Below are 115,343 nucleotides of genomic sequence, written 5' to 3' on the forward strand. Positions count from 1 at the left end.
ATATAAAACCCTTTTTTAATCCCACAACCCTTTTTTTAATCTTTTTTTATCTTTTTTTTATTTTCCTTTTTTTAACCCTTGTTTTCAGTACTTTACACAGCAAACTTTTTTTGATGTTTTTTATTATTGAAACTATTAATTGCCTTTTATGTAATTATTATAGTGTGTCTCTATTATTATATGTAGATAGTTTGTCTCTATAAAACAACTGGTGCTGTTTTACCCGCGTTAGGGATTGAACGACCTACCTGAACTCTTTTTCTTTATTACTTATGACTTAAATATTGAAATTAGACCTTGCCTTTTGCAATTAACTATTTAATAGGTAAGACTTCCCTGCCTAAAAAAAAGCAACTAGTGAAAGCCCGACCCTTAGAGAAACGCTATAAAAAATATTACATCATATATATATGTTACATATATATATTGTTTGTGTACTATTATACTATTATATTTGCACCTTAATTTTAAAATTTCATGATAAAAATTACTTTACCTGATGGTAGTGTTAAGTCTTTTGATGAAGGGACTACTCCAATGGATGTTGCTAAAAGCATAAGCGAAGGATTGGCAAGGAATGTTATTTCAGCTAATTTTAATGGTACAACTGTAGAAACATCTACTGAATTAACCACCGATGGTTCTCTTGTGCTTTATACTTGGAATGATGATGAAGGAAAAAAAGCTTTCTGGCATAGTTCTGCTCACGTACTTGCTCAAGCTTTAGAAGAATTATATCCTGGTTGCAAATTAACGATTGGTCCTGCTATTGATAATGGTTTTTATTATGATGTTGATTTTGGCGAGCACGTAGTTAGCGATAAAGATTTTAAAACTATCGAAGATAAAATGCTTGAGATTGCTAGGGGAAAGCACAATTTTAATATGCGCTCTGTTTCTAAGGCCGATGCACTATCATTATATAAAGACAATATATATAAGACAGAACTTATTGAAAATTTAGAAGATGGAACAATAACATTTTGTGATCATTCTACTTTTACAGATTTATGTAGAGGTGGACATATCCCTAATACTGGAATAATAAAAGCTGTAAAAATACTATCTGTAGCTGGTGCATATTGGCGAGGTGATGAAAACAAACCACAGTTAACCCGTGTTTATGGTATTTCATTTCCTAAACAAAAGGACTTAAAAGAATATTTAGAACTTTTAGAAGAAGCTAAAAAACGTGATCATAGAAAACTTGGAAAAGAATTAGAACTATTTGCTTTTTCACAAAAAGTAGGACAAGGTTTACCTTTATGGTTACCTAAAGGAGCTGCTTTAAGAGAACGATTAGAAAATTTCTTAAAAACTGCGCAAAAGAAAGCAGGTTACGAAATGGTTGTTACACCTCATATAGGCCAAAAAGAACTTTATGTAACTTCTGGACATTATGCTAAATATGGTGAAGATAGTTTTCAACCTATCACTACACCAAAAGAGGATGAAGAATTCTTATTAAAACCGATGAACTGTCCTCATCATTGCGAAATATACAACAACACACAATGGTCATATAAAGATTTACCAAAACGCTATGCCGAATTTGGTACCGTATATAGATATGAGCAAAGTGGAGAATTACATGGTTTAACTCGTGTAAGAGGATTTACTCAAGATGATGCACATATTTTCTGTACACCAGACCAATTGGATCAAGAGTTTAAAAATGTAATAGACTTAGTATTATATGTATTTGGGTCTTTAGGATTTGAAAACTTTACAGCACAAGTATCTTTACGTGATCCTGAAAAACCTGAAAAATACATAGGAAGTGACGAAAATTGGGAAAAAGCAGAAAAAGCTATCCTAAATGCTGCAAAAGAGAAAAATTTAAACTATATTATAGAAACAGGTGAAGCTGCATTTTACGGACCTAAGTTAGACTTTATGGTAAAAGACGCTTTAGGTAGACAATGGCAATTAGGAACAATCCAAGTAGATTACAACTTGCCAGAGCGTTTCAACTTAAGTTACAAAGGTAGCGATAATGAGTCACACAGACCTGTAATGATACACCGTGCACCGTTTGGAAGCATGGAAAGATTTATAGCAATTTTGCTAGAACATACCGGAGGAAATTTCCCGCTTTGGTTAATGCCAACACAAGTTTCTGTGTTAACTCTAAGTGAAAAATATGAAAATTACGGTCAAAATGTTTTAAATTTGCTAGAAAATCACGAAATTCGCGCCCTTATCGATAATCGAAGCGAAACTATAGGTAAGAAGATTAGAGAGGCAGAAATGAATAAAACGCCTTACATGATTATCATAGGAGAGCAAGAAGAAAAAGAAAATAAAATTTCTGTAAGACAACATGGTGGTGCAGATTTAGGCATGATTAGTGTAGATGAATTTGCAGAAATTATTAAAAACGAAATTAATAAGACAAAAAAACAATTTTAAATTTAAGTTTAACTAAAAACGAAAAGCCATAGCAATACGTAGAAAAAGATCAAGAGGACCAGCAAGAATAGTCAAAGAAGACCAACACAGAATTAACTCTAAAATTAGAGCAGAAAAAGTACGTGTAGTTGGAGACAATGTAGAAGTAGGTATATACCCAATCAAACAAGCTTTAGCATTTGCCGAAGAACAAGAACTTGATTTGGTAGAAATCTCACCCAAAGCTGATCCACCTGTTTGTAAAGTAATGGATTATAAGAAATTTCTTTACGAACAAAAAAAGCGTGAAAAAGCTTTAAAAGCTAAAGCATCTAAAGTTGTTATTAAAGAAATAAGATTTGGTCCTCAAACAGATGATCATGATTATGAATTTAAGAAAAAACACGCAGAGAAGTTTTTAAAAGACGGTGCAAAATTAAAAGCATTTGTATTCTTTAAAGGACGTTCTATAGTGTTTAAAGAGCAAGGACAAATATTATTATTACGTTTAGCTCAAGATTTAGAAGAATTTGGAAAAGTAGAACAAATGCCTAAACTTGAAGGAAAACGAATGACAATGTTTATTGCTCCAAAAAAATAAAACAACTCTTATTTAAGAGTCAAAATAGTATAAGCGAAATAATTAAAACTAGGAAACAAAATGCCTAAAATGAAAACAAAATCTAGTGCTAAAAAGCGTTTTAAGCTTACTGGTACTGGTAAAATTAAAAGAAAGCACGCGTTTAAAAGTCACATCTTAACAAAGAAGTCTAAAAAACGTAAGTTAGCTTTAACTCACGATGCATTAGTACATGATGCAGATGAGAACAATGTTAAAATCATGTTACGTTTAAAGTAACAACATTTTAACCGGTTAAAATTATTTTATAAACCCTGGAGTTAGGCTCAATCAAAGTGTTAAATAATTAACCGCCTACTACAAAAAAACAATTAAATTATGCCTAGATCAGTAAATTCTGTAGCTAAAAGAGCCAGAAGAAAAAAGGTGCTTAAACAAGCAAAAGGTTACTTTGGACGTCGTAAAAACGTTTGGACAGTAGCAAAAAATGCGGTAGACAAAGCTATGCAATATGCATACAGAGACCGTAGAAACAAAAAGAGAACATTCCGTGCATTATGGATTACGCGTATTAACGCAGGTGCAAGATTACACGGTATGTCTTATTCACAATTTATGGGTAAATTAAAAGCTAATAATATCGAATTAAACCGTAAGGTTTTAGCAGATTTAGCTATGAATAACCCAGAAGCTTTTGAAGCAATTGTAAATAAAGTTAAATAAGGCTTTTTGCCAATTGTATAACAATACTTCGCTTATATAAATTAAATCCGATTCTATTTAGAATCGGATTTTTTTTGTTCACACAATTTTAATATTAATTCAGAAAAAAACAACTAGGTTTGTACAAAACAATACTATGAAATTATCCCAAGTCAAACTTGTAGTCTCTGATATGGATGGGACATTATTAAACAATCAAGGAAAAGTAAGTCAAGACTTCTTTAAGCTATTTGAAGCTTTAAAAAAAGAAAACATTCACTTTGTTGCTGCAAGTGGTAGACAATATTATAGTATTACAGATAAACTTAATGGTATAACAAACGATATTACCATAATTGCAGAAAACGGTGCAATAACAAAACAGCAAGACAAAGATTTGCTTTTAATCAATCTTTCTAAAGAAGAAATTAAAGATTTAGTATTACTACTAAGACCTTTTGAAGATATCGAAATTGTCCTTTGCGGAAAAAAATCTGCTTATATCGAAACTAAAAACGAAAGTTTTATAGATTTCTTTAAGGAGTTTTATGCCAAATACGAGCAAGTTGATGACTTGACATCTATTGATAATGACGATTTTTTAAAGATAGCCGTTCACTGCAAACATGGGTCTGAAGAGCAATTATATCCACAGATAAAACATCTAGAAGCTGATTATAAAGTAAAAGTTTCAGGTGAAGTTTGGCTAGATATTTCACATCAAAATGCCAATAAAGGATTTGCATTATCCAAACTTCAAAATAGCTTGGGCATTACTGCTGAAGAAACTATGGTTTTTGGTGATTATAACAATGATTTAGAAATGATGGAATGTGCCTACTTTAGCTACGCTATGGAAAACGCACATCCAAACGTAAAAAAAGCTGCTAGATTTAACACTAAAAGTAATGATGATGCTGGTGTTGAGTATATTTTATCTTCTCTTTTAGAAGAAAAAAGACTTACTAAATAAGGTTAATCGCATGTATTTTAACCAACTCTTCTTTTCCTTTTAAAGAAATTTCACCAATAGATCTTATATTATATTTCTGAAGGTTGTACATTGTTTTGTATAAACTTTCAGAAATTAATAATGATTCTTCATACTTATTACATTCACCTTGTATTCTTGCAGTAGTATTAATAACATCACCGTGATAAGCAATTTCCTTTTTTACGGTACCAACTTCGGTCACGATTAAATTTCCTCCATGTAAACCTGCTTTAAAAGTTGGTATCATTCCAAATTGCTTCAAATACCATTTTTCTTTTTTATTGATAATGTCTTGAAATTTATAAAACAGTTTAACGCAATTATTATGGTGTATACCTCTTTTATAAGTCCAACTTAAAACAGCTTCATCACCTACATATTGATAAATTTCAGCATCGTATCTTCCAATAATTCGGTTTAAATCATAAAAACAGCTTTGTATTAATTTACTGTATTTATAATGTCCCAATTGTTCAGCTAATGTGGTCGAATCTTTTAAATCTAAAAACATAAAAACACGTCGTTCTTCTCTTGGTTTTCTATATTTTCCTATTAAAAAATTAAAAAATACACCTTGTCCAAACTTTTCATTTGCTATTTTAATAAATGTAAATACTTGAGAACAGATAATAAAGTAACCAACCAACAACCAAAATACTTGGTTTTGTTGCCACCAACCTAAATCGTTTGACAAATTTAAATCTAGCTCTACTTCTGCTCTAGCATAGATAATTGATAAGAATAATATCATACCAACCAAATACACCAAAAATTTTAAGAATATTATAATTGAAAGTGAAAGGTTTTTAGCCACAAATTTGTCAAAAACAAACTCTACAATAGCATATAAAAAACCTATTAGTCCACCTAAATACAAACCAAATTTTAAGAGTTTAACAAAAGAAAAGTCTGTTATTGCAATACCTTCTTCTGCTCCTATTGCAAAATATCTTATAGTAATAAATAGGCAAAATGCTCCTGACCAAAACAAAGTGGTTAAACCTAATAGCTTAAAAAACTGAATAAAATAATATCTCAAATGTTATTTTGTAAGTAGTTTATTGAAATAAAAAAGTTTGCTTCTTTTAGTTTAAAGATACAAAATGGAAGTTAGCAAGATTGTAAAGAAACGTTAATTACCAAAAGCTGTAACGACTACAGTTCTGCTACCTCCATAATCACGATGCTCACATAAATAAATACCTTGCCAAATCCCCAAATTTAGTTTTCCGTTTGTAATTGGAATAGTTACAGAAGCTCCAAATAATGACGCTTTAATATGTGCTGGCATATCATCTGCGCCTTCATAAGTGTGTTTGTAATAAGGTTCATTTTCTGGAACAAACCTATTTATGTAGCTTTCAAAATCTACTCTAACCGTTGGATCTGCATTTTCATTTATAGTCAAACTTGCCGAAGTATGCTTAATAAACACCTGAAGTTGACCAATATTTATATTTTTAATTTCAGCAGAAATTTGATCTAAAATTTCAGAAGTAATTAAATGAAATCCTCTTCTTTGCGGTGTTAAACTTATTTCTTTTTGAAAAAATTTCATCTAAATTTTAAGTTTTCTGCTTTTTCTTTTTTGCTGCAGGAAATAACACATTATTTAAAATTAATCTGTATCCTGGTGACGTTGGATGCAAATCTAATTCGGTTTTTGGATCACCAACTTTATGTGTGTAATCTTCTGGATCATGACCGCCATAAAATGTAAAAAAACCTTTTCCTTTTATTCCGTGAATATATTTTGCCTCACCATTAGTCTTATTTTCTCCCATAATCAATACATTAGACTTAATTTCATCTCTATCAAAAGAAGTGGTTTGTCCCATAAATCCTTTAACTAATGCGGTATGATTTTGACATAACATCGTAGGAATTGGATCCCATTTTGCAGAAAAATCCATTAACGAAAAGTAGTCCGTTTCTTTAGGTATTTTTCGTTTTGTAGTCATATCTATACTAGAAAACTCATAAACCAAAGGACTTCGCTCTAAAGTGTAATCTTTAAAAGCAAATGTTTTGTTATAGTCTATTTTAGCTTGGTAGTTGGCATCACTTGCATCACCATCAAACATAGGCTCGCAAATATCTACATCTTCTGCAGATAAAGCAATATCAAAACTATCTGTTGCGCTACACATTGCAAACATAAATCCACCACCAACTACATAATCTCTAATTTTTAAAGCAACATCACGCTTTTCTTCAGACACTTTATCATAGCCAAGTTTTGTTGCTAAGGCTTCTGCAGATTTTTTTTCTTCAATATACCAAGCTGCTTGTCTATATCTAGCATAAAACTTACCATATTGTCCTGTAAAATCTTCATGATGAAGATGTAACCAATCGTAAAGCAAAAGTTCGTCTTTTAAAACTTCTTCATCGTAAACGGTTTCATAAGGTATTTCAGCGTAAGTCAACACCATAGTTACTGCGTCATCCCATGGTAATTTTCCTTTTGGAGTGTAGACTGCAATTTTAGGTGCTTTTTCTAAAACTACAGCTTCCATATTTTTACTTGGGCTACTTATGTCTTGTAAAATACTTTCTGCTTTATCATCTGAAATAACTTCAAAACTTACGCCTCTAATTTGACATTCGCGTTGAATTCTTTCAGAATCTGGCAATAAAAACGAACCGCCACGATAGTTTAGTAACCACTTAACTTTAAGTTGTTGCTCTAAAGTCCAATAGGTTATACCGTATGCTTTTAGGTGGTTTTTTTGCGAATCTGCATCCATAGGAATTAACACATAAGACGCAAAACTTTGAAACGCAAATAATAAAAAAAGGATTAAAAAAAGTGTCTTTTTCATAGATGAAAGATAAACAAAAAAAGTGCCTTTTTTAATTTTTTAGTATGATTTTAAGCAAGATTTAAGAGCCTGAAAGTAAATCTGAAATAATTTTGGTTCGGGGAAACTGTTCCAGTATAATTTTTATGAAAACCGTGATAGGAATTGCCATGATTAAACCTGGTACGCCCCAAATAAATCCCCAAAACATTAACATAACTAACACAGCAATTATATTTATTGAGAAGGATTTTCCCATAAAAATAGGTTCTAAAATAGCTCCGAAAAGAACTTGAACAGAAGTAATAGAAATAACAAAAAAGAGTAAAATACTTGACATTTCTAATTCTACAAATGCGAAAATAGACAATAAAATTACAGTAATAAATGATCCTACCATCTGTACAAAATTGATGATAAAGGCAAATAAGCCCCAAAATATAGGAAAGCTAACATCAAAAAAGTAACATGCTAACCCTGTACCAACACCTGTAAGAAAACTAACCAAAAACTTAACTTTTATAAATTTTATTAAGTCTTTTTCAATCTTTCTAAAGGTTTTTATTGAAGTGTGTTTTTGTTTTAAAATTGTTCTATTAATTAATCGTTCTACGTTTATAGATTCTGCTAACCATAAAACCACAAAAAAAGTAGTTGTTAGCAAAGCGGTTAAAAATTTAGTAATAAAACTAACTGTAGGTGATAAATTATTTAAAATTACATCTTTGTTTAAATATCTACTTATGGTTTGTACACCTTCTACTTGTTGAATCCCTAAGAAAGACTCTATGTTAGCAACCAAAGTATTGATTTTTAATTGCGCTTTATCAAAAAAATGAGAATCTGAAGTTAAGATTTCTCTACTTGACAATTTTACCAACTCTACTCCTATCCAAACGCCAGCAACAATAAGTAACAACACCAATAATATACTTAGGTATTTTGGTATGTTACGTCTTCTTAAATTCCTTAATATTGGCAGAAACAACAACGCTATAAACATTGAAAACACCAATGGAATAAAGATGAATGACAAAATTTTTAAAAGGTAAAACAGTATTGGAATTACAATTATTAATAATAAATAATTGGTAGTTTTTATTTTATCCATTGTAGGTTTAATGTATGAATCAGATAGTTGAAATAGCTATAATTATAATGAAATTAGGATTTAGTTGTTATTGGTAAAGATTTTAAATCTAAAATACTCAGAATTTGATCCCTTTTTTTAAAATCAACATAATTGTTATAAACATAACTGTAAACACGCGATTTTAACAAATGCATAGCAACATGATTATTTTTAAACTCTTCATTAATTTTCTTTAATTCAGGAATACTTAATTGACCGTAATAAGTTTTGATATTAAATGTAATTAATTTAGCTGCAGGTGAGCCAATCTTATCAGCTACTTTATCATAAATATCATTCATATTAGATGTCCCAACTGACAATGAAAGGTTTGAAAAAGAAGCCAAACATAATCTGTATCCTAAAAATTGTAAAAAATTAATAATCTTATTTTTAATCTTTTCTCTATCTGCTAATGAAAAATTTTCTTGCTGTTTTTTTGAAAATTTATTAAATATTAATTCTGTTATTTCTTCTTCTGAAGCCTTTATCACAGTTGTTAAGAAATCTATAGACCTGAAACAAGCGTTATAGGATGCCTCTAAAAGTGATATTAGCTTATCTTTTTCAAAGTTACCATGCTGATTTTTAATAATTTGACCTAAAATCTTAATAACCTTAAAGGTTTCAATAATATCAATAGATTCATTATTTTCATCAAAATTTAAATCGTCATTCTCTATATTATTATCATTTGTATTATTCTTTCTTTTAAACTCCTTTTGATCTCTTTTAACTAGTTCATTTTCTCTATTGGCTTTAGGGTTTGTATTTTCTGGTAGAATATTGTCCTTTATAGTTGAAACAAAATTAGATAAAAAGCTAAAAAAAGTATCATCTAAATCAAGAGTTATAGCTTTGTAATTTTCAAAAGGTAACATACTTCTAAAAAGTAATTCCTCAAGAAGATTATTATCTTTTGTATGATGAGTAAGGAAAACTAATATGTTTGCATTCATTTCAATATTTAAATTTTCCGACAAGTCTGAAAGTATATTTTTCCCTTTTTCTTCATTTAAAATAGTTGAAATCTTTTTTGCTGTTAGATAATAAGACAAGTATTTATAGCTGAAATAAAAATGATTATCCTCTTTGTTTAATATAACCGCATTACAAAGAATATTCTGTATTTCGTCTAGACCATAAGAAAAAATAAACTTATCAGTATATTCTTTGTAAAACAACTTAAATTGATCTTCACTTAAATTTTTAGATTTATATTCGTCATACAGCTTAAATGACAATTCTATTAAAAAATTGAACACACTACCAATTTTATCATTTTTAACGTGCTGCCTTAAAAGACTTACATGTATTAAACTGTGATAACAATAAGCATAGGAAGTTGGAGCAATATCATAAGATTTAAGCTGATTATCTAAGCTTTGTAATAAAGTTAATATGAAAAACGGATAAGATGGTATTAATTGTTCTCCTAATAAATTAGTAATTGTATCAAAAGTTATCTTAACCTTCCTTAAAACTTCTTCCTCTTTTAATGTTAATTCATTCTTACCAATTCTTATCCACTTTTCTATTAACTTATTCCTTTTATAGTAACCTAAAGGTAAAATTTTATAATGTTCAAAATCAGAAAATACTTTTTCTACTTCCGTTATTTGGTGAACTTTTACAGACTCTTTAGCTGTAATAATTATGGATCCAAAATAAGGTTGTAACTTGTTTATTAATTTTTCTTTAAACTCTGGATTTAAATTTGATTTATCAAAGTCATCAATTAAAATAATTTTTCTTTCTTTATCTAATTGATTATATTTAGTATAGTTAAGTCTACCTTCAAAATACTGAGATTTAACAGCTTTTTTAATCAGTCCAACAGTATCTATACTTTTTATTTTTTTTCCTTCTAATTTTATAGGATAATATCCAGAATCATAATATTCAGAATATAATTTATTAATTAATGAAGACTTACCTGACTGACTTTCTCCTTCAATTATAATATTTGTTGATTTTAAATCATCTAATATATTTTCCGAATTAATATATTTTAAATTTTCTTCGTTTTCGGAAATAGGCTCAAGATCAGGATAAACAAAAACATCAGAAAGATTAAGTAAATCAGGCTTTTCTGGATGTTTTATCGGTATTGATAATTTATTAATTTTCTCTAAAAACAAATCATTAACTATCAACCCTGTTTTTTTATCAAAAACTTTATAACTAAGGGTATTAACAGGATGATAAATATCTTTATTCCATTCATAATCATAATTGACTATGTTATTATCTTTAGTATCAATTACAAACAAATTAAATCCTGAATTATTGTCATGTAGATTTTGAAGTGCTTTTCCTTCAACATAAATAAACCCATCTTTACTGTTCAACGATTTTGTTTTTTTTGAGGCACCAGTATGTTCGTGACCAGAAAGAACTAAATTAGACTTTTTTAAAAGCAATGCTTCGAAAGCTTTTTTATTATTTAAATCAGTATTAGGTGATAACCAGTTAGTAGGGTGATGAAAAACACTAATATTAATTGATAGTTTATCTGGTGATTCAAATTCTAAAAATTTATTTGATGGAATAATTAAATCCCCTACTTTTTCTTTAATAGAAGAACACCAGCTTGTATTATAACAATAAAAAACTAAATCTTTTTCAACATTGAGTGGATATTGTTTTTTTAAAGAAATGAACTTTTCTTCTTTACCTGTCAATTTGTGATAAAAATCCCAAAAATTTTTCTGTACTGACATACATTTATCCAATATTTCACCATCTACTATATCCTTATTTAAAGTTTGAGCTAACAAAGCTTCTCTTATAACATCTTTATTGCTAAAGTCACAATCATGATTCCCAGGTACTAAAACATAATTATAACTATTTATAAACTTGCATTTAGCTCTTAATTGCTCTTCTATGTTTTTTAAAAATTCAAAAGCAATATCAAATTCTGATTTACTTCCTTTATTAACAATATCTCCAGACAGAACAACGAATACTTTAAGAGCCCCATCTATATTTGGTACAATCGATTTGATAATTTCATCTTTCCTTTTTAATATAAAATCAGTTTCGGTTTGAATATGTATGTCGGTAAATTGAATAATAGCTATTTTCATTCATTATTTTTTAAAATGGTACATCATTATCTTCATCTGGTCCGCCAAAAGCGTCATTAGCAGATGGGAAATTAGATTGCGGGAAAGCATCATCATTAGCCGCATTCATCTTACTATGAAACTCTTGTCCAAAAGGAGTATCAAAGTCGTCTAAATTATCAAACTTACCAAGGTGACCGATAAATTTAAGCCTAATATTTTCTAATCCACCATTACGGTGTTTAGCAACGATAAATTCGGCTTGTCCTTCTGTTGGCGAACGTTCTTCATCATCCCATTCGTCAATTTTATAATATTCTGGACGATAAATAAAGCTTACAATATCTGCATCTTGCTCGATTGCTCCAGACTCACGTAAATCTGATAAAAGTGGACGTTTACTTCCACCACGCGTTTCAACCGCACGAGATAACTGAGATAAGGCTATAACAGGCACACTTAATTCTTTAGCTAAAGCTTTTAAGTTACGAGAAATAGTAGAAATTTCTTGTTCACGGTTACCGCCAGTTCCAGACGCTGTCATTAACTGTAAATAATCAATAATGATCATTTTTATTCCATGTTGAGAGGCTAGACGTCTTGCTTTTGCTCGCAAGTCAAAAATTGAAAGCGATGGAGTATCATCAATATAAAGTGGTGCTTTTTCTAAAGATTTCACCTTTACATTAAGCTGTTCCCACTCGTGTTTTTCTAATTTTCCTGTTCTTAGTTTTTCTGAAGACAATCCAGTTTCACTAGAAATTAGACGCGTTATTAACTGTACAGATGCCATCTCTAAAGAGAAAAACGCAACAGGAATACCTGAGTTTACAGCAATATTACGCGCCATAGTAAGCGTTAACGCTGTTTTACCCATACCTGGTCTTGCTGCTACAATAATTAAATCACTTTCTTGCCAACCAGAAGTTAGTTTGTCTAATTTATCAAACCCAGAAGGAATACCACTCATTCCTTCTTTTTTAGAGATTTCTTCAATCTTCTTTTTTGCTTGTATTACAAGGTCTTGAGCAGTTTCACTAGATTTTTTAATGTTACCTTGTGTAACTTCATATAATTTAGATTCAGCACTATCTAAAAGGTCAAATACATCTTTAGTTTCGTCATAAGCATCTTCAATAATTTCACTAGAAATTTTAATCAAACTACGCTGAATGTATTTTTGTAAGATAATACGCGCATGAAACTCGATATGCGCAGAAGACGATACTTTTTGCGTTAGAGATATCAGGTAAAAATCACCTCCAACCATATCTAACTTTCCGTTAGTCTTTAACTGTGTTGAAACTGTTAATAAGTCAATTGGTTGGCTTTCTTGAAACAACATAAAGACAGCTTCAAAAATGTGTTGATGTGCTTCTTTATAGAAAGCTTCTGCACTTAAAATATCAATAACTTCATCTACACCTTTTTTATCAATCATCATGGCACCTAAAACCACTTCTTCTAAGTCAATAGCTTGTGGTGGCACCTTTCCTTTTTCTAGATTTATCAAGGTGCTTTTGTCTACTTGGTAACCTTTTAATTGATTTGGTTGTTTCATTTATTGGGATAAAATAATAGATTAAAATATAACGATTTTTTCTGAAATTTTATTGACTGTAAATCTCAAGAATTTCGATTTTTTTTCGAGTTAACGAAAGTAAATAAATTGTTAAGAAAACCTTAATTTGAAATAGGGCTAATCTCAACAGGTCATTAACAAAACGATTGTTAATAACTCGATTTTTTTGTTAATAAGCACAAAAAAAATCTGAAACTCAAGTTTCAGATTTTTATGAGCAAATGATTTTATAAGGGTTAGCCTTTAAACACACCCATTTCAGAATATTTTTCAATTCTTTTATTTACTAAATCTTTTGGTGATAAGTTTTTAAACTCTTCATAAGCATCAACAATTGCTTTGCTTACTGTTTTAAAAGTTGTTTCTCTATCTGTATGCGCACCACCTAAAGGTTCTTTAATAATATCATCAACAATCTTAACTTTTTTCATGTCTTTAGCTGTTAACTTTAAAGCTTCGGCAGCTTGCTCTTTATATTCCCAACTTCTCCATAAAATTGAAGAACAAGATTCTGGAGATATTACAGAATACCATGTGTTTTCTAACATCATAATCTTATCTCCTACACCAATGCCTAATGCTCCACCAGAAGCACCTTCACCTATAACTATGGTTATAATTGGCACTTTTAATCTAGTCATTTCTAAGATATTTCTTGCAATAGCTTCTCCTTGTCCGCGTTCTTCTGCTTCTAATCCTGGATATGCACCTGGTGTATCTAAAAGTGTTACTACTGGTATACCAAATTTTTCTGCAGATTTCATTAATCTTAAGGCTTTACGGTAACCTTCTGGATTAGCCATACCAAAATTACGGTATTGTCTTGTTTTTGTGTTGTAACCTTTTTGTTGACCAATAAACATAAAAGTTTGGTCTCCAATTTTACCTAATCCACCAATCATAGCCTTATCATCTTTAAAGCTTCTATCTCCGTGAAGCTCTAAAAAGCTTTCGCCACAAATGGCTTTTATGTAATCTAAGGTATATGGTCTATTTGGATGACGTGATAATTGTACACGTTGCCAAGGTGTTAGGTTTTTGTAAATTTCTTTTTTAGTATCTAGAAGCTTTTTCTCTATTTGTTTACAAGTCTGCGTTACATCTACATCACTCTCTTCTCCAATGATTTGACACTTGTCTAATTGCTCTTCTAGCTCTTTAATTGGTAATTCAAATTCTAAATATTCCATAGGGAATGTGTCTTTTAGTTTATTTGTTAGCGTACAAAATTACATTTTTTTAGTTGAAATAATGCCAATAATTTTAAAAATTGGCTTCATTTAAACGTTAAAATAAAGGGATATAATAGATTAGGATTTCTTTTTTCTTCTTAAATATTTGAGGTTTTTAATGATTCCGTTTGTTAGAACAACTCCAAGTATAATGAATGCTCCAATATAAAATGAAGACGACATAATTTCGGTTTCTGGAAACAGAATTAATGCTAAAATTATTCCGTAAATAGGCTCTAAATTATAAGTCAAAACGACTGTATAAGGACTAATAAACCGCATTACATGTACCGAAGCTATAAATGCATAAGCTGTGCAAACAGAAGCTAAGATTAATAAAAACATAATATCTGATGCACTTATATTAAAAAATGAAGAAGAAAAACCTTCACCAAAAAAAGCTATATATATTGTTATAAAAACGACGCCACTTATAAATTCATAAAACGAAATTTTTGTTGCTGAATGTTGTTCTAAAAACTTACCGTTAAGTACTGCAAAAAGTGAAGATAAAAACGCTGAGACAACACCTAAAATCATGCCTTCAATATGTTGAATTTCACTTTGAACAATTAAATAAATACCTATAATTACAACAATTCCAAATAAAATCTCATAAGGTATAACGCGTCTTTTATAAAAAATAGGTTCTAACAGCGAAGCAAAAAAAGCACCTGTAGAAAACATAGCTAAAGCAATAGAAATGTTAGCTACTTTTATCGCTCCGTAAAAAGTAATCCAATGCAAAGCAATGATGACTCCTGCTATACAAAGTTTAATTAATTCTTTTTTTGTGATTTGAAGTTTTACCTTAAATAGTTTAACGTACGCTATCATTAAAATAGACGCAAACACCATTCTAAACCAAACTAAACTTACCGCATTAACTGAAATTAGCTTTCCTAAAATAGCTGTAAAACCTGCTATAAAAACTAAGAAATGCAGGTGAAGGTAATTTTTTAACTTATCGTTTAGCATTTTGCAACAAGAAGAAGGCTAGAATACCAAAGATGATATTTGGAAGCCAAACCGCCAATAAAGGATTAAAATCTGACTGTGAAGCTAGCGTACCAAAAATTTTATCAAAAAAGACAAATACCATAGCAATACTAATACCTATTGCAAGATTTACTCCCATTCCTCCACGACGTTTTCTTGAAGATACGGCAACTGCTATAATTGTTAAAATGAAAACTGATACTGGTAAACTCCATTTTTGATATTTTGCTAATCGATAGCGTCCTAAAAATTTAGAGCCTCGTTTTTCTTCACGATCAATAAACTTTAAAAGTTTTGGATATGATAACGTTTCTGCAATAAAATCTTCAGGAGTTAAGTCTTCTAAATCAAAAGAGAAAATGGTGTCTTTTCTTCTTTCAAGAATAATCTCATCATCTCTTTCACCTATAATACGCTTTTCATAGTTACGAAGAGTATAAGTCGAATCTTCCTCTTCATATCTTATATTTGCTGCTGTTAATTTATAGGTCATTTTATTATCTTCAAAATGCTCTAAAGTGAAATTAACACCCATTTTTTTGGCTGCATCAAAACTACTCACGTATATAATATCGTTTTCATTGATTTGCTTTAAGACATTTCTTGTATTGTCGTTCTTTTTACCTGAAAGGTATTTATACTTAAAGTCATAAAAACCTTTACTTGCATTTGGCGCGAGATATAATCCCATTAAAATTGAAAACAATGCTACAATTACACCTCCAATAATATACGGTCTTAAAAAGCGAGTAAATGAAACACCTGAACTTAAAAAAGCTACAATCTCTGTATTATTAGCTAATTTTGATGTAAACCAAATTACAGAAAGAAATAAAAATAAAGGAAATAAAAGATTAGCAAAATAAATAGTAAAATCTAAAAGGTACATCATAACCTCTCCAAAAGGCGCTTCATTTTCTATGATTTTACCAATTTTTTCTGCAAGGTGAACTGTTATCCCAATAGGGACAAACAGAATTAACATCATCACAAATGTTAATAAATAGCGTTTTAATATGTACCAATCTAATATTTTCATGTATTACAAACGCTTATCCATTTGTTTTACCATTTTGTCTTTCCAAGTTCTAAAATCTCCTGCTAATATATGCTTTCTTGCTTGACGCACCAACCAAAGATAAAAACCTAAATTGTGTATCGTTGCTATTTGTTTCCCCAATAACTCATTTACGTTAAATAAGTGACGTAGATAAGCTTTGCTATACTCGGTATCAACAAAGGTTATCCCCATTTCATCTATAGGAGAAAAATCATCTCTCCACTTTAAGTTTTTAATGTTTATAGTACCGTGTGCTGTAAATAACATACCATTACGCGCATTACGTGTTGGCATTACGCAATCAAACATATCTACTCCTAAAGCAATGTTTTCTAAGATATTTATTGGCGTACCTACACCCATTAAATAACGTGGTTTATCTTCAGGAAGTATATCTGTAACCACTTCTGTCATTGCATACATTTCTTCAGCTGGTTCACCAACTGATAATCCACCAATTGCATTACCTTCTGCTCCAACACCTGCTATATATTCTGCAGATTGTTGACGTAAATCTTTATAAGTACTTCCTTGAACAATTGGAAAAAATGACTGTGAATAATCGTATTTAAATGGTGTCTTTTTTAAATGTGTTAAACAACGTTCTAACCAACGATGCGTCATATGCATAGATCGTTTTGCGTAGTTGTAATCACATGGATAAGGTGTACACTCATCAAACGCCATTATAATATCTGCGCCAATACTACGCTGAATTTCCATTACATTTTCTGGTGTAAACGTATGGTAACTTCCATCAATGTGACTTTTAAATTTTACACCTTCTTCTTTAATTTTTCGATTAGCAGAAAGTGAATACACCTGATAACCACCGGAATCTGTTAGTATATTTCTATCCCAATTCATAAACTTATGTAAACCACCAGCTTTTTCTAGGATTTCTGTTTGAGGTTTTAAGTATAAATGATATGTGTTACCAAGGATGATATCAGGATTGATTTCTTCTTTTAATTCTCTTTGATGCACACCTTTTACAGAAGCTACAGTACCAACAGGCATAAAAATAGGTGTTTCTATCACACCATGATCTGTAGTTATTACTCCTGCTCTTGCGTTACTTTGTGTGTCTTTTGCTTTTAAATCGAAAGTCATTGGTCTATAAAATCTTCAGCTAGCAAATATAAATAAGAAAACAACAATCAATCTTAAATAGAATATAAAATTTAATAAAGAAATCCTGCTTTTTAGACTAAAAATTAAAATGTTAGCAAAAAGCCTGTTTTGGTTAATAAATACAGTGTTTCAATTTTGATACAGACTTATAAAGACTTAATTTTGAGCTCTTATAAAAAGCAACTATAACTAATTAAAAATTAAAATGGCAAGCACACAACAATTAGAAGACTTAACCACTCAAGTTCGTAGAGATATTTTACGCATGGTTCATAAAGTAAATTCTGGTCATCCTGGTGGATCACTAGGTTGTACAGAGTTTTTAGTAACCCTGTACAATGATATTATGGACAGAAAAGAAGGTTTTGATATGGACGGATTAGGAGAAGATTTATTTTTCTTATCAAACGGTCATATTTCTCCTGTATTTTATAGCGTATTAGCAAGAGCTGGTTACTTTCCTGTAGAAGAATTAAACACGTTTAGATTAATAGACTCTAGATTACAAGGTCACCCGACAACGCACGAAGGTCTTCCTGGTGTACGTATTGCTTCTGGATCTTTAGGTCAAGGATTAAGTGTTGCTTTAGGTGCTGCCGAAGCTAAAAAATTAAACGGATGCAAACATTTAATTTATAGTTTACATGGTGATGGCGAATTACAAGAAGGTCAAAACTGGGAAGCTATCATGTACGCATCTGCTAAAAAAGTAGATAATTTAATTGCTACTGTAGATTTAAACGGTCAACAAATTGATGGTGCTACAGACGACGTTTTACCCATGGGAAGTTTAAGAGCAAAATTTGAAGCTTTTGGATGGACTGTAATAGATGTTGAAAATGGTAACAATATAGATGCCATTAAAAAAGGAATGGAAGACGCTAAAAAAGAAACTGGAAAAGGAAAACCTGTTTGTGTTTTACTTAAAACAGTTATGGGTAACGGTGTAGATTTTATGATGCATACACACGAATGGCATGGTAAGGCACCTAACGATGATCAATTAGCTGAAGGTTTATCTCAAAACCCAGAAACTTTAGGCGACTACTAATTCTTAATTAAAACTTCGATTACAATTATTATGAAAACATATACAAATACAGGAAATAAAGATACAAGATCAGGATTTGGAGCTGGATTAGCAGAATTAGGTAGAACTAACCCTAATGTAGTTGCGCTTTGTGCAGATTTAACACCTTCTTTAAAAATGGGAGATTTTATTAAAGAAAATCCAGATCGTTTTTTTCAAGTAGGAATTGCTGAAGCTAACATGATGGGTATTGCTGCAGGTCTAACTATTGGAGGAAAAATACCATTTACAGGAACATTTGCCAACTTCTCTACAGGTCGTGTTTATGATCAAATACGCCAAAGTATAGCTTACTCTGACAAAAATGTAAAAATATGTGCTTCTCACGCAGGTCTTACTTTGGGTGAAGATGGTGCAACTCACCAAATTTTAGAAGATATTGGATTAATGAAAATGCTACCAGGCATGACCGTAATTAATCCATGTGATTTTAACCAAACAAAAGCAGCAACAATTGCAATTGCAGATCACCATGGTCCAGTTTACTTACGTTTTGGTAGACCAAGTGTAGCTAACTTTACACCAGCAGATCAAAAATTTGAAATTGGTAAAGCTTTACACTTACTGTCAGGAACAGATGTAACTATTGTAGCTACTGGACACTTAGTTTGGGAAGCTTTAGAAGCTGCTAAAGTTTTAAATGAAAAAGGAATTTCTGCTGAAGTAATAAATATTCACACCATAAAGCCTTTAGATGATAAAGCAATTATAGATTCTGTTGCTAAAACTGGATGTATAGTAACTGCTGAAGAGCATAATTATTTAGGTGGTTTAGGCGAAAGTGTTTCTCGTGTTTTAGCGCAACACAAACCAACTCCGCAAGAGTTTATTGCAACTAATGATACTTTTGGTGAATCTGGTACACCAGCTCAATTAATGGACAAATATGGTTTAAATGCAGAAGCAATTGTTAAAGCTTCTGAAAAGGTTATCAAAAGAAAATAACAAACCATTATACATAAACTAAAAGGCTTAAAACATCTGTTTTAAGCCTTTTTTTATTTCTGATTTTCAACTAAATAAAAATAATTTAGCATAATTTTCGTTTAAAATGATATTCACATCAAAAAAGAACATTTATGAAAATTTCACAGAAAGTAAAAAGAGTAAAACTTGTAGCCTTTTCAATTGCGCTATTATTCACACTTATGTTAAATGCTCAAACAAATAGTGGATTTGGTTTTAAAGGCGGATTGAATTACAATGGAAATGGAGATTATTTTGAGTCTATTTCTAACAACTATCAAAATCCAGATAGGACTATTGGTTATCATGTTGGTGTTTTCGGAAAAATTGGAAAGAAACTCTATTTTAGACCAGAATTAGTATACACATCTACAAAGAGTGACTATAACGCTGGTGAATTTGATTTGAAAAAATTAGATATGCCTTTATTAGTTGGAGTTAAAGTTATTGGTCCTATTCAAGTCTTTGGTGGACCTAGTTTACAATATGTATTAGACTCAGATTTTGAAAATGCTACAATAAGTGATGTTGAAAATGAATTTTCTGTAGGTTTAAATTTTGGCATAGGTGTTAGTTTTAATAATATAGGATTAGATTTAAGATATGAGCGTGGTTTTAATGATAATGAAGCTACAATTATTAATAACAATATCAACATTAACAATCCAAACAGATTAGATACTAGACCAGAACAACTTATTTTGAGTTTATCTATTATGCTATAAAAAAAAGCCACTTAATTAAGAGGCTTTTTTTTATTATTATGTGTTTAACTACATAGAAGGATCTAAATAATCTGGAATACCATCATCATTACTATCTGTAAGTATTGTTGTATGTAATCGGTAATTTCCGGTCGTTAAATATTCAATTTTCACAAAAATCTCATTGTCTGCTGCATTAGCGTCATAATAAGCTTGCGCTTCAGCTTTTGTTGTAAAAGGATTCATGCTTTCATCTTCGTCATATTGCATTGGCTCTACTTCATCTTCGGTTAAAATCTCGTCACCATCGTCATCAGTGTCTATAAAATTAGCAACTCCATCTCCATCTGTGTCATCGTTGTAGCCATCACCATCTCCATCTAAATCTTCTAAATAAGAAGGAATATGATCATCATCAAAATCTGTAAAATTTCTTTCAATTACATTCAATTTAAATAATATTGGCGTATATGTTCCAATTCCTGTTACAAAATTTGAAAAATAACCTAAACCAGAAGGTATGAACACAACACCTATTCCTTGTCCAGAAATATTAATTGTTCCATCATTATTTTCTGAATAAGCTGTAGCGGTTTTAAACTCTATCACACCTTCTCTAAACCCTGTTACAACTCCACTTTCGACCGTACCATTAGCATTATAACCTGTTGTTAGATTAAGGTTGGTTGGATTGATATTAAAATCAAAAGTTTCTCCATCCAATGTTTCACCACGATAACTTACTACAACTCTATCCAAAGGGTTAATAGTATTACCTAAACCTTCTCTTAAAACTAAGATATATAATTTATAATCAATACCATTTTGCTGAATAGTTTTATATGTTAACTCAGGTCTATCAATTAGAGCATCTGCTGTAGGATTAGTATCATCTATTAAAGAAAATTCGATTTCAAAGTCATCATTTGCGGTACTGTAAGGATCTGAAAAATCAAAATCACTGTAATTATAAGTATGTGTTGATAAAAATTCTTCTATTTCTAAAATATCTTCATTGTAAACTTCTGTTTCATCTCTTTCTTCAATTACCACAGTTTCTTCATCATCTTTACATCCAATATTAATCATTGTTAATAGTAAAACAGCTAAAGTAATTTTTCTTAATTTCATTATTATTATTTTTGAGCTTGCAAGATACGTTTTATAAGTATTTTGTACAATAACGTTAACGTCAAATTTAGATTTTTTGTATGAGAGTTGATAAATATTTATGGTGTGTGAGATATTATAAAACAAGAAATCAAGCTTCTATTGCTTGCAAGAAAGGACATATTAGAGTAAATGGAGAAATTGCTAAACCTAGTAAAGAAGTTTATGCAACAGATAAAATAGAATTACGAAAAAATCAAGTAAACTATCAAGTTACGGTTCTGGATATTCCTAACAATCGTGTTGGTGCGAAAATTGTTGATATTTATAGACTAGATACAACACCCAAATCTGCTTTTGAAACCCAAGAATTGCTTAAATTAGCCAAAGATTATTATAGAAAAAAAGGTTCTGGTCGCCCAACAAAAAAAGACAGACGTGATCTGGATGATTTAGATATAAAAAACCAACAATAAATGACAACTTTAAATAACACTATACTAACAGCTTCTGAAATTGATCAAAAACTAACCCGTATTGCTTATCAAATCTATGAAGCTAATGTAAATGAAAGTGAAATTATCTTGGCTGGTATAGAAGCAAATGGGTATATTTTAGCTAAAAAACTAAAAACAAAACTTACTAAAATATCTTCTATTAAGCCTGTTTTGTGTAAAGTTATAATCGACAAAAAAAATCCTTTAAATACAATTAAAACATCTATTAAAGCTGAAGAATATACAAATAAGTCCATCGTATTAATAGACGATGTCTTAAACTCTGGTTCTACTTTAATTTATGGTGTTAAGCATTTTTTAGATGTCCCATTAAAGCAGTTCAAAACTGCTGTTTTAGTCAATAGAAACCATAAAAAATTTCCTGTAAAAGCAGATTACAAAGGTATTTCGCTTTCTACTTCTTTGAACGAACACGTACAAGTAGATTTAAGTAACAAAGACTGGAAAGCCTATTTAGAATAATTTAAAAAGTAAATGTTCTTTTATTTCTTCAACATCTTTTGAAGCATCTATTTTATAGTTTGCTTTATTATAGAAATAAGAACGTTCAAAAAGATGTTTTGCAATAAACTCTTTTACGTCTTCTTCTTTTTCAAGATGACCTATTAAAGGTCGGCTTTTGTCATTTAAAAGCCGCATTGTCAACGTATCTAAATCTACTTTTAGATAAATTGTTTTAGTATTTGGTTTAGCGCTTAACCAGTCCATAGCGTTGTAAAAACAAGGTGTACCACCTCCTAAAGAAAGAACATAATTATTTTCATTATCAACTATTTCTTTTAAAGAGGCATTTTCTAAATTTCTAAAATAAAGCTCTCCTTTTTTACTAAAAATTTCACTTACTGATAAGTTTTCTTTTTTTTCGATGTATTTATCCAAATCAATAAACTTATAATTCAGCACTTTAGCTATATTTTTACCTATTGTAGACTTACCAGAAGCCATATATCCTACTAAAATCAAATTCATTTCACTGCTTATTCACTGATTATAAATCGCTTAACATAATGAGCAACAAAAAAACGAAAAAAAAATTTAAAATAGGGTTGGATTATTAATAAAAGCTCTTATATTTGCACCCTCAAACAAAGGAAATGACCGGGTAGCTCAGTTGGTAGAGCATCTCCCTTTTAAGGAGAGGGTCCTGGGTTCGAGCCCCAGCCCGGTCACTTAAAAAGTTAAGCAAACGCTTAACTTTTTTTTTATCTTTATTTTAAAGTTTGCGCACGTGGCGGAATTGGTAGACGCGCTAGCTTGAGGGGCTAGTGACCGCTCTTGGTCGTGGAAGTTCGAGTCTTCTCGTGCGCACAATTTCTGTATAAACTTCCCTAAGCACTATTAATACTGGCTTTTAACTGTTAATTATTTCAAAAAAATAATCTGTTTTTATGTAATTTTAAGTTTTGTTTAATTATTTTTACAAAACAATGAACAATATTAAAACAAACTTTAGTATTAAAGACCTCGAAAATCTTTCGGGTATTAAAGCGCACACCATTAGAATTTGGGAGAAGCGCTATAATCTTTTTCAGCCTAATAGAACAGATACTAATATTAGATATTATAGCACTGCTAGTCTTCAAAAAATATTAAACATTAGTTTTTTGAATAATAACGGTTATAAAATCTCTAAAATAGCAAGTCTTGAAGAAGGTGAAATTTCTAAACTTGTCAAAGAAATTTCAGAAAGCAAAGACCCTAACAATCACTCTATAAATTTACTAAAATTGGCAATGATTAATTTTGATCAAAGCCTTTTCAATAATACATTTTATAAACTTGAAGAAGAAATGCCATTCAAAACCATTTTCTTCGACATTTTTATTCCGCTTTTAGATCATATTGGGCTATTATGGCAAACAGACACCATAACTCCTGCTCACGAGCATTTTATTGTTGAATTAATTAAAAAGAAAATTTTAGTTGAAACCGAAAAAGCTTATAAAGAAAATACTCCTGACTTAACTCAAACACCATTTGCATTATTTTTACCAGATAACGAAATGCACGAGCTAGGTTTACTATTCACAAATTTAGAACTCACATTACAAGCTAAGCACGTAATTTATTTAGGTCAATCTGTACCTATCGAGAGTTTGGAGTTTCTATTAACTAAACACAACAACATAAACTTTATTTCAAACTTTACAATTAAACCTAAAAAAGAAAATCTTGATGGTTATCTAACTAAATTTTCTGAAGTATTGCTAAATAAAAACAACTGTAAATTTTTAGTTTCAGGAAGAATGTTAGCTACAAAACCAAAATTTTCAAATCCTAACATCACAACTTTTGATTCTACAAAAGCTTTATTAGAATACATTGATAATGAAAAATAATATTGCCATCATAGGATCTGGTTTTTCGGCGTTATCTGCTGCTTGTTATCTTGCAAAAGATGGACATAACGTTTCTATTTTTGAAAAAAACGACACTGTTGGCGGACGCTGTAGACAATTTAAAAAAGAAGGTTTTACGTTTGATATGGGGCCAAGTTGGTATTGGATGCCCGACATTTTTGAAAAGTTTTTTAATGATTTTAATAAAACCACTTCAGATTTTTATCAACTAGATAAGCTTTCACCAGCTTATAAGATTTTTTTTAAAGATGAAATTATAACCATAGGTGACACACTTGATAAGATTTGTGAAGAATTTGAACGTATTGAAACAGGAAGCTCAATTCCGCTTAAAAAATTCATAAATAAAGCTGCTGATAATTATGATATCGCGATTAACAAAATTGTTTTAAAACCTGGAGTTTCGCCTTTAGAATTGGTTACAAAAGACACGGTTACGCGTCTTGATCAATTTTTTAAAACCATTAGCGGTGATGTTAGGCGCCAATTTAAAAACCCGAAATTAATTTCAACTTTAGAATTCCCGGTATTGTTTTTAGGCGCAAAACCTAGTAATACGCCATCGTTTTATAGCTTTATGAATTATGCTGATTTTGGCTTAGGTACATGGCATCCTAAAGGTGGTATGTATCAAATTATTCTAGCAATGAAGCAACTTGCAGAAGAATTAGGTGTCACTATAAACGTAAATTCTAACGTTTCTAAAATTAATGTTGAAAATGGAAATGCTACTTCTATAACTGTCAACGATAAATCATTTGATTTTGATGTTGTCTTAAGCGGCGCAGATTATCATCATTCCGAAACGTTGTTAGATCAAAAACACCGCCAATACTCTGAAAAATATTGGGACAATAAGACTTTTGCTCCATCATCCCTCCTATTTTATGTCGGTTTTGATAAAAAATTAAAAAATGTAAATCATCACAACTTGTTTTTCGATACAAATTTCGAAACACATGCTGAAGACATTTATGACAATCCAAAATGGCCCAAAGAACCATTATTTTATGCCAACTTTCCTTCTGTAACTGATGATAGTATGGCTCCAAACGGAAAAGAAAATGGTTTTTTCTTAATACCAATTGCACCAAATTTAGAAGACACACCGCAATTACGAGAGCAATATTTTGACATCATAATCTCTCGTTTTGAAAAATTAACGCAACAAGACGTTAAAAATAATATTATCTTTCAAGAGAGCTTTTGTGTTAAAGATTTTATCGAAGCATATAATTCCTACAAAGGAAACGCATACGGAATGGCAAATACGCTAACACAAACTGCCTTTCTAAGACCAAATTTAAAGAGTAAAAAAGTTAACAACCTCTACTTTACAGGACAATTAACTGTACCTGGTCCAGGAGTGCCACCAGCACTTATTTCTGGAAAATTAGTAGCAGAATTAATCCAAAAACACCACCAAAAACTATGAAAGCATTATTTGATTCTGTGTCGTACAACTGTAGTAAAGTTGTTACCACATCTTACAGTACGTCTTTTTCTTTAGCAACAAAAATGCTTGCAAAATCTATCAGACAGGATATTTACAATATTTATGGTTTTGTGAGGTTTGCTGATGAAATTGTAGATAGTTTTCATGATTTTGATAAAGAAACTTTATTTAATGATTTTGAAAAGGACTTAGAGCTTGCTTTAAAAAACAAAATAAGTCTAAACCCTATTTTAAACGCCTTTCAACACACTTATCACAAGCATAATATAGAAAAGCACATGATTGATGCGTTTATGAAAAGTATGAGATTAGACTTATCAAAAACAAAATATAAAACAGATCAAGAGTACAAAGACTATATTTATGGCTCTGCAGATGTGGTTGGTTTAATGTGTTTAAAAGTCTTTGTAAAAGGCGACAACGAACAATACGAAAAACTTAAAGACACAGCAATGTCTTTAGGTTCTGCTTTTCAAAAGGTAAACTTTTTACGTGATTTAAAAGCTGATCACGAACTTTTAGATAGAACGTACTTCCCTAATACCGATTTAAATAATCTAACCGAAGAAGATAAACTTTTCATTATTAATGACATTGAAAACGATTTTAAAGAAGGTTTAAGTGGTATAAAACAATTACCTATAGAAGCTAAGTTTGGAGTTTTTATGGCTTATAGATACTATCACCAATTACTTAAAAAACTTAAAAAAACACCTGCTCTTGAAATTAAAAACACAAGAATTAGAGTGCCAAACTATAAAAAAGCCGAACTTTTAACCCGTAGTTATGTAAAGTATCAGCTAAATTTATTATAATTAGATATGAAAACATTGTATTGGATATTAATATTTTTAGGCACATTTTCTATAATGGAATTTATGGCATGGTTTACTCACAAATACATCATGCACGGTTTTTTATGGTCACTACATAAAGATCATCATTTAAAAGATCACGATAGTTGGTTTGAGCGTAATGATGCCTTTTTTATCTTCTATGCTATAGTAAGTATGACGTGTTTCTATTTATGGAGCTACGAAAATATTTGGTACACACTGCCTATAGGTTTAGGCATCATGGCTTATGGTGCAGCTTACTTTTTAGTTCATGATATTTTTATCCATCAACGCTTTAAAATGTTTAGAAATGCTAATAATTGGTATGCACGCGGTGTAAGACGTGCACACAAAATTCACCATAAACATATCGGCAAAGAAGATGGTGAAAACTTTGGCATGCTAGTCGTACCATTTAAGTACTTCAAAAAATAGACTAAATGTCTCAAAAACATTATGATTATATCATAGTTGGCAATGGTTTAGCTGGTCTTCAATTAGCCTTAGCTTTTGCCAAAGATTCTTATTTTAATCATAAATCCATTGCTTTAATAGATGCTTCTTCTAAAACTGAAAATGATAAAACCTGGAGTTTTTGGGAACAAGAGGATAGATCTTTTAGTCATTTAGCTTACCAGACTTGGCAACACGCAACTATCTTTGCAGAAGGCAAAAAAATAAACTTAAATTTAAAACCTTACACTTACAAATCTATACGTGCAATAGATTTTTACACGGAAGCTAAAGCACAACTCAATCAGCAAGACAACATTACATTTTTAGTTGAAACCGTGACTTCTGTAAATGAAAAAGATATAGTTGAAATCACTACCGAAACAAACAACTACACTGCAAATCATGTTTTTGATAGCCGAATTCCTGACGCGTTTTTTAAAGACAAAAAAGCCATAACCTTAATACAACACTTTAAAGGTTGGATTATAGAAACTGAAGACAATGTTTTTAATGAAAACAGCTTTACAATGATGGATTATCGATTAAAAGATAATAATCAAACAGCCTTTATGTATGTCTTACCACATACAAAAAATAAAGCGTTAGTTGAATTTACTTATTTTACCGAAAACACTGTCAAAAGTGACCATTACGATACCTATTTAAAACAATACATCTCAGAATATTTAAACATAAACAATTACAATATAGTTGAAACTGAAATTGGTCAAATACCAATGACAACCTTTAATTTTGGAGCATTTAATACTTCAAAAGTCACTAAAATTGGTACAGGTGGTGGTTGGGTAAAAGGCTCAACAGGTTATTCTTTTAAACTTACAGAAAGAAAAGTGGCTAAAATTATTGAAAACATAAAGTCCAATCAACCAACAACAGAAGGACTCTTTAAAAGTAAATATAAATTTTACGATAAAGTCTTTTTACAAGTTTTAAAAGACAATAACGAAAAAGGCGAGTGGATTTTTAAACAATTTTACAGTAAAAATAACACACCAACCATGTTTAAATTTTTAGATGAAGAATCTTCACTATTAGAAGATATTAAAATTATGTGGTCGCTATTTAGTTTCAGTTTTATTAAAGCTTTTTTTAAAACGCTTTAATCCTTTAAAAGCTCATCTAAAGTTGCTCTAACTTTTTCTCCGTTCCAATTAGCTACTCCTGTTTTATCAATTACTATGTTTCCTTTTTTGTCAATTAAAAAAGTACGAGGTATGCTTGATACTTCAAAATTTGGATGACTTGACATAGGATAGTAAACATCTAAAGCATAGCCATTCTTTGTCAAGAATGCTTTTACTTTTTCTTTATCATCATTAGTAACAAATAAAAATTCAACTTTATTACTATAATCTTTATAAAGTTCATCTAAATCGGGCATTTCTGCAATACAAGGCGGACACCAAGTTGCCCAAAAATTAATAAATACAACTTTGTTTTTAGCTGAAGACAAGTCGTAAATATCTCCGTTAATATCTTGTAATTTCCATTGATAAGTTTGCAACTGAATTTGTTCATCTTCGTCTTCAATACTCGGAGAAAATAAAGACAAGCCTTTTTGCAACTGTATTTGTATAAATTGTCTTGATTGCGGAATAATCATCAAAACAATAAATAGTCCAAACAGAATATTACTTAATGATAGTTTTGGTTTTTTGGCTTTCATTTTAAATTATTTTAAACAAAAAACTCCTGAAATTTTCAGGAGTTTTTTTATTTATTTCATCTTAAAACTACGCGTTTTGTGCTGCAATTAAATTTAATGCAGAACCTGCTTTGTACCAAGCAATTTGAGCTTCGTTATAAGTATGATTTACTTTTATAGTGTCTTTGCTTCCATCTGCATGAACAATCTCTATAGTTAGAGGTTTGTTAGGAGCAAATTCATTTAAATCTAAGAAGTTAAATGTATCATCTTCTTGAATTAAATCGTAATCTGCTTCATTATCAAATGTTAAACCTAACATCCCTTGTTTTTTAAGGTTTGTTTCGTGTATACGAGCAAAAGATTTTACAATTACAGCAGCAACACCTAAGTGACGAGGTTCCATTGCAGCATGTTCTCGTGAAGAACCTTCACCGTAATTATGATCTCCAACTACAACCGTCCAAATACCTTCTTTTTTGTATTCGCGTTGTGTATCTGGTACGCCGCCATATTCACCAGTTAATTGGTTTTTAACAAAGTTTGTCTTTTTATTAAATGCATTTACTGCTCCAATTAAACAGTTGTTAGAGATATTATCTAAATGACCTCTAAAACGTAACCAAGGACCAGCCATACTAATATGGTCTGTAGTACATTTTCCAAATGCTTTAATTAATAATTTAGCACCTGTAATAGTATCTCCTATTGGCTCAAATGGCGTTAATAATTGTAATCTTTCAGAATCTTCAGCAACTTTAACAACAACGCTACTTCCGTCTTCTTTTGGCTCTAAGTAACCGTTTTCTTTAACTTCAAAACCTTTTGGAGGTAATTCCCATCCTGTTGGTTCGTCTAACATTACTTCTTCCCCATTTTCATTAATTAACTTATCTGTCATTGGGTTAAAGTCTAAACGACCTGCAATTGCAATAGCAGCTGTTAATTCTGGAGATGCCACAAATGCGTGTGTATTTGGGTTACCATCTGCACGCTTAGCAAAGTTTCTGTTAAAAGAGTGAACAATACTGTTTTTTGGTGCATTTTTAGGATCGCTATATCTTGCCCATTGACCAATACATGGTCCACAAGCGTTAGTAAATATTTTAGCGTCTAATTTTTCAAAAATACCTAAAATACCATCTCTATCTGCTGTATATCGTACTTGCTCAGAACCAGGATTGATACCAAATTCTGCTTTCGTTTTTAAGTTTTTATCTAAAGCTTGTTGTGCAATAGAAGATGCACGTGATAAATCTTCGTAAGAAGAGTTAGTACAAGATCCAATTAATCCCCATTCTACTTGTAAAGGCCATTCGTTTTCTGTTGCCTTTTTAGTCATTTCTTCACCAACTGGTGTAGATAAATCTGGAGTAAAAGGTCCGTTTAATAACGGATTTAATTCTGTTAAGTTAATTTCAATAACTTGATCAAAATATTGTTCTGGGTTAGCATAAACTTCAGGATCTGCAGTTAAATACTCACGTACTTTGTTGGCTGCATCAGCTACATCAGATCTATCTGTTGCACGTAAGTAACGCTCCATAGAATCGTCATATCCAAAAGTAGAAGTAGTTGCTCCTATTTCTGCTCCCATATTACAAATGGTTCCTTTTCCTGTACAAGACATAGATGTTGCTCCAGGACCAAAATACTCTACAATTGCACCAGTACCACCTTTTACGGTTAATATTTCGGCAACTTTTAAAATAACGTCTTTTGGCGCTGTCCAACCAGACAATTTACCTGTTAACTTAACACCTATTAACTTAGGAAATTTAAGTTCCCAAGCCATTCCTGCCATTACGTCTACAGCATCTGCACCACCAACACCAATAGCTACCATACCTAATCCACCAGCGTTAACGGTATGAGAATCTGTACCAATCATCATTCCTCCAGGGAACGCGTAGTTTTCTAATACTACTTGGTGAATAATACCTGCTCCTGGTTTCCAGAAGCCAATACCATATTTGTTAGAAACTGATTCTAAAAATTCAAAAACCTCTTTACTTACATCGTTTGCATGCTTTAAATCTTTTTCTGCACCATCTTTAGCTTGGATTAAGTGATCACAGTGCACAGTTGTAGGCACAGCAACTTTATCTTTTCCGGCTTGCATAAATTGCAATAATGCCATTTGTGCTGTTGCGTCTTGACAAGCAATTCTATCTGGTGCAAAATCTACATAATCTTTACCTCTTGTGAAAGCTGTTTTTGGTGTTTCGTCCCAAAGGTGATTGTATAAAATCTTTTCAGAAAGTGTTAAAGGTTTACCTACAACGTCACGAGCAGCGTCTACTCGTTCTGCCATTTGGCTATATACCTTTTTAATCATGTCAATATCAAATGCCATATAGTGTAAATTTAGAATGTTAATTTATGTTTTAAAAAGTCCAACAAAAATACGAAATATTAGAGGAATTAAAAAATATATAACAAACAAGAATAAACATTGAATAAAATTCAAAGTTTTTAAATTTTTAAAGAATTAATTTATCAAAATGATAATTTTAAGTATAATAAAATAATAAATTAACAAGATTTAAGTATCTCTATATCGTTTTCGGAATAAGTTTTCTCTATAATTCAAAATAGGTTTTTCAAAAAAAGTATATAAAACATACGAAAGTGAAAATGAGAGCACCCAAAAAAACATCAAAATTAACAGTTTAACAAAAGAAGATAATCTTGAAACATCTAAAAAATACTGTATTGATAATAAAACTATTGAATAATTAACTAAATATAGTGAATAGGACCATAAGCTAATTTTAGTGATAAAATTTAGCCCTTTGGTTTTCCAAGTTGAAAACACAGGAAAAAGCAATAAAATACTTATTGAAACTAAAGGCAAATACCAAACGTTAAAAAAGAAAGTAAACTGATTGGGTTGCAACTGGTTTTTGTAAATGTAAAAATGAAGTCCTAAAAACAATATACAACCTAATCCAAAACCTAACCATTTAATTTTAGACCAAAATACAGAATAATAGTAGCTAACAAAGGCTCCTAAAAATCCATAGTAAATACTATCTATTCTTGTAAAAACAGCTTTACGTAGTGAATGACTCCAGTTAAAATCATGAGGAGTATTTGTATAACTAAAATGAAATATCAATTTATTAATAATGAAATACCCTATCACCAAAAGTGTCATTAATAAAAACCACCATTTGTTAAGTTTTCTAAAGATAAAGGCAAAAAACATTAATAGTATTGGTCCTATTAAGTAAGCAAACTCTTCAATAGTTAAGCTCCAAGATTCTGTAAAAAAGTCTGGCATTCCTTCAAAGAAATTTTGAAGAAAAAAGAAGTATTGATACAACTGACTTGGTATTTCACTTTTATACAAAAAAGCTAAACCAATATTGACTAGTAAAATTAAATAGTAATTGGGTAATGTACGCAACCAACGACGTACCCAAAACTGAACAAAATGCTTTGATTGAGTTTGATTGCTCTCTATGTGCTTAATAAGAATTGTGCCGATTAAAAATCCGCTTAACACAAAGAAAATATCAACACCAATAGTCCCAAAAAACTGAATAAACCTTAATCCTGTAGCTTCAGAATTTGGAAATAATAAAATTGTAGAATGTGAACAAAGAATAAGTAAAATAGCGACTGCTCTAACAACATCTAAACCAAAAACACGATGTTTATATGTTGTAATCGCTTTCAAAATATGTTAAAGGATTTTTAGTACTTATTTCGGTAAATCTTAATCAATACAATAATAGCATAAAAAAGTGCAGCAAACTCTACGAAAGTTCCGATGGTTAAAATCACACTTCCGGATGGCCAATGCTGAATTTTAAATAACGCACCAACGATGGTTAATCCAAAACCAAGGAGTAATAAAATTAAGGGAATTAAAAACTTCTTTAAATTCATATTAAAATAAATCTTTAATAATTTCTTCTATAGAAACACCTTCTGCTTCTGCTTTGTAGTTTTTAATCATTCTGTGACGTAAAATACTAGTAGCAACAGCTTGCACATTTTCTATATCTGGTGAAAATTTACCATTGATAGCAGCGTGTGTTTTTGCTGCTAAGATTAAGTTTTGTGATGCTCTTGGTCCTGCGCCCCAATCTACATATTGCTTTACTAAATCTGAAGCTGCTTCACTATTTGGTCTTGTTTTACCAACCATTTTTACAGCATATTCTATAACATTGTCTGCCACAGGAATACGTCTTATTAGCTGCTGAAAATCTATAATTTCTTGCGCGGTAAATAGTGCGTTTACTGTTGGTTTTGCATCAGATGTTGTTGCTTTTACCACTTGTACTTCTTCTTCAAAAGTTGGGTATTCTAAATTAATGGCAAACATAAAACGGTCTAATTGTGCTTCTGGTAACGGATAGGTTCCTTCTTGCTCTATTGGGTTTTGTGTTGCTAAAACAAAGTATGGTAAATCTAATTTGTAATGATGCCCAGAAACAGTTACTGCTCTTTCTTGCATGGCTTCTAAAAGTGCTGCTTGTGTTTTTGGTGGTGTACGGTTAATCTCGTCTGCCAAAATAATATTTGAAAAAATTGGACCTTTTATGAATTTAAAGTGTCTGTTTTCATCTAAAATTTCACTACCTAAAATATCGCTTGGCATCAAATCTGGCGTAAACTGAATGCGTTTAAAATCTAATCCTAATGCTTGAGAAATAGTATTAACCATTAATGTTTTTGCTAATCCAGGCACACCAATTAATAAGGCATGTCCACCTGAAAAAATAGAAATTAATATTTGGTTAACCACATCGTCTTGACCAACGATTACTTTGGCTACTTCTTTTTTTAAACTATTATATTTTGAGACTAGAGTTTTTACTGCAGTTACGTCTGACATGTATGTTTTATTTTTTTAACCAGTTACCATGAAAATCACAATTTCTGTATGTACCGCTAATTTTAATGTATGTTTCGCCTATTTTTTCCTCTCTCCATTCATCTATAGCTTTAAGACGCTTTTCGTTTAGGGCTAATTCTTTAATTTTTAAATAATCACGTGCGTAATCTGCTACGTGCTCATCTGTTCTATCGGTTACTGTAACTAATTTAAATTTAATGGCACCTGTACGATCTTGATCTGTGATAACTGGACTAATTTCGTTATTTTCTAATTCTTGGATTTGACCGTATAATTCTGGATCCATTTTAGTTAACTCAAAATTGTAATCCTGTGTTTGTGGATTAATTAACTGTCCGCCTTGAAATTTAGTTTCCTTTTCATCACTAAACTCTTTTGCTGCATCTGCAAATGTCATTTCGCCATTTACAATTGTAGCTCTTACTTTTTCTAACTCGTCTTTAGCTTCTTGTATTTCTTTTTCAGAAACTTTTGGCATTAGTAAGATATGACGTACATCATATTCTTGACCTCTAATTTTTTCTAAATAGATAATGTGATAACCGTAATCTGTTTTAAATGGTTCTGAGATTTGTCCTTCTTCTAAAGAAAAAGCTACTTCTCTAAATTCTTTAACCATACGTGGCTTACTTCTATCTAAAGTATATAAACCACCTGTTTTTTTAGATCCACCGTCTTCAGTATATAATACAGCTCTACTAGTAAAGCTTTTACCTTCTTCTTCTACTTGGTGTTTAAATTCGTTTAATCGGTCTATGACGCGTTGTACTTCTTCGTCAGAAACTTTAGGCTCTATTACGATTTGTGCTACTTTAAGTTCTGTTCCAAAAGTTGGACGTTCTTCTTTTGGAATTTTATTAAAAAACTGACGCACTTCTTCTGGCGTAACTTCAACTTCTTCAATAATTTTCTTTTGCATTTCTGAAGCCAACATGTTGCTTTTATTGATTTCAAACATTTCTTCTCTAAAACTAACTTCGTCATCTTTTTTATAGAAGTTTAAAAGCTCTTCCATACTTCCGTTAGTTTGTTGTAAAAACTGATTGATTTGTTGGTCTACTCTAGATCTAATTTCTGCATCATTAACCTCAATACTATCTTGTATGGCTTGATGAGCATATAATTTATCCTCTAAAAGTTTACCAAATAATTGGCAGCGATCTACACCTGCTAAAGATGCGCCTTGTGCTTTTAACTGTAACATGGTTTTATCAATATCACTATCCAAAACAATATAATCTCCTACGACTGCTGCAACACCATCTACCTTAACTGCTCCTGCTGTTATGACTGTGTCTTTTTGAGTTTCAGGTTTTGCTTCTTCTATAATTTCTTGTGCTGTAGCTGTACTAGCAACTGCAAATAAAAACGTAAATACGTGTAACGCTTTATGTTTAATTGTAAATTTCAAATTGTTTGTTGTTAATGGCATCTTTCTTAATATCCTTTTCTAATTGCTTTATTAATTCCAGTTTGCGTTTATTGATAACAATCTGGTTAATAGTTGGCTTGACATATTCTAACGGTGCTGTACTGTTACGTAACAACACATCATTTATTTGCATCAAATATAGTCCTAATGAATCTTTGAGTTGTATAAAATTAGATTTTTTTAACAATTCGTCTTTATTTTCAATAGTAACTACTGGAATTTTATTGATGGCTTGATCTAATCTAATCCATACAGAATCGTTTAAAGTGAAAGACCTAAACTGAATTGCAATAGAGTCTAATTCTTTTTTATCCTGAGTATTAAATCGTTTAAATTTTTTCTTTACATCTTCTAAATCTAAACGGTTTGGATCTACATTGATGTATCTAAATTTGATTAGATTTTCGTTTAATTTGAAAGCTTCTTTATTACTTTCATAATACGTTGAAGCTGCTTCAAAAGAGACTACTGTGTCTAAATTTTTGGCTACTAAAGCTTCTAAATACGCTTTGCTGTATAAGTCGTTTTTGTATTGCTGAACTAAACGATCAAACTTTTCTAATTTTTTATCACTTAAATTAACTTCGGCACCTTGAACCAACAATTGCTGTGTTGCCCATTGATTGATAAAGTTATTGGCAAAAATAGTACTGTCTTCTGCTGAAAGGTTTTCTGGCAATGCCTTTTTTAAATCGTCTTTAAAAAGATACACTTCGTTAACTCTAGCAATAGCATCTTCTTCCTCTGTTGATTTAAAATAATCACAAGATTGAAAAACACTTAAAATAATTGCTATGTAAAAAAACTGTTTCAAATTAAGATTAATTTAAGTCCTTTTTTACTTGTTTTAAAACGTCTTGATTAACTTTTACTTTATATTTTTTAGACAACTCATCTAACCACATTTTTTCTTTGTATTCTTGAAAATCGCTAATTACTTTTCCTTTAGCTTCTTCAAATGTTTTTTGAGTTTTTGGTAATACCGTATTAACCTTTACAACGCTATACGCATCATTGTGTTTAAATACTTTTGAAACACCTTTTTGCATATTAAAGTCTTTTGGTAATGCTTGATGAGAAGTAGTAACCGTATCTTTTATAAAGCTTACGCTTATTGCTTTTTCTGAATTTATCTGCTTTTTAATAGCCTCTATACTTTCATTATTCTCCAACATTTTTGCCACTTTTTTGATGTCTTTTTTATTAGCTGAAGATGCAATAACAGCATCTGCTCTGGTATCAAAAAAATATTTTTCTTGATGTTGTTTGTAGTAGTTTTCTAAACCAATACTGTCTTCTCTAGCGGCATTCCAAACTTTAGATTCCATTAAATCAAATAATAGTAATCCATCGCGGTATTCGTTTAAAATTTGAGCGTATTCTTCGTTTTCAAACTCTAAATTATTCTCTTGGTATTGCGTTAATTTAGACTCTAAAAAGTCTTTATAATTGCTAGCAACTAATTTATCAAAAGGTTGTCTGGCTTGTCTTCTGCGTTGTGTATTGTATAAAAATTCTGCAAAATCTTTGTAAGTTACTTTTTGGTCATTCATTGTAAATAACACTTTGTTACCTTCAAAGTTTTCTGGTGTGTTCCAAGATCTTTGGTAGTAATCTTCATTTAAAATTGAAGTAAAATAACGTAACGCTTCTGGATTATCTTTAACCTTATATTTTTCTTTTAATTTTTTAAATCTTGAGTTGTTTATAACTACAGATCTTGAGTCTTTTTTAACTTTAGCTTTAAGCTCGGCTTCCATTTCTTTAAAAGAATTTAATCCTTTTTTATCAATTAGTTTGACAATATGATAACCAAATTCACTTTTAAATGGTTCTGTAATTTCACCAGTGTTTTCTAAACCAAAAGCTTTGTCTTCAAAAATTTCTGAACTTAATTGACCTGAAGAAAACGTGTTTAATCTTCCGCCTTTATTGCTAGAACTTTTATCTTCTGAAAATTGATTTGCTAACGCTTCAAAGTCTTCACCTTGTTTAATTCTTTTGTAGATATCGTTAATGCGTTCTTCTGCAGATTCGGTGTTTGTATCTTTATCGGTAAGCATAATATGTGCTACCGTAATTTCGCCTCTGTTTTCTCTTTTATCATTTACCTGTACGATATGATACCCAAATTGTGTTTGAAATGGTTGCGACCACTTGCCTACTTCTGTGTTGTAAGCAGCTGTTTCAAAATTATACACCATTCTAAAAGCTGTAAAATAGCCTAACTCTTCTGCAAAAAGTGTACGACCGTTGTGTATGTCTTTTTTTACCGCTTCAAAACCTTCATCTATAACACGACCTCTAAGTTTTTCAATTTCTTCTTGAGCTAATTTTTGTTGGTCTTCTGGAGCGTTTTCGTCTATTTTAACTAAAATGTGACGTGCGTTAATTTCGTGTTTTAATCTTTCGTAAGCTTCTTTTACTAGGTTTTCTGTAACTTCATTATTACTTAAAAAGTTAGCAGACAGTTGCTTTTTATAGCCTTCAAACTCTCTTAAATATGCTGGCTTTTGATCTAACCCTAAAGCTTTAGCTTCGGCTACTTTCAATTTATATTTTATAAATAAATCTAGGTAATTATCGATGTCTTTTTGAGATTCGTCTTTAACTAACTCTAAATTCTTTTTGTAGACTCTTTCAAATTCAGATGCATAAACAGGCGTATCTTCTACGCTAAATAACACTTGCTTTTCTTGTGCATTTACACTAAAAAATGCTGAAAAAACTATTACCGCTAAAGCACTTAAATGTCTTAATTTCATATTAATTGGGACTTGTTTTTTGAAGTACATGCAAAAATAGCAATATTACCTAATTACACAAGTTTAAAATGGTAACGCTAGTAGCTAGTTTTTTAGTATTAATTAATAGTGAATAAACTATTTAAATTAACTATTTATCAACACGAAAACGTTTGAGTTAAAGGTATTCTTATTTTTTAATCATTATAATAATATATTTATAAAAATTTAACATTTATAACATGAAACATATTTACTTTTTTTCTCTTTTGTTTTCCATTAGTTGTATAACTAAAGCACAAGAAACTCTGACGTTTTCTAGTTACAACGGAAACACCACTACACTAACTGCAACAACAGCAACAGTTAATGATGAAATAACTATTGTTTTTGAAGATCAAGATATTATCAACAACTTTTATACAGATGGACAAACTTTTATACACATGTATGGTGGTTTAGACACTGATGCTGGCGGTTTTCAAGGTGCTCCAGGATTTAGCGATCTTGCATCACAACCTCAATTAACATTAGTTCCTACAGATACAGATGTTAATGCAGGACCTAATACCTACAGCATTACTATTAATCTCGCTCAGCTATATACTGGTGTCTCTAACGGCACTATGGTTTATGGATTTAACTTACTTTTTCAAAACCAATTTGGCGGTGGCGGTAACGACCAAACTGTAGATTTGTATATAGATTTAGTTGATGCAGAAAAAGACAGCACACTAAGCACGACAGACAACAACATCAAAAACGCTAACGTAAAAGTTATTTCTAACGAGTTATTGATTAATAATTACAATGGTGATTTAAATATCAAGGTTTACGACATTTTAGGAAAAAATGTAAAAAACAAAACAAACATACAGGTAAATAACACCTACAGATACACATTAGATTTACCAAAAAACAATATATACATAGTAGTTTTAGAAACTAAGAGTATGACCAAAACCATTAAGATACTATTGTAGTTTATCCTGCAATACTGGTATTTTATATAATAAAAGCGATTGAAATTTTTTCAGTCGCTTTTTTTTTATACTTTAATTTTGAAATTAAAATTTGATGCTAAGTTATACCTCTGAAATAATTATAAACAAACCTGTTGCTACTTGCTTTTCTACTATAGTCAATCTAGACAGTATGAAACATTGGCAAGATGGATTAATAAGCATAGAACATATCTCTGGAACACCAAGAGAAATTGGTTCTATAATGATATTAAACTACCAATTTGGTAATCGAAAAATGAAGTTAACCGAAAGCGTTACACACAGAGAAAATAACACTGCTATTCATTTTAATTTTGACACTAAAATGATGCATAACGTTCAAAAAAACAGCTTTGAGGCAATAGATGAAACTACTACAAAATGGACATCTGAAAACGAGTTTTTTCCTAGAAGCTTTTCATCAAGAATAATGTTGTTTTTAATACCAAAAGCATTTAAAAAACAAACTCAAAAATACTTAACCAACTTTAAAAATTACGTTGAAAACGGTACTTCAATAGCCAATCAAAAATGAGACAATTAAAACTAATTTGGGATTTTAGAGGTCCTGATGCTTTAAAAATAGCACAACACCACGAGATACATTTAAAAGAATATATAGCACTTCAAAACACCAATCTAAATATAACTGGTTATCAAGAATTATCACCCATGCACAGCATTGCCTTTATGGTAGTTGATGAAGCCGAAATGAAACCTATACGCGACGCTTTAAAACCACACCGTGGTGAGTTGTATATTGAATAATCATTTGACTTTGTCGAAATTTTCTGCTAACTTCGTTTAACAATCGATAACGCGAATTGCAAACTCGCTTTATCTTTTCATTGGCAGTAATTTAGGCAACGGAACTGAAATAGAAAATTGAGAATGAAAAAACAGCTTGAGGAAATAAAAAATATTCAAGATTTTAAAATTTATTTGGACTATCCACGTATTCCTGAAAATCAAAGTGGTGCTGGACTTTTTGAACAAATGAGATTTAATACTTGCAAAAACAATCCAGAAAGTCTGATTTCGTGGCTAAAAAAAGAAAATGAACTTTACCTAATTAGAGTTTCAAAGGAATGTGTAAAACATATTAAGAAGCCTCGATATGGAATTGGTGGATTGCCAATGATATGTGAAGATTTAAGATTCGTTAAAGGAGTAAACACTGGAATTACTAAAGATGGATATCCGCTAATCTCAATTGAAATTCTAATGCCTGGAGAATTATCCGAACAAGAAGAATATAGTAAATCTCGTATTTCAAAAGATGAAGTCTACAAACAAATGAGAGAAGAAAACTATGGAAATCGGAATTACGAAGACTATAATGGTTCTTACGCCCAAGATTACGCTGGATTTAGCGACCAACAAATAGACGATATTTTTGATGGCGACCCAGATTTGTATTGGAACATTGATTAAATTATGGACAAATATTTACAAGCATTAAGCAAATATTCAAACGACAAAGAATTGGAATGGTTAATTGACTATTTTGACTTATATAAAAGCACTCTAATTTGGCCAGATAATCTGCCACCACTTGAAACAATCGGAATGAGTAAATTTAAAAAGTCATTTCATAATTTTTACAAAGAGCATCTGAACAACTATGAACACGAACTTGTAAATAATAAACGAATATTGAAAATAAAAAACTACTGCCAACAACGTGTATAGCTCATTGCGGCTGAATTCCTAATCGGAATTCATTGCAATTTGTTATCTTTCGGTTACGGCGGAAAATCATAGCTGATTTTCCGCAACGAGCCATACACCAGACCGTTAAACGAAACTTTCCAAAAAATCACAAAAAAACCAATGCTTCAACCAAAACATTGTGATTTATGTATCCATTCTAAAAGAGATTTAAAAACAGGATTAACCTGTGGATTAACAGGCAAAAAACCAAACTTTAAATCCTTTTGTAGTAAAATAGTTTTTAGTGATCATTTTAAAATAAACGCAAGTCAATTATTAGCGGATATTCAAAATTTGCAAAAACTAAAAACTTCTATTTATTCAAATGTTTTCTTTTTATTATCAATAGGTATTACAATAATAGTTTGTACTTTTTCTTCGCTAACAACTCGTTTATTAAAAGCTTTTTACCCTACTTTTGATTATGCCAGTTGGAAGTATTTCACTGCTATCTTCATTTTAAATTTTATTGGTATTCAAATTATATTTGTTGGCATTTACAAAGTTTATAAGTAAAAAAAGATATAAAGAAACTACAATCCGAAAAAAGAGAATTAAATAGTATTCTTAACAATTATAATACAAGTTTGAAACGTTTTGTAAATCAATAGTCATCAATTAAAACAAAAAAGCACAACCCAACAGTTGTGCTTTTTAAAAACTATAAGATTCCTGTCTACACAGGGATTTTTATCTTGAATAATTTGGAGCTTCTTTAGTAATAGTCACATTATGTGGATGACTCTCATTGATTCCCGAAGAGGTAATTTTAACAAATTGAGCAGACTCTTTTAAAGTAGCAATATCTTTTGCACCACAATAACCCATACCTGCACGTAAACCGCCAATAAATTGATGGATACTTTCGTAAAGTTCTCCTTTGTAAGGCACACGACCTACAATTCCTTCAGGCACTAATTTTTTAATATCATCTTCAACATCTTGAAAATAACGGTCTTTACTACCTTGTTTCATGGCTTCAACAGAACCCATTCCGCGGTAAGACTTAAACTTACGACCTTCGTAAATAATGGTTTCTCCAGGACTTTCTTTTGTTCCTGCTAATAAAGAACCCAACATTACAGTATCTGCACCAGCCGCAAGAGCTTTTGGAATATCACCTGTATATCTAATTCCGCCATCTGCAATTACTGGTACACCACTTCCTTTAATAGCGTTAGCAACTTCTAAAACGGCACTAAATTGAGGAAAACCAACACCAGCAACAACACGTGTTGTACAAATAGAACCTGGTCCAATTCCTACTTTTACAGCATCTGCACCAGCTTCTACTAAATATTTTGCAGCATTTGCAGTTGCAATATTACCAACGATAACTTCTAATTGCGGAAACTTAGATTTAATTTCTTTTAAAACAGCGACTACACCTTTAGTATGTCCATGCGCAGTATCAATAACTATAGCATCAACACCAGCATTTACTAATGCTTCTGCTCTATCTACTGCATCGCCTGTAACACCTATTGCTGCTGCAACACGTAATCTACCGTAATTATCTTTATTAGCAATTGGTTTTTGAGTTACTTTAGTAATATCTCTAAAGGTGATTAAACCTTCTAATTTATCACCTTCAACAATTAATAGCTTTTCAATTTTATTTTCTTGTAAAATTATTTCAGCATCTTTTAAAGACGTTCCAACTGGTGCTGTAATCAAGTTTTCACTAGTCATTACTTCTACAATTGGTCTGTCGTTATGATGCTCAAAACGTAAATCTCTGTTAGTAACAATACCTTTTAATTTTCCATTATCATCAACTATTGGAATACCACCAATACTGTGTTCTCTCATTGCATTTTTAGCATCAACAACCGTTGCACTTGTTGGTAAAGTTACTGGATCTATAATCATACCACTTTCTGCACGTTTTACTTTACGTACTTTAGTAGCTTGCTCCTCAATAGTCATGTTTTTGTGTAACACACCAATACCACCTTCTCTAGCCATAGCTATTGCCATACGACTTTCGGTAACTGTATCCATTGCTGCTGAAACAATAGGAACGTTTATTGTGATATTTCTAGTAAATTTTGATTGAATATTAACCTCGCGTGGAAGTACTTCAGAAAAAGCTGGAACTAGTAGTACGTCATCGTAAGTTAACCCTTCGCCTACTATCTTATTGTTGTGTGCTATCATGTTGCAATTAGAATTAATTGCGCGTAAAGATACGATTTATATATGAAACTATCTTGAATTTTTTTCTCTTATAAATTCTTTAAAAAAAAATGGCTTTATTTTTTTATTCAACTCTTAAAAATGAAAAATAGAATTTTTAAAAATTATTTTTATTTATTCTAAATAAACTTTGGAAAACTAAAAATGAGTATTATTTTTGCACGCTGAAAACAAACTATTTTTAATCAGTCTAAATAAACTCAAAATAAATGAAAACTAAATTTTTATTCTTCATCTTATTAATTACTAGTAGTGTCATTGCTCAAAACACAAACAATTCTGTTACCAATAGCACAGATTCTATTCAAAAATTAGAAGAAGTTTTAATTAAAACGAATGTAATTTTTGGTAATAAATACATGGCAAAAAACCGTACTGGTTCTGCATATTACATTTCGCCAGCAGAATTAAAAAAACTAGGCTATACAGATATTAACAGAGTTTTAAAAACTGTTCCTGGTGTGACTATCGTAGAAGAAGATGGTTTTGGTCTGCGTCCTAATATCAGTTTAAGAGGTACTTCACCAGAGCGTAGTGCAAAAATTAGTCTAATGGAAGATGGTGTTTTGATTGCTCCTGCGCCATACAGTGCTTCTGCCGCTTATTACTTTCCTTCTGTTGCACGTATGGAAGCGGTAGAAATTTTAAAAGGTAGTAGCCAAGTACAATATGGTCCTTTTACTTCTGGTGGTGCTATAAATATGGTATCTACACAAATTCCTGATCATTTTTCTGGTAGAATTAAAGCCTCTTACGGTAGCTTTAACAGCGGACAAGTTTATGCGTCTGTTGGAGACAGCAACAAAAATTTTGGATATAATGTTGAGTATTTAAACTTTAATTCTGATGGATTTAAAAATCTTTTAAACGATGCTAATACTGGATTTGACAAGAATGATGTTGTTGCAAAATTTAGATTAAACACAGATAAAGAAGCAAAAACTCAACAAAGCTTTGAAACTAAATTTCAGTTTGCAGATGAAGTGTCTAATGAAACGTATTTAGGGTTAACAGACACCGATTTTAATAATAATCCATTTGATAGATACACAAGTTCTCAAGAAGACCAAATGACTAACGAGCATATTCAATTACTGTTAACTCATAACATTGAGTTTTCTAAAAATTTCGCCATTACAACTAATGGTTACTTTAATAGATTTGAAAGAAACTGGTATAAATTAAATGATATCACTGCAAATAGTGATAAAGAAAGTATAGCAAATATTGTAACTAACCCAGATTTATATCCTACACATTTTAACTATATGACTGGTGTTGAAAATGCTCCAGCAGATGCTTTAACGGTTAAAGCGAATAACCGTAAGTACATTTCTAAAGGTGTTCAAACTAAATTAGATTATCATTTTTATGGTGAAAACACATTTCATGATATTGAATTAGGGTTAAGATATCACTATGATGAAGAAGATCGTTTTCAATGGAAAGACTATTACAGCATTGTCGATAATACAATGCAACTAACAACTAAAGGTATACCAGGTACAGATGCTAACAGAATTAGCAGTGCTAAAGCTTTTGCTTCTTACATTATGTATAAATTTAAATACAAAAACTTAACATTAACTCCTGGTTTACGTTACGAAAACATTGTGCTTCAACGTGAAAATTACGGAACTAGTGATGTTAGTAGAACTGGCAGCGATTTATCTGTAAGAAAAAATAAAGTCGATATTTTTATTCCTGGTATTGGTTTTAATTATAAATTCAATAACAACTACTCTGTTTTTGGTGGAGTACATAAAGGATTTTCGCCTCCAGGAAATGAAGATGGTCAAAAACCAGAAGAAAGTATTAACTACGAGTTAGGTGCAAGATTTAACTTTAAAGGTATTCAAGGTGAAGTTGTTGCCTTTTACAATGATTATAGCAACCTATTAGGTAGTGATCTGGCGGCTAGTGGTGGTACTGGTAGTTTAGATGTATTTAATGCAGGTGAAGTTGCAGTAAAAGGTCTAGAAGTTCTTTTAAATTATGATGCACTTCAAAATAGCTCTAACTTTTCTTTACCTCTTACTGTTGGTTACACATATACTGACACTAAATTTTTAAACAGTTTTGGTAGTGATGATGGTATTTGGGGAACGGTTTCTGAAGGAGATGAAATACCGTACATTGCAAAGCATCAATTAAATGCTAGTATTGGTTTAGAACACAAAAAATATTCAATTAACTTAAACGGAAGATATAATGGTGCATTTAGAACAGTATCAGGTACTGGATCTATTCCTGATAGTCAAAAAGTAGAATCGGCTATCGTTTTAGATTTAGCTGGTCGTTACCATATCACTTCAAAATTAAGTGCAACAACTAACATTATTAACCTACTAGATAATGAATATGCAGTATCAAGAGTACCTGCAGGATTAAGACCTGGTCATCCTTTTGGTATCTATGCTGGATTAGAATTTCAGTTTTAAAAAGTAAAAATTAGTAGGAAAAAAGAGTTTGTATTTTATACAATCTCTTTTTTTTAATGATAAAAATTGAAAATTTTACTCGCTTCGTTGTAAGCACTTTCAAAAGACATCGCATTTAGGTCATGCGCTTTTTTTGTTGTTAAATAAGAAAGCACTTTTTCGGTAGGCATATTTCCGGTTAATTCATCTTTTGCCATAGGACAACCACCAAAACCTTGTATAGCACCATCAAAACGTCTGCAACCAGCTTTGTAAGCTGCATCTACTTTTTCAAACCATGTACTTGGCGTAGTGTGTAAATGTGCGCCAAACTCAATATCTTGATATTTCGGAATTAAATTAGAAAACAGATAATCTATATTTTCTGGGTTAGATGTACCAACCGTATCACTTAACGATAAAATTTCTACACCCATTTTACTCAGCTTTTCTGTCCACTCGCCTACTATTTCTACATTCCAAGGATCACCATAAGGATTACCAAATCCCATTGATATATAAACTACTACCTTTTTATTAGCCTGATCTGCGGTATTTAAAATGTCGTTTAATAAATCTACAGATTGCGCAATTGTTTTATGCGTATTACGCATTTGAAAGTTTTCTGAAATAGAAAAAGGATACCCTAAATAATCAATTTCTGAATGTTGACAAGCATCTTGTGCGCCACGTAAATTAGCAACAATGGCTAATAATTTACTATTGGTTTTACTTAAATCTAATTGAGATAACACTTCGGCTGTATCCACCATTTGCGGTATGGCTTTTGGCGATACAAAACTTCCAAAATCAATGGTATCAAACCCAACTCGCAATAAAGATTGAATGTATTGCACCTTCTTTTCGGTAGGAATAAATTGTTTAATGCCTTGCATGGCATCTCGCGGACATTCAATAACTTTTACGTGGTTGTTTTTCATGGTCTTTCAAAGATAAAAAAGAAAAAGAGTTTGGCTTTATTTCTCTTGAAAAAAGATGAATATAGCAATACCAATAAACACAAAAATTTGTAACCATTTTAGTACTAACCCTGTGTTTTTATGCTGTTTTAAATACTCCGAAATAAATCCTGAAAGCACTGCTATCGCAGAAAATATAATTAAAGATGTAAGAATAAACAGCAAACCTAATACATAAAATTGCGTTACTGTTGATAGTGTTTTTGAAAATAAAAATCCAGGAAAAAATGCTAAAAAGAAAATAGACACTTTTGGGTTTAACACATTCATTATAATACCTTGCTTGTAGAGTTGCCACAAACTTTTTTTAGGTGTGTTTTCAGTTGTTAAAGCAACTTCAGCATCACTTTGATACACTTTATAAGCCAAATACAATAAGTAAACAGCGCCTAAAATTTTAAGTATTAAAAAAAGTGTATCATTATTTTTAATAATAGCAGAAACACCAAATGCAACTAATGTGGTGTGTACTAAACAACCAGAAATTAAACCTGCAACCGTTGCTAAACCATAATTACGACCATTGGTAATACTTTGCATTAACACATAAATATTATCCGGTCCTGGCGAAATGGCTAAAGCTGAAGTCGCTAAAACAAACCCTAATAAGGTTTCAATAGTCATTTATTTTTGGTTTAAAATAGCTTGATTGATTTGCTTGATTAAATGTGGTCCTTCGTAGATAAAACCTGTATAAATCTGTACTAAATCTGCTCCAGCTTCTAGTTTTTCTAAAGCATCTTCAGCACTGTGGATTCCTCCAACACCAATAATAGGGAATGCTTTATTACTTTTTTCTGCTAGGTATTTTATCACTTTTGTTGATTTCTCTTTTATAGGTTGACCGCTTAAACCTCCATTACCGATAGCTTCCAAACGTTCTGTTGAAGTTTTTAATCCCGTACGATCTACAGACGTGTTGGTTGCAATGACTCCATCTAGTTTTGTTTCTTTGATGATTTCTATAATTTCATCTAACTGAATGGTATTTAAATCTGGAGCAATCTTAAGTAAAATTGGTTTTTTAGGTCTCGACTGTGCTCGACCTGACAATTCTTCGTTAGCTTTTTGAACTTCACTAATCAGTTCTAACAAATAATCTTTGTCAGTTAATTTAGCGTGACTTCCAACGTTTGGACAACTTACATTAAGCACAAAATAATCAACATATGGATGTAACCCGTTAAAACACTCTAAATAATCTCTGGTATAATCTTCTGGTGCTGTATCGGTGTTTTTCCCAATATTTCCACCAATAATTAACTGTCCTTTATTCTTTTTTAATTGTGTAATTGCAGCTTCTAAACCTTCGTTATTAAAACCCATACGGTTTATAATTCCTTGGTCTTCTTTCAATCTAAACAAACGTTTTTTAGGATTGCCAACTTGTCCTTTTGGAGTTACGGTTCCTATTTCTATAAATCCAAAACCAAAGTTGGCTAATTCATTAAACAGCACTGCATTTTTATCAAAACCTGCAGCTAGTCCTACTGGATTTTTAAAGGTTAATCCAAAAAGATGACGTTGTAGTTTTTTGTCTTCTACAACATATAAACGTCTAAACACCGAAGTCATTCCTGGTATTTTAGAGGTTAATTTAACAAGCTTAAATGTAAAATGATGAATTTTTTCAGGATCGAGACTAAAAAAAAGCGGTCTTAGAAGGGATTTGTACATCGTATAATGTTTGCACAAAAGTAGTTGATAATAAAAATAAAATCAAATTATAATTATGTCTATATTTGCTAAATATAGATAAAATTAAGTATATTTGTTTAGATAAATTTTAATAAAATGAATGTAAGTTTAACTAAAAAACAAGAGGATTATATCAATAAAGAAATTGCTTCTGGCGATTTTCAAAATGCAAGTGAATTGGTAAGAGATGCTTTAAGATTACATGAAATTTACAGGCATAAAGTGATACAAGATTTAAGAAACGAAATTGAAAAAGGCTGGTCTGCTCCTACCACAAATCAAAGTGTTAGCGATATAATTGCAGAACAAAAAAAGGAAATGGGCATCTAATGGCTAATTATAAAATTTCTATTGAAGCCAAAAAAGATTTAATTTCGATATTTAAATACTCATACATAGAATTTGGTATATCACAAGCCGAAAGTTACTTAAAACAATTAGAATCTAGTATTGAAAAACTTGCTGCAAATCCTAACATAGGCAAAGCTAGATTTGAAATAAAAAAAGGGCTATTTAGTATCCCTGAGCTTGAACATATCATTTTCTATCGTATTTTTAAATCACACATTAGAATTGTTAGAATTCTACATCAAAAACGAGACTTAAAAAATTTCTTATAACACCTAATAAACATATGATTTCAAAAGAAGACATCATCAAAAGATTTGTTAGCTACGTAACTGTAGATACCGAATCTGACCCAAATAGCGACACAACACCAAGTACCGAAAAACAATGGGATCTTGCCAATGCATTAGTGCAAGAATTACAACGTATCGGTATGCAAGATGTAAGTATTGACCAAAACGCTTATATCATGGCAACCTTGCCAAGTAATGTGGATCATGAGGTGCCAACTATTGGATTTATCTCGCATTTTGATACGTCACCAGATTTTACTGGCGCTAATGTTAATCCGCAAATTGTAGAGCGTTATGATGGTAAAGACATTATTTTAAATGAAGCTGAAAACATCGTTTTATCACCTGATTATTTTGAAGATTTATTACTTTACAAAGGTCAAACCTTAATCACAACCGATGGTACAACACTTTTAGGTGCTGATGATAAAGCTGGTATTTGCGAAATTATTTCAGCAATGGAATACCTAATTAAAAATCCACAAATTAAACACGGAACTATAAAAGTTGGATTTACTCCAGATGAAGAAATTGGTCGTGGCGCACATAAATTTGATGTTGAAAAATTTGGTGCAGATTGGGCTTATACCATGGATGGAAGTCAAATTGGTGAGTTAGAATACGAAAATTTTAACGCTGCTGGCGCTGTAGTTAAAGTGAAAGGAAAAATTGTACATCCTGGTTATGCTAAAGGAAAAATGGTCAACTCTATGTACATTGCTACCGAGTTTATCAACTCACTACCAAGACTAGAAACTCCAGAACATACAGAAGGTTACCAAGGTTTTTTTCATTTATATTCTGTAAAAGGTGAAGTTGAAGAAACTGTATTAGAATATATAATTCGTGACCACGATAAAGAACATTTTGAAGCTAGAAAAGAAGTCATGCAAAAGCTTACCGACGAGCTTAACCAACAATACCAACGTGAAGTAGTAACGATTAACATTAAGGATCAATACTTTAACATGAAAGAAAAAGTAGAACCTGTAATGCACATTGTTGATATTGCGGAAGAAGCTATGAAACAATTAGACATTAAACCGTTAATAAAAGCAATTCGTGGTGGAACAGACGGATCACAATTAAGTTATATGGGCTTACCGTGTCCTAATATTTTTGCTGGCGGACATAATTTTCATGGACGTTATGAGTATGTTCCTGTAGAAAGTATGATAAAAGCAACAGAAGTGATTTGTAAAATCGCTGAGTTGACTGCTGAAAAGTATAAGTAATTCAGTTTTCAATAAACAATTACCAATTAACAAAAAACCTCACAAGACTAATCTTGTGAGGTTTTTATTTTATTTTGAGTTTGTAAGCTAAAGTTTACTTAGCATTTACTAATTCTACATCAAAAATTAAGGTGGCATCTGGTGGAATAACACCGCCAGCACCACGAGAACCGTATGCTAAATCACTTGGTATTACAAAACGAGCTTTATCACCAACGTTTAATAATAAAATACCTTCGTCCCAACCTGGTATAACTTGTCCCATACCTACTAAAAACTCGATAGGCTCGTTACGTTTGTAAGAACTATCAAATACAGTTCCGTCTGCTAATTGTCCTTTATAATGTACAGAAACTTGATTTCCTTTTTCAGCTTTTTTACCACTTCCTTTTTGTATAATTTGGTAACGTAAACCGCTTTTAGTTTCATCAAAACCTGCTGCTAATTTATCTAACTCAGCACGTTTTGCTTCACGTTCTTCAGCAATACGTTTTTCTCTAGCGCCTTCAAATACTCTAAAAGCTTCAATAGCGTTAAAGTTTTTTGCTGCATCACCTTCTCTTATAATTTCTAAAGATTCAATAACATCACCTTGTTGGATAGCATCTACTACATCTTGTCCTTCTACAACTTTTCCAAATACGGTATGCTTACCATCTAACCAATCTGTTGCAACGTGAGTGATAAAAAACTGACTACCATTGGTACCTGGTCCTGCGTTAGCCATACTTAAAATACCTGGTGCGTCGTGTTTTAAATCTGGGTGAATTTCGTCATCAAATTTATAACCTGGGTTACCAGTACCTGTGCCTTGAGGACAACCACCTTGAATCATAAAATCACTAATCACTCTGTGAAATTTTAATCCATCGTAATAAGGTGTTCCTTGTGGTTTTGCAGAGTTTTCCATATTACCTTCTGCTAAAGCTACAAAGTTACCTACTGTTCCTGGTGTTTTTTCAAATTCTAAATTAACAAGAATTGCTCCTTTTGAAGTATTAAATTTTGCGTATAAACCGTCTTGCATTGTCGTATTTTTTTAATGAATTGCAAAGATACGTAATGATTTAAGATTTACTAATTAGCATTAAAAATTTTTAATGATTAGTTATTTTCTAAAACAAAAAAGTCATTGTATTTACAATGACTTTTTTAATATTTTTTTTGAAATTAATTAGCGACTTCACTAATAAATTTTATTCGGTATAAACGTAATTCTTCATCATCATAATCGCCATCAAATTCGTCTATAGCAACTGAAATTTTATCGGTTTCGGCTTCCATAAAATAATCATGAAGTTCTTCTTGCTGGTCTTCATCTAAAATATCATCTATACAGTAATCAATATTTAATTTAGTGCCTGAAAATACGATAGCTTCCATTTCTTTAATAAACTCGGACATTTCCATACCTTTTGCAGATGCAATATCGTCTAAAGGTAATTTTCTGTCAATGTTTTGAATAATGTAAAGCTTTAAAGCTGAATTACTTCCTGTAGATTTCACAACCATATCGTCTGGTCGCATAATATCATTATCTTCTACATATTTTTCAATCAAGTTGACAAAGTCTTTACCGTATTTTTTAGCTTTTCCTTCGCCAACACCATGTACATTTGATAACTCGTCTAAGGTAATTGGATACTTAAGCGCCATATCCTCTAAAGATGGATCTTGAAATATAACAAATGGCGGTACACCTAGCTTTTTAGCATTAGATTTACGTAAGTCTTTAAGCATTTTCATTAACTGCTCATCAACCACAGCGCCACCACCTTTTGAGGCGGTTATTACACTATCGTCTGACTCTTCACTGTAATCGTGATCTTTAGTCATCATAAACGATGTTGGATTTTTAAGAAACGCTTTACCTTCATCTGTAAGTTTGATGACTCCGTAAGTTTCGATGTCTTTTTTAAGTAAACCAGCTACTAATAATTGACGTTTTAAGGCTCGCCAGTAACTTTTGTCTATATCTTTACCTATACCAAAAAATGGCTGTTCATCTGTTTTATGCGAGTTTATTAGCGCGTTAGATTTACCTACAATCACACTAACTAACTCTTTACCTTTATATTTGGCATTGGTTTTATCTACAACATCAAGTATAATTTTTACTTGATCTTTAGCTTCTTCTTTTTCTTTTGGATGACGCATATTATCATCCATATCGCCACCTTCGCCAGTTTCGTTATCAAACTCTTCTCCAAAATAATGAAGGATGAATTTACGTCTTGATATAGAAGTCTCTGCAAATGCCACAACTTCTTGTAACAATGCGTGCCCAATTTCTTGTTCTGCAACAGGCTTACCAGACATAAATTTTTCTAATTTTTCTATGTCTTTATAAGAATAGTAGGCCAAGCAATGTCCTTCTCCTCCATCACGTCCAGCACGACCTGTTTCTTGATAATAACTTTCTATACTTTTTGGTATATCATGATGAATCACAAAACGTACATCTGGTTTGTCAATACCCATTCCAAATGCAATAGTTGCGACAACTACATCTATATCTTCCATCAAAAACATATCTTGATGAGATGCTCTTTTCTTAGCATCCAATCCTGCATGATATGGTACTGCTTTTATACCGTTGACTTGAAGTACTTGTGCTAATTCTTCAACACGTTTTCTACTTAAACAGTATACAATACCAGACTTACCTTCATTTTGTTTGATAAATCGGATAATATCTGAATCTACGTTTTTGGTTTTTGGACGTATTTCGTAATATAAATTAGGTCTATTAAAAGATGCTTTAAAAGTATTGGCATCTGTCATCCCTAAGTTTTTCAATATATCTTCTTGTACTTTTGGGGTTGCTGTTGCTGTTAAACCTATTATAGGAATATCATCACCTATACGTTTAATAATAGATCTTAAGTTACGATATTCTGGTCTAAAGTCGTGTCCCCATTCGCTAATACAATGGGCTTCATCAACCGCCATAAATGAAATTTTTACAGAGCGTAAAAACTCAACATACTCATCTTTAGTTAAAGATTCCGGAGCTACATAAAGCAGTTTTGTAATACCATTGGTAATATCTGCTTTTACTTGCTTGACTTCAGTTTTATTTAATGACGAGTTTAATACGTGTGCAATACCATTTTCATTAGAGACACCTCTTATGGCATCTACTTGGTTTTTCATTAAGGCTATTAAGGGAGAAACTACTATTGCGGTACCTTCTTGCATTAAGGCTGGCAATTGGTAACATAAACTTTTACCGCCGCCAGTTGGCATAATAACAAAGGTGTTGTTTTGGTCTAATATACTTTTTATGACTTGCTCTTGTAAGCCTTTAAACTCACTAAAGCCAAAATACTTTTTTAATGCTGCATGCAAATCGCTTTTCACTATACGAACAATTTGTTTTTTATTAATTAGTTACATTTAACACATTTAGCAACAAAATAATTTGAGGTTTAAAATATTTCACTAATGAAATAATCCCTAAATTTGCTGCTTTAAAATTAAAGATACTAAAATCTTTATAAACCAAAAAAATAAAATACTTTGAAAAATAAAGCCTCCATCTTAAAGAGTGCTCAAGACACTATAGAATTAGAGGGTCAAGCCATACTTAATTTAAAGTCTTTATTAGACGATGATTTTGTAAATGCTACCCAATTAATCTATAATTCTAAAGGTCGTGTCATTATAACAGGTATTGGCAAAAGTGCCATTATAGCTACAAAAATTGTTGCAACATTAAATTCTACTGGTACTCCAGCAGTGTTTATGCATGCTGCAGATGCCATACATGGCGATTTAGGATTAATCCTAGAAGATGATGTTGTTGTATGTATTTCTAAAAGTGGAAACACTCCTGAAATTAAAGTATTAGTTCCGCTTATAAAAAACGCTAAAAATAAAATGATTGCCATAACTGGTAATAAAACATCTTTTTTAGGTCAGCATGCAGATTATGTATTAAACACGTTTGTAGACAAAGAAGCGTGTCCTAATAATTTAGCACCAACTACAAGTACTACTGCACAATTAGTTTTAGGTGATGCACTTGCGGTTAGCTTATTAGAGTTACGAGGGTTTACAAGCAGAGATTTTGCAAAATACCATCCTGGTGGTGCTTTAGGTAAAAAATTATATTTACGTGTGCTTGATATTTCTTCTGTAAATGAAAAACCTCAAGTGTCATTAAACACAAGTATCAAAGAAGTTATTGTTGAAATCTCAGAAAAACGTCTTGGTGTTACTGCTGTGGTAGAAGATCAAAAAATTGTCGGGATTATTACTGACGGTGATTTAAGACGAATGTTAACTAAAGTAGACGATTTTTCTTCGCTTACCGCTAAAGACATTATGAGTAGCAACCCAAAACGCATCGAAGAAGAAGCTATGGCTATAGACGCTATGGAAGTACTTGAAGAAAATGGCATCTCTCAATTATTAGTTGAGAAAGACGGACGTTATGCTGGCGTGGTACACATTCATGATTTAATTAAAGAAGGTATCATATAATGGCAAAGAAGAATGTAAATGAGATGTCTTTTTTAGATCATCTTGAAGATTTAAGATGGCATTTAATACGCATTGTAGGTGCAGTTATTATTTGCGGTACCGTAGCTTTTATCTTTAAGGGATTTATTTTTGATAACATCATTTTTGCACCAAAAAAAATGGAGTTTCCAACCTACCAATGGTTATGCGCTTTAGCTAACTTGGTAAGTGTTGAAGATTCTACATTTTGTGGTGAAGCATTTCCGTTTATCATTCAAAACAGGACGATGGCTGGTCAGTTTTCGGCACATATTTGGACATCCATTTATGCAGGATTCATCATCGCTTTTCCTTATGTTATCTATCAACTTTGGAAATTTATAAGTCCAGGACTTAATGATAACGAACGTAACACTTCAAGAGGGTTTATTATTGTTTCTTCTTTATTATTCTTTTTAGGTGTTTTATTTGGATACTATGTAATCACACCGTTATCTATTAACTTTTTAGGGACCTATTCAGTTAGTACAGAAGTATCTAATGAAATTGATATTTCATCCTACATCAGCTTAGTCAGAGCTTCTGTAATTGCATCAGGAATTATTTTTGAGCTACCTATTTTAATTTACTTCCTAACCAAATTAGGATTAGTAACACCAGAAATTTTACGTAAATACCGAAAATTTGCACTGGTTATTGTTTTAATTATTTCAGCAGTAATCACACCACCAGATATAGCAAGTCAAATTATTGTCGCTATTCCGGTTATTATTTTATATGAAATTAGTATTCATATTTCAAGAATTGTTTTAAAAAGAGAAAGAAAAAATACCAAATCACATGTCAAACCTAGTTAAAGACTTTAACGATTACAGAGCCAAGATGAACGATAAAATTCTTGGTGATAACAACAAAATTATAAAACGTATTTTCAACTTAGACACCAACGCTTTTGCTGCTGGTGCTTTAGACGTAAAAACCAAAGAACTACTTGGCTTAGTAGCTTCTACAGTTTTACGTTGTGACGATTGTGTAAAATACCATTTAGAATCGTGTTATAACGAAGGCGTAACTAAAGAAGAAGTTATGGAAACCCTTAGTATTGGCACATTAATTGGAGGTACTATCGTCATTCCACATTTACGTCGTGCTTACGAGTTTTGGGAAGAATTAGAAAACCAGAAGGGTTAAACTTTATATAAAATAAAAGTGACGCTTTAATAGTTATATTGAAATGACTATTTTTAGCAAAATTAAATCAACAGATGAAGCTTAGAGCCGAACATTTAATGAAGTCCTACAACGGACGAAAAGTAGTAAAAGACGTATCTCTTGAGGTTAATCAAGGTGAAATTGTTGGACTTTTAGGACCTAACGGTGCAGGAAAAACAACGTCTTTTTACATGATTGTTGGTTTAATTAAGCCTAATGGCGGTAATATTTTTTTAGATAATACTAATATTACCAATTACCCAATGTACAAACGTGCTCAAAATGGTATTGGTTACTTAGCCCAAGAAGCTTCTGTATTTAGAAAATTAAGTATTGAAGAAAACATTTTAAGCGTACTACAATTAACTAAACTTAGCAAAAAAGAGCAATTAATGCGTATGGAAGCATTGATTGAAGAGTTTAGTTTAGGTCACATACGTAAAAACCGTGGTGATTTATTATCTGGTGGAGAGCGACGTCGTACAGAAATTGCGCGCGCATTAGCTACAAACCCTAGTTTTATTTTATTAGACGAGCCTTTTGCTGGTGTAGATCCTGTAGCGGTAGAAGATATCCAACGTATCGTAGCACAGTTAACCAAAAAGAATATTGGTATCTTAATTACAGACCACAACGTGCAAGAAACATTAGCTATTACAGACCGTACTTACCTAATGTTTGAAGGTAGCATCCTTAAAGCTGGTGTACCTGAAGATTTAGCTAATGATGAAATGGTGCGTAAAGTATACTTAGGTCAAAACTTCGAGTTACGTAAAAAGAAAATACGCGAGTAGGTTTTTTCAGTTGGCAGTTTTCAGTTGGCAGTACGCAGTAATCAGTCAGCAATACGCAGTAAAAATTAGCTTTAGCTTTTCTCGCTAATCCGAAAAAGTCATTACTAAATTAGTTTCTAATCAAACCTTACTATTTTAAGATAAGAATATAATGATGTAATTAAAATAATACTTATTAAAATAAAAGGTATTTCATTACCAACATTCAAACTATAAAAAAACAGATAAACTGAAGCACAAACGTATGTCAAAACTAATAAGTCATATTTAAATAGTTTTTTCCTGTTTATTCCTTCAAATTTTTCAATTATTTCTTCAAGCCTTCCCTTTTTGTAAAAATAAAAGTGTGGTAGTACAAAAGTTATTATAAAAATAAAAAAAAATAAAACTTTAGTTTTTAATATCTCTTCATTTAAGAATGCTACAATCGTCAAAAGATTAAAATATAATAAAACAGTAATAGCACTTATTGTAGATTTTTTTGGCCACCAATTATTTGTAATTGATATGCTTTTATATATACTAAAGAAAATATAATTTAAAATTATCATCTAATTAGATAATTAATTTTCTTCTTTTTTATTCTCTACACTTGCTTTCTCTGCTAACAATTTCTTTTGATAACGTCCTTGTACCACATCTACAATAACTAAAACCGCGATAACAAAATAGAAAGTAGTGTTACTCATCGGTGTAATTTCATTGCCAAAGAATTTGATATGCGCTAGATGTCCGCCTTCAGTTACTAGCATGATACCAACAATAAAAAGGATAAATAAACCTAAAACTTCATACATTCTATTTTTAGATAAAAAGGCTGAAATTCGATCGGCCAACACCAACATTAATAAACCACTACACACAATAGCTATTGCCATAACAATAAAAGCTGCTGTGGCGTTTTCTATCTCTCTTGTTAAACCTATAGCTGCTAAAATAGAATCAAAAGAAAACACTAAATTCATCACAACAATACTTGTGATGACAGCATTAGCAGATTTTGTTCCTTTCTCTTCGTCTTTTACTTTATGGCTATTATTTTGTAAAGAAATCATATGCCAAATTTCTTTTAAAGCAGTGTAGATAATAAAAGCGCCTCCTGCTAAGACAATAATGCTATGCCCATTAAACGAAAACGTCAAAACATCTTCAATACTGCCTGTTAACCAAGAAAATGGTTCTTGAAAAAAAACAATAATTTTGACTAATAAAAACAGTAATACAATCCTTAAAGCTATAGCAATCAAAATACCTACTTTTCTAACTCGTTTTTGTGACTCTTGTGGTGCTTTTTTAGATTCTAAAGAAATGTAAAGTAGATTATCAAATCCTAAAACAGCTTGCAATGCTACTAGCATTAATAACGTAAATATAATTTGTCCCATTTGTGGTGGTTATTTTGAAATTAAAGAAAGAATAATATATAGCAGTATAATTATTGGTATTGCTGCAAACTGAAGTACTATTAACATTACAACGCTTAGTATTAAAAAGATATAACGTACAGCATTACTCTTAAAGCTATAGTCTTTAAATTTTAAAGCAAATAATTTAATTGGCGAATTCAACAAATAAGTACTTAACAAAGTTAAGATAACCAAAAACCAAGGGTTTAAAATAGTCGCATTTATTAAATCGTTATTCTGAAATTCTAAAATTAATGGTAAAGACAATACCAATAAAGCATTTGCAGGTGTTGGTAAACCTTTAAAATAGGTTTGTTGGTCTTCATCTATATTAAAACGTGCCAGTCTGTAAGCAGAAGACAACGTAATTAACAATCCTAAAAATGGTAAAACGCTAACATTAACGCCAGACCAATACATGCTATCAGACCAATCTGCAGTAACAGACACACCATTTGTATTAGTTGCTAACTCTAATAATTTAAACATAATTAAACCTGGCACTAACCCACTAGTAATCATATCTGCCAAGCTATCTAATTGAATTCCTAAATCACTTTGTACGTTTAATTTTCTTGCTAAAAGCCCATCAAAAAAATCAAAAAATATACCTAAAAAAACAAAAAATGCTGCTAATGTAAAGTGATTATTTACAACAAAAACCACAGCTATACTTCCACATAAAAGATTAAGAAGTGTGACAAAATTAGGAATAAAGGCTTTAATATTCATGCATTAGTTTTTTGTAAAAATAGTAAAGAATTTTGGTCTAAAACAACTTACAAACAATATACTATTAAAATTGAAGTTTAATATGTAGAAAAAATATAGCATCTTTGTAAAAAAAATTGAAATTGAGATTACTTTTAGCTTCTCTTATATTATTGGTGTTCATCCCATTAAACGCACAAACCACCCGTAAATATTCTAACGAATTTATGAATATAGGTGTAGATGCTGCTGCTTTGGGACAAAGTAACGCTGTAGTAGCAAGATCTAACGATGTAAATGCAGGTTACTGGAATCCTGCTGGATTAATCAATTTAGAAGACAACCAATTAGCCTTAATGCACTCTAGTTACTTTGCTAACATTGCAAATTATGACTATGCCGGTTTTGCTATGCCTTTAGACGATAATAGTGCTTTTGGAGTGTCTTTAATTAGATTTGCTGTAGACGATATTTTAGATACTACTCAGTTAATTGACGAGCAAGGTAATGTAAATTACGATCGTATTAGCCTCTTCTCTACTGCAGATTATGGATTAACAATATCTTATTCAAGAAATTTACCTATTCAAGGTTTAAGCTATGGCGTAAATGCTAAAATTATACGCCGTATTATTGGGGATTTTGCTTCAAGTTGGGGCGTAGGTCTTGATGCTGCTATTCAATTTGAAACAGATAACAATTGGAAGTTTGGTGTTATGGCAAGAGACATCACAACAACGTATAACGCATGGTCAATTAACGAAGAAGAATTTGCTAAAGTACAAAACGCAGTTGAAGGTCAAAACCAAGAATTACCAGAAACCACCGAAATCACAATTCCTAAACTTCAAATTGGTGTGGCTAAATTATATCGTTTTCATTACGATTACACATTAGAAGCCGAAATAGATTTAAATGTAAGATTTGAGCAAAATAATGATGTAATTTCCACCTCTTTTGCTAGTATTAATCCAGCATTTGGTTTTGAGTTTGGATATATTGACATGATATATCTTCGTGGCGGAATGGGTAATTTTCAAAATGAATTACAGATAGATAATTCAGAGCGATTAACTTTCCAGCCTACTTTTGGAGTTGGGTTTAAATACAACGGTATACAAGTAGATTATGCGTTTACAGATATTGGTGACCAAAGTGTAGCATTATATTCTAACGTATTTTCTTTAAAATTAGATTTTAGTATCTTTAGATAACCCTATCTTATGAAACTACTATTACGCGTCCTTTTTTTACTGTGTTTTACAGTTGCTTTTTCACAAAAAAACATTCCTAACAACACACAAATTAGTGTATTAACCATTGGTCCTGGTAATAACCTTAATGATGCGTTTGGACATAGTGGTATTAGACTAAAAACAAGTTACAGCGATATTGTATACGACTTTGGTCGTTATAATTTTGAAGACCCAAACTTTTACCTCAACTTCGCTAGAGGAAAACTTAACTACTTACAAGGTAAAGCTAATTACAATAACTTAGTTAATTTTTACAAACAACAAAACAGAAGCATTAAAGAACAACTTCTAAATCTTTCTGCTGAAGAAAAGCAAAGCATTTACACCTTTTTAGAAACCAATTATGCCAACAATCAAGGTGCTTATTTATATGATTTTTTCTATGACAATTGTGCTACAAAAATTAGAGATGTTATAGAAAATGCTACTAACGGAAACATTAACTACCAATTACCTGATAATTACGAAGACAAAACATTCCGCACCTTAATTCAAGATGAATTACATTACAACACTTGGGGAAGTTTAGGAATTGACATTGCATTAGGAGCCGTTATAGACCGAACTGCAACACCAAGAGAACACCTGTTTTTGCCTAAAAACATTTATACTTTTTTTGAAAAAGCGACTATAAGTAATGAGAAAGAATTAGTAAGCAGCAGTAAAACAATTTTTAAATCTGATACCAAATTTCAAAAAGGAAACTTTCTATTAAGTCCATCAGTTATTTTAAGTGTATTGGCGGTTTTAATCATCTTTATCACTTATAGAGATTATAAAAACCAATGCAGAACTAAAATTTTAGACGTCATATTACATCTGGTTTTAGGATTAATTGGGGTATTATTAACCTTATTATGGTTTGCTACAGACCATACTGCAACTGCATATAACTACAACTTACTTTGGGCTTTTCCGTTAAGTATACTTATGATGTTTCAAGCCTGTAAATCAGAACCTAAAAAATGGTTTGTAGGTTATATAAAGTTTAGTGTGCTTATGCTATGCTTACTCACTGTACATTGGATAAGTGGTGTACAACGTTTTGCACCAACTTTAATTCCGCTATTAATAGCACTATTTATTCGTTATATTTTTCTATTGAAGTTTTTAAAGAAGTAGTAGTTCTCGATATATTTTACTCGTACCTCGTAAAACACTCGAACTGACAAGAAATTTCAACTTTCAAACTTTGAACTTTGAACTTTGAACTTTGAACTTTGAACTTTGAACTTAAAACCTACTGTCCTCTAAAGAAAATTACCGTACTCAAAGTTTTAATAACAATATTAATATCTAACATAAAACTACGGTGTTTAATATAAAATAAGTCGTATTGAAGCTTAAGCAAGCTATCATCAATACTAGAGCCATAACGTGCATTTACTTGCGCCCAACCTGTTAAACCTGGCTTAACGATATGTCTAGTTTCGTAAAAAGGAATGACTTGCGAGAGTTCTTCAACAAAAACAGGACGTTCTGGTCGTGGTCCTATCATACTCATGTCTCCTTTTAAAATATTGATAAATTGTGGAATTTCATCTAAACGAGACGTACGTAAAAAGCGTCCAAAAGGCGTCACACGACTATCATTTTTACTTGCCCAAACAGCACCTGTAGATTCGGCATTTTTCACCATACTTCGGTATTTGTAAATGGTAAAAGGTCTTCCGCTTTTACCAACACGTTCTTGGGTATAAAAAAGCTTACCTCTGTTACCAAGCGCATTTCCTATTAAAATTAAAGGTAAAAATAACACACCAATAGCCAAGCCTACTAAAGACAAAATAATATCAAAAAGACGACGGTAAGTAAGGTACAGTTTGTTTTTATTATTTCGACTAAACGGAAAATATTTGTAAAAATCTTTACCTACAAACTGCACAGGAACGCGATAGGTAATATCTTCATAAACCTGCGTATATTCTTTAATAGGAAAGCCTTTTTCTAACAACGAAATAAGGTCTGAATATATGGAAGGCGTGATGTTTTCAGAATCGTAACTAGCAACTACAATTTCTGAAATACCTTCATCTTTAATAACTTTTCTAATATTCTTAGGACTAAATTCTTTAACCGCTGTAAACTTAACAGCATCTTTTTTATCACTCTCGCAATTAATGTAACCTACAATAACATAATTAGGGTCTGCATCATTAAAGGCATTAACGATACTTTTAATATTAGATGTTTCACCAATTAAAAGGACGCGCTTATAAAAACGCGGTGAAGATATAAAAGTGATATAAGCCCAACGCCAAACAAATAAACCTAACAAAATAGCAATATAGAAATAGATAATTTGCAATCTATTATCTGGCAAAGACGGTGTATAAAATGGCGTTAATAAATAAAACAATACGGTTACCGAAGTAGTTAAAATAATGGTACTCACCACAGTTTCTATACGGCTAGACTTTTGCAAATCGTATAATTCTAATACGGTTCCAAAAATTGAGATGTAAAGTGCCAGCACAAAAATCCAAGCCCAATGCTCATGACTTACCAAAAAGTAATCAAAATTAAAAATGGAACTGACTAAGTATAAAGAACCTCCAATAAATAGCAAATCAAAGATACGTAATAGGATTTTACGTTCAGAAATTTCAAAATGTATGCCACTTGAGCTATTCATTGGCTATTGGTTGGAAGAATTTTCCCAAAGATAATAACTAAAAAATTTTATACAAGTTAATAGTCATTTTAATAACTATCATTTTAAAATAGACAACCATTGGGCTTTAACCTGTTGCCAATCATAACATTCTGCTTTTTGTCTGGCGTGTTTTGTCATTTCATCTAAAAATGAATGATCTTCTTTAAGTTGCTGTACAGCATTTACAAAACCTTCAACTTGATTTGGTGGCACTAATAAACCATCTTTTTGGTGATGGATTAAAAACGGTAACCCACCAACATCTGAAGAAATAACCGGTAATCCTAACGCCATAGCTTCTATCACGCTTACTGGCATATTATCAAAGTCAGTTGTATTTATAAATATATTATAATCTTTAGATAGTAAAATCCACTCACATTTGGTTAAACCACCTGTAAAAGTAACGTCTAATCCCGTGGTTTTAGCGTAAGCTTTGGTCGTCTCTAAACTGCCATCCTTTTCAGGTCCTACCATACATAAAGAGGCATTATACCCTTTTGCTTTCAAAGTCTCTAAAATATCTATAGCTAAAGTAGGGTTATAAATTTTAGAGAAAGAACGTACCCAAAGTAGTTTTATCTCATCTATAACTCGAGTATTAAACTCATATTGACTAATATCAATACTATTAGGTATGACTTTGCATGTATAACCTTTAGTTTCAAAATGATGCTTGATATACTCTGAAGGTGATACATTAATGTAAGAATACTTAAATATTAGTTGACTAAGCTTAGGGTTATTTGTTAAACGGTTAGGCAAGTTTCCGCCGTGTAAAACAGGTATGTATTTCAACTTTAAAAGACGACACAACAGACTAACAGCTATAGCAAAATAAAAATTTAAAGTACTATAAGTATCAATTAGCACATAACTAGCTGTTTTACGCTGTTTAAAAACGGTTAATAACATGTCTAATAAACGTAAAAAAATATTACTTTTAGAAGACGCATAAGTCACTTTATAACCTAAATCTTCAAAATGAAGACCCAAGGTATCAATAGTAGATGCTGTATTGCCTTTATGCGCTAACTTGTTTCCTATGTAAACGAGATGAGTCATCTTTAATATGTATTAAACTTAAAGCATATATAAACGCTGGTGCTGCAATACGCATAGAAGAATGGTTTATGGTTAAAAACCAAAACAGATAAAAAGAGAAAAAGAGCACGTTACTTCTATCTTTTAATCTTAAAAATAAAGGAACTAAAAGTAAGATACTAAACGCCAGTACGCCTAAACTACCATGTTCAGATATAATACGACTCATTTCATTATGTGAGGCAGCGTGTATACCTGTTTCTTGAAATCGTAAATCTTTGATACGTCCTACACCTACACCTATAAAAGGATGTTCTAAAAACTCTTCAAACTCAGCTATAAATAAATCTGTACGTCCTGTTGTTATATCGTTCTTCTCTACGCCTATAGCATTTTGATTGGCATAGCGCTTTTCAATCATTCCATTAGTCTGTATGGTAGAGATAATCCAAGTTGCAGCTCCCAGAACCAAAAAAACTACTACAGAAGATAGCATTCTAGTTTTATTAACCTTATCCATACTTTTATATTGAATAAATATAAAAGCTACTATCATTATTATAGCTGTAAATACACCTCCACGACTAAAAGTAACTATTGCTCTAAAGGCAAAAAGTAAAATAAATAATAAATCTAGATACTTTACTAATTTTGATTTAGAAAAATAAAAGAAACGAACCGTAAATAGAAAAAAGCCTAAACCTAAAATAGTAGAGACTTGATTTGGTCCAAAACCACCTGATGCAATAAAGTTTGAAGAAGTTCCTACTGCTACTTCGGATACATTAGGGTTGTAGGTAATAATATAAATCAATGTACTAACTAAAGGAAATACAATATGATTAACAACTTGTTTAAGCTGACTTTTACTTAACTGTATTTTATAACAAAACAACGCTGCAACACCTAAAGTTACTGGTCCACTTAAATTAAAAGCTATCGCCTTTCTAATATTACTACTCACATCAAGCACATACAAAGAGACATAAACACTTGGCACTAATAATAATATATAAAGAAGGTAAGGACTTGCTTTAAAATGAAATCCTCTGTAAAAAAGTCCCATTACGCAAAAAAATATCACAAGGTATTTGCTAGACTCATAAAACAAACCACTACCTGTCATCCTTAAAATAACCTCAGCACCCAAAACATATGCACAAGCTTTAATAATCTCAAATGCTTTTAAATTAGGTTTTGCACTGATAACTCTAAAGAAGAAATAAGCAACTAACCCATAAAAATAGATGTCACCAAAAGATCTGAAGAAAAACATCAACAAACCTAAAACCACATGTAGTCCTAATATATTTAAATACTGCTTATCCATTAATGAGGCACAAAGTTAGAATATATCCCTTTAATAGTTGAAATAACAGCCTTTTTTGAAAAATTATTGTCTATATGTTGGCGTAAAGCATTCCCAAACAACTCTTGTTTTAAAGGATTATTAATATAATAGTCTAAAGCGCGCCTTAGTGACTCTGGGTCACTAGACGGTACCAACAGTCCGGTTTGTTGATCTATGATTACTTCTTTACATTGTCCTACATTAGTAGCTATAGTAGGCAAACCCGCTAAACCATATTCAATTAAAGCTAGCGGTAAACCTTCAGATTTTGAAGATAGCACACCTATATCACAATGCTTTAAAATAGCCGAAGTATCTGGACAACTCCCGTAAAGAAAGACACCATCAGACAACTTAAAATCTTTGATATATTTCTTAATAGATTGAGAGTAATCATCTTCAAAATCTTTACCTATTAAATGCAACGTCCAATCTTTATTTTTATCGTATAGAGTTTTAAAAGCCATCAACAAATTAATATGATCTTTTTGTGGCCTTAAATTAGCCAAACAAACAATACGTTTCCCTGTTTTTCCGTGTAATTGGGTAACTAAATCCTGTTTTTCTTTAACTGAAAAATTAGGTAAATAACTTACAGATGTAACATGAAGTTTTCGTTTAGCCCATGATGCTAATAAAGTATTTACACTAAACACATGATTAAAAAAGTAAGAGCATAATTGTAATATACGTATGGGACGTCGATGTAAAAACTCACTATGCCCATAATGATCATGCCAAATAATTTTAATTTTTGGATAAAGTAATTTAACTAATGTAGCTGTAAAGAAAGAACTAGAATGGGCATGTATAATATCGATTTGTTCTTTTTTAATAAAGTCTTTAAGCCTTATAATTGCTTTTAAATCAAATGTTCGTTTCTTGTTTAACAACAAATAACCAACCTTTGGGTCTAATGATGCTTTAAGGATACCTTCTTGTCTTGTACTACATAGATAAGATTTAGAAATTTCAGCTGATAAAGCATTCGCTATGTTTACAGCAACACGCTCTGCGCCTCCTGCTTCCAAACTATCTATAAGTTGTAATACTTTCATTTTTCTAATTACTATTCATTACTTTAACCATACAACTTCTTACTTCTATTATCTACCAGCTACCTACTGCAAACTGTTGACTGCTGACTGCATACTTTTACCTCTTGTCTCTTGCTTCTTAATTCTTGTTTATTTCCTCTTATCTCTATACTCTATTTTCTTCAAACAAAATCAAATCCCTAATTTCCTTTTCAAATCGATCCAAAGTATATGCTTGCGACCATTCTAAAGCTTTTGTTGACATCGACTTAAAATTTGCTTCAGTATAGCTATTAAAAACTTTAACTGCTTGACCTAAATCTGCCTCTACAAGTATGCCTCGTTCTCCATGACCTAACATAGTTGGTATACAAGACACTTTAGTTGCTAAAGGAATAACTCCAAAAAACATCGCTTCCGCAACCACTTTTGGCCAACCTTCAGATTTTGAAGCTAAAATTAAAAAATGTGATGTTTTATAATAGGTTTTTATAACATCTTTTGGCTGATTACCATGTAAAATAATATAAGCTTCTAATTGATGTGATTTAATATAGCTTTCTAGTTTTGGTCTTAATACCCCATCGCCAAATAAATGTAACCGTACTTGTTGACCTTGTTTTAGTAATTGTTCTATCAACTGAATAGCAAACAAAGGACGCTTCCCTTCGACTAAACTACCTACAAACATAAATTCTAAAGCACTTCTGTAGTCTCTTACTTTTAAGGGTTCTTTTTCTGCTTCGGTAAAAGTAGCTGTGAAAAATGATTTAATATTTTTAGTTTGATTAGGCCAATCACCATAGACCAAAGCCGTCATATTTTTTGTTAAAAGTGTATTAGATAATAACCACTTTTGCAATCGATAACTTAAGGGTTGTTTAGATTTTGGATCCCAATTACCAGCATACTTGGCGGTTTTTATTTTTTTAGGAAAAAAAATTTGAACAACACAACCTAATAATCCAATATTTCCTGGACATCTTAAATGTATGTGATCTGCCCAAATCATAGCCTTAAACAGTGTTATTATAATAATTGGTAGTTTTATAACACTTAAGATAATGTGTATTATAGATGTTAATTGTAAGCTAGGAACAGCTACAAGTTCTGGTTGATTTTTAAAAGGCGCTGTCAACAATTTACCAGAATAACTATTTGGTGATAAAATTTTAAATTCGTCTACATTATCAGACCAAATATCCATTTCTCTAACATATGGTGCGTAAGCACAATAAGTTTTGTTTTGATATAATGTTGGGGCATTGGTTACTACTAAAAACTTCATCATATATATCCTTTGGAAGTGTTATGGTTTACAATTTTAGCAGGTACACCAACTAAGGTTACTCCGGCTTCAAAACTGTTAACTACTAATGAGTTGGCAGCAATAACACAATCGTTTCCTACAGAAATTTTACCTGCAACAACAGCATTAGCACCAATATAAACATTATCACCTATAACTGGCACTCCTCTTGAAGTTTCTCTACCACTTACGCCAATAGTAACACCTTGTGAGATATTACAATTATTACCTATGACACTTTTAGCATTAATTATAATACCTCCAAAATGACCTATGTATAATGAATGCCCTATACTTGCAGAATAAGGTATTGAAATACCTGTTGTTATTTCAATTAATTTTTGCCACAACAAACTTAATAAGAGTAATAAATATCTAACAATCGGAATTTTAAGAGTATAGAAAAAATGAGCTATCCTGTATTGAAAAACTGCCCAAAACCCTTGCGTTAAAAATACAATTGATAAAAAATGACCACCATACTTTTTATACTTTCTATAATCTGAAGCTATTAAGGCAAAAACATGCATCATTATAAGTTAGATTTGCTTAGGTGGGTTAAAGATAATAGAAAACCAACCAACGACACGACCTAAACTTTCAGTTAATGCTTTTTGTCGCTCTTTAGTTGTCACGATGTTAGTTAATCGTATTAATGTTAATAATAACGATGTAGCATGGAATTTCAATCTAGCTTTTAAATTTGGATTAGGATTTTTAACACGCCATACATACCAGCCATTTCTTAATACCATTTTACCGTATTTAAATTGGTTTGGTCGTCCTGAAGCGTCATGATAATGTGCTAAACGTGCGGCAGTGTTAATCCTATTTTTACCATATTGTAAAGCTCTTAAACTGAAGTCTGCATCTTCATAAAGTCCATAACCTTCAAAGTACTTAGAAAAATTTATATGTGTAAACAAACTTTTCCTGAAAGCCATAGACATGCCTATTAATAAATCAACCTCATATGATTGACCAGTCAAAGGGTAACCACAAGTCCTACCATGCGAAAAATCAGGTAGTATTCCAGGAAGTAGAGGAGACTGCAATCCAAGATAGTTTCTTGCTACATTTCGTAAGCCCTCCTTAACTACATAATTATCAAATTGATAATACCTGTATTGGTTATAAGTTACATTAGGTTGTTTTTCTTTCCAATTATTTTCATTCACTGCAACACCTCCAACACCTATAACTTCAGGATATTTTGAAAACGTATTTAATACCTCTTCAAAATAATTAGGTTCTAAAACAGTATCATCATCCAAAAAACAAACCACATCTATAGTGCCTCCTACTTGGTTAATACCATAATTACGCTGTTTGGTTAATCCTCTATCTTTTTCTTCGACCTTGTAATAACGCAGGTGTTTAAATAATGGCTGTTCAAAAATAACTTGAGTTGCATCGTCTATAGAGCCATCAATAATTAAAATTTCATCTGGATATAGACTTTGTGTTCTTACCGATTGTAATAGAGTAAGTAAGGCTTGCGGACGCATATATGTACAAACAATTAAAGAAAACCTCATAATTACCTTGCTTTAAATTGTTTATAAATGGCTTTAAAATAGGCGTCACGTTTTAAATATTGTAACCATAGCTCTCTGTTAGCTTGTTGTAAAGCTTTAAATTCAGTGTCACTTAATGACTGATGAAAATCAAGAATTTGTCTAACCATTGGCACTTTACTTTTAGCATCAATAATCACGCAATGTTTTTGCCAATCAATAATGTTTGCTAATGGTAATCTACAATCTGTATTTAATAAAATAGGGATACGTCCGACTGCTAAAGTTTCATAAAAACGTACCGAAAAATTACCAACACCACGAATGCAAAAGGTATAAGCATTAGTATAAATATTGTCGTAAAATGCAATACTACTGTCGCGTCTAGTTGCTTCATTATGTAATCCTGCGCGGTATTGATTTCGAAGTATAAAATTGGTATTTACTTTATCGTTTACTGCTAATGTTTGTAAATATCTAGCGCGTTTAATACTTGAAGGGTAAAACGATTGTTTATCTACCAGCCAACCTTTAAAACGACGCTTAACACTGTATTTTAAATGGTTAACTAACTCTTTTAACCACTTTTTTAATCCTAATTGAGCGTGCCCTACAAAACCAATAGTAGGTTGTTCCGTTTTCTCTAAAGGTTTAAATTCTGAATTTATAAAAGTCGAATAAGGATCATTTATAAATGAAGGCAATATAAAAGTCCCTTTAGACAACAAACTATCAAAACCTCCTAATCTAAACGTATAACTATTTTTTATATAATTAGTATACCCATAATCACCTGCAGTATAAATCCATAATTGTTTTTGATGCTGCTTGGCAAGTTGCAATAATTCTTGACTAGCTTGTTGATGCTTTATAAACACCGCATAATCTATAGGAAACACAACTACATCTGCATCTGTAATCGTATCGGTAATATGATACAAACTAAGCAGTTCTTGGTTTGGCTTAAACACCAAATCAAATAACAACGGAAAGACTTGACGTCGATACGTTTCTGTTAAAAAACCAGTATTAGTGTAAAGTTTAAGCATTGATAGATTGGCTTAGTTTCTGACTCCACTCGGCACTTTTTTGCCATTTCGCTTTAAATTGTTTTACAAACTTAAAAGGATTTTTTTCATTACCACGTCTATATTCTTTAAGTCCTAACAATAATTGATAGCCTTGTAATTGTTTAATTGTAAAATAAGTACTTTGTAATAAATAAATGGTTGGTGATGGCTTAGGTTGTATAATATCTTTCTGCCAAGGCAATAAAACCTTTGTCCTAAAACCTCCAATTGGTGCTTTTAGATGTGTTATCTTTAGTTCAGGCACAAATACTATATCTACTCCTTTATTACGTAATTGCATACCAAACTCCGTATCTTCTCCAAAACCATTTTCATAAGCTAAGTTAAATTGTAAGCCTTTTAATTCTTTAGAACTAACTAAACTTGAACCTGAACCAAAAATAGTAGTTTGATGTATTTTAAAAAAAGTTTGCTTTTGGTGTGGTTGTAAACATAAATAATTAATTGCTTTGATTCCATAGGTATCTAAAATTTCAAAACTGTGCTCTAAAATTTTTTTTTCAAACCTTATATCATCATCTGCAAAAAAAACCCATGCGCTTTTTATTTGTTGTAAAGCTATATTTCTTGCATTACAAACACCTGTTTGATGGGTAAAGGTATGTTTTATAATAAAAGGCCAATCTTGTGTGGTTAAGTAATCTAATTCAGAAAAAGCTTCTTTATCTGGATTTTGCTCTACAATAATAACTTGTTTAGGTAACACCGTTTGATTAGATAAGTCTTTCAATACGTCATATAAATATGGCTTCCTTCCAATCGTTGGTATAATAACATCAACGGTCTTCTCTTGCACTGTGCTTTTAAAACTCTTCACCTCAACAGTATCTAAGCTTAGATCTCTTTTTAATTGTTTATAAACTAAAGATTTTAGTAAAGAAAACAACATAAGCTTTCGTTCGTAAACCAAATAAGCTAAAGCTAAATAGAATGCCCAAACCCATTTGTAATGCTCTTTTACAAATTTAAAAAGGGTTGCTGTAGAAGCTGCTTTATTATTAGTTACTTCTTTATGTGTTAACAAAAGATTTGGTGACGAATAACAAAATAAACCTTGTGGCATACCTTGCTTTGCAAGACTTATTAAAAAATAATTAAAATCACTGGATATGTCTATGTGCTGTCTCACTGTATTAAGTACTGAAGCATGTAAACCTCCAACCATGCTAGACATTAACCAAGTTGGATACGTTACAGATTTGTTTACTTTATAAAAATAGCTTCGATCAACATACCCAATTACATCTAAAAGATAGTTATGATTTGAAGGATTAAAACTCGCCATGATTTTTTCATGATGAAACACCTTGTTAAACCCATCAGGGTTTAAAGATGTTTTTAACTCTAAATAACACCAAGCTATTATCTGTTTGGGATAAAGTGAAGCAAGTTCAAACAACTGTGTTGTTAGTTGATTAGATGTAAAGTTTACCTTTATACCTTGTAAACGCTCATCTAAAACTTCTACTGCTTGCTTATTATTGTGAATTAAAAAAATCATAACAACAAGCTTTGATAATAATCTATATTCTTTTTTACTTGCTTTTGTATGTCAAAAGTAAGCTCTACTTTTTTTCTTGCGGCTTTACCTAACCTCAGGCACAACGCTTTATCTTCAAATAATGTAATAACCTTATTTGCATAAGCAGCTGTATCCTTAGGATAAATTAAATAACCGTTTACTTCATCATCTATTAGTTCTTGCGCCCAACCTATACTAGTATTCACTACAGGTTTTTGAAGCGCCATACTCTCAATAGTCACCATACCCAATGTTTCTGCAAAACTTGGAAAAGTACAAACGTGTGCATTTTTTATATGTTCTTGGACTTCTGCGTAAGGTATTTTACCTAAATAATTAACTTTTGCTTTTGCCTTTTCAGAAAATAGAGACTGCATTAAAGTATAGGTTGAAGATGAACCTGTTTTAATATCTCCAGAATCACCTCCAATTAATATTAATTTGGCTGCTACATCTTGCTCTATAACCTTATTAAAAACCTCAGCCAACTCCAAAACTCCTTTTTTTCTAATAATAGTCCCGATATACAATAACGTTTTGGATTGAAATTGATCTGGTTTAGCGTTAACAAAACGATCCAACTCTAATCCGTAATGGATGGTTTTAATTTTACTACGGTTTAATCCAAAAATCTTAGCGGTTTCTTCTCCTGCAAAAGTGGTTGGCGCGATATAGGCTTTAGCCTTTTGTAACGCTAGTTTCTCAAACATAAAGTTTTTAAACTTTTGTCTTCTTCCTTCAAGCTTACAAAAATAGGCATCACTACCATGAAATCGAATCACTAATGGGACTTTAAAGCGCATAAACGCCGTAATGCCAGTCCAATCTGGTGCCTCAATAATATCTATTTTTTCTTTTGCAACAACAGTATTAATATATTTATTTAACAGTTTTCTATAACGATACCATGTGAATAAAGAAAAAGCTTGTTTTTTTATTAGGTGTATAGTCACTCCTTCTGACTCTATGACAGCATCTTTAGATTGATGATATACAAATACAGAAACCTTAACATCCTGCCTTACCAAGGTTACTGCCAAGTTTTTTATACTGGTACCTATACCTGCTGCGTGACTAACCTCTGAGTGTGGATATTCGGATGTGATTAAACCTATGTGCATTACTTCTTATAATATAATCGCTTTATTATGCTTTTAAGTTTTGTTTGTAATAGTAAATTATCGCCTGCTTTATTAGCATGAGGAAATGAAACAAAAGGTCTACCTACTCCTAAAAAAGACACTAATGTTTCCCAACTACTATTTTCTATATCAAATATTAAAAAATTTGATTTTCCTTCAAAAAATAATTCAACTTCTATATTATGATTTTGATATCTTTTTAAATAAATATTTTCATCATTTATAGTATCTGTTGTACCATAAATATAGTCATGGAATTTAAATTGGTGTGTCCCAAAATGCTTCTGAATACTTTTAATCCAACGTTCTTCTGATCGTTTTGTTAAAATAAAATAAGCATCAGGGTAAAGCTGATAAAGCTCTTTATAAATTAAAAACCAAGGTGTATCTTGAAATGAATCATAAGCACTTAATAATGGTTTAGCCTTTTCTAAAATATAGGACTTTACGTCGTTATTTAAATCATAATCATAGGCTTCTTTTAAACTTCCACAAACGGTATAACCTAATATTTGTAATGCTTTACCTAGTGTAGATGTTCCTGTTTTATGAAATCCAATTACAAAAACTTTTCTTTTTCTTTTAAAAAAAACACGTCTAAAAAGCCCCAATAAAAATGCGGTAGACATTTTCAAGCTATTTTGCTCGTTTCTTTTTAGTTCAGGAAAAAGCATGACTTTTATTTTAAAATTTGATTAATCACTTCCCAAATTTTTTCTGAAGCTTCTGTTGGTGTTGGACCTACAATAATTTCATACCATTGCTTTCCTTCTTCAACATTACTTAACTGCCCATCTAATATTTGTTGTACTAAGCTTTCTAACTCATTTTTATCAGTACAAAACACAGCTGCTTTGTCACTTGGCATGCTTCTAAAATGTACATACTTGTAGTTTTGCCCTATATCCCTTATACCTTTTTTTAATTGTGGTTGCTCGTAATTATAATAAATACAGGCTTTATCATGAGCCACAAAATCAAAGACTGTGCTTGAACACACGTTAGTAACAAATGCACTATGCTCACAAACATTATACAACATTTTAAAATCTTCAGGTGATGGTAAGACTTGATTCCATTGACTACCTACCTGTTTCCAAATAGGATCTAAGACTTCAATGATATCTGCATTATCTCTTATAACCGCATCATAGCGATTCGTAAAATCCACAGGACATTTTCGATAAATAATTCCCAAATTATAGCCTTTTGTATTTAAGCTGCGTACTGCATTAGACAAGTCTTCTAAATAGTACTGATCTAAAGGCGAAGTGGTTTCATCATCTCCAGAATAGCAGATGTATTGCTTCTCTACATCCAATCCGTAGGTATTAAAAAAGTCCTCACGTGTTTCTTTTAAACTATGATCATAATGTGGCTCAAATTGTGGTGTTCCTGTTACAAAAACTTGCTCTGGTTTTACAAACGGATAATATTGCAATACTTCGCGCTTCATATGCTCGCTCCACACACAATAATAATCAGTCTCAACAACTTGCATGGCTTTAGGGACATTATCCCAAGAATAGACAAATGCTACCGTAGGTATCCCTAAATCTTTAGCCGCTAACAAAGCGCTAATAGACTGTGTCGCACGTTGTGTGGTACAAAAAATTAAATCTGGTTGATGTTGTTCTAATTGGGCTTTACAATAGGCGTACTTTGGATTTTTACGCTCTAAAGCATTAATTTTATATCTTAATTTTTCTACACCTTGTTCTGAAGAGTATAACCCAATCAACAATCGCGTATATAAACTTTTAAAAGTGTTTTTTAATCCTTTATAACTAAACGGAAATTTATAAGTAGGATACACATCATCATTAAACTTATCTCTAGAGACGTTTAATTCGGCACGTTTTCTTGCTCTAGAATATATTGGTGTTAAGGGATGTATTTGATGATTTTCAATGGTGACTTGTTTAAAGCCCAATTCAAATTCTAAATCAAAGATCGTGTTGTTCCAATAGGTAATATCAAAACCCATCTCTTCACCTATAGACTTAAACTTTGTAAACGCAAAATTGCGCAATCCTACACCATCAGGAAAAAATACAAATACCTTTTTACTCATTTAATTTTTTATTCTTGGTCTTGGCTTTTGGTTGTTATTTTTTTAGATATTCTATTCATCCTCGGTCATACTTTCTCTATCTTATCTCTCTAAACTTCTTGTGTGATTTCTCAGTCGTTCCTCCTTCGAAATGACTAAGATTCTGTTATTAAACACTTAACAGACTTCTTTTCTATACTCTATTCTCTCTTACTACTTACTACTGCCTACTGCTACTCATATCTTGCCTCTTTCCTCTAAACTAAAAAACCACATTGTCATTGCGAGGACGAAGGACGAAACAATCTCTTCTTTTATAATCGTTAATCGTCAATCCTAATAATGTGATTTCTCACGCTATTCGAAATGACTAAGATCCTTTTATTAAACTCTTACCAGACTTCTTTTCTCTCTTTCTTCTTGCTTCTTACTACGTACTTCATGCTTCAAACTTCCTACTTCCTACTTCCTACTTCTTGCTACTACTTACTATTCTTTTACTTCTAAAGGAAACGCTTCCAACAACCCTTTTTGTAAACCTTCAACAATAGTTTTATTGGGTAACACCGGATACTTTTTTAATAGCATTTCTAAGCTATTCTGATCTAATGTCTGATCAATAATTTCTGGCTGATAACTATCAATACCTACAGATTCAAAATAATCTTGAAATTTAATATCATCTCCAAACAAATTATCAGAAAACTTTTGCCAAACTGCTGGTATCCCATAAGCTTGAGCGACAATAATACCATGTAGAGAAGAAGAAACTATATGCTTACATTGTAATATACTATCTGTTGTTACTTCTATATCATTAGTCATCAAATCTATAACAGTCACATTTTCATTATTACCATACCATTCTTCGACCATCTTATAATCTGAATAATGTGGTATAACACCTATGTTATAAATTGGTTCTACTTTTGGTTTGTAATAGTTAGGCAATAGAATAGCAGGATCTCCATAAACTTCAGGAACGTCATAGCCTTTTTCTAATAGAAAAGCTCTGGTTTGTGGACCTCTAACCACTAAAAACGTTGCGTTTTTAACAGGTATAGATTTAGAAATAATCCCGCTTCCCCAAACCACACAGCGCTTATTAACATTTGCTAAGATACTTCCAATAGTTACTAAAACTTTACTTGTATCAAACCAATGCTTTTGTTTGGTATGCTTAAAGATAGCTTGGCGTCCTGAGATTTTTTCTACTAAATACTTACCTAATAAATCTCCATAGTTTTCTAGAGATTTACCCATTAAAACCTTTTCACTCCACCAAAACAAAGGAATTTTATCCCTTTTAAACATATTTTTATTTTTTATAAATAATAAATTAAAACCGACAAAAGGTAATTCATCTAAAAAATTAGGAATAAATGTTTAAATAATAATTTTACTTGAATAGATATTCCCATTCCGTATCCTTAAACTTATTTAATAATTCATTATAATTTTGTATTAAATCATGCAAATGCTCAGAATTTTGCTTTTTCATTACAGTTTTAACTTTTTTATATGGTACACCTAAAGCTTTAAATACAGGTTCAATAGCATTATCTTTATCTTTATTTAAATCTTCGTAACTTAATTCAACAAAATTAAAATCTCTAAAATCTTTTCTTACCTGACTTTCGTATGAACTAATTTTAGTAAATGTTTCTAAACATTCATCATAGTCTAAGCTTACTTTTTTACTATCAAGTTCTAGTTTATGTGGTCTATTTATATTTTCAGTCCATTTTTTAGTTTTTTCACCAATTTTTTGAGACACAAAAGCTCTCAACATATTTTCTCTAACTAAATGAATTATAGTAACATCCTTTTCATTTTTAATAAAATCCCAAACTTGCTTATCCTCATCAAATGGATGATAATAAAATAATTTAAAACCTACTTGCTGGATTTTTTTGGGTTTTTTCCCATAAAAAGTTTTCCATATTGTTTTACAACTTTTACCATTTAACACCTTAAACAATTCTCCTTCACAAATAATATTTGGATGATCATTTAATAAAGCCATAAGCAATGTAGAACCTGTTCTAGACCTACTTATAATTACAAATTTTTTATAATTATAATCTCCAAAAATAAAATTTTTAATTTTTGTTTTTTGCCTTAAATACTTTCTATAAATTGATTTTAATTTATTTTTCATCTAATTAAAATTATCCTTTTTTGTTCTTCAACTTATCACGTTGTACCTGTTCTATGGGTAAAATATCTTGTGTCTTATAGGTCAGCGATTCATATACCGCTTTTAAGTCTCTGGATAACTTTCTTAACCCAGCAGGCTCTAAAGAAGCGGCGTGATCGGTGCCTTTCCATGTACGGTCTAAGGTGTAATGTCTTTCTATCACATTAGCGCCTAAGGTATAAGCTGCCATATCTACTGCAATTCCTAAATGGTGACCAGAAAAACCGATATGTTTGACCTCAGCACCATATTTCTCTTTTAAAATATTAATATCTAACAAACAAACGTCTTTAAAAGGCACTGGATAACCAGAGGTACAATTATATAGTACTAAATCCTTCGCTCGGAGATGTCTCTTAAACAACGCTACTAAATCGTCAATCTCCTCTTTAGTCGTCATACCGGTAGAAATATGTAGCTCACCTTCATAATGCTCACATAGCCACGTTAACATCTTCACGTTATTATTGCATGCCGATGGTATTTTGATAAACTTAGGCTGTAACCCTGCTATTTCTTTAGCAGACGTCAAATCCCAAACCGATGTCGAATAATCCAAGCCTATGTCTTCGCAATAGTCTTTTAACTCTTGATGTTGCTTGACATCAAACTCTAAAAATTCACGGTGTGCACCATAAGTATCACCGTAAGAATTTACTGGGTTAGGATGCGGCGCATTATATTGCGCTTCGGTTAATAACTCTTTATTATGTCTTTTTTGAAACTTTACAGCATCAACGTTACAGAAAATTTTTGCAACCTTAATTAATTCTTTGGCAATCTCCATATCACCTTTATGGTTACATCCAATCTCGGCAATAACGTATGGTTTTTTGTAATTAGTCATCTGTTTTTCGTTTAAAAACGGGTATTATATTGTTTTATAAAATGACAAGCAGAGCGTATAGCACCACTACCAGATGGTTTTGGTAAAATAATATCGGCTTGATTAGTCACTTCTTTCATAGCATTACTTGGCGCTAAAGACCAACCTACACTACAGATATTAGCTAGATCATTAACATCATCACCGACATAAGCCACATTATTTAGATTAAAGCCTTGCTGTTTGGCTAAATGGGTTAACAAAGTATACTTATCTTTTACACCAAGATATACTTGTTCTATTTGTAGCTTTTGCATACGTTTAGCCACCAATTCAGAACGTTCACTAGTCATAATCATAACGGTAACGCCAAACTGTCTTAATATTTCCAGTCCCATACCATCACGCATATCAAATTGCTTGGTATGTTCTCCATCTTTAGTATAAGTAGTAGTACCGTCGGTAAACACACCATCAACATCTAACACCAAGTGTGTTATTTTTTCGGCTTTTTTAAGACCTTGTTGCCTAGCTATTAAAAGCTGTTCTACTACTAACCAATCATTTTCACTATCTATCTCATTCAAGCTTTCTTCAGGCATATGCACGACACCTACTTTATCACCTAAGCGATTTTGTTTATTTTGCAACACTGCTTTAGTACAGGTATATACTGCACCATTTTCTACTAATAGCCCTTCAAAATCTTGGCGTCTTGGTCTTTGCTGTGGATTATAATTGATAGCCTTTCCTGCTTTATCCCAAATAAATCGATGCGTATTAACTACTGATACGGTAGAGTCATAACCTAGTTTTAATAAAGATAAGCTATCATTAATAGTTTTAGCAGTGGTAAAAGGTGATGTTGCTTGTAATAAGCAAAACACATCAAAATTATAATCAATAGATGCTGCAAACTCCAACATCGCACTCTCTGTAGAAGCGCTATCTGTGGCGCTTGTAGCACTACGTTTTAACACTTTTATCTTAGACGTATAATGGTATTCTTTTTCAATAAAACTAATAATCCACTCATCATCGGTATACACATAAATCGTATCTAAATCAGAATGTAAAGCAGCACCTAAAACCCATGTAAACAAGGGTCTACCTACCATTTTACGTTTATTTTTTCCAGGAATGCCTTTTGAGCCTTGTCGTAAAGGAATAAAGCCTATCGATTTCATAATAAGTAAGATTTCTTGTACTTAATTAGTCGCTAAAATACACTTTTTTTCGGATGAAAGTGTATGTTTTACGGATTAAAGGGAATAAATTACAAACTATTAGAAACATATTATTTTCTAACTAAAAGACTTCTAAAATATTGCTTAAAAAGTTTATGCGTAGGCATTTCAAAGAAGAGGGACTTTAAAATATTTAATGCACTTAAATAATGTTTTGCTTTATTTTCGGCTTTCATTAAAGCCATCTTATGCTGGTTAATACTTAATTTAATTTCTTTTTTATTAGTCCTAAATTGAATATCATTATAAATATCCTGTAAAATACTTAGATTAACTTTAATAACCTGACTTGGATCTTTTCTTAAACTAGTAGTAATACCAGAGTCTTTTCTATAATTTGCAGTAATTAATTTTAGATATTTTATTTTACCTCCATCTTTTAAAAGCATTAGGTAAACTGGCCAATCTCCATAAGGATATTTTTCTAACCAATTTGGTAAATCTTTTTTATAAAAAACATTTTTAAAAAGGACGGTTACAGAAGGAATATAATTACCTTTTACTAGGTCTGCAAAAGTAGTAGTATCAGATTTTGTTACAGTAGGACTAATTAAATTACCATCTGTGTATAAATCATTTTTATCTGTAAACACTAAAGAATAGTCTAGATTTGCTTCTAAAAAATCAACTTGAGTTTGTAATTTATTTTGATCTATCCAATAATCATCCCCATCACATATAGCTATATATTTGCCATCACAAGCTTTTATAGTTCGTATAAAATTTTGTATCAACCCTACGTTTTTATTAGAGGTAATAACTTTTATACGATTAGGGTTATTTTTTTGATACTCTTTTATAATATTTAAAGTAGTATCTGTACTACAATCTTCCCCAATAATTAAATTAAACTCAAAATTTGTGTTTTGTGCAAGAATAGCCTCTATAGTTTGGGCTATATACTTTTCTTGATTGTAAGCTAGAATAAAAACACTAACCTTAAATTTTGTGTTATATGACATTAAAATCTAAATATATTTTTTAAACTAAACTTTGATGCTTTAGGTACTTTAAATTGGTAATCTAATTTCAATAGATCTTCTTTATAGATGCCTTCAAAATCTAATTTTAATGCTTCTGTATAATAATTTGAGTAATGTTTTTTCTTCTTGTTTGCCTTGTTAATATGTACACTTTCAGAGTAATTTAAACCTAGCGCACTACTAATATGTTTCATGTCTTGGTTAAAATTCTCAAAACGACCTATATAATCCATTTGATAGTCACCTTCAATATCAAAAAACTGTGTTTGTGGTGTAGTATGATCTCCTCTGTAATATATTTGATCTACATCATTTAAAACAGCTTTAAATTTACCTTGTTTTAGTAAATAATTTTTAAAACTGTCTTCTATATTTCTATCCTTTTTCATCCAAAAGTAATCCGACACAGCCCTATCCCATGGATTTCTTACAAAAGTAAATTTATAATAAGACTTCCATATCTCTGGTGTTACCAAACCGGTCTCTATTAACTGCTTGGCTGTAGCATGTTGCATAAAAAACTTTCTCTCAGGGCACCATCCATGTAATTTATCATAATCTGCTTCTTTCCAGCTTACCGTTTCCTCAGGAAAAAGCAAATACTTTATTGTGGTTCCTGCGCATTTTGGTATATGAATAAAAATACATTTATGTTGATGACTAATCATAATTCTTTTTTTATATAGACTTATAAGCTTCTATGACCTTGCTTTTTATTAAATCAATATCATATTCGGGTTTGATCATTTTTTGATTATATATAAAAGCTTGCTCTATTAGCTTTTGATGCTGAAACGCATAATCAAGCTGCTTTGCAATAAGGGTTACGGATTCGCAATCATCAATCAACAAACCATTGTTTTTATCAGTAACAACTTCTTCTGTCACGCCTCCTGGATTAGATTGTATCGGAAAAGCTCCCATACAAATAGCCTCAAGCAACGTATTTGGCATCCCATCACTATTACTATTTCCTATATACAATAAAGCTTGCCCCATAAGCTTCATAATATCTTCATGGGGTAAAAAAGCAGACCTCACAAACACCTTAAAACTATAACTAGGCTCATAAATTTTAAGATAGTCAACAACGTCTGGATCTGCACCAAATATTACTACGTGATAATCTTTTAACATTTCTGAAATGTCTTGCAAAGCCTTTAATACGGGTATGGCTCGACCAGAACGTCCTTGGTAGCCTTTAACTAAAATTACAGAGCGCTCAGAAACTGGTTTTGCATATTGATTATAGCTATCAAAATCAAATCCACCTCCACCAGGAAACACTCCTAAAAATATCCCTCTAAACCCTAAATCTTTGGCTATTTGATAATCTCGCTTACAATCGGTAAACAAATAATCAACACGTTGTAACACTCGTTTTATATCTTTTAGATAGGTAGGTAAGTTCTTAAAATAAAACAAATCACTACCCCAAGAAGAATATACCCATTTTGTGTGTTTATGTCGCTCCATAACCTCTACGATAGGTGTAGCTGCTACATATAATGCAAAACTATGTACCACGTCAGGTTGTACATCTTTTAAATAAGATTCAAAAACAACAGCAGTGTCATTACTAAATAAACGTTGTAATACCTTATGTAAAACTGGTATGCGTTTTTTAAAAAAAGTACGTCCAGGATAATTCCATTTCAACTTCCAATTTACTTTCTGTTGTACCCAAGGCAACTTAGTATTTTTATCTGTACCATGCACATTAAACCAGTACACATCAAAACCAGCGTGCTCTAACTGAGAGACCCATCGGGTAACATGTATAGAGGGCATAGATACAATTAAAAGTTTCATAAATTATAATCTAATAGTAAAAACAATAATAGCAGCTTGTTGATTAAAGCTATAGCTGTAAGCACAACCTCTTAAACTTGTAATAAAGGTTTCCAATAGCAAATCATTTACAGCTTGCATACTCAAAAAAGGAATAGTTTTCTTACCTAAAAAGCCTTTCACCTGCTCTTTAAAAGACTTATAATTAACATCTACACTTACAGTTACTTTTAAAGTTTGATTAGTTGTTTGTAATAACACATTATTAACAAACCCTTTAATATCAGACACTTTGTTTGTTAACGTATAAGTAGCATCAACGGTTTGTAAAGCTTTATACATACCGTAATTATAATCCCCGTACTTAAAATTAAGATTTACTTTTGTTTTTTTAGAGGCTTTAGTAAATGCTAAATAAGCATGATTAATTTGTTCTAAAGAAGAATGAAATGGTGCAGTACTTGTAACACTACGATACGCTTTGGGATGCCACTGGTGAAGCATTAACACCTCTTGATTATAATAGTTAACAGTAACACCATTAGCTTTTAACCTCACATGCACGTCGGTATCCTCGCTACCCCAACCATGATAAAACTCGTCAAATCCATTAATCGCTTTTAAATCGTCAGTAAACATTAAAGTCATACCTGTAGCTTCTGGATTAGATCTAAAGTTAATATGGTAGTCATCAAAAGCTTTTACGGCTTTACTCTCTGCTTCACTTAAAAAGCCAACCTGAAAGTAGGTCGCTGTTCCCTTCTGTTTAAAATTGTCTAATTGATTTATAAAATCCGGATGATATAACATATCTACATCCCCAATAAACACATAAGAAGTATCTACTTGCTTTAAAGCTATGTTAATAGCGCGACTTTTACACCATAACTCGCCTTCGGTTTGACAATGTATAAGGTTTACAAAGTCGTACTCTGCACATAAATCTTGTATCAAGTCCGTGTAACTTGCGCTACTTCCGTAATTAACCAATACTACTTTAAAAAGATTACTTTTTTGATGTTGTAAGGTGTCTAGACTATGTTTTACAATCTTGATATCTCGATCTCTATATGTTAATACAATAGTAGTCAATAGCTTAACTTATAAAATTTTCAATCTGTTTTGTTGTTAGTCCCTTCTTTTTCAATAAATACCTTTTAAAAGGTTTAAAATAAAGTAATTTTTCAAATAAAAAACGAGCTAACTTCATTATTAAATTATCCTTGAGCAAAAAATCATTATTATTTTTTAATGGCATTTTATGCTCTATTATATCTAACGCATTATACGTTTCTAACATCCATGATTCAATAGTGTTACCCATGTGATATGCATAATTATCATAGGTTGCTAATCGATATCCTCCAGCATCAATCACTGGTTTATCAGTATACAAAAACTCGCTATTTCCGCCCAACTTATAGTTACTATTGACTTTTGGTAAATATTTAAAAATGTCTCGTTTATATGTCCCAACAAAATGAGAGCAACCTACTACAGCCGTAACATCTTGTTTTCCTTGTAATGTAAGTATAGTATCTTTCCATTTTTCATCTAATCTAGACCAACCTATACTATTAGCAAATTTGGTTAATGCGTTCTGGTTATTAACTTCTCTAAAATAAAGACGTTTATTAAACAAGTAGCGTACCCAAATATTACTAGTCAATCTAAAATGAGTTCTAAAAACAGGTACAGGACTTACCATTCCTGCTTTAGGAAATGCTTCAAAAACTTCAAACACTTTATCTTCCCAACCATTTAAAAACAAAACATCACCATCTGTAATAGTTATAAAGGGCTCTTCTACCGTTCTTAATACTTTCAGCAAACTATTTATTTTACCTATAGCTTCACGCTCTATAATTAATTCATCTATTAAACCTTGTTGTTGTAACTCTAATAATTTAGAATTTATACCAGCACTACACCCATTGCTAACCACTGATATTTTAAGTTTCGTATAGGAGGTCTTATGAAGTGACTCTAAACACATACTAAAAACATCAAACGAATCCTTGTAATATTCTGTTTCTTCAGGTATATATAAAGGTATAATAACACGGTGCATACACGGTGTTAATTTTAATAATACATCTTTAGATATGTTATCACCTTGTCTCAATACATTAATGTTTTATACAGTTTTTAATAGCGCTTAAATAAGCATTAAATATGTTATGTTGAGAATATTTATCTAAATATATCTCCCTGTTTTTTAAGGCTATAACTTCCATGTCTTTAACAGAAGTTTGATTTAATTGGTCAATAATAGGCAATAATGTTTTTACATCTTCAATATCAAACCAAAAGCTCTCTTTTATAGATTCTAATCGTTCTGGCATTGCTCCTACTTTGGTAGAGACTATTAGTTTTCCTGCCGCCATAGCTTCTATACCTACTAATGGTCCTGTTTCTTCTTTTGATGCGATAATTAGCACATCTATCTCATTAAAAAAATCATCTATAGCATGACTATCTATAAGTCCTAAATACTTCACATTCTTACTGTTTTTTGCAATAGATAATACTTTTTCTTTTTGCGGACCATCTCCTGCTATTACCAATGGTACATCTATATCTGCAAACAATTGTGATATTTGTAGGATTTGCTTTTCTTCACTTAATCTTCCTAAATACCCATATCTTAAGGGATGTTGTTTATTTATATTCAACTGTAACAAATCCTTTTCTTTTAAAGTACACTGGTCTATTATTTTGTAGTTATGTCTAAGGTACTTTGTAACATTATCACTATTAGACTTAGAATGATGTATAAACAAATCTACCTTTTTTAATAAAGAATTAATGTTTTTAGAAACGTTAAACACGGTACCTGTTGTTCTAATAACTATCTTAATATTATTATCAGAACAAAATAAGATTGTTTCTTTTAAAAACTGAGTACTTAATTGTACTGGCAGTATAACTAAATCATATGTTTTTAAAAGATCGTATAATACTTGTTTGCGCTTAGAATGATAATCTAAATATTTTTTAGAAAATTGATTAGACACATACCCATAGTTTTTGTTTTTAAAACCATGTTTACATGCATTTAACAAAGCTAAAATTTTTATTAATATAGAGTTGTCAAATAAAATTTTATCTAAGGTGGTATGAGACACTTTATAAGCTATATCTTTTATAGCGAATGATCCATATGTCATATATTCAGAAGACACTATATCTACTTTATATTGATCTAATAAAGCTCTGGCTATAATATTTACTTCTACATCTCTACCTCCAAAATCTCCAAAAGGCCCAAATATGAGTATGTTATTTTTTTTCAAACTAATACAGACTTCTTTTTATATCTTTTAAAATCTTTATAAAAGATTGTTTAGATTTAAAACCATAGCTAATCACTAACATCAAAACCTTAAAATATTTGTAATAATTAAACACTTTTGATTGTTTTAAAATTATTACATATGCTCTATAAAGATATTGATAAACTTTTACAGAGGTGTATTCCTTCAAATTAATACTAATGTGTTGCCAACCTTTTAAGAGCAAATCAAGCTCCTTCTTTTCTGTTAGAGTACTAGTATTAAAATCATGTATCCTATACCCTGCTAAAGTGCTATTTATTAAACTAACTTCAGGTTTTTTTTTAATTAAATCAGAAATAAAAACAGCATCATCATTTGGGGCATCTATCCATTTAATGTTTTTAATTAAGTCTTTAGGAAAAAGCCAAGCTATTGTTGCTACAAACCCACCTTTCTCACCCAATAATTCTATAACATCTAATAGATGTTTTGGCTGTTCCGTAAATAAATAGGAAAAAGGAAAACTATAGGCTTCATTTATATGATTAGTAAATTTTTTCCATTGACATAAACCTACTGCTAGATGTTTATTATCAGCAACAAATGCCTTTAAATGCAAACTTATTTTCTCAGGATATAAATAATCATCATAATCCAAAAATTGTATGTAGTCACCTTTAGCTATTTGAAGCGCTTCATTACGAGCATGATGACGTCCTTTTTTGGTCTCAATAAAAACCAACCTAGTATCTTTAATAGCTAAAAACTCTTCACAAGCCTTACGTGTTAAAGTATGATTACAAGCTATTATAACTTCAATATCTTTATAACTTTGTCTTAAAGCACTTAACACACAGTCTTTAAAGTAAGGTATGGTCTTATGTACTGGTATGATTATAGATACTACCAAATCTTTAATATTTTCTTCTTAACCTTTCTTATCTGTTTAAAAAAATAAGAAATATAAAAAACCTCTTTTATTAAATAAATTCTTTGTCTAGCATGTAGATACCAAAACAAATTTCTCATTAATAATCTTGGTAACAAAACAGCATCCTTAGTTTTTTTAGTATTGTTTTTTTGTGTGGCTTGATCTTGATGTAGTCTAAATGTTAACAGATAATCATCTACAAAACCTACATTATAGTAAGGCATTAATCTATACCAATACTCAAAATCTAAGGTCTGACTTAATTCAGTATTAAAAAAACCTACCTTATCAAACACGTCTTTTCTTAATAAAACTAATGATGGTTCACCAATTTTATTATTTGGCATATCTAATAAATTTTTATCCCTTAAATAAGCTTTACCTGACATGATACCTTCTTCAACATCTAGGCTTGCCCAGCTTTCATGTAACACACCACATTTTTTTAACCAACTTGTATAATCACTTGCATCTGTATCAAATAAAAAATCTCTTTTAGCATAAACTAATCCAACATTGTCATTAGTTTGTGCCAGTCTTACCATTTGCTCTATACAACTAGGTGCTAAAATATCATCTTGAAACAAAAACTTTATATACTTACCGGTTGCTTTTTGCACACAAAAATTCCAATTCGCACCTATACCTTGCGGTTCATGATTAAAAATTGTTACAGGAAAATCTACACTATTTTTAAAATGCTCTACAATCTCTAGTGTATTGTCTTTAGAGGCATCATCACTAATAATAACTTCAAACTCTTTAAAAGTTTGTGCTTTTACAGAATTTAAAGCTTCACTTAAGTACTCGGCTCCATTATAAGTCGGTATACAAACCGAAACCAAAACAGTATTTACATTTGGCACACTCATTCTAATTAGTTTATTTTTTTAATAACCTCTAGTAATTGAGGAGCAATAATATCTGGGTGAAACTGACTAAATGCTTCTGTATTAATCATACCGTGTGTCTTAACACTATCTGGATTGTTGTAATAAAACACTATTTTTTCTGCCATTTCTTTAATATCTAAGTAAGGCACAACAAATCCACCTCCTGTTTGCTCTATAATTTCTTCTGTTCCTGTTGCGCCTTTAAAGCATACTATAGGTTTCCCTAACATCCCCACTTCTATACAAACTAAAGGAAAAGGATCTTCTCTAGAGCTCATTAAAAACACATCAAAATCATTATAAAAACTTGTAGGGTTAGTTTGATTACCAATAAAATGCACAACATTAGTTAGATGTAACTTCCTTAAATCCTCCTCTATGGTAATACGCTCATTTTTAGACACATCGCCTACCCAAGTAAATTTAATGTTATAATCAGGGTAATTTACTTTTATGTAATTAGCGACCAAAATAAACAAATCAGATCCTTTGCGCCAATGGGCTGTACCAGATGCACCTACATTAAAAATTTCATGTTCAATATTAGTAACCGTATTAGGTTTAACTTTAGAACACTCATAAACCCTAGTTATTTTATTTGCATCAATCTTAAATTGTTCTATAAGATTGGATTTAACAAGATTTGAAGCAGCAATAAAGTGATTAACTTGTTTATCTAAACTTGATAAATCAGGTAGCAATTGCTTAATAACAGCATTTAACTCGTGTACATGTACTACTAATTTAGACGCATTACCATGATTAATAGTTGCTGCTATTGGCAATGCAATTACTGTATTAGCATAAACAAAGTCAAACGCTGTAGCCTGCAGTTGTGCTATAAGTAAGTCTTTTGGTGTTGGCTTAGGTTTACTTTTAAATATTTTTTTTAAAACACGTTGCGTTAGTGTTGGTGGTGGCTTTTTATAATCTTCTATTTCGTAATAATAATCAGATACAGCCTTAAAATCGGCTTCTAATAGTCCTCGTTTTAAAGACAATACAGTAATAACCATTTTAGGATGGTGCTTTTTCAACCATTCTATAAAATGCAGTAACATCTTTGGCGCGCCTGTAAGACTTGACTCATGAGTGATGAAGAGAATATTATTAAACATACTTTATTTTTTTTATAATTTTAAAGTACACCTCTAAAAAACGAAACTTGAAATACATTATTTTTTTTTTCTCTTTTAAACTCAAACTCATTAATATACTGTACGTTTTTATTAGCTTATTATAAATTGGTTTTTGAAAAATTTGCTCAAATAACAATTCTTTTTTTATAATCTTAAAAAACTTTATATGTTGTAAATAAGCTTTAATTAGTTTTGTATTATTACTCTTCAAACTCCCATGAATTCCACTAGAATGTATACGGTAGACAGCCATAGTATCATTTAAAACTTTAGCCTTCTGATTAGTGTTTTTTAACACATTTAAAATAACGCACAAATCACCAAATGGTATTTTTTCAAACCAACTCAAACCAAATTTAAAACTATCTTTTCTAAACATTATTAAACAAGTTGCTAACCTATTCGCTCTTATAAAATCTTCTATTTTTAAATCTAAATTTGTATTAGGTATTATTATTTTTTCTTCTGGTTTTTTAAAATCTATTTCTTCAGCATTATGTGAGCATAAACCATATTGCTTATGTTGTTCCAAAAAATCAACCTGCTTTTGTAATTTATCAGGATCTGTCCAATAATCATCACCTTCGCAAAGTGCTATATATTTCCCTTTTGCTGATTTTAAAGATTCAATAAAATTATAACGTCCCGTTGGTCTATCATTTATATATATAACGTCTTTTCTGGAACGCAAAAACAACTTAATAATATCAGGAAATCTATTAGCATAATCTTGACAAGTTTCTCTTGTCCCATCACTACTTTCATCCTCTCCTAAAATAATTTCATAAGCAAAGTTTGTCTTTTGCATTAAAATGCTATCTAAACATTGTTTTATATAATCTTGATGATTATAGGTTGTTACAACTATGCTAACTACAGGCAAAGACATTTAATTATTGTAATATGTTTGTGGTAATTTTATATCAAGGAGTTTTTCTAAACGTAAATTAGATTCGTAAAACAAATCCTTTAAAAATTCTCTTATCTCTGTAGGATAATCAAACTCAATTGCTTTTTTATTATCAATTTCTTTTGATAATTCAATGTGCTTATTTTTGATTCTAGCATCTTTAAATAAAACTTCATCTGCTAAATTTATCCCTAATTCAAATTTGAAATAATCTTTTAACCTATGAAAGTTCGTTGCAGTACTGTAAGCTTGATTACCAATACCGTGATGCTCTTTAAAATTTAACTCCATCATTGTATTTAACTCTGTAATACTTAATGGTTTATTATAGTGCCCTAACTTAAAATTAAAATCAGACAAACCTAAAATATTTGATAATCTTTTTGTTAACATGCATTCATCCCCATCGTAAATTAAATCACCTGTTGAATGACGATAATCTTCAATAGTCAAAAGTTCTATATTTTCCATACCAAAATACTTGGAATATATTTCAACTAAATAATCATATTGAAAATCGTAAATAAAGTTTCTATCTCTTGATAAATAAATGTAATTAAGATAATTTTTGAATGTACCATAATATCCTATCTTAATAGCTTCTTTATATAGTGACTCAATAAGTTTGAATTGTTGTCTTACAATTATTATAATTTTAGTGTCTTTTCCAAAAGACTCAAAAACTCTTCTAGCCTTTTCTTCAATTTCTATTTGGTCTGGAGTAAATGTAAAAGAGAGCAATTCTAAAGATATACCACAAGCTTTCTTTTTAACGTTTGTTTCAAAATTTTTAAATTCTGAATTAAAAGCATTTACTATTTTTTCTTTTTGTCTATTGTATGAAAAGTTCTTACTATACTGAAAATGATTTTCACATGCTGTAGCTATATTAGGATTAATATAATCTATATTTGAGCCTACTCCTACTCCTAGATGATGTATTTCTGGATGTTTGCTAAAAAAATCTCTTTGAAGTGTTGTTGACAGATTTTTTGGTAACCCAATATGAATGTATTTAGTTTTCATTAATTCTCTTTTAAAATGGCATATCCAAACCCTGTTTTCCCAAAACTATTACCATTATAAATTAAATATCTTTTTCCTTTGTGAATATAAGTAGTACTATACTCTTGCATTATTGATTCCCAATCTTCGCTTGGGTGCTTCAATTCTATTTCATTATCTTTTCTTTCCCAATCTATACCATTATTTGATGTAGCATAACCCAGTCTATAACTTTTTTCACTATCAATTCTATAATCAACAGAATTCCTGTATGAATAAACCATATGATACATATCATCCTTTTTAAATACACAAGGTTTTCCTATCGCATGAGTAAAATCATCATAGCCTATACATTCAACATTTTTTCTTTCCCAATTTATTCCATCTTTTGACTCAGCATATCTAATTAAATAAAATGGCTCAGGCCAATCTTTAATATTTTTCCAACCAGTACATGATACATACCACATTTTCCAAATACCTTTATCTATAATTACGTTAGGTGCTGTATTAAAAAAAGGCTCATGTTTATCTCTATCTAGAATAGGACCCAAAGAATATTTTTTAAAATTAACTCCATCTTCGCTTATTGCTAAGCCTATGGAAAGTCTATACGAAACTGTTACTTGAGGATTCCAACCTATGTAGTACAAATACTTTTTTCCTTCAAAATTTACTATTGATGATGGCATTATACCATTATCATCAAAAGTACCTTGGTCACCTAAATTTAATATTGGCTTTGGAGATACATTTAATATTTGCTTCGGATTTTCTGGATTAACATCAATAAAAGTAGGAATACTTCTTCCTTTTGAATCTCTGGTAGAAAAATATATTCTTAATACATTATCTGAAACCAAGTCACATACAGGTAAAGCAGCATAACTTTTTATCCAATTTACATTATTCTCTTCAGGGTTAAAAATCAATCCTTTCTTATCCCATTTCATATTAATACATTTTATAACTTAATTTACCTTCTAATTTTTTTGCGGGATTACCTACATATACTCTCCATTCGTCTGTTTTTTGTTTTGTAAGACTAGCACCCATAGCTAATAATGTACCTTTAGCTAAGTGCGTGTAATCTCTGATAGTTGCATTAACCCCAAAAAAACAATAAGACTCAATAATACAATGTCCTGACATAACTACATGAGACGTAAAAAAGACATGGTCTTTAATTTCTCCATGATGCCCAATATGGTTTCCACTCCATAAAACAACATTATTACCTATTTTAGTAAATGGTTGTATTGTGTTGTCTTCAAGTATAAAACAGTTTTCTCCAATTTCGTTATCAAAAACAGTAGCTTTACTACTTATGTAAGAAATGTATTTATAACCTTTTGATTTTCCTTCTAAATAAATTTTTTCCCTCAATTGATTCATTTGTTTAGCAGTCATTGGCGCAAACAAATGATATTGATCTGGTGGATAAATAGTTTCTATATCTTCAAAAGGCACTACAGGCAACCCTTTAAATTCATTTTTGTCTATATATTCTTTTGAGACTGTAAATGCCACTACTTCATGTTCACTATCATTTTCAAGATAATAATGTGCTAGTTCTGCCGTATCTAAAAGGCCAAAAATGATAACTTTTGCCATATTATATTAATTTATAGTTTTCTATTAGTTTTATCGTTTCTTCTTTAGAATTAAACATCAAAACATCTATTATTGATAACCCTTTAACATGTTGGTTTTCAAATTGCTTATATGATGTTAATTCATTTTTTATAAATTTTAAAGTCACTCCTTGCTTTAAAAAATAATCTTTGTTGTATAATTCAAGACCACCGATGGGATTTATATAAAAATCTCCACCTCTGTCTTTAGTAATATTTATAAGTCTATCAGCTTTATTTTGTCCTTTTGTATCATTGCAACTAATTGAACTTTTTTCAAAAGTTTTGTTTAGTCCTAAATATTCTGAAACACCTACAACACTATTGATTGCTAAATCTGCGATTGTTTTATTAGTTTCTTTACTTAAAATTTCATCCACTAGAAAATATACATTATCAAAATAAGGAGCTTTTTTATAATTATGCTTTAACGTTTTTAATAATTGGTTTTTAGTTTCAACTTTATTTAAAAGTAAAACCTCATTTATTAGTTTGTTTTGTGAGGCTTTAGATAAAGCAATGGTAAACATATACTCTTCTCCATTAACTAAGAGTTTATTTCTATTAATCCAACCTCGTTTTATAAAGTTTACATCATCATAAAAAACAAATACATCAACTGCTTTTATTAATTGAAAATAACCGAGGTAAGGAAATATATATGGCTGCATAATTCCTATCTTCATAGACTACTTTTTATAATATTAGCAATTAGTATTTGAATATTTTCATCAACTCTATAATATAAAGGCAAACATAAAATTCTTTTGGATATAGCTTCCGACAATGGCAAACTTGAATGAATAATGTAAGGCAAAGTGTTTAAACTAGGGTAAAAGTAACGTCTTGGATATATTTCTTTTTTATTTAATGCAGCTACAACTTTTAATAATTGAGCTTCTTCTTCAAAAAGAATAGGGTAATAACTAAAATTCCATTCTGTTTCTGGTCTTATTGTTATTGTTTTAACATTTATTGTTTCCAAGAGAGAATTGTAAACTTCAATTGCATTTTTTCGTGAAGCAATTATTTGTTCCATATAAGGCAACACAGATAAGCCTAGTGCAGCTTGTAACTCACTCATTTTACCATTAATGCCTATTCCTTGAAAATCTTCTTTTCCTTTATGACCAAAATTATGGTGATAAAATAGGCTATTAAGCAAATGTGCATCATTACAAAACAAAGCACCTCCTTCTCCTGTATGAAATAATTTAGTGGAGTGAAAACTACATGTACTTACATCTCCGTAATTAAAAATAGATTGTTCTTTATAGGTCACTCCAAAGCAGTGTGCTGCGTCATAAATTACTTTTAAATTATATTTTTTAGCAATAATTTCAATTTCGTCAATAGCGCAAGGGTTACCAAAAACATGTGTAGCTAATATGGCTGTTGTTTTTGGTGTTATCGCTGCTTCAATTTTGGTCTCGTCTATAGTTAAATACTCAGGATGTATATCTACAAACACAGGTGTACAACCTTCCCAAACAATACTACTGGTCGTAGCCACATAACTAAATGGTGTAGTTATAATTTCACCTTCTAAATTTAGAGCTTTAATAGCTATTTGTAACGGTAAAGTACCGTTTGTCATAGCTATCATTTGATTAACTCCTAGATAAGATTTAAGTTGACCTTCTAGTTCTTTAACCAAAACACCTCGGTTAGTCATCCATCCTGTATCCCAAGCTCGTTTTAAAATAGCTTGATACTCTTCTTGTGGCGGTAAAAATGTTTTGGTAACGTTAATCATTAAAAGAGTTTATTTGATTTGTTTGCATGAATACTATAATTATCAGGAACTTGAATATTAAAAAACGCACCAAGCTTTTTCCACTTATTTACATCCTCAAGCTGACCAACAAATAATGAATTAGGATTATAAAAATTAAAAAAATCGATTACTTCCTTATTTCTCAAATTATAAATAGCCTTATAATGCTCTCTATGTGTATTATTTATTTCAAGCAAATTATCTATTTCTTTTATTGATTTATAATAATTTTTATCAGAAAATGAATTATAATATTCTTCTTCTCGTTTGTAAATTTTAGAATGTCTAAAAGTATTCCCTAATGTCTTTCCTTTTGAATGATTAATCATAGAGTCAAACCATTTATCTGAATCTCTTGTAAACAATATAAATTTAGCATCTGAAAATTTGTGATATAAAATTTTATAAAAATCTTCTTCCCACCAAGGGTTATCTTCAAAAACTTGATTATTTTTAAAATCTTTGGATAAAAAAATACTATCTAAATCACCTAAAAAACGTTTTGTCGACCATTCAACACTTCTCTTAGAATCATACCCTGCCACTTTATATCCAAAATCTTTAAAAAAATGTCCAACTGAAGTTGTTCCAGTTCTCTGAAACGAAATACAAAATATTTTTGGCTTATTTTTATTTAAAAACATCATAATTAATTACTTGTATAATTTGCGCTTAACAAAAAAGGTGGCCAAGTCTCTTGCTCATGTATAACTTGAAAATCTAAAATTCCATTAATGCGTAAATAAGGCTCTTTAGATTTCATATTATTGACAGAAATATTTAGAGAATACAACCCTTTTGATAACTGCAAGTTTCTATGATTAACCGTAAAGCTTAATCTGTCTTCATTAAAATCAATAACTGAATCTGAACCATTTTGTTCTATTAACGCTACAGGACGTTGCTCTTTATCAAAAATAGTTATAGCAAATTGAGGTTTTTCCTTTAATTTATTATTCTTAAAGTTAAGCATTAAGATTAAATCGTCATTCCAATACCTTTGATATAAACCTTCTTTTTGTTCTGTATTTAACATAGTAATATCCTCTAGCATAATACTGCCATCATCAAAAACTATATTATTTCCACTATTTGAAAACCTAGTATAATATAAATCAATAGCCTTCCCTACATTTTCACCTTGAAACTTAGATTGACCTTTGTCCATTAGGATAACTTGGTTACACATTCGAGATATCATAGGCATACTATGGGAGACAAAAATCACTGCCGTATTTGGCAAAATACGATCAATAGTCTTAAAACATTTTAAAACAAACCCTAAATCACCAACTGCCAACACCTCATCAATAATCAACACATCAGGTTCCATTTGTGCGGCTACTGCAAAGCCTAAGCGCACTTTCATCCCGCTACTATAATGCTGTACGGGCATATCTATAAACTCTTCCAACTCGGCAAAAGCAATAATAGCGTCTAGCTTTTGGTCAATCTCCTGTCGGGTAAATCCTAAAATAGCTCCATTATTATAAATATTTTCTCTACCAGATAATATTGGGTTAAATCCTGCGCCTAGTTCTATCAATGCACCTACTCTACCTTTAATAGTTACTTTACCCGCATCTGGATTAATTAATCCATTTAGTATTTTTAGTAAGGTAGATTTACCTGCACCGTTATGACCTATTAAGCCCAAACACTCACCACGTCGTAACTCAAAATTAATATCCTTAACTGCCCAAAACTCTTTAGGTCGTAACGCACGCTCATTAGTGCTACCACCAATACCAGTCATTAAATCTTTAACACCATACCATAGGCTAGTCTTTAGGTCTTTACAAAACTTTTTGCTTAAGCCTTCTACCTTTACTAAAACCTCATTATCGGTTTGTATGTTTTGTTCTGGGTTCATCAACCTTTTTTATCTTTTATTTTTTTAAGTTTCCTTAGTCATTTCGAGCAAAGCGAGAAATCACACACACTACTAATTACTCATTACTCATTATTCACTACTCATTACTAACTACGCACTCAATCGCTCCACAATAATCGGTATAGATAATCTATATATAGCCAAACCAATTAACAACAACGGGAGACAACAAGCAATTACAATTAAAAATTGGTAACCATAGTCTGACACATGTCCTACTACAAAATCTCTAGTGGTTAATATAATGGGCGTTAAAGGGTTATACATCATTAAGGTTTTTAGCAAACCATCTTCTTTTGGTAAAGCAAATACCACTGGGGTAACATACATTAAAAACTGCAAGCCAAACGTAATAATCCTATTAATATCGGTATAAAGCAAGCCTATAGGTGTAATAAACAACCCTATAGTAGTACCAACCAATACTGCACCAATCACTGCAACAGGAACTAGCAATAAAGTCCAACTAAAGCCAACACCATAAAACAACACAAAAACAAGTAGTAATAACAGTTTTATAGACGTATTAAATAAAAGCTTGTAAATACCTGAGATTATCAAGGCTTCTTTTGGAAAATTAATTTTGGTTAAAATACCACGAGCACTATTAGTACTCTGCATAGGCGATTTGATAGACTCGGTAACAATAGACCAAATCAACGTACCAGAAAAAGCAAACAACGGATAAGGCATACCCGTATCGGTTAGTCTAACTGTACCACTGTTGTTAAGTACAACCCAAACTAAAGCAGTCGCTAAAGGGGTAAAAAACGCCCAAAACACACCTAAGTAAGACTGACGGTATTGGGCTTTAATATCGCGTTCTGCCAATTGTCTTGACAAAAAACGTGATGTATAAATATCTTTTAAACTCGCAGAAAACAGCTTAAAAAGACTTAGGGTATTGTTTTTTTGATAAACTTTGGTTTCCAAAGGATACTCTATTTTTTGTTAATTGTAAGCCAACCAATAACTAAAGTAGGCTAACCTTACAAACACAAATAAACGATTTTTTTGGTGTTTTAACGCAAAAATCTAACGTTTTATAGAGAAAAATCTTAAAAAAGTAAAGGGAAGATGATTAGAGAGATATCTCTTTTAGAAAAACAGATGGTCTTAGGCGGATTTTGAAGTAGATGCCTCATTAATATTATTAACCATGTTAAACACCTCTTCATAAGGTAAATCCATATAGTCACAGAACTCTTTGATGGTTACTGGCTGATAACTTTTTTTCTTATGACTATCTTTAATAGCTCTAATGATAGTTCTTGCATGAGAAATGCTTTTACCTAAAACTATGGATGCTTGTTTAGTATCTATGCATATTGTATGTAGCTTCATTTAACTGTTTTTTTAATTCTCTGTGTCGTTCAAATTGAACTTGTCGGTTACTCCTGCCTTGGTAATTCATTTTTTTAATTTTTAGCTTAATGTTTATATTAGTTTAGGATGCTAATTTACATTGTTTTATCACTGGGTTATTGTTTTTTAAACAACTGTTTTCCACATAATTATCAACAATTGTGTAAAAAAACCGATTTATCCCTCATTACCACTAGGCTGAGTTATGCTATTGAAAAATCAAAAAAATTTTACTTGAACAAGTTGACATAGGAATCATCACTTTAATCGATGAAGTGAGTAGTGAGTAGTGAGTAGTGAGTAGTGAGTAGTGAGTAGTGAGTAAAATAATCTAGTAATTTAAATGTAAGTTATTAGTGAAACTGCTGCGCGTTTTGAGACAAACTCTCCGTCTTTACTTTGTTAAGCCACCTCTCTTTAGCTTAAGAGAGGAGCTGGTTATGGAGATTATTTAATTTATTTTAAGAAATATATTCTTCTAAACTTCTAAAAACAGAAGTCAAGTTATCAAAAACCATTTTATTCTCAAACCTAATCACAGTATATCCCAAGCTATTCAAGTAATTAGTCCTAAGTTGATCCTTTTCTGCTTGCACAGCATTATTATGCACCTCACCATCTAATTCTATAATTAGCTTAAGTTTTGCACAATAAAAATCAACAATATAATAGCCTATACTATGCTGTCTATTAAACCTTAAATCATGAAATTGTTTTGCTTTTAAATGAGACCATAAAAAAGCTTCAGCGGGTGTTAAGCTTTGTCTTAATTCAGCTCTAAGACCTTTAAGTTCTGTTTTACTATGTATTCGTTTTCTATACATTAAATTAAAAATAGACAATAATTTTGATTATTAAAACTGCTTCGCGTTTTACGTCAAACTCTCCGTCATAACTACGTTATGCCACCTCTCTTTAGCTAAAGAGAGGAGCTGGTTTAGATAGTTTTTTTCACCTTTCCAGCTCTCCTCTTTAGATAAAGAGGAGAATGAATTTCAATGTTCCCAAAGAACATTGGAAGAAAGAGGAGTTTGAAAACAAAGTTATTGCGAGGACAAAAGACAAAGTAATCTCATTAAAAAAAGAAATAACCCAACAGATTCCTTCAGTCATATTTCCCTCGGAATAACAATGACTTTCTATTAAACTACAAAATAATTAAAACCTCCTCTGTCATTTCGAAAGCGATGTACTGAGCGTAGTCGAAGTAAGGCACGATTGAGGAACCTCATATGAGTTAGCTGTTAGCTGTTAGCTGTTAGCTGTTAGCTGTTAGCAAATATTTCAAATAATCCAACAATCCAAAAACAAAATACTAAAAAACAACCAACAAAACGTCAGTTCTAGTGATTTACGAAGCATGAGTAAATCGTATCAAGAAGAAACAAATAACCAAATTAACAAAAGCATCACACTAAGTGTCACATTAAGCGTAATCGAAGTGCATAGTTAAAGTGCTAGCGAAGAATCTAAACATCGAGTAATCAAACGATCTAACAATCGAGCAATCCAATAACCCTACTTTCTAAAAATCCCTTTCACCCTATCCAGCAAAGACGCTTTCTTAGGTCCGTTATCATGATATCCATTACCATAAGCACCATAACCGTAACCATAGCCATATCCGTATCCATAACCATAACCGTATGTACCTTTTTGATTAAAGTAATTGTATAATAAACTAATATTCTTCACCTCTCCTTTTTGGTGTTTATCTTTAATCAGTTGCAACATATCTTTTTTGGTGTAATCCTGACGCACAACATATAAGGTAGCATCTGCATATTCTATAAGTTCTAGCGCATCAGCAACTAGACCAACAGGAGGCGTGTCTAATATAATATAATCATACTTAGCTTTAAGCTCTTCAATAAGCGCATCCATTTTTTCACCAATCAATAACTCAGAAGGATTTGGAGGTATAGGTCCAGAGGTAATAACATCCAAATCTTCCATCATGGTCTTTTGGGTAACTTCCTCTAAAGACAGCTGACCAATCAAGTAATTAACCGCACCAATGTTATTATCAATATCAAAGTCTCCAAATATTTTAGGCTTACGCAAATCTAAACCGACTAATACGGTTTTCTTTCCACTAAGCGCAAATACAGACGCAATATTAATAGAGCAAAAGGTTTTACCCTCACCACTAATTGAAGAGGTAACCATCACCGTTTTAGAGCCTTCTATATCATGCTTTTTATACATAAACTGTAAGCTAGAACGTACCGCTCTAAACGCTTCAGCTATTGCAGACTTTGGCTTATTTAAAACAGCAAGGTTGTTTTCACTTTGATTCTTACCAACCACACCTAGTAAAGGTATTTTAGACAACTCTTTTAAATCATTAGGGCTATGCAACTTATGATCAAAAAATGTAATAATAAAAGCAATAATGAGTATTGGGATCAAAGCACCTAAAACCGCAAATATGTATCTAATATTTAAATTTCTGGCATTTCTACCCTGACCAGTATCTTTAGCAGGTTCTATTAAATTAATATCAGAAACATTTGAGGCTTTAACTAGTTCCGCCTCTCCTCGTTTGGCTAAATACAAATTATATGTATTTTGACTTAGTAAGTACTCACGCTCTATAGCTTGTAGTTCTTGTTGACTTTCAGGTAAAGTAGAAAACTCGCGCTCAACATTATAAATCTTGTTGTTTATAGATTGTATTTGATATCTAATATTAGTTTTTGCAGAAGAAATACTCTCAAACAACACCTTTTTTAAACCATCTATTTGACGATTCAAATCATCAAAAACAGACACGTTATCACGCACAGAATACTGAAGTTTAGATTTTTGAGAAGAAATATCTACCATTTGTGATATCATATTTTGAATATTTCCATCTCCAACTCCATCAACTACAGGCGCAGGAAAACTCGTAAAGTCATCACTAGTTTCTAAGTAATTTTTTAATAAATCATAAGACATCAATTGCTTTTCATAAGCTTCTTTTTGCTTCTCATAATCTAAGATCTTATTAGACAACTCGTTAGTTTCATTTTCCAGATTATACAGCTTATTATCTCGTTTAAACTCATTTAACGAGTCTGCTTTTTTTGTCAAGTCACCTTTTACCCTTGCTAATTGCTTATCTATAAAGTTAATGGTATTAACTGCATATTGGTTTTTCTTTTCCAGTTGGTCACGATCTAATATGACTATAGACGTATTTAAATAATCAACAATTTTAGCCTTATTTTTATTAGTCAATCTAATTGACAATAAAGGTGATCGTTCTTGATTAGCAACTACGTAAGAGTTTAAAAAACCAGAAACAACACTATTAAAACTGTCATATCGAATAAAATAAGTTTTACCAGCAATAATCTTTTTATCTACACGCTCTAAAATACTTCCTTTTAAAAAAGGCAAATCAATATACTCGCCTACTTGATAGCGCTTTTTAAAAGTAGGTTGCATTACTGGCAAGCGTTTAACTTCCTTAGTTACAAAATTTTGGGTCGCAATTGTTTCTGTTTCTCCAAAATCGTAAGACAACTCAAAAGTAGTATTATCAACAAACTCTATTTTTATAGAATGTCCTATCACTTGATAAGCGGAGTCTACACCAACAAACTTAAAAGGTACTCTACCGTACATATCTGTTTTGTAAAAACGTCCTTGAGTTAAGTAACTTAAATACAAGTCTAAACTATCTACTACCTTCTCGTGATGTTCTCTTGACTTTAAATTAAGTAGTACTTCTTGGACTTTGCCTGAGATACCTCCATAATTAAAAATTAAACTCGTGTTAGAAGTAAATAATGGGTTTTTATCATCTTGTACCGTAATCTTAGCATCTAAAGTATACGGAAACTCTTCTCTAATATTTTGTTGATATACAATGTAAATACCAATAATTAAAGCTAAGACAAACCACTTCCAATAACTTAAAGCTCTAAAAAGAAACGCTTTAAAATCAAACATCTGTGCCTCTTGCTCTTGCATTTGGTTTTCCATACTATAAATTTCTTGCTAAAAAGTAAGTACTCACTACTACCGAAAAGATACTAGCTATAGTAGTAATTGTTTGCGTTGCTGTCTGACCTGCCCCTAAAGCTTTACGTTTTAAAGGCTTAACCATAATAATATCATTAGGCTGTATATAATAAAACTCAGATTCCATTGCAGCTATATCGGTCAAATCTATATGATGTATTTTTTGCCCATCGGGATATTGCCTAACAATTAGTACATCTTTACGATCTCCTGTTTGTGCAATATCGCCTGCATTAGCAACCGCTTCAAGTATATTTACCCGTTCTCTATACAACACTTGGGTCCCTTTATTACCAATTTCACCAAGCGTGGTATATCTTAAACCTGCTAGTTTTACGGTCACAAAGATTTGCGCTGTTTCTTTAAAATACTTCTCTAGCAACAAATCCTTTACCTTATCTTCTATTTCTTCTACAGTGTATCCTAACACGTTAATCTCTCCTAATATTGGAAATTCGATATTACCATGTAAATCCACAGTAAAACCATTAAAATAAAGACCTTGTTCAGACTGCCCAATATTACCTCCAGCATTAGTATTAGTTGGATTAAAAATCTTTACCAATTCTTCATCTAAAGCTTTTACGTTAATACTTAAAATATCATCTATCTGCACACGGTATGGTTGTGCTAACGCTTTAATCTGCAGTGAATCATTAGCTATTGTCCCTTTGTTTTGTAAGTAAACAACGTCTTTATTTGTAATACAAGAAGAACTAAAAAGAACTAAAACAAGCAGTAAACAAGCAATAAGTGGCTTCATATAGAGGCATTTGATAAGTGACAAATATAGTTTTTCAACCTGAAAAATAAAACTTTTACCGAAGATTTTGGCGTTTTAGCTGTTCGATAGAAAATAGTAGTTAGCAGTTAGCAGTTAGCAGTTAGCAGTTAGCAGTTAGCAGTTAGCAGTTAGCAGTTAGCAGTTAGCAAATATCTCAAATAATCTAACAATCCAATAATCAAGCAACCTAATAATCTATTAATCTAGAAATCCAACAATCGAGCAATCGTCACTTCGAGTGATTTACGCAGCATGAGTAAATCGTATCGAGAAGCACCAAATCTACAAATAACCAAATCCACAAACCAGCAAAACTTGTCATTCTAAAATGAGGCACGACTGAGAAATCTCATATGAGTAATGAGTAATGAGTAATGAGTAATGAGTAATGAGTAATGAGTAATGAGTAAAATATCTCAAACAATCTAATAATCGAGCAATCTAAAAAAACCGTCATTTCGAGAGCAGCGAGAAATCACACATAAGTAGCAAGTAGCAAGTAGCAAGTAGCAAGTAGCAAGTAGCAAGTAGCAAGTAGCAAGTAGCAAGTAGCAAGTAGCAAAGCTACAAACTTTCAACTTTTCAACTTAGAACTTTAAACTTTTAAACTTTTCAACTTAAAACTAATATTCCCATCTTTGCAAAAAAGAACACTTTGAATTACTTAACTGTAGAAAATATTTCTAAATCCTATGGAGAGCGTACATTGTTTAAAGACCTCTCTTTTAGTGTACACAAGGATCAAAAAATTGCATTTGTAGCAAAAAATGGTACCGGAAAAACTTCCATTCTTAATATTCTAGCTGGTTTTGACGCTCCAGATACTGGTCAAATTATCTACCGTAAAGACATAAAAGTAGCATTTTTACCGCAAGAACCTAATCTAGATCCTAATTTAACTATAGAGCAAACTATATTTAATGCAGATAACCCTATATTAGACATTATTGCTAATTACGAAAAAGCTTTACAAAATCCAGAAGACACAGAAGCTTACCAAACAGCATTTGAGCAAATGGAAAGGCATCAAGCTTGGGATTTTGAAACCCAATACAAGCAAATTCTTTTCTTGTTAAAACTAGACAACTTAGACCAAAAAGTAAACAACTTATCTGGTGGACAAAAAAAACGTCTAAGCTTAGCAAACGCATTAATCAATAAACCAGATTTATTAATCCTAGACGAGCCTACCAACCATCTTGATTTAGAAATGATTGAGTGGCTAGAAGGCTTTTTTGCTAAAGAAAACATCACCTTGTTTATGGTAACGCACGACCGTTATTTTTTAGAACGTGTCTGCAACGAAATAATAGAATTAGATCACGGAGAGCTTTACACCTATAAAGGCAACTATTCTTACTACTTAGAAAAAAAAGAAGAACGCATTTTAAGAGAACAAACCGAAGTTAATAAAGCAAAACAACTCTATAAAAAAGAGCTAGGTTGGATGCGTAGACAACCCAAAGCACGCACCACCAAATCTAAATCTAGAATAGACGACTTTGCCGAAATAAAACACAAAGCACACCAACGCCGTAAAGACCATGTTGTTGAGTTAGAGATAAACATGGAGCGCTTAGGTAGTAAGATTGTAGAGTTAGTAAAACTATCTAAATCTTTTAAAGACAAGATCATTTTAGACCAATTTAGCTACAACTTTCAAAAAGGTGAGCGTGTTGGAATTATTGGTAAAAACGGAACAGGTAAATCCACATTTTTAAACATCCTTACGCAAACCGCACAACCCGATAGTGGTAAGATTATTATTGGAGAAACGGTTAAATTTGGATACTACACTCAAGCAGGAATTAATCCAAAAGAAGGACAAAAGGTAATTGATGTTGTTAGAGAATTTGGTGATTATATTCCACTAAAAAAGGGACGTCAAATTAGTGCGCAACAATTATTAGAACGTTTCTTGTTTGACCGTAAAAAACAATATGATTTTGTCGAAAAACTTAGTGGTGGCGAGCGTAAACGTCTATACTTATGTACCGTTTTAATTCAAAACCCTAACTTTTTAATCTTAGACGAGCCGACTAACGATTTAGATATTGTTACACTTAATGTCTTAGAAGACTTTCTATTAGATTTTCCTGGTTGTTTAATTGTGGTCTCTCACGACCGCTATTTTATGGATAAAATTGTAGACCATCTGTTAGTCTTTAAAGGTGAAGGTAAAATTGAAGATTTCCCTGGTAATTATACAGATTATCGCATTTATGAAGACAGTAAACCACCAGAAATAGCTTCTGAAGATAAAAAGGAAAAGAAAACTTGGAAAAAAGACAGCAATAGTAATCTGTCTTACAACGAACAAAAAGAATATAAAAACTTAGAAAGTAAGATTAAATCCCTAGAGTTTGATAAAAAAGAATTAGAACAACAATTCTTAAATCCTGACTTAACACAAGACCAAATCACAGAACTCTCTAACAAAATGCAAACGATTATAGATAGTATAGAAGAAAAAGAATTACGTTGGTTAGAACTCGCAGAAAAAATGGAAAACGAGTAAAACTAGTGATTAATAACTGATCACTAATGATTGATAACTGATGACTATAAAAAATTCCTTTAGTCATTTCGAGCACAGCGAGAAATCACACAAAAAGCATAAAACTAGATGTACTCAGACCAAGGAAGAGTTAGCAGTTAGTAAATATCTAATAATCCAAAAATCTAATAGTCCAGTAATCTAAAAAATCGTCACTTCGAGTGATGCCGAAGCATGAGGCATTGTATCGAGAAGCTAAAGAATAAACTACTATATTTATCACGTCCAAATTACTCCTAATGAGAAAACTAATCATAGCCTATATAAAATTCTTATTACGCTCTAAAAATCAACATGGTGTCCACTCTCCTTTTGTTTATGATTTAGTGACAAAATGCTTTTATGACAAGACAAAATACTCCAACTATAATCAACTAAAAACTTACCGAAAAGACTTACTTCAAAATAAAACAACTATAGAAGTCACAGATTTAGGTGCAGGCTCTCAAGTAGATACATCTAATACAAGAAAAGTATCAGATATTACTAAAAATGCTGGCACAACAGTTAAAAGAGCAAAACTATTTTTCAGATTATCTCGTTATTTTAAATTCAACCAAGTTTTAGAATTAGGTACATCTATGGGTATTGCTACACATGCCATAAGTTTAGGTAACCCAAAAACACAAATTACTACTATTGAAGGTTGTCCAAATATTTCAAAATTTACTAAAGAGAATTTCAATAAATTAGGCTTAAATAATATTACTTCATTAACAGGAGATTTTAAAGCGGTTATTCCAACATTAACATCAAACACATATGATTTAATCTATTTTGACGGCAACCATCAAAAAGAAGCTACTATAGAGTATTTCAATATGTTATTACCTACAATTAATAACAATACCATTTTTATTTTTGATGACATTTATTGGTCAAAAGGCATGACACAAGCTTGGGAAACCATAAAAAAACATCCGCAAGTTACAGTTACTATAGACACATTTTTTTGGGGATTTGTAAGCTTTAGAAAAGAACAAGCCAAAGAACATTTTACTATTAGAATTTAGAGTTAGTAGTTAGTAGTTAGTAGTTAGTAGTTAGTAGTTAGTAAAAATCTCATATAATCTAACACTCCAAAAATCTATAAATCTAATCATCGAAAAATCGAGTAATCTAACAATCAAAACATCTAATCTTCTAAAAAACTTTCACTTTAAACTATAAACTGCTAAATTTGATAATATGAAAATATACACAAAAACAGGAGACAAAGGTACAACCGCTTTATTTGGTGGTACACGCGTACCTAAACATCATATACGTATTGACAGCTACGGAACTGTCGACGAATTAAACAGCTATATTGGTTTAATAAGAGACCAAGACATAGACCAAAAATACAAAGACACCTTGATAAACATACAAGACAAACTGTTTACCGTTGGTGCTATCCTAGCAACAGATCCAGAAAAAGCTACTTTAAAAAATGGTAAAGAGCGCTTAAACATCCCTAAAATAAATGAAGCTGACATCAATTTTTTAGAACAAGAAATGGATAGCATGGATGCGCATTTACCACAAATGACGCATTTTGTATTACCTGGTGGACACCAAACCGTGTCATTCTGTCACATTGCACGTACAGTTTGCAGACGTGCTGAACGCTTAGCGTCAGCACTTAACGATTTAGAACCATTTCAACCAGAAACACTAACCTATTTAAACCGTCTATCTGACTACCTTTTTGTATTGGCACGAAAGTTGTCACAAGACTTACAAGCAGATGAGGTAAAGTGGATTCCTAAAAAAACAGAATAAATTAACCTTTAAAGCATTTATTAATACTGCAAAAGACCTAAAAGTCAAGTAGTTTAAATAAAAACAAACGTTCCTATTTATACTGAAAAAATAATTCACTTTTTTCTTGACTATTTGAACTAAAAATTTATTTTTGCAAAAAATTAAAACGATAAAAGAATGTATTGGACATTAGAATTAGCATCTTATTTAAGTGATGCACCTTGGCCAGCAACCAAAGACGAACTTATCGATTACGCAATCCGTACAGGTGCGCCTTTAGAAGTTGTTGAAAACTTACAATCTATTGAAGACGAAGGAGATTCTTACGATTCTATCGAAGAAATTTGGCCAGATTATCCAACTGACGAAGATTACCTCTGGAATGAGGACGAATACTAAAATAAATCAAGCATAAAAAAGTCTCAAAATAGAGGCTTTTTTTGTGCTTAAAATTTAGCTTTACACAGCTAAAAACGTATATTTAAGCCCTTTTTTAAAAAGGCATAGTTCTGTATGCCCTTATTAGCACAGAACTAACATACTAAAAACCAAAAGCTAATGAAATCTTTGGCTCAGCACACTGCTGCTTCATTTTGATTTCAAATTAACACATATTAAATTATGAATTTTTTAAATTCAATACTAAAAGTATTTGTTGGTGATAAGTCTAAACAAGACGTAAAAGCCATCATGCCAATAGTTGAAAAAATTAAATCTTTTGAAAGTGCTTTAGAAGCCTTATCGCATGATCAACTTAGAGCAAAAACAGCAGAGTTTAAAGCAAAAATTGCCGAAGCACGCAAACCATTCTATTCTCAAATCGAAGCATTAGAACAAGAAGCAGAAGCATCTGACGATATAGACAGAAGAGAAGATATTTATCAAGAAATTGATAAAATTAAAGACGATGCTTACGCCGCTACAGAAGGTGTCCTTAACAACATCCTTCCAGAAGCTTTTGCTGTTGTTAAAGAAACCGCAAAACGTTTTAAAGATAATACTTCAATTACCGTTGAAGCTAACGAATTTGACCGTTTAATTTCTGGAGAACATAACTACGTTACTCTAGAAGGAGATAAAGCAACTTGGGCAAATTCTTGGGATGCTGCAGGTAAAGAAGTAACATGGGATATGGTACATTACGATGTACAGTTAATTGGTGGTGTTGCAATGCACCAAGGTAAAATTGCCGAAATGCAAACTGGTGAAGGTAAAACGCTTGTAGCAACCTTACCTGTATACCTTAACGCTATTGCTGGTAAAGGTGTACACTTAGTAACAGTAAACGACTACTTAGCTAAACGTGATAGCGCTTGGATGGCTCCTATTTTCCAATTCCATGGATTAAGTGTAGACTGTATAGATTATCACCAACCAAATAGCGACGCACGTCGTAAAGCCTATAACGCAGATATTACTTATGGTACCAATAACGAGTTTGGTTTTGATTACCTACGTGATAATATGGCGCATGCACCTGGCGATTTAGTACAACGTCCGCACCACTTCGCTATTGTAGATGAGGTAGATTCGGTTTTAATTGACGATGCACGTACACCATTAATCATTTCTGGTCCAGTACCAAAAGGTGACGAACACGAGTTTACTTTATTAAAACCAAAAGTAGAAGATATTGTTAGCGTACAACGTAAATATTTGACTACGGTTTTAGCCAATGCTAAAAAACTTATCGCAGACGGAGACACTAAAGAAGGAGGTTTCCAATTATTACGTGTATACCGTGGTATGCCAAAAAATAAAGCGTTAATTAAGTTTTTAAGTGAAGAAGGTGTAAAACAATTACTTCAAAAAACAGAAAACTACTTCATGCAAGATAATAACCGTGAGATGCCAAGAGTAGACGCGGAATTATACTATGTAATTGAAGAAAAAAATAATCAGATAGAATTAACAGACAAAGGTGTAGATTATCTTTCAGGTAAAGACAATCCAGACTTCTTTGTCATGCCAGAAATTGGTGTAGAAATTGCTAAAATTGAAAAGCAAAATCTATCTAGCGAAGAAGAAGCTAATCTTAAAGAAGATTTATTCCGTGACTTTGCTGTAAAATCAGAACGTATCCATACCCTAAACCAGTTATTAAAGGCTTACGCATTGTTTGAAAAAGACATTCAATACGTAGTGATGGATAACAAAGTAATGATTGTAGATGAGCAAACAGGTCGTATTATGGATGGTCGTCGTTATTCAGACGGTTTACACCAAGCGATAGAAGCTAAAGAAAATGTAAAGATTGAAGACGCTACACAGACTTTTGCTACAATTACTCTACAAAACTACTTCCGTATGTACCGCAAGTTAGCTGGTATGACAGGTACAGCAGTAACAGAAGCTGGAGAATTCTGGGAAATCTACGAATTAGATGTTGTTGAAATCCCTACCAACAGACCAATTGCTCGTGATGACCGTGAGGATTTAGTGTACAAAACAAAACGCGAAAAGTATAACGCTGTTATTGATGAGGTTACTAAATTATCACAATCAGGACGACCAGTTCTTATTGGTACTACTAGTGTAGAGATTTCTGAGTTATTAGGTAAAATGTTATCGATAAGAAAAGTACCTCATAACGTACTTAACGCAAAACTTCATAAAAAAGAGGCAGATATTGTAGCTGAAGCTGGTAAACCAGGACAAGTCACCATTGCAACAAACATGGCTGGTCGTGGTACAGATATTAAATTAAGTGACGAAGTTAAAGCTGCAGGTGGATTAGCTATTATTGGTACAGAACGTCATGACTCGCGTCGTGTAGACCGACAGTTACGTGGTCGTGCAGGTAGACAAGGTGACCCAGGTAGTTCGCAATTCTATGTATCTTTAGAAGATAATTTAATGCGTTTATTTGGTAGTGAACGTATTGCTAAAATGATGGATAGAATGGGATTACAAGAAGGCGAAGTGATTCAGCATTCTATGATTTCAAAATCTATTGAGCGTGCACAGAAAAAAGTAGAAGAAAATCAATTTGGTGTTCGTAAACGTCTACTTGAATATGATGATGTAATGAACTCGCAACGTGAAGTAGTTTACAAACGTCGTTACCACGCATTATTTGGTGAGCGTTTACGTGTAGATTTAGCTAACATGATTTATGATACTTCTGAGTTAATTGCAGAGACCAATAAAGATGCTAACGATTACAAAAACTTCGAGTTTGAACTAATCCGTTTCTTCTCTATGTCTTCACCAATTAGTGAAGCTGAGTTTAACAAAATGTCTGCTTTAGAGATTGCACAAAACATCTATAAAACAGCTTTTGATCACTATAAAAATAAAATGGAACGCAACGCCGAAATTGCTTTCCCAGTTATAGAAAACGTATACGAAAATCAACGTGATCGCTACAAGCGTATTGTTGTTCCTTTTACGGATGGTACCAAAACGTTACAAGTTGTAACTGACTTAGAAAAAGCTTATGAAAGTAAAGGAAAACAGTTAATCACTGACTTTGAAAAGAACATCACATTAGCCATTATTGATGATGCTTGGAAGACTCATTTACGTAAAATGGACGAGTTAAAACAGTCGGTTCAATTAGCTGTTCACGAGCAAAAAGATCCATTATTAATTTACAAGTTTGAAGCTTTTGAATTGTTTAAAAGCATGATCTCTCAAGTTAATAAAGATGTAATTTCATTCTTATTTAAAGGTGAATTACCGACAGAAACAACTAATGCTATTAGTGAAGCAAAACAAGTACGTCAAAAAGAGAATCTAAAAACTGAAAAGGAAGAAATTCCTAATTTAGACGAACGTGCTGCCCAAAATAGAGCTGCTGGTAACACACAACAACAACCACAAGTTGTAGAAACTATTGTTAGAGAGCAACCAAAAATTGGTCGTAATGACAGAGTGACTATAAAAAATGTAATGAGTGGCGAAAACAAAACCCTTAAATACAAACAAGCAGAACCATTAATTGCTAAAGGCGAATGGGTTTTAGTAAATGAATAAATAACTTATATTGAATCATATTAAAAATCCCAAAGTGTAATGCTTTGGGATTTTTTTGTATTTTTATTTAACTAAATAAAATCTTTAATTATGCTAAGAAAAATATTAGCCACAATTGCTGGTATTATAGCAGCTAGCCTATCTATTTATCTTATTGAAACCTTAGGTCATACTTTGTTCCCTTATCCTGAAGGCGCTAAACCTATGGATATGGAATGGATAAAAAACAATATAAATCTTATCCCTCGAGGATCAATGATAGCCGTAATTATTGCACACGGCGTTGGTATTGCGGTAGGTATGTTTGTTGCAGGAGTAATTTCTAAAACTTCGATTATTCCTGCCTATGTCGTTGCTGGTTTTATGGTTGTAGCTACAATTGCTAATTGGTTTATGATTCCTTCCCCTACGTGGTTTTATATTGCAGACGGAATTAGTGTTATTGCAGGATTCTTTTTTGGAAAATCTTTAGCACATCGTAATATTTATGGTAAAATTGAAACAATCAGATAACTTCTAACATTTTATAGAACAACAATTAAAGGTTTTTAAAATCATTCATCTAGCTTTAATTGCAGGATTAATTTTGTCGTATTACTTTTTAGGTGATTTAGGAAATTTAACAGAGCTAACTTTCCCAACAGTAAACAGTGAAAATTACATCTATTTATTTATCCCAATAGCTGCGTTTATTATCAGTAATTTATTATTTAAACATTTTATTTCTAAAATAGATAATAACCTTTCTGTACAACAAAAATTAGTTAGTTATCAAACTGCATCAATTATAAGATGGGCAATTTTAGAAGGCGCAGCTTTCTTAATTTTATTAATCTATCCAGAATTTCTTCTTTTTGGAATATTATTAATTGTTTATTTGGCTCTACTTATTCCTACAGAAGCAAGAATAAAAAGAGACTTAAATCAATTTGATTAAACCAATCCTAGTATTGGTTTTGGATCTATTGTATTTTGTTTATAAAACTCTAATTCTTTAGCACTACAAACACCAGGATAATCTCCTTCTTTACCTTGTAAATCTTTTATAATTTGAAAGTGAAGATGCGGCGCATAATCTCCATTTACCTTTGCATCTCCTAATTGCGCAATAATGTCTCCTTGTTTTACACTTTGATCAACTTTAATATTTTTAATTGAAGCACGCGATAAATGACCATAAAGTGTATAAAACTTATGATTTCCTAAGCTGTGCTCTAAAATTATAGTTGGTCCGTAGTCTCCAAAATTATTATTATCATTAAAGCTATGGATTACTCCATTAAAAGCAGCAAGTATATCTGTTCCTGCAGGACACCATAAATCTAAACCCAAATGAATATTACGTTGCGCTTCTTCGGTTTGAGAAGAAAAGTAATCACTACGGTCATAAAGATTTCTATGCTCTAAATAGCCACCATATGCAACTTTTTTATTAGCTTTTTTAAGATAATTATTAATATAAATTTCCCAAGCTTTAGAAGAAGACACATCAAATAACTTTAAATCTTCATTCTGTTTTGACAAATCTATTGCAACATAATCATCAATTGAAATTGAATAATCAACAACAAAAATTTCTTCTTGATTTGAAGCATCTAAAATCTTATTTAAAACCATTACGCTATTCTTATTTTAGAGAATAAAGATAACATCTAAATTAATTTTTCGTTATACTTATATTCAATAAATTTGCTATACTTTTATATTCAATAAATCCTTAATTCTACAATGAATAAATTTTTAAAGTGGATAATATATGCCCTAATTACAGTAGCTGTACTTGTTTTAGGCTATCAATTTTTTACTAAAACTGGTGTTTTTGAGCAACGTTTAAGTCCGCCAAAAACAGTTGCTTTTAAAGTAGACGATTTAAATTTAGAAGTGTTTTACAATCGTCCTTCAAAACGTGATCGTGAAGTTTTTGGTGCATTAGTACCATTTAACCAAGTTTGGCGTACTGGAGCAAACGAAGCTACTACTTTTGAAACTAATCAAGATTTAACCGTACAAGGCATGTATCTACCTAAAGGAAAATACACCATTTGGACAGTCCCTATGGAGGACACTTGGAAAGTAATGTTTAACTCTAAGCAATACGAATGGGGAGTAAATGAAAAAATGGAACCTATGTGGGATCCAAATTTTGATGTTATTGAGGCAGAAGTGCCTGTCAAGGATTTAGACAAACCTGTTGAGCAATTTACGATTGCTTTTGACAACTCTACAGACGACTTAAAAATGACAATGGCTTGGGATGATGTAAAAATTGAAATTCCTTTAAATAGATAGTTTTAACATAGATTCATAAACTTTTGGCTAAAAAAGAAACTCATAAATCGGCTTTATCTGAACAAAAAGGTGTTTCAGCATCTGAAATCACCAATGCCGAAGCTGTTTCAAAATTAAAAGTAAAACGCAAATCTAAAAGGGACACACAAGACTTAATTAACTCGCTTCTTGATGGAAATATTACAGCTTTAAGTCAAGCTATTACAATTATAGAAAGTAAACACACCAAACATCAAGAACAAGCACATCAAATTGTTAAAGCTTGTTTACCTCATGCTAACAAATCAGTTAGAATTGGTATTACCGGCGTACCTGGTGTAGGTAAAAGTACATTTATTGAAGCTTTTGGTAATTATCTAACTGCACAAGGTAAAAAGGTTGCGGTACTAGCTGTAGACCCAAGTAGTTCTTTAACTAAAGGAAGTATTTTAGGTGATAAAACGCGTATGGAATCTTTAGTTAAAAATGAAAATGCCTACATACGTCCTTCGGCTTCAGGAGAATCGCTTGGTGGCGTTGCCAGAAAAACCAGAGAAACTATTACGCTTTGTGAAGCTGCTGGTTTTGATACTATTATTATTGAAACCGTTGGTGTAGGACAAAGTGAAACAGCTGTACACAGCATGGTAGATTTCTTTCTACTTTTAAAATTAGCTGGTGCTGGAGATGAGCTACAAGGTATTAAACGTGGTATTATTGAAATGGCAGACGCTATTGCTATTAACAAAGCAGATGGCGATAATCTTAAAGCTGCTAAGCTAGCTAAAGTAGAATTTAACCGCGCATTACATCTTTATCCTGCAAAAGCTTCTAATTGGCAACCAAAAGTAACTTTATGTAGTGGTTTACAAAATGAAGGTATTGCCGATATCTGGAAAGTTATAAAAGAGTATTTAGAAATTACAAAATCTAATAATTACTTTAGCTCAAAGCGTAATGAGCAAAATAAATACTGGTTAATTCAAACTATAGAAGAACAATTAAAGAGCGACTTCTTTAATCACCCAACTATAAAAATTGAATTACAAAAACAATTAGCTTTAATTGAAGCTAATAAAACTACTCCTTTTGTTGCAGCTGAATATTTATTAAACTTAAAAAATTAAAAGTTAGCTTTATACCATTCTACTTGTTTTTCTACTGATTCTAGTAGCGTAGTTTTCGGGTTATAATTAAGTAGCTTTCTAGCTTTATCAATATTAGCTTTTGTACGTAATTGGTCACCTGCTCGTTTGGCAATAACATTAATTTTAATTGGCTTTCCTAAAACTTTTTCTACAGCATCAATACCATCTTGTGTAGTATGTTCTACTTCTGTTCCAAGATTAATAATTTCGCCATTTACTTTGTCTTCATTTCCTATAACGCTTACTACGCCATCAACAATATCTCCTACATAAGTAAAACTTCGTAAATGCTTATCACTACCTTCATAAAGAGGAAAAGCTTCACCATTTAAACCACAAGCGATTAGTTTAGTATACATTTTTTCTGGACGTTCTCTTGGTCCTATTACAGAGTATAGTCTTAAAGAACAGCTTTTTAACTGCTTTTCTCTACTTTTTTGAAGCACTAACTGCTCGGCAGTTAACTTAGTTACACCATAATGCGATGCAGGTTTTGGTGCTACATCTTCTGGAAAAGTTGCTTCTAAACCATAAATAGATGATGTACCGATGTTTACAAACAGTTTTAAATCTTCTAATTGTAATGCATAATCAATTAGATTTTTGGTTGCCATAACATTATTTGTAAAATAATCTTCAAAAGTAGATGTTGAGGATATACCAGGTTGTGCCGCATAATGGAAGATATAATTTATGTCTTTTGGCAGCTTATTTATATCTGTAATTTCTCTTAAATCTAACTTTAAAACTGTAATCCCTTTTTCATTTAAAGCTTTTTCATTTAATTGCTTTAAATCTAAACTATAATAATCATTAAAGTTATCTACTCCAACAACCTCATGCCCCATTTTTTGGAGTCTTTCTGCTGTATGAGAACCTATAAAACCAACTGCTCCAGTGACTAATATCTTCATAAAAAATTTTGAAATGTTTTACAAAATAACAACTTTTAAGTGAAACATAAATTGCTATTGATAAAAAATAATACTTTTGCATATCTAACAACTTACTATTCATGAAATTTAGAGCACTACTGATAGTTGCTATTTCTTTTTTATTACTAACCTTTAATTTAGGGTCATGGGGAATTACAGAAACTAGCGAGTCTAGATACGCAGAAATTAGCAGAGAAATGTTAGTCAATAATGATTATGTACATCCTAAATTATTAGGCATACATCATTATCATAAACCACCTATTACCTATCAAATTACAACTTTAGGGTATAAAATTTTTGGAGTTAATGAGTTTGGCGCTAGATTTTTTTTACAAATTGCAATTCTAATACAATTAATCTTAGTTTATAATATTACTTTACTTTTTTACAAAAAAAAGAAAATTGCCTTTTCTGCAATGCTTATTTACTTTTCTTTTCCTATTGTTATTATTTCTTCAAGAAACTTAACTACAGATGCTTATTTAACTACTACCGTCCTGGCATCTATTTTCTTTTGGTTGTATTATAAATTAAGGGCTTCTAAACCTATTTTTATTTATTTATTCTTTATTTCGTTAGGTTTAAGCTTTGAAATAAAAGGTCCTGTTGGTCTTATTTTTCCTTTTGTTTTTATTATAAGCCACAGATTAATCACTAAAGAAAAATTAAAAATTACAACACATCATATTCTAGGTTTTATTTTATTTTTAGCAGTGTCTTTAGCTTGGTATTTTGTTGTTTTTATTGAAAACCCTATGCTATACAATTACTTTTTTAAAGAACAAATTGTAAATCGTATTAGCTCAAAATCTTATAACAGATCTAAACCCTTTTGGTTTTATCTCTTAACACTTCCTGCTATTGGCTTACCATGGATATTCTTTTTATGTCATCAAACATATAAAGGTTTCAAAAATATTAAAAATCAAAAATCTTACAGTTTGATTTTAATTTGGACTATATCAACTATTATAATATTATTTTCTGCATTTAAAACAAAGCTTATACTTTATATTTTACCTAGCTTTGGTTTTGTAGCAATACTTACTGCAAAACTATTAAGTCAAACATCTCCTAAAACTTTAAAAAAATACAACCTTATAATTATTAGTTTTATTGGCTTAATTGCAAGCTCTTTAATTGTTTTATCTATTATTGATTTTAAGTTTAATTATAGTTTAATTACTGCGATAATAATGTCTTTATTAGTTAGTATTTTTATTGTATTAGTTTTAAAAAATAACAAAGGACTTTTAAGGACAAGTATTTTAGGCTATTTATTAGGTGCTTTTTTATTAACAAGTGGCACTCAATTTTTAAAACTTAATGATTCTGAGTTAAATTCGACAAGAGAAGTATTTAAATTTATAAACACTAAACTACCTCAAAAAGAAAATATTGTAGTATATAATTATCTTATAGCTTCATCTCAATTTTATTCAGATAAGAAGGTGTATATTTTAAATGATGGACATAATACAGTACAACGCGAAACTCAATTTGAAACTTCTACTAATTGGAAAGATTATAACTTTAATTTACATACTGAAAACGGAATTAATAAAGCAAAAAATATTCTAAATAAAAATGCTGTATTAATAACTAGAAAAAAACACGATATCCGAGAGCATAATAAGTATCTAAAAAGAAACTTGCCTAATCGCAAAGAAATTGGCACTTGGGT

108 protein-coding genes and 2 tRNA genes (1 of these 110 running past the window's edge) are annotated in these 115,343 nt (G+C 31.2%); 42 read left to right on the plus strand and 68 right to left on the minus strand.

The window, feature by feature from the left end; translation table 11 throughout:
• Window positions 1–477: 477 nt before the first annotated feature.
• From thrS to WA327_RS01585, 5 genes are all read left to right on the plus strand, one after another.
• Window positions 478–2,412, plus strand: a complete 1,935-nt coding sequence (gene thrS, locus WA327_RS01565) for a threonine--tRNA ligase (protein ID WP_336065680.1) — start codon at window positions 478–480, stop codon at window positions 2,410–2,412.
• Between the two features lie 67 nt (window positions 2,413–2,479).
• The gene (gene infC / locus WA327_RS01570) at window positions 2,480–2,992 is read left to right on the plus strand and encodes a translation initiation factor IF-3 (protein WP_336066305.1); all 513 of its coding nucleotides are present in this window, start codon (window positions 2,480–2,482) and stop codon (window positions 2,990–2,992) included.
• A gap of 60 nt (window positions 2,993–3,052) precedes the next feature.
• A complete protein-coding gene (gene rpmI / locus WA327_RS01575; protein WP_027879972.1) occupies window positions 3,053–3,250 on the plus strand; it encodes a 50S ribosomal protein L35 in 198 nt (65 codons plus the stop codon).
• A 99-nt stretch (window positions 3,251–3,349) separates the two neighbouring features.
• On the plus strand, window positions 3,350–3,694 hold the full coding sequence (rplT, locus tag WA327_RS01580) for a 50S ribosomal protein L20 (RefSeq protein ID WP_027879973.1): 345 nt from the start codon (window positions 3,350–3,352) through the stop codon (window positions 3,692–3,694).
• A 136-nt stretch (window positions 3,695–3,830) separates the two neighbouring features.
• A complete protein-coding gene (locus tag WA327_RS01585) occupies window positions 3,831–4,646 on the plus strand; it encodes an HAD family hydrolase (protein ID WP_336065685.1) in 816 nt (271 codons plus the stop codon).
• Here the strand turns inward: WA327_RS01585 and WA327_RS01590 are convergent.
• From WA327_RS01590 to tgt, 10 genes are all read right to left on the minus strand, one after another.
• Complete coding sequence (locus WA327_RS01590) at window positions 4,639–5,706, minus strand: adenylate/guanylate cyclase domain-containing protein (RefSeq protein WP_336065687.1); 1,068 nt, start codon at window positions 5,704–5,706, stop codon at window positions 4,639–4,641. The two genes, WA327_RS01585 and WA327_RS01590, sit on opposite strands and share 8 nt — an antisense overlap.
• 93 nt (window positions 5,707–5,799) lie before the next feature.
• On the minus strand, window positions 5,800–6,225 hold the full coding sequence (locus WA327_RS01595) for a secondary thiamine-phosphate synthase enzyme YjbQ (RefSeq protein WP_336065688.1): 426 nt from the start codon (window positions 6,223–6,225) through the stop codon (window positions 5,800–5,802).
• Window positions 6,226–6,232: 7 nt separating this feature from the next.
• Window positions 6,233–7,492: an asparagine synthetase B gene (locus WA327_RS01600; RefSeq protein WP_336065690.1), complete on the minus strand. Its 1,260-nt coding sequence runs from the start codon at window positions 7,490–7,492 to the stop codon at window positions 6,233–6,235.
• Window positions 7,493–7,553: 61 nt separating this feature from the next.
• Window positions 7,554–8,582, minus strand: a complete 1,029-nt coding sequence (locus tag WA327_RS01605) for an AI-2E family transporter (protein ID WP_336065692.1) — start codon at window positions 8,580–8,582, stop codon at window positions 7,554–7,556.
• Window positions 8,583–8,635: 53 nt separating this feature from the next.
• Window positions 8,636–11,695, minus strand: coding sequence for a metallophosphoesterase (locus WA327_RS01610; protein WP_336065694.1), 3,060 nt, complete (start codon window positions 11,693–11,695; stop codon window positions 8,636–8,638).
• Window positions 11,696–11,705: 10 nt separating this feature from the next.
• A complete protein-coding gene (dnaB, locus tag WA327_RS01615; protein WP_336065696.1) occupies window positions 11,706–13,235 on the minus strand; it encodes a replicative DNA helicase in 1,530 nt (509 codons plus the stop codon).
• 257 nt (window positions 13,236–13,492) lie between these two features.
• On the minus strand, window positions 13,493–14,446 hold the full coding sequence (locus WA327_RS01620; protein ID WP_336065699.1) for an acetyl-CoA carboxylase carboxyltransferase subunit alpha: 954 nt from the start codon (window positions 14,444–14,446) through the stop codon (window positions 13,493–13,495).
• Window positions 14,447–14,566: 120 nt separating this feature from the next.
• Window positions 14,567–15,466 carry a DMT family transporter gene (locus WA327_RS01625; protein ID WP_336065700.1) on the minus strand — a complete coding sequence of 300 codons (900 nt, stop codon included), beginning with the start codon at window positions 15,464–15,466 and terminating at the stop codon, window positions 14,567–14,569.
• On the minus strand, window positions 15,453–16,526 hold the full coding sequence (locus WA327_RS01630; protein ID WP_336065701.1) for an LptF/LptG family permease: 1,074 nt from the start codon (window positions 16,524–16,526) through the stop codon (window positions 15,453–15,455). The genes WA327_RS01625 and WA327_RS01630 overlap by 14 nt, the downstream gene beginning before the upstream one ends.
• Window positions 16,527–16,529: 3 nt before the next feature.
• Window positions 16,530–17,660: a tRNA guanosine(34) transglycosylase Tgt gene (tgt, locus tag WA327_RS01635; RefSeq protein ID WP_336065704.1), complete on the minus strand. Its 1,131-nt coding sequence runs from the start codon at window positions 17,658–17,660 to the stop codon at window positions 16,530–16,532.
• A gap of 226 nt (window positions 17,661–17,886) precedes the next feature.
• On the opposite strand from tgt, the gene WA327_RS01640 reads away from it, so the two are divergent.
• The 3 genes from WA327_RS01640 to WA327_RS01650 all read left to right on the plus strand — a co-directional run bounded on the left by WA327_RS01640 (window position 17,887) and on the right by WA327_RS01650 (window position 20,462).
• Window positions 17,887–18,732, plus strand: coding sequence for a transketolase (locus WA327_RS01640; RefSeq protein ID WP_336065706.1), 846 nt, complete (start codon window positions 17,887–17,889; stop codon window positions 18,730–18,732).
• 30 nt (window positions 18,733–18,762) lie between these two features.
• On the plus strand, window positions 18,763–19,716 hold the full coding sequence (locus tag WA327_RS01645; protein ID WP_336065708.1) for a transketolase C-terminal domain-containing protein: 954 nt from the start codon (window positions 18,763–18,765) through the stop codon (window positions 19,714–19,716).
• Window positions 19,717–19,850: 134 nt separating this feature from the next.
• Entirely contained in the window at window positions 19,851–20,462 is a 612-nt protein-coding gene (locus tag WA327_RS01650) for a porin family protein (RefSeq protein ID WP_336065711.1), read from the plus strand.
• 48 nt (window positions 20,463–20,510) lie between these two features.
• Here the strand turns inward: WA327_RS01650 and WA327_RS01655 are convergent, their stop codons facing one another.
• Complete coding sequence (locus WA327_RS01655; RefSeq protein WP_336065714.1) at window positions 20,511–21,572, minus strand: hypothetical protein; 1,062 nt, start codon at window positions 21,570–21,572, stop codon at window positions 20,511–20,513.
• An 80-nt stretch (window positions 21,573–21,652) separates the two neighbouring features.
• On the opposite strand from WA327_RS01655, the gene WA327_RS01660 reads away from it, so the two are divergent.
• The gene (locus WA327_RS01660) at window positions 21,653–22,027 is read left to right on the plus strand and encodes an RNA-binding S4 domain-containing protein (RefSeq protein ID WP_336065717.1); all 375 of its coding nucleotides are present in this window, start codon (window positions 21,653–21,655) and stop codon (window positions 22,025–22,027) included.
• Window positions 22,028–22,531: a phosphoribosyltransferase family protein gene (locus WA327_RS01665; protein ID WP_336065720.1), complete on the plus strand. Its 504-nt coding sequence runs from the start codon at window positions 22,028–22,030 to the stop codon at window positions 22,529–22,531. It abuts the gene before it with no gap.
• On the opposite strand, the gene WA327_RS01670 is transcribed toward WA327_RS01665, so the two are convergent.
• A complete protein-coding gene (locus tag WA327_RS01670; RefSeq protein ID WP_336065723.1) occupies window positions 22,523–23,038 on the minus strand; it encodes a shikimate kinase in 516 nt (171 codons plus the stop codon). The genes WA327_RS01665 and WA327_RS01670 overlap by 9 nt on opposite strands.
• Before the next feature lie 127 nt (window positions 23,039–23,165).
• Between WA327_RS01670 and WA327_RS01675 the strand changes: the two genes are divergently transcribed.
• The 7 genes from WA327_RS01675 to WA327_RS01705 all read left to right on the plus strand — a co-directional run bounded on the left by WA327_RS01675 (window position 23,166) and on the right by WA327_RS01705 (window position 28,301).
• Window positions 23,166–23,238 (plus strand) — tRNA-Lys (locus tag WA327_RS01675).
• 53 nt (window positions 23,239–23,291) lie between these two features.
• A tRNA-Leu gene (locus WA327_RS01680) sits at window positions 23,292–23,377 on the plus strand.
• A 119-nt stretch (window positions 23,378–23,496) separates the two neighbouring features.
• Entirely contained in the window at window positions 23,497–24,408 is a 912-nt protein-coding gene (locus tag WA327_RS01685) for a MerR family transcriptional regulator (protein WP_336065726.1), read from the plus strand.
• Window positions 24,398–25,864 (plus strand): oleate hydratase, encoded by a 1,467-nt coding sequence (locus WA327_RS01690; protein WP_336065729.1) that lies wholly within the window; start codon window positions 24,398–24,400, stop codon window positions 25,862–25,864. Before WA327_RS01685 ends, WA327_RS01690 begins: the two co-directional genes overlap by 11 nt.
• Entirely contained in the window at window positions 25,861–26,700 is an 840-nt protein-coding gene (locus tag WA327_RS01695; protein ID WP_336065731.1) for a phytoene/squalene synthase family protein, read from the plus strand. Before WA327_RS01690 ends, WA327_RS01695 begins: the two co-directional genes overlap by 4 nt.
• A 6-nt stretch (window positions 26,701–26,706) precedes the next feature.
• The gene (locus tag WA327_RS01700) at window positions 26,707–27,156 is read left to right on the plus strand and encodes a beta-carotene hydroxylase (protein WP_336065734.1); all 450 of its coding nucleotides are present in this window, start codon (window positions 26,707–26,709) and stop codon (window positions 27,154–27,156) included.
• A gap of 5 nt (window positions 27,157–27,161) precedes the next feature.
• The gene (locus WA327_RS01705) at window positions 27,162–28,301 is read left to right on the plus strand and encodes a lycopene cyclase family protein (protein ID WP_336065737.1); all 1,140 of its coding nucleotides are present in this window, start codon (window positions 27,162–27,164) and stop codon (window positions 28,299–28,301) included.
• Here the strand turns inward: WA327_RS01705 and WA327_RS01710 are convergent.
• The 8 genes from WA327_RS01710 to WA327_RS01740 form a co-directional block, all read right to left on the minus strand.
• Window positions 28,298–28,864: a TlpA disulfide reductase family protein gene (locus WA327_RS01710; protein ID WP_336065739.1), complete on the minus strand. Its 567-nt coding sequence runs from the start codon at window positions 28,862–28,864 to the stop codon at window positions 28,298–28,300. The genes WA327_RS01705 and WA327_RS01710 overlap by 4 nt on opposite strands.
• 67 nt (window positions 28,865–28,931) lie before the next feature.
• Window positions 28,932–31,199, minus strand: a complete 2,268-nt coding sequence (locus tag WA327_RS01715; RefSeq protein ID WP_336065743.1) for an aconitate hydratase — start codon at window positions 31,197–31,199, stop codon at window positions 28,932–28,934.
• Window positions 31,200–31,388: 189 nt separating this feature from the next.
• A complete protein-coding gene (locus WA327_RS01720) occupies window positions 31,389–32,528 on the minus strand; it encodes an acyltransferase (RefSeq protein ID WP_336065745.1) in 1,140 nt (379 codons plus the stop codon).
• Window positions 32,529–32,545: 17 nt separating this feature from the next.
• Window positions 32,546–32,740, minus strand: a complete 195-nt coding sequence (locus WA327_RS15045) for a GldL-related protein (protein WP_407942425.1) — start codon at window positions 32,738–32,740, stop codon at window positions 32,546–32,548.
• A 1-nt stretch (window position 32,741) separates the two neighbouring features.
• Complete coding sequence (locus tag WA327_RS01725; RefSeq protein ID WP_336065748.1) at window positions 32,742–33,695, minus strand: MoxR family ATPase; 954 nt, start codon at window positions 33,693–33,695, stop codon at window positions 32,742–32,744.
• Between the two features lie 7 nt (window positions 33,696–33,702).
• Complete coding sequence (locus WA327_RS01730; RefSeq protein ID WP_407942426.1) at window positions 33,703–35,148, minus strand: peptidylprolyl isomerase; 1,446 nt, start codon at window positions 35,146–35,148, stop codon at window positions 33,703–33,705.
• On the minus strand, window positions 35,111–35,962 hold the full coding sequence (locus tag WA327_RS01735; RefSeq protein WP_336065753.1) for a peptidyl-prolyl cis-trans isomerase: 852 nt from the start codon (window positions 35,960–35,962) through the stop codon (window positions 35,111–35,113). The genes WA327_RS01730 and WA327_RS01735 overlap by 38 nt, the downstream gene beginning before the upstream one ends.
• 7 nt (window positions 35,963–35,969) lie before the next feature.
• The gene (locus WA327_RS01740; RefSeq protein WP_336065755.1) at window positions 35,970–37,913 is read right to left on the minus strand and encodes a peptidylprolyl isomerase; all 1,944 of its coding nucleotides are present in this window, start codon (window positions 37,911–37,913) and stop codon (window positions 35,970–35,972) included.
• A gap of 221 nt (window positions 37,914–38,134) precedes the next feature.
• Here WA327_RS01740 and WA327_RS01745 point away from each other — a divergent pair, with 221 nt between their 5' ends.
• The 5 genes from WA327_RS01745 (at window position 38,135) to WA327_RS01765 (ending at window position 41,125) form a co-directional block, all read left to right on the plus strand.
• Complete coding sequence (locus tag WA327_RS01745; protein WP_336065757.1) at window positions 38,135–38,875, plus strand: T9SS type A sorting domain-containing protein; 741 nt, start codon at window positions 38,135–38,137, stop codon at window positions 38,873–38,875.
• Between the two features lie 94 nt (window positions 38,876–38,969).
• On the plus strand, window positions 38,970–39,431 hold the full coding sequence (locus WA327_RS01750) for an SRPBCC family protein (protein ID WP_336065759.1): 462 nt from the start codon (window positions 38,970–38,972) through the stop codon (window positions 39,429–39,431).
• Window positions 39,428–39,664 carry a hypothetical protein gene (locus tag WA327_RS01755; protein WP_336065762.1) on the plus strand — a complete coding sequence of 79 codons (237 nt, stop codon included), beginning with the start codon at window positions 39,428–39,430 and terminating at the stop codon, window positions 39,662–39,664. Before WA327_RS01750 ends, WA327_RS01755 begins: the two co-directional genes overlap by 4 nt.
• Window positions 39,665–39,787: 123 nt before the next feature.
• Window positions 39,788–40,330, plus strand: coding sequence for a hypothetical protein (locus WA327_RS01760; RefSeq protein WP_336065763.1), 543 nt, complete (start codon window positions 39,788–39,790; stop codon window positions 40,328–40,330).
• A 399-nt stretch (window positions 40,331–40,729) separates the two neighbouring features.
• On the plus strand, window positions 40,730–41,125 hold the full coding sequence (locus WA327_RS01765; RefSeq protein WP_336065765.1) for a hypothetical protein: 396 nt from the start codon (window positions 40,730–40,732) through the stop codon (window positions 41,123–41,125).
• A gap of 174 nt (window positions 41,126–41,299) precedes the next feature.
• On the opposite strand, the gene guaB is transcribed toward WA327_RS01765, so the two are convergent.
• Window positions 41,300–42,769, minus strand: coding sequence for an IMP dehydrogenase (gene guaB / locus WA327_RS01770; protein WP_336065766.1), 1,470 nt, complete (start codon window positions 42,767–42,769; stop codon window positions 41,300–41,302).
• Window positions 42,770–43,017: 248 nt separating this feature from the next.
• Between guaB and WA327_RS01775 the strand changes: the two genes are divergently transcribed.
• Window positions 43,018–45,249: a TonB-dependent receptor domain-containing protein gene (locus WA327_RS01775; protein WP_336065767.1), complete on the plus strand. Its 2,232-nt coding sequence runs from the start codon at window positions 43,018–43,020 to the stop codon at window positions 45,247–45,249.
• A 53-nt stretch (window positions 45,250–45,302) separates the two neighbouring features.
• Here WA327_RS01775 and WA327_RS01780 read toward each other — a convergent pair whose 3' ends face one another.
• Genes WA327_RS01780 through WA327_RS01790 form a run of 3 tightly spaced genes read right to left on the minus strand, consistent with a single transcriptional unit; the run spans window position 45,303 to window position 47,885 of the window.
• On the minus strand, window positions 45,303–46,169 hold the full coding sequence (locus WA327_RS01780) for a hydroxymethylglutaryl-CoA lyase (protein ID WP_336065769.1): 867 nt from the start codon (window positions 46,167–46,169) through the stop codon (window positions 45,303–45,305).
• 36 nt (window positions 46,170–46,205) lie between these two features.
• Complete coding sequence (locus WA327_RS01785; RefSeq protein WP_336065772.1) at window positions 46,206–46,832, minus strand: LysE family translocator; 627 nt, start codon at window positions 46,830–46,832, stop codon at window positions 46,206–46,208.
• Window positions 46,833–47,885: a quinone-dependent dihydroorotate dehydrogenase gene (locus tag WA327_RS01790; RefSeq protein ID WP_336065774.1), complete on the minus strand. Its 1,053-nt coding sequence runs from the start codon at window positions 47,883–47,885 to the stop codon at window positions 46,833–46,835.
• A 117-nt stretch (window positions 47,886–48,002) separates the two neighbouring features.
• Here WA327_RS01790 and WA327_RS01795 point away from each other — a divergent pair, with 117 nt between their 5' ends.
• Genes WA327_RS01795 through pepT form a run of 3 tightly spaced genes read left to right on the plus strand, consistent with a single transcriptional unit; the run spans window position 48,003 to window position 49,782 of the window.
• Window positions 48,003–48,236 carry a type II toxin-antitoxin system ParD family antitoxin gene (locus WA327_RS01795; protein ID WP_336065777.1) on the plus strand — a complete coding sequence of 78 codons (234 nt, stop codon included), beginning with the start codon at window positions 48,003–48,005 and terminating at the stop codon, window positions 48,234–48,236.
• Window positions 48,236–48,526, plus strand: a complete 291-nt coding sequence (locus tag WA327_RS01800) for a type II toxin-antitoxin system RelE/ParE family toxin (protein ID WP_336065779.1) — start codon at window positions 48,236–48,238, stop codon at window positions 48,524–48,526. The genes WA327_RS01795 and WA327_RS01800 overlap by 1 nt, the downstream gene beginning before the upstream one ends.
• A gap of 14 nt (window positions 48,527–48,540) precedes the next feature.
• On the plus strand, window positions 48,541–49,782 hold the full coding sequence (pepT, locus tag WA327_RS01805; RefSeq protein WP_336065781.1) for a peptidase T: 1,242 nt from the start codon (window positions 48,541–48,543) through the stop codon (window positions 49,780–49,782).
• Window positions 49,783–49,876: 94 nt separating this feature from the next.
• On the opposite strand, the gene WA327_RS01810 is transcribed toward pepT, so the two are convergent.
• Entirely contained in the window at window positions 49,877–50,809 is a 933-nt protein-coding gene (locus tag WA327_RS01810; RefSeq protein WP_336065783.1) for a peptidylprolyl isomerase, read from the minus strand.
• A 143-nt stretch (window positions 50,810–50,952) separates the two neighbouring features.
• Window positions 50,953–53,145 (minus strand): DNA helicase RecQ, encoded by a 2,193-nt coding sequence (gene recQ, locus WA327_RS01815; RefSeq protein WP_336065786.1) that lies wholly within the window; start codon window positions 53,143–53,145, stop codon window positions 50,953–50,955.
• Between the two features lie 159 nt (window positions 53,146–53,304).
• Between recQ and WA327_RS01820 the strand changes: the two genes are divergently transcribed.
• The 4 genes from WA327_RS01820 (at window position 53,305) to lptB (ending at window position 56,255) form a co-directional block, all read left to right on the plus strand.
• Window positions 53,305–54,270: a KpsF/GutQ family sugar-phosphate isomerase gene (locus tag WA327_RS01820; protein ID WP_336065789.1), complete on the plus strand. Its 966-nt coding sequence runs from the start codon at window positions 53,305–53,307 to the stop codon at window positions 54,268–54,270.
• Window positions 54,270–55,106 (plus strand): twin-arginine translocase subunit TatC, encoded by an 837-nt coding sequence (tatC, locus tag WA327_RS01825; protein WP_336065792.1) that lies wholly within the window; start codon window positions 54,270–54,272, stop codon window positions 55,104–55,106. Before WA327_RS01820 ends, tatC begins: the two co-directional genes overlap by 1 nt.
• A complete protein-coding gene (locus tag WA327_RS01830) occupies window positions 55,090–55,440 on the plus strand; it encodes a carboxymuconolactone decarboxylase family protein (RefSeq protein ID WP_336065795.1) in 351 nt (116 codons plus the stop codon). The genes tatC and WA327_RS01830 overlap by 17 nt, the downstream gene beginning before the upstream one ends.
• Window positions 55,441–55,514: 74 nt before the next feature.
• Window positions 55,515–56,255 (plus strand): LPS export ABC transporter ATP-binding protein, encoded by a 741-nt coding sequence (lptB, locus tag WA327_RS01835; RefSeq protein WP_336065797.1) that lies wholly within the window; start codon window positions 55,515–55,517, stop codon window positions 56,253–56,255.
• Window positions 56,256–56,818: 563 nt separating this feature from the next.
• Here the strand turns inward: lptB and WA327_RS01840 are convergent.
• Window positions 56,819–57,640, minus strand: coding sequence for a TerC family protein (locus WA327_RS01840; protein WP_336065798.1), 822 nt, complete (start codon window positions 57,638–57,640; stop codon window positions 56,819–56,821).
• 9 nt (window positions 57,641–57,649) lie between these two features.
• Window positions 57,650–58,393 (minus strand): CDP-alcohol phosphatidyltransferase family protein, encoded by a 744-nt coding sequence (locus WA327_RS01845; protein ID WP_336065800.1) that lies wholly within the window; start codon window positions 58,391–58,393, stop codon window positions 57,650–57,652.
• 122 nt (window positions 58,394–58,515) lie between these two features.
• Here WA327_RS01845 and WA327_RS01850 point away from each other — a divergent pair, with 122 nt between their 5' ends.
• Together WA327_RS01850 and WA327_RS01855 are read left to right on the plus strand one after the other, a co-directional pair.
• A complete protein-coding gene (locus WA327_RS01850) occupies window positions 58,516–59,586 on the plus strand; it encodes a PorV/PorQ family protein (protein WP_407942427.1) in 1,071 nt (356 codons plus the stop codon).
• Between the two features lie 9 nt (window positions 59,587–59,595).
• Entirely contained in the window at window positions 59,596–60,750 is a 1,155-nt protein-coding gene (locus WA327_RS01855) for a DUF4105 domain-containing protein (protein ID WP_336065802.1), read from the plus strand.
• Between the two features lie 118 nt (window positions 60,751–60,868).
• Here the strand turns inward: WA327_RS01855 and WA327_RS01860 are convergent, their stop codons facing one another.
• The 38 genes from WA327_RS01860 to WA327_RS02045 all read right to left on the minus strand — a co-directional run bounded on the left by WA327_RS01860 (window position 60,869) and on the right by WA327_RS02045 (window position 101,003).
• Window positions 60,869–62,263, minus strand: a complete 1,395-nt coding sequence (locus WA327_RS01860; RefSeq protein ID WP_336065805.1) for a sugar transferase — start codon at window positions 62,261–62,263, stop codon at window positions 60,869–60,871.
• Window positions 62,264–62,341: 78 nt separating this feature from the next.
• A complete protein-coding gene (locus tag WA327_RS01865; RefSeq protein WP_336065809.1) occupies window positions 62,342–63,349 on the minus strand; it encodes a glycosyltransferase family 4 protein in 1,008 nt (335 codons plus the stop codon).
• Window positions 63,309–64,658: an O-antigen ligase family protein gene (locus tag WA327_RS01870; RefSeq protein ID WP_336065811.1), complete on the minus strand. Its 1,350-nt coding sequence runs from the start codon at window positions 64,656–64,658 to the stop codon at window positions 63,309–63,311. Before WA327_RS01870 ends, WA327_RS01865 begins: the two co-directional genes overlap by 41 nt.
• The gene (locus WA327_RS01875) at window positions 64,658–65,737 is read right to left on the minus strand and encodes a glycosyltransferase (protein WP_336065813.1); all 1,080 of its coding nucleotides are present in this window, start codon (window positions 65,735–65,737) and stop codon (window positions 64,658–64,660) included. Before WA327_RS01875 ends, WA327_RS01870 begins: the two co-directional genes overlap by 1 nt.
• A 145-nt stretch (window positions 65,738–65,882) precedes the next feature.
• Window positions 65,883–67,004, minus strand: a complete 1,122-nt coding sequence (locus WA327_RS01880; protein ID WP_336065816.1) for a glycosyltransferase — start codon at window positions 67,002–67,004, stop codon at window positions 65,883–65,885.
• Window positions 67,004–67,558 (minus strand): DapH/DapD/GlmU-related protein, encoded by a 555-nt coding sequence (locus tag WA327_RS01885; protein ID WP_336065819.1) that lies wholly within the window; start codon window positions 67,556–67,558, stop codon window positions 67,004–67,006. The genes WA327_RS01880 and WA327_RS01885 overlap by 1 nt, the downstream gene beginning before the upstream one ends.
• Before the next feature lie 6 nt (window positions 67,559–67,564).
• Window positions 67,565–68,563, minus strand: coding sequence for a glycosyltransferase (locus tag WA327_RS01890; RefSeq protein WP_336065822.1), 999 nt, complete (start codon window positions 68,561–68,563; stop codon window positions 67,565–67,567).
• A gap of 2 nt (window positions 68,564–68,565) precedes the next feature.
• Window positions 68,566–69,591, minus strand: a complete 1,026-nt coding sequence (locus WA327_RS01895; protein ID WP_336065824.1) for an exostosin family protein — start codon at window positions 69,589–69,591, stop codon at window positions 68,566–68,568.
• Window positions 69,584–71,134 (minus strand): glycosyltransferase family A protein, encoded by a 1,551-nt coding sequence (locus WA327_RS01900; protein WP_336065825.1) that lies wholly within the window; start codon window positions 71,132–71,134, stop codon window positions 69,584–69,586. The genes WA327_RS01895 and WA327_RS01900 overlap by 8 nt, the downstream gene beginning before the upstream one ends.
• Entirely contained in the window at window positions 71,131–72,276 is a 1,146-nt protein-coding gene (locus WA327_RS01905) for a glycosyltransferase family 4 protein (RefSeq protein ID WP_336065827.1), read from the minus strand. Before WA327_RS01905 ends, WA327_RS01900 begins: the two co-directional genes overlap by 4 nt.
• Window positions 72,276–72,926 carry a sulfotransferase family protein gene (locus tag WA327_RS01910; RefSeq protein ID WP_336065828.1) on the minus strand — a complete coding sequence of 217 codons (651 nt, stop codon included), beginning with the start codon at window positions 72,924–72,926 and terminating at the stop codon, window positions 72,276–72,278. The genes WA327_RS01905 and WA327_RS01910 overlap by 1 nt, the downstream gene beginning before the upstream one ends.
• Before the next feature lie 50 nt (window positions 72,927–72,976).
• Complete coding sequence (locus WA327_RS01915) at window positions 72,977–74,371, minus strand: UDP-glycosyltransferase (RefSeq protein WP_336065831.1); 1,395 nt, start codon at window positions 74,369–74,371, stop codon at window positions 72,977–72,979.
• A gap of 468 nt (window positions 74,372–74,839) precedes the next feature.
• On the minus strand, window positions 74,840–75,664 hold the full coding sequence (locus WA327_RS01920) for a polysaccharide pyruvyl transferase family protein (RefSeq protein ID WP_336065834.1): 825 nt from the start codon (window positions 75,662–75,664) through the stop codon (window positions 74,840–74,842).
• A gap of 85 nt (window positions 75,665–75,749) precedes the next feature.
• Window positions 75,750–76,511 (minus strand): hypothetical protein, encoded by a 762-nt coding sequence (locus tag WA327_RS01925; RefSeq protein WP_336065837.1) that lies wholly within the window; start codon window positions 76,509–76,511, stop codon window positions 75,750–75,752.
• 10 nt (window positions 76,512–76,521) lie between these two features.
• Window positions 76,522–77,397 (minus strand): N-acetylneuraminate synthase family protein, encoded by an 876-nt coding sequence (locus WA327_RS01930; RefSeq protein WP_336065840.1) that lies wholly within the window; start codon window positions 77,395–77,397, stop codon window positions 76,522–76,524.
• Between the two features lie 11 nt (window positions 77,398–77,408).
• Window positions 77,409–78,563: an acylneuraminate cytidylyltransferase gene (locus tag WA327_RS01935; protein WP_336065843.1), complete on the minus strand. Its 1,155-nt coding sequence runs from the start codon at window positions 78,561–78,563 to the stop codon at window positions 77,409–77,411.
• Window positions 78,564–78,673: 110 nt separating this feature from the next.
• Window positions 78,674–79,585, minus strand: coding sequence for a glycosyltransferase (locus tag WA327_RS01940; RefSeq protein ID WP_336065846.1), 912 nt, complete (start codon window positions 79,583–79,585; stop codon window positions 78,674–78,676).
• Window positions 79,585–80,274 carry a sulfotransferase family 2 domain-containing protein gene (locus tag WA327_RS01945; protein ID WP_336065848.1) on the minus strand — a complete coding sequence of 230 codons (690 nt, stop codon included), beginning with the start codon at window positions 80,272–80,274 and terminating at the stop codon, window positions 79,585–79,587. Before WA327_RS01945 ends, WA327_RS01940 begins: the two co-directional genes overlap by 1 nt.
• A 10-nt stretch (window positions 80,275–80,284) precedes the next feature.
• A complete protein-coding gene (locus tag WA327_RS01950) occupies window positions 80,285–81,418 on the minus strand; it encodes a glycosyltransferase (protein ID WP_336065850.1) in 1,134 nt (377 codons plus the stop codon).
• A gap of 3 nt (window positions 81,419–81,421) precedes the next feature.
• Window positions 81,422–82,489: a galactosyltransferase-related protein gene (locus WA327_RS01955; RefSeq protein WP_336065852.1), complete on the minus strand. Its 1,068-nt coding sequence runs from the start codon at window positions 82,487–82,489 to the stop codon at window positions 81,422–81,424.
• Between the two features lie 4 nt (window positions 82,490–82,493).
• Window positions 82,494–83,522 carry a glycosyltransferase gene (locus WA327_RS01960; RefSeq protein ID WP_336065853.1) on the minus strand — a complete coding sequence of 343 codons (1,029 nt, stop codon included), beginning with the start codon at window positions 83,520–83,522 and terminating at the stop codon, window positions 82,494–82,496.
• Window positions 83,523–83,526: 4 nt separating this feature from the next.
• Window positions 83,527–84,693: a glycosyltransferase gene (locus tag WA327_RS01965; protein ID WP_336065856.1), complete on the minus strand. Its 1,167-nt coding sequence runs from the start codon at window positions 84,691–84,693 to the stop codon at window positions 83,527–83,529.
• Window position 84,694: 1 nt separating this feature from the next.
• Window positions 84,695–85,585: a glycosyltransferase family A protein gene (locus WA327_RS01970; RefSeq protein WP_336065859.1), complete on the minus strand. Its 891-nt coding sequence runs from the start codon at window positions 85,583–85,585 to the stop codon at window positions 84,695–84,697.
• Entirely contained in the window at window positions 85,579–86,478 is a 900-nt protein-coding gene (locus WA327_RS01975) for a glycosyltransferase (protein ID WP_336065861.1), read from the minus strand. The genes WA327_RS01970 and WA327_RS01975 overlap by 7 nt, the downstream gene beginning before the upstream one ends.
• 5 nt (window positions 86,479–86,483) lie before the next feature.
• The gene (locus WA327_RS01980; RefSeq protein WP_336065862.1) at window positions 86,484–87,617 is read right to left on the minus strand and encodes a glycosyltransferase family 4 protein; all 1,134 of its coding nucleotides are present in this window, start codon (window positions 87,615–87,617) and stop codon (window positions 86,484–86,486) included.
• Entirely contained in the window at window positions 87,610–88,527 is a 918-nt protein-coding gene (locus WA327_RS01985; protein ID WP_336065864.1) for a glycosyltransferase, read from the minus strand. The genes WA327_RS01980 and WA327_RS01985 overlap by 8 nt, the downstream gene beginning before the upstream one ends.
• Window positions 88,528–89,574 carry a hypothetical protein gene (locus WA327_RS01990; protein ID WP_106679497.1) on the minus strand — a complete coding sequence of 349 codons (1,047 nt, stop codon included), beginning with the start codon at window positions 89,572–89,574 and terminating at the stop codon, window positions 88,528–88,530.
• On the minus strand, window positions 89,574–90,509 hold the full coding sequence (locus WA327_RS01995) for a hypothetical protein (RefSeq protein ID WP_106679494.1): 936 nt from the start codon (window positions 90,507–90,509) through the stop codon (window positions 89,574–89,576). The genes WA327_RS01990 and WA327_RS01995 overlap by 1 nt, the downstream gene beginning before the upstream one ends.
• A 1-nt stretch (window position 90,510) precedes the next feature.
• Window positions 90,511–91,170, minus strand: a complete 660-nt coding sequence (locus WA327_RS02000; protein WP_106679492.1) for an acetyltransferase — start codon at window positions 91,168–91,170, stop codon at window positions 90,511–90,513.
• 1 nt (window position 91,171) lies between these two features.
• On the minus strand, window positions 91,172–91,876 hold the full coding sequence (locus WA327_RS02005; protein ID WP_106679489.1) for a WbqC family protein: 705 nt from the start codon (window positions 91,874–91,876) through the stop codon (window positions 91,172–91,174).
• Window positions 91,873–92,946 (minus strand): DegT/DnrJ/EryC1/StrS family aminotransferase, encoded by a 1,074-nt coding sequence (locus tag WA327_RS02010; protein ID WP_336065868.1) that lies wholly within the window; start codon window positions 92,944–92,946, stop codon window positions 91,873–91,875. Before WA327_RS02010 ends, WA327_RS02005 begins: the two co-directional genes overlap by 4 nt.
• Entirely contained in the window at window positions 92,946–93,614 is a 669-nt protein-coding gene (locus WA327_RS02015; RefSeq protein WP_336065870.1) for a sulfotransferase, read from the minus strand. The genes WA327_RS02010 and WA327_RS02015 overlap by 1 nt, the downstream gene beginning before the upstream one ends.
• A 2-nt stretch (window positions 93,615–93,616) precedes the next feature.
• A complete protein-coding gene (locus WA327_RS02020; protein WP_336065872.1) occupies window positions 93,617–94,840 on the minus strand; it encodes a polysaccharide ABC transporter ATP-binding protein in 1,224 nt (407 codons plus the stop codon).
• Between the two features lie 111 nt (window positions 94,841–94,951).
• Window positions 94,952–95,794: an ABC transporter permease gene (locus tag WA327_RS02025; RefSeq protein ID WP_336065876.1), complete on the minus strand. Its 843-nt coding sequence runs from the start codon at window positions 95,792–95,794 to the stop codon at window positions 94,952–94,954.
• 183 nt (window positions 95,795–95,977) lie between these two features.
• Window positions 95,978–96,205 carry a hypothetical protein gene (locus WA327_RS02030; protein ID WP_336065878.1) on the minus strand — a complete coding sequence of 76 codons (228 nt, stop codon included), beginning with the start codon at window positions 96,203–96,205 and terminating at the stop codon, window positions 95,978–95,980.
• Between the two features lie 482 nt (window positions 96,206–96,687).
• Window positions 96,688–97,050, minus strand: a complete 363-nt coding sequence (locus tag WA327_RS02035) for an endonuclease domain-containing protein (RefSeq protein ID WP_336065880.1) — start codon at window positions 97,048–97,050, stop codon at window positions 96,688–96,690.
• A 694-nt stretch (window positions 97,051–97,744) separates the two neighbouring features.
• On the minus strand, window positions 97,745–100,201 hold the full coding sequence (locus tag WA327_RS02040) for a polysaccharide biosynthesis tyrosine autokinase (RefSeq protein ID WP_336065882.1): 2,457 nt from the start codon (window positions 100,199–100,201) through the stop codon (window positions 97,745–97,747).
• A gap of 1 nt (window position 100,202) precedes the next feature.
• Complete coding sequence (locus tag WA327_RS02045; RefSeq protein WP_336065885.1) at window positions 100,203–101,003, minus strand: polysaccharide biosynthesis/export family protein; 801 nt, start codon at window positions 101,001–101,003, stop codon at window positions 100,203–100,205.
• 676 nt (window positions 101,004–101,679) lie between these two features.
• Between WA327_RS02045 and WA327_RS02050 the strand changes: the two genes are divergently transcribed.
• From WA327_RS02050 to WA327_RS02080, 7 genes are all read left to right on the plus strand, one after another.
• Window positions 101,680–103,542: an ABC-F family ATP-binding cassette domain-containing protein gene (locus WA327_RS02050; protein WP_336065887.1), complete on the plus strand. Its 1,863-nt coding sequence runs from the start codon at window positions 101,680–101,682 to the stop codon at window positions 103,540–103,542.
• Window positions 103,543–103,820: 278 nt separating this feature from the next.
• Window positions 103,821–104,594: a class I SAM-dependent methyltransferase gene (locus WA327_RS02055; protein WP_336065889.1), complete on the plus strand. Its 774-nt coding sequence runs from the start codon at window positions 103,821–103,823 to the stop codon at window positions 104,592–104,594.
• A 175-nt stretch (window positions 104,595–104,769) separates the two neighbouring features.
• Window positions 104,770–105,345 carry a cob(I)yrinic acid a,c-diamide adenosyltransferase gene (locus WA327_RS02060; protein WP_336065890.1) on the plus strand — a complete coding sequence of 192 codons (576 nt, stop codon included), beginning with the start codon at window positions 104,770–104,772 and terminating at the stop codon, window positions 105,343–105,345.
• Between the two features lie 159 nt (window positions 105,346–105,504).
• Complete coding sequence (locus WA327_RS02065; RefSeq protein ID WP_006989959.1) at window positions 105,505–105,726, plus strand: DUF2795 domain-containing protein; 222 nt, start codon at window positions 105,505–105,507, stop codon at window positions 105,724–105,726.
• 222 nt (window positions 105,727–105,948) lie between these two features.
• Window positions 105,949–109,305 carry a preprotein translocase subunit SecA gene (gene secA, locus WA327_RS02070; protein WP_336065901.1) on the plus strand — a complete coding sequence of 1,119 codons (3,357 nt, stop codon included), beginning with the start codon at window positions 105,949–105,951 and terminating at the stop codon, window positions 109,303–109,305.
• 90 nt (window positions 109,306–109,395) lie between these two features.
• On the plus strand, window positions 109,396–109,818 hold the full coding sequence (locus WA327_RS02075; RefSeq protein WP_336065904.1) for a hypothetical protein: 423 nt from the start codon (window positions 109,396–109,398) through the stop codon (window positions 109,816–109,818).
• A gap of 73 nt (window positions 109,819–109,891) precedes the next feature.
• Window positions 109,892–110,242 carry an MFS transporter gene (locus WA327_RS02080; RefSeq protein WP_336065906.1) on the plus strand — a complete coding sequence of 117 codons (351 nt, stop codon included), beginning with the start codon at window positions 109,892–109,894 and terminating at the stop codon, window positions 110,240–110,242.
• Here the strand turns inward: WA327_RS02080 and WA327_RS02085 are convergent.
• On the minus strand, window positions 110,239–110,922 hold the full coding sequence (locus tag WA327_RS02085; RefSeq protein ID WP_336065908.1) for a peptidoglycan DD-metalloendopeptidase family protein: 684 nt from the start codon (window positions 110,920–110,922) through the stop codon (window positions 110,239–110,241). The two genes, WA327_RS02080 and WA327_RS02085, sit on opposite strands and share 4 nt — an antisense overlap.
• 111 nt (window positions 110,923–111,033) lie before the next feature.
• On the opposite strand from WA327_RS02085, the gene WA327_RS02090 reads away from it, so the two are divergent.
• Both WA327_RS02090 and meaB read left to right on the plus strand, forming a co-directional pair.
• On the plus strand, window positions 111,034–111,594 hold the full coding sequence (locus WA327_RS02090; RefSeq protein WP_336065910.1) for a DUF2911 domain-containing protein: 561 nt from the start codon (window positions 111,034–111,036) through the stop codon (window positions 111,592–111,594).
• Window positions 111,595–111,617: 23 nt separating this feature from the next.
• Entirely contained in the window at window positions 111,618–112,700 is a 1,083-nt protein-coding gene (meaB, locus tag WA327_RS02095; protein WP_336065913.1) for a methylmalonyl Co-A mutase-associated GTPase MeaB, read from the plus strand.
• On the opposite strand, the gene WA327_RS02100 is transcribed toward meaB, so the two are convergent.
• Window positions 112,697–113,635: an NAD-dependent epimerase/dehydratase family protein gene (locus tag WA327_RS02100; RefSeq protein ID WP_336065915.1), complete on the minus strand. Its 939-nt coding sequence runs from the start codon at window positions 113,633–113,635 to the stop codon at window positions 112,697–112,699. The two genes, meaB and WA327_RS02100, sit on opposite strands and share 4 nt — an antisense overlap.
• 101 nt (window positions 113,636–113,736) lie before the next feature.
• Here WA327_RS02100 and WA327_RS02105 point away from each other — a divergent pair, with 101 nt between their 5' ends.
• Window positions 113,737–115,343, plus strand: the 5' portion of a protein-coding gene (locus WA327_RS02105) for a glycosyltransferase family 39 protein (RefSeq protein WP_304143303.1). 13 nt of this gene lie beyond the right edge of the window; only the first 1,607 of its 1,620 coding nucleotides appear in the window; its start codon is at window positions 113,737–113,739; its stop codon lies off the right edge, out of view.

Origin of the sequence: Mesoflavibacter sp. CH_XMU1404-2 (assembly GCF_037029465.1) — a bacterium.
Classification (GTDB): Bacteria; Bacteroidota; Bacteroidia; order Flavobacteriales; family Flavobacteriaceae; genus Mesoflavibacter.

What these genes read in the sequence shown, in the direction of transcription:
- thrS (WP_336065680.1), top strand. Translation starts at nt 478, where the DNA reads ATGATAAAAATTACTTTACCTGATGGTAGTGTTAAGTCTTTTGATGAA.
- rpmI (WP_027879972.1), top strand. Translation starts at nt 3,053, where the DNA reads ATGCCTAAAATGAAAACAAAATCTAGTGCTAAAAAGCGTTTTAAGCTT.
- rplT (WP_027879973.1), top strand. Translation starts at nt 3,350, where the DNA reads ATGCCTAGATCAGTAAATTCTGTAGCTAAAAGAGCCAGAAGAAAAAAG.
- WA327_RS01585 (WP_336065685.1), top strand. Translation starts at nt 3,831, where the DNA reads ATGAAATTATCCCAAGTCAAACTTGTAGTCTCTGATATGGATGGGACA.
- WA327_RS01595 (WP_336065688.1), bottom strand. Translation starts at nt 6,225, where the DNA reads ATGAAATTTTTTCAAAAAGAAATAAGTTTAACACCGCAAAGAAGAGGA.
- WA327_RS01600 (WP_336065690.1), bottom strand. Translation starts at nt 7,492, where the DNA reads ATGAAAAAGACACTTTTTTTAATCCTTTTTTTATTATTTGCGTTTCAA.
- WA327_RS01605 (WP_336065692.1), bottom strand. Translation starts at nt 8,582, where the DNA reads ATGGATAAAATAAAAACTACCAATTATTTATTATTAATAATTGTAATT.
- WA327_RS01610 (WP_336065694.1), bottom strand. Translation starts at nt 11,695, where the DNA reads ATGAAAATAGCTATTATTCAATTTACCGACATACATATTCAAACCGAA.
- dnaB (WP_336065696.1), bottom strand. Translation starts at nt 13,235, where the DNA reads ATGAAACAACCAAATCAATTAAAAGGTTACCAAGTAGACAAAAGCACC.
- WA327_RS01620 (WP_336065699.1), bottom strand. Translation starts at nt 14,446, where the DNA reads ATGGAATATTTAGAATTTGAATTACCAATTAAAGAGCTAGAAGAGCAA.
- WA327_RS01625 (WP_336065700.1), bottom strand. Translation starts at nt 15,466, where the DNA reads ATGCTAAACGATAAGTTAAAAAATTACCTTCACCTGCATTTCTTAGTT.
- WA327_RS01630 (WP_336065701.1), bottom strand. Translation starts at nt 16,526, where the DNA reads ATGAAAATATTAGATTGGTACATATTAAAACGCTATTTATTAACATTT.
- tgt (WP_336065704.1), bottom strand. Translation starts at nt 17,660, where the DNA reads ATGACTTTCGATTTAAAAGCAAAAGACACACAAAGTAACGCAAGAGCA.
- WA327_RS01640 (WP_336065706.1), top strand. Translation starts at nt 17,887, where the DNA reads ATGGCAAGCACACAACAATTAGAAGACTTAACCACTCAAGTTCGTAGA.
- WA327_RS01645 (WP_336065708.1), top strand. Translation starts at nt 18,763, where the DNA reads ATGAAAACATATACAAATACAGGAAATAAAGATACAAGATCAGGATTT.
- WA327_RS01650 (WP_336065711.1), top strand. Translation starts at nt 19,851, where the DNA reads ATGAAAATTTCACAGAAAGTAAAAAGAGTAAAACTTGTAGCCTTTTCA.
- WA327_RS01655 (WP_336065714.1), bottom strand. Translation starts at nt 21,572, where the DNA reads ATGAAATTAAGAAAAATTACTTTAGCTGTTTTACTATTAACAATGATT.
- WA327_RS01660 (WP_336065717.1), top strand. Translation starts at nt 21,653, where the DNA reads ATGAGAGTTGATAAATATTTATGGTGTGTGAGATATTATAAAACAAGA.
- WA327_RS01665 (WP_336065720.1), top strand. Translation starts at nt 22,028, where the DNA reads ATGACAACTTTAAATAACACTATACTAACAGCTTCTGAAATTGATCAA.
- WA327_RS01670 (WP_336065723.1), bottom strand. Translation starts at nt 23,038, where the DNA reads ATGAATTTGATTTTAGTAGGATATATGGCTTCTGGTAAGTCTACAATA.
- WA327_RS01685 (WP_336065726.1), top strand. Translation starts at nt 23,497, where the DNA reads ATGAACAATATTAAAACAAACTTTAGTATTAAAGACCTCGAAAATCTT.
- WA327_RS01690 (WP_336065729.1), top strand. Translation starts at nt 24,398, where the DNA reads ATGAAAAATAATATTGCCATCATAGGATCTGGTTTTTCGGCGTTATCT.
- WA327_RS01695 (WP_336065731.1), top strand. Translation starts at nt 25,861, where the DNA reads ATGAAAGCATTATTTGATTCTGTGTCGTACAACTGTAGTAAAGTTGTT.
- WA327_RS01700 (WP_336065734.1), top strand. Translation starts at nt 26,707, where the DNA reads ATGAAAACATTGTATTGGATATTAATATTTTTAGGCACATTTTCTATA.
- WA327_RS01705 (WP_336065737.1), top strand. Translation starts at nt 27,162, where the DNA reads ATGTCTCAAAAACATTATGATTATATCATAGTTGGCAATGGTTTAGCT.
- WA327_RS01710 (WP_336065739.1), bottom strand. Translation starts at nt 28,864, where the DNA reads ATGAAAGCCAAAAAACCAAAACTATCATTAAGTAATATTCTGTTTGGA.
- WA327_RS01715 (WP_336065743.1), bottom strand. Translation starts at nt 31,199, where the DNA reads ATGGCATTTGATATTGACATGATTAAAAAGGTATATAGCCAAATGGCA.
- WA327_RS15045 (WP_407942425.1), bottom strand. Translation starts at nt 32,740, where the DNA reads ATGAATTTAAAGAAGTTTTTAATTCCCTTAATTTTATTACTCCTTGGT.
- WA327_RS01725 (WP_336065748.1), bottom strand. Translation starts at nt 33,695, where the DNA reads ATGTCAGACGTAACTGCAGTAAAAACTCTAGTCTCAAAATATAATAGT.
- WA327_RS01730 (WP_407942426.1), bottom strand. Translation starts at nt 35,148, where the DNA reads ATGCCATTAACAACAAACAATTTGAAATTTACAATTAAACATAAAGCG.
- WA327_RS01740 (WP_336065755.1), bottom strand. Translation starts at nt 37,913, where the DNA reads ATGAAATTAAGACATTTAAGTGCTTTAGCGGTAATAGTTTTTTCAGCA.
- WA327_RS01745 (WP_336065757.1), top strand. Translation starts at nt 38,135, where the DNA reads ATGAAACATATTTACTTTTTTTCTCTTTTGTTTTCCATTAGTTGTATA.
- WA327_RS01750 (WP_336065759.1), top strand. Translation starts at nt 38,970, where the DNA reads ATGCTAAGTTATACCTCTGAAATAATTATAAACAAACCTGTTGCTACT.
- WA327_RS01755 (WP_336065762.1), top strand. Translation starts at nt 39,428, where the DNA reads ATGAGACAATTAAAACTAATTTGGGATTTTAGAGGTCCTGATGCTTTA.
- WA327_RS01760 (WP_336065763.1), top strand. Translation starts at nt 39,788, where the DNA reads ATGAAAAAACAGCTTGAGGAAATAAAAAATATTCAAGATTTTAAAATT.
- WA327_RS01765 (WP_336065765.1), top strand. Translation starts at nt 40,730, where the DNA reads ATGCTTCAACCAAAACATTGTGATTTATGTATCCATTCTAAAAGAGAT.
- guaB (WP_336065766.1), bottom strand. Translation starts at nt 42,769, where the DNA reads ATGATAGCACACAACAATAAGATAGTAGGCGAAGGGTTAACTTACGAT.
- WA327_RS01775 (WP_336065767.1), top strand. Translation starts at nt 43,018, where the DNA reads ATGAAAACTAAATTTTTATTCTTCATCTTATTAATTACTAGTAGTGTC.
- WA327_RS01780 (WP_336065769.1), bottom strand. Translation starts at nt 46,169, where the DNA reads ATGAAAAACAACCACGTAAAAGTTATTGAATGTCCGCGAGATGCCATG.
- WA327_RS01785 (WP_336065772.1), bottom strand. Translation starts at nt 46,832, where the DNA reads ATGACTATTGAAACCTTATTAGGGTTTGTTTTAGCGACTTCAGCTTTA.
- WA327_RS01790 (WP_336065774.1), bottom strand. Translation starts at nt 47,885, where the DNA reads ATGTACAAATCCCTTCTAAGACCGCTTTTTTTTAGTCTCGATCCTGAA.
- WA327_RS01795 (WP_336065777.1), top strand. Translation starts at nt 48,003, where the DNA reads ATGAATGTAAGTTTAACTAAAAAACAAGAGGATTATATCAATAAAGAA.
- WA327_RS01800 (WP_336065779.1), top strand. Translation starts at nt 48,236, where the DNA reads ATGGCTAATTATAAAATTTCTATTGAAGCCAAAAAAGATTTAATTTCG.
- pepT (WP_336065781.1), top strand. Translation starts at nt 48,541, where the DNA reads ATGATTTCAAAAGAAGACATCATCAAAAGATTTGTTAGCTACGTAACT.
- WA327_RS01810 (WP_336065783.1), bottom strand. Translation starts at nt 50,809, where the DNA reads ATGCAAGACGGTTTATACGCAAAATTTAATACTTCAAAAGGAGCAATT.
- tatC (WP_336065792.1), top strand. Translation starts at nt 54,270, where the DNA reads ATGGCAAAGAAGAATGTAAATGAGATGTCTTTTTTAGATCATCTTGAA.
- WA327_RS01830 (WP_336065795.1), top strand. Translation starts at nt 55,090, where the DNA reads ATGTCAAACCTAGTTAAAGACTTTAACGATTACAGAGCCAAGATGAAC.
- lptB (WP_336065797.1), top strand. Translation starts at nt 55,515, where the DNA reads ATGAAGCTTAGAGCCGAACATTTAATGAAGTCCTACAACGGACGAAAA.
- WA327_RS01840 (WP_336065798.1), bottom strand. Translation starts at nt 57,640, where the DNA reads ATGGGACAAATTATATTTACGTTATTAATGCTAGTAGCATTGCAAGCT.
- WA327_RS01845 (WP_336065800.1), bottom strand. Translation starts at nt 58,393, where the DNA reads ATGAATATTAAAGCCTTTATTCCTAATTTTGTCACACTTCTTAATCTT.
- WA327_RS01855 (WP_336065802.1), top strand. Translation starts at nt 59,596, where the DNA reads ATGAAACTACTATTACGCGTCCTTTTTTTACTGTGTTTTACAGTTGCT.
- WA327_RS01860 (WP_336065805.1), bottom strand. Translation starts at nt 62,263, where the DNA reads ATGAATAGCTCAAGTGGCATACATTTTGAAATTTCTGAACGTAAAATC.
- WA327_RS01865 (WP_336065809.1), bottom strand. Translation starts at nt 63,349, where the DNA reads ATGACTCATCTCGTTTACATAGGAAACAAGTTAGCGCATAAAGGCAAT.
- WA327_RS01870 (WP_336065811.1), bottom strand. Translation starts at nt 64,658, where the DNA reads ATGGATAAGCAGTATTTAAATATATTAGGACTACATGTGGTTTTAGGT.
- WA327_RS01875 (WP_336065813.1), bottom strand. Translation starts at nt 65,737, where the DNA reads ATGAAAGTATTACAACTTATAGATAGTTTGGAAGCAGGAGGCGCAGAG.
- WA327_RS01880 (WP_336065816.1), bottom strand. Translation starts at nt 67,004, where the DNA reads ATGAAGTTTTTAGTAGTAACCAATGCCCCAACATTATATCAAAACAAA.
- WA327_RS01885 (WP_336065819.1), bottom strand. Translation starts at nt 67,558, where the DNA reads ATGATGCATGTTTTTGCCTTAATAGCTTCAGATTATAGAAAGTATAAA.
- WA327_RS01890 (WP_336065822.1), bottom strand. Translation starts at nt 68,563, where the DNA reads ATGAGGTTTTCTTTAATTGTTTGTACATATATGCGTCCGCAAGCCTTA.
- WA327_RS01895 (WP_336065824.1), bottom strand. Translation starts at nt 69,591, where the DNA reads ATGCTTAAACTTTACACTAATACTGGTTTTTTAACAGAAACGTATCGA.
- WA327_RS01900 (WP_336065825.1), bottom strand. Translation starts at nt 71,134, where the DNA reads ATGATTTTTTTAATTCACAATAATAAGCAAGCAGTAGAAGTTTTAGAT.
- WA327_RS01905 (WP_336065827.1), bottom strand. Translation starts at nt 72,276, where the DNA reads ATGCACATAGGTTTAATCACATCCGAATATCCACACTCAGAGGTTAGT.
- WA327_RS01910 (WP_336065828.1), bottom strand. Translation starts at nt 72,926, where the DNA reads ATGTCTACCGCATTTTTATTGGGGCTTTTTAGACGTGTTTTTTTTAAA.
- WA327_RS01915 (WP_336065831.1), bottom strand. Translation starts at nt 74,371, where the DNA reads ATGAGTAAAAAGGTATTTGTATTTTTTCCTGATGGTGTAGGATTGCGC.
- WA327_RS01920 (WP_336065834.1), bottom strand. Translation starts at nt 75,664, where the DNA reads ATGTTTAAAAGGGATAAAATTCCTTTGTTTTGGTGGAGTGAAAAGGTT.
- WA327_RS01925 (WP_336065837.1), bottom strand. Translation starts at nt 76,511, where the DNA reads ATGAAAAATAAATTAAAATCAATTTATAGAAAGTATTTAAGGCAAAAA.
- WA327_RS01930 (WP_336065840.1), bottom strand. Translation starts at nt 77,397, where the DNA reads ATGACTAATTACAAAAAACCATACGTTATTGCCGAGATTGGATGTAAC.
- WA327_RS01935 (WP_336065843.1), bottom strand. Translation starts at nt 78,563, where the DNA reads ATGAAATCGATAGGCTTTATTCCTTTACGACAAGGCTCAAAAGGCATT.
- WA327_RS01940 (WP_336065846.1), bottom strand. Translation starts at nt 79,585, where the DNA reads ATGTCATATAACACAAAATTTAAGGTTAGTGTTTTTATTCTAGCTTAC.
- WA327_RS01945 (WP_336065848.1), bottom strand. Translation starts at nt 80,274, where the DNA reads ATGATTAGTCATCAACATAAATGTATTTTTATTCATATACCAAAATGC.
- WA327_RS01950 (WP_336065850.1), bottom strand. Translation starts at nt 81,418, where the DNA reads ATGAAACTTTTAATTGTATCTATGCCCTCTATACATGTTACCCGATGG.
- WA327_RS01975 (WP_336065861.1), bottom strand. Translation starts at nt 86,478, where the DNA reads ATGAGTGTGCCAAATGTAAATACTGTTTTGGTTTCGGTTTGTATACCG.
- WA327_RS01980 (WP_336065862.1), bottom strand. Translation starts at nt 87,617, where the DNA reads ATGTTTAATAATATTCTCTTCATCACTCATGAGTCAAGTCTTACAGGC.
- WA327_RS01985 (WP_336065864.1), bottom strand. Translation starts at nt 88,527, where the DNA reads ATGTCTTTGCCTGTAGTTAGCATAGTTGTAACAACCTATAATCATCAA.
- WA327_RS01990 (WP_106679497.1), bottom strand. Translation starts at nt 89,574, where the DNA reads ATGAAAACTAAATACATTCATATTGGGTTACCAAAAAATCTGTCAACA.
- WA327_RS01995 (WP_106679494.1), bottom strand. Translation starts at nt 90,509, where the DNA reads ATGAAATGGGATAAGAAAGGATTGATTTTTAACCCTGAAGAGAATAAT.
- WA327_RS02000 (WP_106679492.1), bottom strand. Translation starts at nt 91,170, where the DNA reads ATGGCAAAAGTTATCATTTTTGGCCTTTTAGATACGGCAGAACTAGCA.
- WA327_RS02005 (WP_106679489.1), bottom strand. Translation starts at nt 91,876, where the DNA reads ATGAAGATAGGAATTATGCAGCCATATATATTTCCTTACCTCGGTTAT.
- WA327_RS02010 (WP_336065868.1), bottom strand. Translation starts at nt 92,946, where the DNA reads ATGATTAACGTTACCAAAACATTTTTACCGCCACAAGAAGAGTATCAA.
- WA327_RS02015 (WP_336065870.1), bottom strand. Translation starts at nt 93,614, where the DNA reads ATGATGTTTTTAAATAAAAATAAGCCAAAAATATTTTGTATTTCGTTT.
- WA327_RS02020 (WP_336065872.1), bottom strand. Translation starts at nt 94,840, where the DNA reads ATGAACCCAGAACAAAACATACAAACCGATAATGAGGTTTTAGTAAAG.
- WA327_RS02030 (WP_336065878.1), bottom strand. Translation starts at nt 96,205, where the DNA reads ATGAAGCTACATACAATATGCATAGATACTAAACAAGCATCCATAGTT.
- WA327_RS02035 (WP_336065880.1), bottom strand. Translation starts at nt 97,050, where the DNA reads ATGTATAGAAAACGAATACATAGTAAAACAGAACTTAAAGGTCTTAGA.
- WA327_RS02040 (WP_336065882.1), bottom strand. Translation starts at nt 100,201, where the DNA reads ATGGAAAACCAAATGCAAGAGCAAGAGGCACAGATGTTTGATTTTAAA.
- WA327_RS02045 (WP_336065885.1), bottom strand. Translation starts at nt 101,003, where the DNA reads ATGAAGCCACTTATTGCTTGTTTACTGCTTGTTTTAGTTCTTTTTAGT.
- WA327_RS02055 (WP_336065889.1), top strand. Translation starts at nt 103,821, where the DNA reads ATGAGAAAACTAATCATAGCCTATATAAAATTCTTATTACGCTCTAAA.
- WA327_RS02060 (WP_336065890.1), top strand. Translation starts at nt 104,770, where the DNA reads ATGAAAATATACACAAAAACAGGAGACAAAGGTACAACCGCTTTATTT.
- WA327_RS02065 (WP_006989959.1), top strand. Translation starts at nt 105,505, where the DNA reads ATGTATTGGACATTAGAATTAGCATCTTATTTAAGTGATGCACCTTGG.
- secA (WP_336065901.1), top strand. Translation starts at nt 105,949, where the DNA reads ATGAATTTTTTAAATTCAATACTAAAAGTATTTGTTGGTGATAAGTCT.
- WA327_RS02075 (WP_336065904.1), top strand. Translation starts at nt 109,396, where the DNA reads ATGCTAAGAAAAATATTAGCCACAATTGCTGGTATTATAGCAGCTAGC.
- WA327_RS02085 (WP_336065908.1), bottom strand. Translation starts at nt 110,922, where the DNA reads ATGGTTTTAAATAAGATTTTAGATGCTTCAAATCAAGAAGAAATTTTT.
- WA327_RS02090 (WP_336065910.1), top strand. Translation starts at nt 111,034, where the DNA reads ATGAATAAATTTTTAAAGTGGATAATATATGCCCTAATTACAGTAGCT.
- WA327_RS02100 (WP_336065915.1), bottom strand. Translation starts at nt 113,635, where the DNA reads ATGAAGATATTAGTCACTGGAGCAGTTGGTTTTATAGGTTCTCATACA.